Raw genomic sequence first — 115,343 nt, 5'->3', positions numbered from 1 at the left:
AAACCTTCGAGGTATTCATCCATTACAAGCTGCACATCCCTCTCAAACATTTCCATGCTAAGGGTGATGGAGCTGTTCTTTTCTAGCAAGCCTTTGTACAATTCGTATTGCAGCACATGACCAACGCTGTCATTATGTTCTTCGCCAAAGATTATCACCTCTGCATCAGTTAGTTTGTCCACTAAAGAAGCCAGAGAGAGCGTATCCCCTGTTTCGGTTTCAATAATTGAATAGGATTCTTTTTTAGCGGGAAATGTGAAAGGTTCACCTGCAAAAGAATAAATAAGAGGGAAGTGATAGAAAAATACATTTAAAGGAAGTTTAGTAGGTTAAATTATAAAAAATTAGATGTTTTTCAAATAAGGAATGTCAGGAGGTTTCTATTACAAAACATTACGATTCTTTGATTCTATTCCTCTATATGAATGAATCCTTTGTTTTTATTAGGAGAAACAACAACATTCCTAAATCTAATTCCGTCTAGTTTTTAATATTTACACAAAATTTAACATTTAAACTATTTTAAAATGATCAAAAAGAGCATGTTCACCCTATTGGTAATGGTAGGGTTAATTTATATGGAAGCTAAAGCTCAACAAGAGTTTAAAATCGTTACAGTGGTAGAATCTATTGTGCCAATGGGAATTGGAAGGTCCCGTATTATTGACAGCCAGACTGATAATAATTATGAAGAATATACCACGGATAGAACGGATGGTAAAAAAGTAATCAGAAAGAAATTAAAAGGTCAGATATTAAGGTGGATGAATTGGAGGAAACGAAATTACTCAATTTTTTAGTATGACCGGAATTAACTTCCAGAACATCGCATCAAATGATGCAGTCATCGCTTCAAAAATTAATGCCATGTTGGCAAAAGGCTGGAAACTAACATATGTAGCAAGTGGAGTGGAGAGCAATGCAGGAGCAGATGATGGGAAGGGGATTTACATTACCCGCTTGTTTTTTTCTAGGTAGTGTTGATTAATATTGAATAAGAGTAAATGTTGAAATGGTTCATCCTTTGCTCTTATTCATTGGTGTATGGCAGATTTAGAATAATTTATTTTTAGAAATCAGTCCATAATTGTACATTTAAAACTGATGACTAATAAACCTTTTACACACCAAATAAAAGCGTTAGATCCCGTTGAACATTGCGAGAAAATTTGTTTTCTCCTTACTTTTCATTGTTTTCCTTGGGACATGGAGAAGGCGCTTGAATTTGCCTTGTTTAGAACTTTTGCAGTTCCTTCTGTTTCTCGTTTACTTGTTGCAACAGGTGAATTTATTAAACATACGCGGAAGAGGTATGATGATACTGAGTTGCTCCTGTATGAGATCCTTGAAAATGGCATGGATAGCGACCGAGGGACAAAGGCAATTGGGCGTATAAACAATATGCATGGTAGGTATAAAATAGCCAATAGAGATTACCTGTATGTGCTTTCTACTTTTATTTTTGAGCCAATACGTTGGATGGATAAATGGGGGGGAGACCTTTTTCTGCTGCAGAAAAAGAAGCCATTCTTAATAATTACCTAAGGTTGGGGGAGCGGTTGCACATAACCGACATGCCTAAGAATCTCACAGATTTCGAGGCTTTTAATTTAGCCTATGAGCAAGAACACTTTAAGTTTCATAAAGCAAATGCATTGGTAGGTAACAAAACACGTGACCTTTTGCTTGGATTCTATTTGCCTAGCTGGTTATTTTCTTTGGGAAGGCCGGTAGCTTTGTGTTTGATGGATGCTCCCCTTAGAAAAGCAATGGGGTATAATAAACCGGCTGACTGGCTAATTAAAACGGTACAGCAAACAATGGTCATTCGTAGTAAATTATTAAAATGGCTTCCGGAAAGAAATAGGCCCTTGTTAGGAACAGGGCGCAAACGAAAGACTTATCCAACAGGTTATGCTGTGGAGGAGCTGGGAACCTTTAAATAAGTTGAATTAATTTTCTTTCTGCTGTCTTTTAGGATAAGGACAATGCCTGCAATTGTTACCACAGCAATTGCCTCTTTGCAAATGATAATCTTCGGTGAAAACCATAAGACCGCTTTCATAATAATAATGGAAGCCTTCTTTTCATAAATGGGGAGGTGGTAGTTTGTTTTCTTTTTTCAATTTGGATGATGCTGATAGTCAGGTTTATATAATTAATGGTAATTAATTTTTGTTGAAATTCACTTTGTCAAATTCGTGGAAAATAATTTATTTTCTATACAAATATAGGGCGTAAAGGTGAAGCATTAGTTATTTGCTCCCTCTTTACGCCCCAAACTTTTATTTTCCTTTAGCTTAAGCCAAGGTAATCGCATTAAGATTCATAATCTTCAATAACCCGGATTTTGTAACAATTGCGGAGCTCTGTTTAGTTCGTCTTGTTCTATGGGTACCCAATAGAGTTTTTCCGAAAAGTTCCTTTTAGGTGCTGCAGATATTTTCCTCCAAGTTGTGGTAATGACCCCATCTTCTGTGACCTCTTTGATGTCTACCCCATAAAGGTCAGGAGCAAAATTTTCTTCCAACAGTTTCCACCTTCGGATATCATACCAGCCTACATTTTCAGAAAAGAACTCTATCTTACGTTCATACATTAAGGCTTCCATAATGTCACCGGTAAAATCAGGTAATGCTACCCTATTTCTTACCATGTTGATATAGGTTGTAGCCGTTTCTGTATCTCCTAGTTCCAGTGAAGCTTCTGCATAATTCAAGAGAATTTCTGGATAACGGATCCATACAAAGATATTTTCGTTGGCCATGTCTCTGCCTATGATCTCATCATCCATGAATTTTTTCATCACATATCCGGTATAATTTCCATTGGAAGGAGAAATTGGACCTTGTCTGGTATCCAATCCGAATCGCTCGCTTACGACAACACCGTTTTCAATTACTGTTCTTGTTCTTCTTTCATAGATCCCAAGGGGGTCAATTTGTGCTAAATCTTCAAACCTGGGTTGGAAAACTGCACTGTCATATAGGATACTTCCATAGAATCTAGGCTCTCTATGCTTGTATGGGTTTTCATCTGTAAAGTCCGATGACACATTGATGTATTCATCGTTCGCATTGAAGTTAAAGTGCTCGAAGAAATCAGTGCCATCAGCCATTTGGTAGCTGTCTACAAAATTTCCATAAGGGGCATTGTTTCCATGGCAAGATAAACCGTTTAGGCCATTTCTTAAGTTGGTATTGATCCTGGGACCATCATCTGCTCTGTGCATTTTTCCCCAAATAACTTCAGGGCTAGACAAATCTCTGGCTTTAAATAAAGCAAAATAATTATAAGCTGCAGCCTCCTGATCAGGAGCCCCAAAATCTTCTAAAGAAACTGTTCCCAAGTCTATTAAATCTTTTGCAGCATCTCTGGCAGCAATCCATAGTGCTTGTCTGTTTGGGTTTTCATAACCAACATATTTATTTGCTGCAGTTCCATCTGCCGTTAAATCACTAGCGGCAAATAAAAGCATTCTGGACTTGAGTGCCATTGCGGTTTCCTTGGTCGCTCTGCCCATTTCCATTTCACTTTTGAGCAACAGTAAATCGGCTGCGGTATCGCAGTCCTTAACAATAAAGGCTATGGTTTCTTCAAAGGAACTACGCAAGTAACCGGAAAAGTCTTCGCCTAATTCAGCAGGGGTGTCCAATAAAGGAACCCCGCCATAGGACCTACAAATATCGCTGTAAAATACAGCCCTGAGAAATGTAGCTTCACCTTTTAGAATGTCGACTTCGGCCTGAATATTGGCCCTTTCAGATTCAGGATAAGCTTCAGGTAGGGCATCAATCTGACTAAGAAACAAATTAAGCTTATGAATATTGGCATAATGCTGCCAAGTTAGATGTCCCCTGTCAATGCCCGGGTTCCCAGCGCTTATTGTTCCTCGTCCATAATCTGTAAGCTGTGCTCCTTTTGTCATGGTGGTTTCCCCTACAAACAGGCCGGTTTGGTAACCATGGCTTCGCTGGTTCCATCCATATTCCACGCTGTTGTATAGATCGTTAAGGTAGTATTTCACCAGATTGATATCCGACCAAACTACTGGGTCTGAATAACTGTCCAGGGGCGATCTGTCCAGTAAGTCATCGTTGCAGGAGAAGCATCCAAACAACAAGGCTACAAATAGTGTCAGTTTATTAATATATCTTTTCATAACGTATTTTTTTCAATTAAAAGGAGATTTGAGCACCAACAGAAATCACCCGCATAATAGGGTAGGCTCCCATTCCACTTACTTCGGGGTCCATGATATCATTTCCCGAATAAATTAACCATAGGTTTTGCCCGGAGGTATAAACTTTGGCTGACTCAATACCTACCATGTCAAGGACTGGTCTTGGTACGTTATAGGTGATTTGTAGATTTTTTAATCTGGCATAGGAAACATTGGCATAGTTATAATCCGTGATTTGGTCATTTCTCCAATACTCTTCTAGCCATTGGTAGGCCCGAGGTTTTGTAGCATCGATATTTTCCGGTGTCCACCTGTCTTCTGCATCATATTGAAAATAATTGCCGGCAGTACCGGAACGCAAGTCATCATAGATTGCACGAATGGCGTTGCCATGACCTTGCACAAGGGCTGTTAACTCCCAGTTTTTATAAGAAAAATTAAGGTTCAGGCCAAAGGTGATTTCAGGGGTGGTCGTTAAAGGAAATAACTGTCGGTCATCAGTGGTGATTTCACCATCATTGTCATAATCTTCTATAATAATGTCTCCGGGCCGAGCCCCTGCAATGTGTGGCATTGAATTTACCTGCTCCTCGTCTCGAAAAATTCCGATAGACTTGTAAAGGAGTAATGCTCCTTGGGGATGCCCTGTTCTCACTTGCCAAGGAACGGGACGTTCCGGTTCATCCGACTCTATGATTCTGTTTCTTGCAAAGGCAAAGTTACCAGAAACACCATAACCAATATCCCCTTTTTGATCATCGTAGCTCATGACTACTTCAACTCCGTAATTGTCTACAATGCCAAAGTTTTCGTCAGGTAACGAGAAACCTACAAACCGAGGAATGGAAACATCTCTCTGCACTAAAATATCACTTCTTCTTTCGTAGAAAAAATCTGCGTCAAAGCCTAATTTGGTGTCAAATAATAAGGACTCCCAGCCTAAGTTGAAAATACTTGCTTTTTCCCAAGTTATATTAGGATTGGGAATCCCTTGTTGTCTCAAACCGGGGAGATAAGTTTTACTGTCACCCAAGGCTAGTCCTTGGACAAATCCGTAGCTGGCCAAATACTGGAAAGGTGAAACCAGATCATTACCCATTTGACCCCAGCTGGCTTTTAATTTGAATTGATCGATTAGGCCCAAATTATTTTTCCACCAATCATATTCTGATGGTCTCCAGCCTGCCAAAACTGAGGGGAAATTACCCCAACGTCCCGCTTCTTTTGAGAAATTCACTGATCCATCTCTTCTAAAACTAAATTGGAACAAATAGATCTCTTTGAAATTGTAGCTAATTCTGCCAAAATAGTTTTGTCTGGCCCCAAAACTTACCGATCCGGCATTGTCCTTTTCTGCATCACCCCCTGCAAAGAGGTAAGGAAGTTGATCAGATACAAAATACCTCCGGTATGCATTAAAATTTTCTTGAAAACCTTCATTTTGCTCATAGGCCATAAAGCCATCTATATTATGAACATCATTCAAGGTTTTGGTATAATCTATTTTAAAATTAAAAGTACTGGTTTTCGAATAATTCGAATAATCTGTTAGCCTAGGCTCCGGTGGGCCTTTTTGACTACCGATGATAAATTCTGAACCATCTTCAACTCCGGTATTGCCGGCGGCCAAATAGGCTTCTTCATTCATACTGTACAAGGTGAAAGGCTTTTGAAACAATTTTCTCTTTTGAAAATAAAGGTCATAGGCAAAATAACTACTGGCCGACAACCCTTCAACCCATGGGATCCTAAGATTTGCTGAGAAGATATTATTGCTTCTAAACCTTTTGTCATCATCAAACCCGGTTTGATCTGATGCCATAACCATAGGCTGATAACCAAACTCAATATCAGGACCCGGTAAACCATTTGGATAAACGGCATGATTGGTTGGATACATCCTTCGAATTGTCTGGAACATACTGGAAGTAGACATACCTGAATACATTCTGTTTTCCTGAATACCGGATATATCAACTCCCAAATCCAGGTATTCATTGATTTTGAAATCAACATTTGCCCTTAGATTGTACCTTTTGTAGGAGGTGTTAGAGTTGGTGTAAATACCATCATCTGACTGGGTACCAAAGGAGGTGAAATAACTCACTTTTTCTCCGCCACCTGTTACAGATAAATTGTGGTGGTTCGTATTACTGAAATCCCTTAAGGCTACTTCGTTCCAATCGGTATTGGGATGGGTCCACGGGTAAGCTCCTGATCTGTATTTTTCGATGTCTTCCATAGAAAAAGCATGTTGGATTCATCTACTCCCCGGTATGACTGGTTTTCTCGAATCATGGTAGCATATGTGGCTGCATCTGCCATCTCCGGTAACTTTGTTGGAGATAACCATCCTTTATAAAAACCATAGGTTATCCGAGTAGGGGTGTCTTTGCTTCCTCTTTTTGTGGTTACTAATATTACTCCATTGGCAGCTCTGGCACCGTAGATGCCTGCGGATGCATCTTTTAGTACCGTTATGCTTTCAATGTCATTTGGGTGAAGGGAGTTAAGGTCTCTGCCTATTATGCCATCTATTACTACTAAAGGGGAGTTATTGCCTAAGGTAGCATTACCTCTAATTCGTATGTTGGCCTGGTCTTTCCCGGGTTCCCCACTACTTTGCATGAAAATACCGCCCGGAAGGCGACCTGCAAGTGCATTGGAGACCGCGCCAACAGGAGCGGCAGAAATTTCCTCGGCACCAACAGTAGTGACAGAACCGATAACATTTACTTTTTCTGAGTACCGTACCCGACGACAACCACTTCATTTAAGGATGAAATACTTTCTTCCAATGCCACATTCACGATACTTTGATCACCTATCTCAATAGATTTTGAATTGAAACCAATGAAAGAGAAAACCAATGTGGACGCTTCAGGTACTGAGATGGTATAATTGCCATCGATATCGGTGGCTGTGCCTATACTGGTGCCAGGAACTGACACGGTTACCCCTGGAATAGGTTCTCCACTTTTATCGGTAACCTTACCAGAAATGGTTACATCTACAACAAGCACGGTTTTGGTTGCTGAAAATTCTGTTTTGGCTTCCACGGGACTGACTGGCCCCAATGGCAGCACCAATGGGAGCATACAATAAAGGGGTAGCCAATAATACTTAAAGGGTTTTCTTTTTTCATACTGTTGAAAGGGTTAAATATAAGTGAACGGATTATGATTTTATTATAATTTGGTCAAAGTGTGAAATTTTGCTTGTGAGTTTTATTGTTCGACTTGTGGAAAAGTAAATTTGGACCTTTACCGTCAAAATAAAATACGGTTCATGCTTCAGGAGGTCAATATAATATTTATAAAACATAAAACTTATATTATTTTAAAAAGTAATTAAAAAAAACTAAAAATCTTTAATATTTTATATTAATATAAAATTTATGTAAATGTTCCTATTATTAATATAGGGTAGATGATAAAAATTTTGCTAGATAATGTTTTTTTTAAGGTTTCGCTTAATATTTAGCTTTAAATTCTACTTGAAGGCTTTTTCCAATTGATGGGGTCTTGAGATTGCCTCAGGCTATTGAATGTTGGGCTATTGGTACAGATCATATTAGAGCAATCACAAACTCTGGTTTTTAAAAAAAGTATTTTTTATCGGTTCATGGATCTCATTTGTCTATTGCTTCACTACTAATTGTAGGTAAAAAGAATTTGTCTTCCTTAGATAGTGAGGCAATTGGTTTTACTGTTTGCCTACCAAACTTTTCAGAACATGACTTTTATCATGTTTATACCTTCTTATAGTCAAGTTCGCTTTGGTAGCTGGGGATTAGCTTTGTAGAAAATAAAAGGAATATGCAAGCCAAGCTAGATACACAATTTTCCTTCCCAAGTGAATTAATCACTTCCTATCAGGAAATACCTTTGCCTGAAGGGTTTAATCTTAATTTGGGGATTGAGTCAGATAATAAAGGGTTGCAAATAAATGCTAATCCGGTACTTTATACTGCCCATCTGCCTAGAATCCTTGATTGGCTGCATGGTTTGGATCAACCAAGTCCTTTAGAAAAAGAACCCTGTGATATTCCGGTGTTATTGTTTGATAAAGAATTGTCTTTTGATAGGCTCCTATTTCATTATGATGGGACACCCGCATCAACGAAAATTATCAAACATTTTCTCCACTTGTTTTCAGAAAACTTAAGGGATAGTAAAGCAACTATAATTTCACCAGCTTTCATCCCTAAGTCAAAATTGAAGGAGGAGCAAGAAATTATTCAAGACGTGGCTAACTATACTGCTGAAACCTCATTTATTAAGTTCAATTTCAATAGGATAGGAGATTTTTGGTCTTACGCAGTCAAGCACCAGAAAACACTATTAGTAACCACCAAAAATAATCAGTCTGACTTGGCAAAAGTGCTTTTTCACTTTTATAAAGGAGGGCTGTGGTACGATAAATTGTCATTCTATTTGGCTTTATGATTTATTGTTTTTAATGATATTCATCATGTTTTTAGTTAAATTAAAGGATTAACTTGTCCGAAAATGCAAGAGATGCCAATTAAAACAGAGAAATCCAAAATTATCAGTTGTTATCACTGCGGTGAACACTGTGAGGATGAGTTATTTGTTCGTAACGAAAAGAATTTTTGTTGCACAGGTTGTCTCACTGTATATGAGGTTTTGAATGACAATAATCTTTGTGATTATTACGATATAGAAGTTACCCCGGCACCAATCAGAAAAAGCAAGAAATTAGAGACAATAGATTTGATTATTTGGATGATGAGGATGTAATCAACAAACTGATTGATTTTAAGGATGATGAACAAACCCATGTCACTTTTACAATGCCCATGATCCATTGTGCATCTTGTATATGGCTTCTCGAAAACTTATACAAACTTGATCCGGGAGTTTCATATTCTAGGGTAGATTTCATTAAAAAGAAAGTTCAAATTAAATTTTCATCCAAAGAGACCAGTTTAAAGTCAATAGTTAAATTACTTTCTCGTATAGGTTATGAACCTAGGATTAACCTTTCCGATTTAGGAGAGGAAAGAGGTCTGAAAAGCGATAAAAAACTAATTTACCAATTGGCAGTAGCCGGATTCTGTTTTGGTAACATGATGTTTTTTAGTTTGCCGGAATACTTTTCTGAGACAGAATTGTTGGGCAATGGTTTCAATCATCTTTTCAATTATTTGAATATTATATTGGCGCTTCCAGTTGTATTTTACTCTGCAACAGATTATTTCCGCTCTGCTTGGTTGGCCGTCAGAAATCGTTCTGTTAATATGGATGTACCCATTGCATTGGGGATCATAAGTTTATTTACTTATAGTCTGTTCGAGATTTTTGTTTCTGGGCAAGAAGGTTATTTGGATACCCTCGGGGGATTATTATTTTTCCTATTGGTGGGTAAATATTACCAACAAAAAACATTTGATACCCTTTCCTTTGATCGAGATTACAAAGCTTATTTTCCTATAGCGATTACCAAAATGGTTAAGGGGCTTGAAGTGGTAATTCCTTTAACCAAATTAAATGTAGGTGATATTGTTAAAGTAAGAAACGAAGAGCTGGTGCCTGCCGATAGCATTTTGCTAGATACAGAAGCTTCAATTGATTACAGTTTTGTAACCGGTGAAGAAATACCTGTACCTGTGAAAAAAGGGGAGCTAATATATGCAGGAGGTAGGCAGAAAGGTGGAGCTATCATGCTTGCCGTGCAAAAATCCCCTTCTCAGGGCTATTTAACCGATCTATGGAATCATGATGCATTCTCGAAAGAAGAACAAAAAGATTCTTTGGCCTCTTTGGCTAACCGAATAAGTGGGAAATTTACTTTCACTGTACTTTTTATAGCATTTGGAGCATTGATTTACTGGAGTTTTAGTGATGTTTCCATTGGTGTAAGGGCTTTTACCTCTGTTTTAATTATTACTTGTCCATGTGCTTTGGCCATGTCTACACCATTTACATTAGGCAATGTGATGCGAATTTTCGGTAAGGGTGGGTTTTACCTGAAGAATACTCAAGTAATAGAAAAAATTGCTGGAATAGACAGTCTTGTATTTGATAAGACGGGTACCCTTACAGCTCCATCTAAGGCAAAAGTTAATTACCAAGGTGAAAATCTTACAGAGGAATCAAAGCGAATGATTAAAGCTTTAGTGAACTACTCTGTGCATCCGCTAAGCAACAGTATCAATCAGTGGATTGGAAACCTTGATCCGGTGATTTTAAATGATGTGGAGGAAATCCCGGGAAAAGGATTGCAAGCTAAGTATAAGTCCAAGACTATAAGTTTAGGCTCTGCATTATTTTTAGGTGTGGGGTCTATTGATAATGCTAGTATGAAAGGCAATGAGGTGCATTTGGTGATTGATGGGATGCATTGGGGTGTTTTCCGAATTGCCAGTAGTGTTCGGGATGGGGTAGAGAAAATGGTTCCTGATTTAACAAATTCCTTTGAAGTCCATTTACTTTCCGGAGATCATAATCATGAAGAGCAATATTTGAACAAAGTATTGGGAGAGAAAGTCTCAATGCATTTTCAGCAATCTCCTAAGAGTAAATTGGCACACATCCGAAACATGCAAGATAAAGGCAAACATGTTTTGATGGTAGGTGATGGACTCAATGATGCAGGGGCACTAAAGGCAAGCGAGGTTGGGGTTGCCGTTACAGATAACATCTCTCATTTCAGTCCTGCGAGTGATGCAATCCTTGATGGAGAAAAGCTGAGTTATTTGCCACAGTATCTAGATTTCGCTAAAACGGGACGGAAGATTATCAAAGCCAGCTTTGGTTTGAGTTTTACCTACAATGCGGTAGGAATCTTTTTCGCAGTTCAGGGATTGGTGAGTCCGGTTTTATGCGCTGTGTTGATGCCTGCAAGCAGTATTTCTGTGGTTTTGTTTACAACAATTGCCACCAATTTTGAAGCGTACAGAAAAGGATTAAATGATAAGGAGATGATTCTATGGAAGTGATATTTGTTCTGATAGGTATAAGTTTGATCATGGCAGGAGGCTTTTTATGGCTTTTTTTCAAAGCGATGAAAGGTGGCCAGTTTGATGACCAACATACCCCGGCAATCAGAATACTATTTGACCAAAAAACGAAAAGTAAAGCGAATAAAAAACCACCTAAAAAAAGAAGTGATATGTCAGGAACGACACTTGAAAAGTTTAGTTACGATAACAAGATCGTAAAATTCTTCGGCGCAGCCACCATGATATGGGGCTTGGCCGGAATGCTGATAGGCTTGCTTGCTGCCACCCAGCTATTCTTGCCCGAAGCAAATTTAGGCAATCCGTATACGACCTTTGGGCGAATAAGGCCCCTTCATACGAATGCGGTAATCTTTGCCTTTGTAGGTAATGCCATTTTTGCCGGCGTTTATTATTCCATGCCTCGTTTGCTAAAGGCTCCTATGTGGAATAAAACCCTAAGTTGGATCCACTTTTGGGGATGGCAAGCCATTATCCTTTCTGCAGTAATTACACTCCCATTGGGATTAACTTCATCCAAGGAGTATGCAGAGCTAGAATGGCCGATAGATATTGCCATTGCCGTAATTTGGGTGGCATTTGGTGCCAATATGATTGGTACATTGATCAAGCGACGTGAAAAACACATGTATGTAGCCATTTGGTTTTATCTGGCTTCATTTGTAACTGTAGCAGTGCTGCATATTTTTAACTCACTTGCTTTACCGGTATCTTTCATGAAAAGTTATTCGGCTTATGCCGGTGTGCAAGATGCATTGGTGCAATGGTGGTATGGACACAATGCCGTAGCATTTTTCTTAACCACACCTTTTCTGGGTTTAATGTACTATTACCTGCCGAAAGCTGCCAATAGACCGGTTTTTTCTTACAAACTATCTATAGTTCACTTCTGGTCCCTAATTTTCCTTTATATATGGGCCGGTCCTCATCACCTATTGTATACCGCATTGCCCGAATGGGCTCAGGTTTTAGGTGTTGCATTTTCTATCATGCTATTAGCTCCAAGTTGGGGTGGTATGGTTAATGGCCTGCTTACGCTTAGAGGGGCATGGGATAAGGTTAGAGTGGATCCGGTCTTGAAGTTTATGGTAGTAGCCGTTACGGCTTATGGTATGGCTACTTTTGAAGGTCCTTTGCTATCTATTAAAAGTGTAAATGCCATTGCGCACTATACTGATTGGATTGTTGCTCACGTGCATATTGGTGGATTGGGATGGAATGGATTTCTAACTTTCTCCATGTTGTATTGGTTATGGCCAAGAATGTGGAGAACCAAACTATTCTCAGTTAAATTGGCCAATACCCACTTCTGGTTGGGAACTTTGGGGATATTGTTTTATGCTTTGCCAATGTATGTAGCAGCACTTACCCAAAGTTTAATGTGGAAAGAATTTGCAGATACAGGTCGTTTGGCCTATCCTAACTTCTTGGAAACCGTTATTCAGATTGTACCCATGTACATGTTGCGGGCCTTCGGTGGCTTACTTTACCTAAGTGGTGCCATATTGATGGTATACAATTTGATCAAAACTGCTGCTGTAGGATCTTTCTTGGAAGAAGAGGAAGATGAGGCTCCGGCATTGGCCAAACATGTGGAAGAAAAGAACGAATTTTGGCACAGAGCCTGGGAAAGAAAACCTGTCTTTTTTACCATATTGGCCACAGTAGCCATCCTTATAGGTGGTGTTGTTGAGATAATCCCCACCATATTGGTGAAGTCTAATGTGCCTACCATCAGTAGTGTAGCACCTTATACCCCGCTGGAATTGCAAGGAAGAGATTTGTATATTTCCAATGGCTGTGTGGGTTGTCACTCTCAAATGATCCGACCATTTAGGTTTGAAACTGAGCGTTATGGGGAATACTCCAAAGCAGGTGAATATGTTTATGATCGACCATTTTTATGGGGGTCTAAACGTACCGGTCCGGATTTACATAGGGTCGGAGGAAAATACCCGGACAGTTGGCACTATCACCACATGGTAGATCCAAGAAGCATGTCGCCGGGATCCTTGATGCCACCATATCCATGGATGACTACTAATATTATGGATCATAGCAATATTGGTGCGAAAATCCGGACCATGCAGAAATTGGGCGTTCCTTATGAGGAAGGCTATGATGAGAGGGCTTTGCAGGACCTTCAAAGCCAGGCCCAGAAAATTGCAGGAAATTTAAAGGAATCAGGAATCGAAGTTTTACCGGATACAGAAATTGTAGCATTGATTGCTTATCTGCAGCGATTAGGAACTGATATTAAAAAAGGTGGATCCGGAAACGAATAAACTAGAAAGAAATGAAAAAAATATTTTAAGCTCAATGGAGAATATTGAGATCTACCCAATCATTTCCTTATTGATATTTGTAATTTTCTTTATCGGAATGTTTTGGTGGGTCTTAAAAGTAGATAAAACTTATGTGGACCACATGAAAGAAATGCCACTCAATGATGAACCTCAAAACGATAAGTCGAATGAAAAACTTTAAACTGATTGGAGTCACCCTGATGTGTTTGTTGATGGCAGTGCCCGGCTTTGCGCAAGAAGCAGAATCTAGCTTTTTGGCTCAAATGCAACAGATGGATAGCAATACCATGCTATTACTAGCCATAATTACCATCGTACTGCTTGTCATTGTTATCATTGTGGGCGTGATGGTTTATATGTTGTCTTTCCTAATGACAATCTTGAGAAAAGAAAACCCTGCCTTGGCAGCTGAGCCTTCCTGGTGGGAGTCATTCAAGACGAAATATGTGGTGGGTAAAATGAAGCCAATAGCTGAAGAAAAAGATATACAGCTTGACCATAGTTACGATGGTATTGTGGAATTAGACAATTTCATGCCCCCATGGTTAAAATATGTGTTTTACCTGACCATTTTTTCTGCGGTAGTTTATTTTTTGAATTATACCGTATTGGGTATAGGGAAAACACAAATTGAAGAATATGAGGCATCTCTGGAGGAGGCGGCTCTAGAGGCGGAGGCTCGAGGTGCCATGATGCTAACTTCCATTGATGAGACCAATGTAGAATTGGATACTTCTACGCCTACTCTGGAAGCCGGAAAAGAATTATTTACCGGCAACTGTGCGGCTTGTCATGCAATGGATGGTGGAGGTGGTGTAGGGCCTAATCTAACCGATGAGTACTGGTTGCATGGAGGAGATATAAAAAGTGTCTTTACTGTGGTCAAATATGGAGTAGTAGAAAAAGGGATGATTCCATGGCAAGATCAATTAAGCCCTGAGCAAATGCAGCAGGTTTCAAGTTATATTTTGTCCCTTCAAGGAACTTCTCCTGCCAATCCAAAAGATCCTCAAGGAGAAAAATATGAACCCACTATCGAAGAACCGGTAGATGCTTTGGGTGAGGAAGAACTGGGTGTAGAACCTGTAGAATAAAGCCAAAAGGTCGGGTTTGAGGCTTTCAGACCCGACCTCTATCATAAATAAAAGAATCATGGCTGTAAGAAATGAAAATCTAAATCCGGATAAGTTCAGGGATGCGCTTGGTACTGTGAATCAGGATGGAAAAAGACATTGGGTTTTCCCCAAGAAGGTTTCCGGAAAATTCTATCAATACAGGACCTATTTTTCTTGGCTATTACTGGGGATTTTATTTGCAGGGCCTTTCATTAAAGTAGACGGTCGTCCTTGGTTACTGTTCAATGTTTTTGAACGGAAATTCATTATTTTTGGAGCTGTTTTTTGGCCACAAGATACCCATTTGCTGATTTTTTTATTGTTGATTTTCTTTGTTTTCATTATCCTATTTACGGTGGTTTTCGGAAGGGTGTTTTGCGGATGGGCTTGTCCACAAACACTCTTTATGGAAATGGTATTCCGTAAAATAGAGTATTGGATAGAAGGGGATGCCAGCCAGCAAAGAAAATTGGATGCCATGCCATGGAATGCAGAAAAAATAAGAAAGAAGTCCATCAAAATGTTTATTTTCGTTTTGATTTCCCTGCTTATTTCCCATACGGTTATGGCTTATCTTATAGGTGTTGATGAAGTAAAAGAAATAGTTACCTCCTCTCCAGTAGATAATTTGGCTGGTTTTTTTGGCTTGCTAGCTTTTACCGGAATCTTTCTTTTTGTTTTTTCATGGTTTAGGGAACAGGCATGTATAGTGGTTTGTCCCTATGGACGTCTACAAGGTGTGTTGCTGGACAATCAATCCATCAATGTGACATATGATTATAAACGAGGTGAGCCAAGAGCCCCCATTAGAAAGAAAAAGGTTGAAGAAAAGCCTGTTGGAGATTGTATTGATTGTACATTGTGTGTGCAAGTTTGCCCTACGGGAATAGATATCAGAAATGGTATACAAATGGAGTGTGTCAACTGTACAGCTTGTATGGATGCCTGTGATGATGTTATGGAAAAAGTTGATCGTCCCAAGGGGTTGATCAGGTATGCTTCAGAAAACAGTATTTTGACAGGTACATCAAAATTATTAACCGGAAGAGTGAAAGCCTACTCCGGTATGCTGCTTTTGCTAATTGTAGGATTTGTGGCTTTGTTAGCTACCAGAGATGATTTAGGCGCTACTGTGACTAGGTTTAGAGGAATGACCTACCAAGCCAGAGAGGGGGCGCAAATCAGTAATCTATATGAAGTTACGTTAATCAATAAGACCTTTGATGAGCAGGAAGTCACTTTGGTTCCAAATGACCCAACATTTACTCTGGAAAAAGTGGGGCATACCGATTGGCACCTTGAAGGACAATCCAAGTTTGAGGGTAGGTTTTTTCTGGTTAAGAATCAGAAAGACATGAAAGTACCTCAGCAAAATGTGGAGCTTTTGCTTCAGCAAAATGGAGAAACCATTGACCGAATTTCTACCAGTTTTATGGGGCCTGTTGCTGAATGACAATCATTTAAAGAATACGATATGAATTGGGGAAATGGAATTTTGTTATTATTACTTGTTTTTATAGGCTTGATGGTCACTTTGGTAACCATTTGTGTGAGGCAAGATGATATTCATTTGGTTACTGAGAATTATTATGCGGAAGAGATAAAATACCAGGAACATATAGATAGGGTGAATAATACCCAAGCTATTGAAGGAAAGGTTTTGCAATATGATCCGGTAAGTAAAACACTACAATTCAAATTGCCTATCGGAGCCAAAGGAGAGTTGCACTTATTTAGACCTTCTGATGCGAGAATGGATAAAAAAATACAGGTTGAAATTAAGGATGCCGATTTCAGTGTTTTAAAACTGGACGATTTAGAGCCGGGCTATTGGAAGGTGAAGATGACCTGGGAAGCAGGAGGGGTAGCCTTTTTGAAGAGAAGAAAATAGATATATAAATGATTTGGACAGCCTTTATATGGGGGATGCTAGGCTCGTTTCATTGCGTGGGTATGTGTGGGCCAATAGCTTTGGCCTTAGCAGGTAAAGATAGGAGTAAGTATTTGTTCAATAAATTACTTTATAACTCGGGAAGGGCTGTTACTTATTCCGTTTTAGGTGGACTGGTAGGTTTGCTGGGGTTTTCTCTATCGCTGGCAGGAGTACAGCAATGGGTTTCCATAATTTTGGGTTTGACCATTATTGGCTTGGCGTTTTTTTACAAAGAGTCAGAAAAATGGATAACCGGATCTGCATTTTCAAAATCATTGATAAAGCTTAAATCTCAATTGGGTAAATCAATTAGAAGAGGTGGCAGTAAAGCATTTTTTCTAAGCGGATTATTGAATGGCTTCCTTCCTTGCGGGATGGTGTATATGGCTTTGGTGGCTTCTTTGGCCTTACAAAGCCCGGTTTATGGAATGGCTTATATGTTCGTTTTTGGATTGGGGACTTTTCCTGTGATGATTTTGCTAATGTTTTCAAAAGATATTTTCTCCTTGAGTTTCAGAATGAAAATGAATAAAGCAATGCCATATTTTGTTATGTTTATGGGTGTTCTATTCGTTTTAAGAGGTATGGGTTGGGGGATACCTTACCTGAGTCCCAAGCTTGGACTACCAGCAGCCCATGCTACAGAACTCCTAGACAGTGATATTACTCATTGTGAGTAATGAAACATCATGTTCTTGCCGGATAATATCCCTGTATACAGATGATGAAATTGATACTTAAATAGGGTGGAATTTGCTCAAATGGTTCGTTGGCACCAGTTTCGCTTATTGATTTTTCATTCATCAGGCTGTTTGAGGTCTCAGCATAGGACTGTACTGCATAAGGTGGTCTGAATCGGTTGACTTTCACTTGGCTTAAGGCCAAATAATTGCCTTCAGGATTATTGGAATTGGCTTTTACAGAATTTGATAACAATGAGTGAGAATGTGAAGGTAAGTTTTGTTCCTTTAATTGGCAGGTTTCCTGACCACCTTTTTCACCGGTCTTTTTTGGACTAAGTCCCGGTCCGCGTCCACTCCCCACCGGCATTCTTCCTCTTAGATCCGGTAAGGCGAAAGTAGTTTTGCCATCTCCGCCATACATATTGCCTAAAATTGAAAATAAAGATTGATTGTCCTTGATTGACATTATTCTTCCATCACAAGGCGCGTAGCCTCTGGGAGTGAAATTGCCTGCAAACATTTTAATGACTCCAATGTACTCCTCAAACATAATTAGTTTGTTTTAATTAGTAGGTGTTTTTTTTACTTGTGTAATGGTAAAATACTCAAAAAATAGTTTTTAAAATAGGTTTTTGAATATTTTTATTCTGTTAATTATTGAATTTCCTTATAAAAGTTATGTTTCTCTTCTAGGTGAAATGTGAGATACAGATATTTTTTGTTAGGGAGTAAAAATGGTTTGTAAAGGGTTTGAATTTTTTGTTAATTGATGGAAATGGTAATTTGGTTAACTGTCTTACCCATCCATTAGTACCAAAGGATCCCTTGCTTATTTCGGGTTTAAATCAACAAAATAATTTGTACCATGAATAAAATTATCAGCTGCCTCTTATTATTTATTATCAGTAATTCCATACTTGCACAGGAAATTGAGAAGTACTTAATAGAGACAGAAATTGGTGAAATTGAGCTTGTTGTATATCCGGAGCAAGCCCCAATAACTGTAGAGAATTTCCGAGCCTACGTGGAGAAAGAACTTTATACCAATTCTAGCTTTTTTAGGGTTTGTACACCGGAAAACGAAGCGGATAGAGAGATTAGGATAGAAGTGATTCAAGGAGGAAATGTGCCTGATAGTTTATTATTAGCTCCAATACCAATAGAAACAAGCCAAAAAACAAGAATTAAGCATGTCGATGGAACCATTTCTATGGCTAGATTAGGACCTAATAGTGCCCAAAGTTCCTTTTTTATTTGTATAAATGCACAGCCTGAATTGGACCATAATGGAAAGAGAAATCCGGATGGTTATGGATTTGCAGCATTTGGAAAGGTTACAAAGGGGATGGAGCTGGTAAAAGAAATCCAATCAGGAGAGGAAGTGGATCAATACCTTGTAAACCCGGTTAAAATTCAATCCATAAAAAGGATGCATTAATTGAGTTTTATGATTATGTAATGGAATAATATTTTATAAAAATATATAAATTCAGTTAAAATGTAGATAAAAATGCTTTATTTGGTAGGTAAAATAAACCCAAATATTGCTGTATGTTAATCTTTATTTTGATTCTATTGGTGTTGGTCATTGTCGTAGTCGCGATCATTAAATTTGAAATTCATCCTTTTCTCGCTTTATTCACCGGGGCCATATTATATGGGTTATTGGCAGGTATGCCCAATGCACTGATTATTAGCTCAATTACCGAGGGGTTTGGAGGTGTCTTGGGAAGAATAGGTCTACTGATCCTTTTTGGAGTAATTATAGGGACTTTTCTTGAAAAATCCGGAGGTGCTTTTGTTATTGCAAAAAAGGTACTGTCTTGGGTAGGCGAAAAATCAGTGATGCTTGGGATGATGATTACCGGATACATTTCTTCAATTCCTGTGTTTGGCGACAGTGCTTTTATCATGTTGAACCCAATCAATAAATCACTTTCCTTTAAAGGGAAATTGCCTTATGCTGCTACAACAGTTGCCTTAACGTTGGGGATAACTGCCACGCATTCATTGGTTCCACCCACTCCAGGACCTATAGCTGCGGCAGGTATCTTGGAGGCAGATTTAGGGCGAATAATTTTATTTGGTGCGATTATCAGTGCTTTGGGATTGATACCCTGCTACTATTTTTGTAAGTATTGGGTCTCAAATATTCATTTAGAACCGGCCTTTGCTAAGGTGGATAAATTAGGTTATTCCGGGAAAAGCCCATCATTGGGCAAGTCTTTTATGCCAATTGTAATCCCATTGTTGTTAATAATTTTGTCCTCGATTGCAGCTTATCCTACCAAACCCTTTGGGGAAAACCACCTAACTGCCCTTATTTTATTTATTGGGAACCCAATAATTGCCTTACTTTTAGGTGCATTTTTGGCCTTTAGTTTGCCGGAAAAGTTGGACAAAAAGATATTGTCTTCTTCGGGTTGGTTTGGTGAAGCATTATTGATAGGGGCACCTGTGATACTCATCACAGGTGCTGGTGGAGTTTTTGGTAAAATGCTACAAAATTCAGGAATTGCTGATCAGATTAGTGGATTGATGAGTACTGGCCATTGGAGTTTATTCCTTCCTTTTGCTATGGCCTTTGCCTTGAAATCTGCCCAGGGTTCCTCAACTGTAGCTTTGGTGACGACAGCATCTATAATGGTTCCTTTAATGCCCACCTTGGGTTTGGATTCTGAGGTAATGCGCGTATTTACAGTCTTGGCTACAGGGGCTGGGGCCATCGCCGTCTCCCATGCCAATGATAGCTTTTTTTGGGCCATGACCCAATTATCCGGAATGAATATCAAGCAAGGCTACCAATCCCACAGCTTAGGTACCCTTATTCTGTCTATTACTTCTATGGTAATTATATTCCTTATGGCTTCTCTATTGGCATAAGTATTCGAAAGTTTTTTTAAACGCTATTTAGCTGTCCAACCACCGTCTACGGTAAGGAGAGATCCCGTCATATAATTGGCTGCTTCACTTGCTAAGAAAATTGCGGCCCCTTGAATTTCTTTGAGTTCTCCCCATCTTCCCAAGGCTGTGGCACCAATAATAAACTCCTTGGTAGCAGGATCATCGGCAACAGGGATATTCATTTCTGTGAGAAATGGCCCCGGGCAGATGGCATTAACCTTAATATCAAATGGTGCCAACTCAATCCCCAATGCACGGGTCATTTGGACCACAGCACCTTTACTTGAAGTGTAAGGCGTCCGATTGGCCAAACCTACAAGACCCAAAGTACTGGCTAAATTTATTATTTTTCCTGATTTTTGAGCTTTCATATGGGGGATAACGGAGCGGCTACAAAGCCAAGAACCAGTGACATTTACTTCCATTACTTTGTTAAAATCCTCCAAGCTTACCTCATCAATCGCCCCTCTAATGTTTATACCGGCACTGTTTATCAAAATATCAATGCTGCCAAAATTTTCCATGGCAAAAGCGGCCATTGCATCGGTTTGTTCCTCTTTGGAAATGTCAGCAGCAAAAGCCAGCGCTTTTACACCATAGGTTTTCGCAATCTTTTCAGCTATAATAAAGCCGTCTTTTTCATTTCTATTCACAATTAATAGATTTGCTCCGGCAGAGGCAAGCCCTGCCGCCATGGCAAGGCCTAAACCTTTAGATCCTCCAGTGACAATGGCTGTTTTTTTACTGAGATCAAATAATTTAATTCCTGGTAAGCTGTCTAACATAATATTCAATTTATAGGTTAAAATTTTCATTACTGTATGACAATGAAGTCCGTACATTGTATTCCTCTTTGGCTAATAATGCTTCAGGTTCTAAAGCATTGATATATGGAAGCCTTTCTTTTCTAGAATTTACCCAAGTTAGCATTTTTGCCAATTCGGAGGCTGTCACCTGCTGGAGTGTGGTCCAATAATCAGGTGTCAAGCAAGGGATTTGTAGCGGGTTTCTTGTAATCATCTCGAGATTAAAAGTGATTGATGGGTTGTGCTTTTTGCAAGTGTCTACAATCTGTTTTAGTGCTAAGCAACCTTTCCCTAATGGTACTTCAGACAATAGAAATCCTTTTTCGTAGGGAGCCACTGCCATGTCTTTGACATGCGTAGTGAAAACATAGGGAGCCAAAAGTTGGAGTGTATGTTCAGGTAGCTCCATTAAAGCAATGCTATTTCCAAAGTCCAAGGTAACCCCAATCCATTCACTTGATATATTTTTCACCAAGTGGACCAATTCATCGGAGCGCCAATCTTTGTGATTTTCAATCGCCAATTTGATTTTATGTTTGCTTAAAATAGGGGCAACTTTTGCTAGCATCCTTGTGGCTTCGGTTTTGAACGCTATAAAATCTTCTTCTGTATGAAGCGCTTCATATCTTCTAGGTCCTAAACTTACGGTTCTCAAAACCTTAACACCGGCCTCCTTCGCCAAGATGAGTTGCTTCTCAAAACCCATTAGATCAATTTCTTTTCTAGGCATTCCAATGGAACCTTCAAGGTACATGCCGAACTTTTCTCTTTGATCTCTTATTTTTTTGGAGAAATCAGTTGACCAATCTTTAACTCCAACCTGGATTCCTCCTGCACCGATTTTATGGCAATGGTTTAGCAATTCACTGGCATTTTTAAAGCCCGGGTAAAGGCTACTTTGATAAGAAGAATGCCATCTTTTTCCATAAGAATGAACGACAATACCCAATTTTTCCCTCTCGAAAATATTAGGAAAGCCAGGGATGCTCATGGCCAATAACCCCACGCTTGCAGTTTTTATGAAATTGCGACGCTCACTTGAATAATTAGGGACTGTTGTATGTACGGTGTTTGCCTTCATGATTTTTAAGGTTTGTTCAGCGGGTTTACCGGTGGCTCATATTTTAAAAGGTCTTCCGGTTTCCATGGCAAGACCCGGCCTTGGGTTGAAAGTCTTAATTCTGCAACTGTACCACTCTTTACAGCCGGTGCATTATTATTCCATTCATTCCTGATATAAGTAAGGATATTTGCTATTCTGCCATTGTCTAGACTAGCCATGGAAGGCATTATGGGCAAAATTTCAGGGCTTTGGTATTGGACTCCATTGACCGTTAATGGCCCTTCTAACCCATGGATTAAAATCATGGCAAGTCGCTTTTCAGATCCTGTAACCCACTCAGAATTGTTTAATGGTGGACCCATTCTATTTACGCCTTCACCATCTTCTCCGTGACAACCTGCACAAGTACTAACATAGAGCTGTCTTCCTTTAGCAAAGGATATTTTTTCGCTATTTGACAAGTTGAAGCTGGCTTTAAGACTGTCTACTTTATTATTTTTACCAGGCCAGTCAAACAATTGATTTAATTGGTTGATGTTTAAATCACTTTTTCAAATTCAGTAGTGGTTGTGAATAGGGGCGCTTTGGGAAGTCGAATGAGGGGACTTTTATGATGAGAAGAAGCGACTGTCATCCCTCTAAGGATAGCCAATGATTTCCAGTCTTGAGAGGGCGGGCTATTATCTAAGATTTTTACCAATTTTCGCATTTCCGATGGCTCATATTTGTTGCAGATGGCTGTAGCCAGCATTTCGATAAAAATAGCTCTTGAGCTCACTTCGTTTTGCCATGTTTTTTGTTCCAATAGTAACTGCAAAAAAAAAATTCATGATCATACAAACTACTGAGGGCCGCATCCCTAAATATAGGCTCATCAATCATTGCTTCCAAAACAACCAAGAGCACCTTAAAATTAAACTTTGGAGAAAAATTGCCTGAACTCAAGACCAATTGGAGGCTTATTGCCGAATTTTTACTCCTTACTATTTTAAACAGGCTATTTTCTAGAACCTCTTTGTAAACTGAATTTTCTGAAGAAAACTGTTCTGCAAGGCGTAGGGCATGGATGGTAACTTGAGGGTTTTTAGAATTATCTATCTCCAAAAGGGAAATGATCACCTTAGCATCTAATCTTCCCATCCCTTCTAAAGTCCACAAAGCATGGATTTGAGCCAATGGATACTTGTTATCTAAGGCAAGTTCTTCTAATATTTTTACTGTGTTTTTGTCTTTTTTCTACCAACAGCCTTTGTGCCATATCCCTGTGCCAGCCGTTTGGATGTTTCAGCTTTTGAACTAGTTCATGGTGTTTTAGTTCAGATAGTTTTTGCACGGATCTGTTTCCTTGGTTTTTTTCGGTTAATCGCCATATTCTGCCATAATGTGTCGGCAATTCAAGCTTTCTATTAATTGTGATTGCTTTTAAATAGGAGGAGATATAGGCGGCATGTTGGATCAGGCCACGGTACATGTCGGTAATATACAAGGCGCCATCAGGGCCTGAAGTCAAACTAACAGGTCTAAAGCGCTCATCTCGTGAAGCAATCACTGACCGGCCTTGATCAGGTGAGCTGGTTTGGATAAAGATCTCATTATCCTTGATGCCATTCCTTTTAATCAAATTTCCGGAAGGTTCACAGATAAAGACGTTTTCTGAATATTGTGATGGTAGCCCGTCACCTCTATAGTAAAAAGGAGAACATGCTGATGTGAATTCCTTTAGTCTGTTTCTTTTATCCAGTGTTCCGGGAATATAACCTCTGTTGATCGCTAAATTTTCTCTGACCGGAAAAATTTCTCGATCTGAGGTAAGACCTTGATCGATCCCTGAGGTACTGCTATGGTTAAGGTTTCTATTAAAATAGTTAGGGGAACTAGATCTGCATGCAAAGGAGACCAATTGTAATTGTAATACAGCCTGCCATAATTATCCTGGCTAATCCCCCATTGACCACGAAATTCGGTGCTGTCTTTGATCCATCTTTGATTTTTAAGTTTGTAACGAAACCGAGATTTTGCATTATAATACCAATTGTCAATTCCTCTCAATAAACCGTTACCGGCATGTTCGGGTAAATTGCTTCCTGCATAATCAGGGTCTACCAATACTTTGGTATCTGCTACTAAATCACCATCCAGGTCTTGGGTCCACCAAAGCGCCATATTTTCCGCCACCAGGGCACCGTTGCTTACAATGGCAAGTGCTCTGGGTAAGATTAGGCTATCTAGATAAATGGTTTTTTTGTCCATTTCCCCGTCACCATTTTTATCTTCCAAGATTGAAATCCTGCCATTTGGTGCTTGTTCATTATGCCCGTCTATGGTATTCATAAAACCTCGCATCTCAACTACCCAAAGCCTTCCCTCTTCATCAAAACTTGTAAAAACAGGGTCTTCAATTAAGGGTTCAGCTGCCACAAGCTGGACGGTGAGATCTTCATTAAATTCAAATTTTTTAAGTGCTTCTTGAGGTGAAAGGGCAGGTGAGGGTTCATTTTTCTCTTGGGTGTTGCAGCCTGTTATCGTGAAAAAGACTATCCACACCTTAATCAAGGTAGAGGGGTTTAAACAATATGAGAAATGTCTTAACAATTTCTTGAAAATTGGGTTTATTGGTGCGGGATGTGTGATTATTTGGTAAATATAAAGTTTTTACTTTAGAAAAAAATAGATTTTTGATTGTGGCAGTTGTAACTTTTGCAGGTTGCTTTTTATACAGAAGTAAATGCGTTTTGTTGCCTAGGTGAAAGGAGACTTATGACAACCAATAAGGGTGAATTTTGTTGTCAGTTGAAAACCTATTATAGAATCCCTTGCTTGATAGACTAAAATAAATGAAACAAAGGAAAGTGTTCAGGTTAGGAACCCAATAAATTTTAAATTTGACTCAATCAATAAAATTTTATTTACGTTTACCTTACCGTAAATTTTTTCTATGTTAAAATTAAAAATCATCTATAAAAGTTTTATTTAACATTAGTAATATTAGTTGAAATAATTAAATATAAGATCAAGTTATCGCTTTTTTAATTAACGTAAAAAAATGTTGTAATTGGTTGGTTTGAAATATATAATTAATATACTTTTTTTAAAGGTAAATTTGGTTTAACCATTTTAAACAAAATTTAGTGTTGTTTTTAAATTTTAATAAAAGGGAATAGTAATGTTTTTTAGTGAAAAAGTTTTATTGATATGGTATTCGATTTGATTTAGTGATCTATTTGCAGATTTAAATCAATTTCAAATAATTCTCTCAATTTTTTTTTCCTTAAATTAAAAAATCATATTATTGCTTAAGTCGTTTGATTAATTATTTTTTTTGTAAGTATTTTTCATAATAGATAATTATTAACAGATAAATATAACCCATTATGCCAGTACTACCAATTGCCTCAGTTAGTCCTTTAGAATTTCTAGGAACCAGCTTGCATTCAGAGAGCTGGTATCCGCTTTATTTTTCAAAGGAAAATACTTTATAAGTTAAACAATGTTGGCCTTAATCGGTTAAATCGTTTGAGCCTTGTTTATACAGTGTGCTCTTAATTTATATCAATTAATTTATACTAAACCTAAAATTTACTTATGTTAAAAATTTACAAGTTATGCAGTTTGGTACTGTTGTCTTTGTTTGTGAGTACGGGCTTTGCCTTGGCACAGATAGAGGTTTCGGGTACAGTCACGGATGACCTAGGGGATCCCCTTCCCGGTGCAGCCGTATTAGTCAAAGGCACATCAAATGGTACTGTAACAGACCTAGATGGAAATTATACAATTTCAGTAGCCAATCAAGAATCCACCTTGGTGTTTTCATTTTTGGGGTTTAATAATGTGGAGGAAATCGTTGGCAGTAGGACTACCGTCGATGTATCTTTAGAACAAGGTTTAAGTGGTTTGGATGAAGTGGTTGTAACAGGTTACGGCTCCCAATCTCGTAGAGAGATTACCGGCGCCGTTACTTCAGTCGATTCTGAAGAATTACTAGCTATTCCTGCCACAACCTTTGCCCAACAGTTACAGGGTAGGGCAGCAGGTGTGACCATTATTAACGATGCAACACCGGGAGGTGGAGCTACAGTTCGTATTAGGGGTTTGGAACAATTAACAACAATGATCCCTTGTATGTAATAGATGGTGTACCCACACAAAGTCAGGGGAATTTAAACCCCAATGATATTGAATCAATTCAAATTCTTAAAGATGCCTCAGCTGCATCAATTTATGGTTCAAGGGCTGCGAACGGTGTGATCATCATCACTACAAAGAGAGGTAAAGTAGGGAAGCCTAGTGTTTCTTTCAATGCCTATTATGGTATGCAAACTTCCGATAGAGGTCCGGACCCTTTGAATGCAGAAGAATTAGGTGAGTATCTTTATTTGGCCAATATCTATGGTAACCCGGGAAGTACGCCCACGCATGGGCAGTATTCGTGGGGGCCAAATGGTGAAGTAAGTATTCCTGATTATGTGTTCCCAAGCGGAGCCATGGAGGGAGATCCGGGAGTTGATCCAAGTTTATATGCATTAGAGCCGGGAAATATTTACCCCATTACCAGGGCCTCTGATACAGATTGGTGGGCTGAGACCACAAGATCTGCGCCTATACAGAGTTATCAAGTGACAGCCAATGGAGGAACGGAAAATGGTAGGTATGCCTTGTCCTTGAATTATTTCAGTCAAGACGGGGTAATAAATAATATAGGATATGACCGATATTCTCTAAGGGCCAATACTGAGTTTAAAACACTTAAAAATAGATTAACGATTGGAGAAAACCTTTCCGTAACAGTCGGTAATAGAAAAGGTGGTTTTGGTAATGGGTCAAGAGGTAACAATGAAGAGCAAAATGCAGTATTTAGTTCCTCGCTTCAACACCCACTTTTGCCTGTATATGACATCATGGGCAACTTCGCGGGAAGTAGAGGGGCCAATCTGGGTAATAATTATAATCCAGTGGCATTCTTGGAAAGAGCCAAAGACAATAGGAACCTAGAATTGAGGGTGTTTGGAAATATTTATGCCCAGATTGATATCACAGATAATATCAATGTTAGATCAAGTTTTGGTGTGGACGCTAACAATAGAAGGGCCCGTTATATAGGTAGACCACAGCCTGAATATGTGGAGGGCAATTTTGTCAATAGTTCTACTGCCGAAAATGCGTATTCTTACCAATGGGTATGGACCAATACGGTAAGTTATACTAAAACCTTCAATGATGTACATGCATTTGATGCATATTTGGGTTTAGAGTCGATTAAAGAGTTTGGTGAAATTTTTGGGGCTTCCAGACAAAGGTTTGCTTTCGAAACCAACCCTATTATTTCCTATCTAGACTTAGGAGATCCCAATACAGCTACCAACTTTGGTAGAGTAGAGAGTGATTATCGACTTTATTCGCAGTTCGGTAAGCTGAACTATTCTTACGATGGTAAATATCTCGTTCAGTTTATTTTGAGAAATGATGGGTCTTCTAGATTTTTGGCTGCATCCAGAAATGCAACATTCCCTGCATTTAGTTTAGGATGGAGATTATCGGATGAAGCAGCAGTGGCTGAGGCTTTGCCAATTGTGTCTGACATGAAATTGAGGTATGGTTGGGGTAAAACCGGTAACCAATTGATCGGTGATTACAATGCATATACAACCTATAGGTCAAATATTTTCAATGCGGGCTATCCTATTGATGGTTCAACCACCACCCCTTCTCTAGGTTTTGATGCACAGCGCTTTGGAAATCCAAATGCAAGGTGGGAGACCACTACTTCTAATAATATTGGCTTGGATATAGAGTTGATGGATGGGAAATATTTCTTCGAATTAGACCTTTGGAACAGGGTAACTTCAGATATGTTATTTCAAACTCCCATTAATTATGGACATGGAGATGCCACCGCGCCTTTCTTTAATGTAGGTCAAATGACCAATAAAGGGATTGACTTAAATTTGGGACTTGATGACACTGCTATGGGAGGAGAATTAAGTTATGGCGTTTCTGCTAACTTCTCCATGTACAGAAACAATGTTGATAATTTGGCGGAGAATGAAGACAATGTGTTGTTTGGGACTTCCACTAGAGTACCTTCAGTAACAATTACCCAATCAGGATATCCTATATCTTCTTTCTTTGGTTACAATAACTTAGGTATTTTTCAAACCCAAGAAGAGGTAGATGCACATCCTGCTTATGGTAACTACAATGCTGTTGGTAAATTCAAGGTTCAGGACGTGAACGAAGATGGTGTAATTACTGATGCAGATAGGACCATCATTGGAAACCCTCATCCGGATTTTGTTTATGGAATTAATTTAAACCTAGGGTATAAAAATTGGGATCTGGCAATCTTTGGTAATGGATCTGTTGGAAACGATATTTTTAATTATATCAATTACTGGACGGATTTCAATACATTCCAAGGAAATAAATCAAAAACAGCATTGTATGATGCTTGGCAGCCAAGTAATCCTACCGGTACTTTCCCAATAATGGATATTAATGATCAAGTGAGTAGTCGGCCATCCAGTTATTTTGTAGAAGATGGTTCTTATTTTAGAATGAGGAATGTACAGTTGACTTATAATTTGTCTGAAGCCTTATTAAATAACATAGGTATGAGCAGGGCTTCTATTTATTTCCAAGGTCAGAATCTGTTTACCATCACAAAGTATACAGGTACAAATCCTGAGATTCAGACAGGAAGTAACAATACCGTCGGATTTGATGGAGGTTATATGCCTATTTCCAGAAATTTGATTTTGGGAGTAAATGTTACGTTTTAATCAATCATAACATAAAGAAGCAAACAAATGAAACGAATATATTTAAAAATAGCTACTGCAATAGTACTTGGGTTGTCCATTACTTCCTGCCAGGAAGAGTTTTTGGAAACCGTACCCCAAGGTCAGTTCAGTACAGTAGATTTGGCTAATGCACAAGGCGTAGAAGGGCTTTTGTTGGGAGCTTACGCAATGATAGATGGTTACGGACTGGATGGACAATCCGGATGGAATGGCACCATAGACAATTGGGTATATGGTGGTGTGGTATCAGATGACGCCTACAAAGGAACAGATGCAGGTGATCAGCCGGAGCAGTCTTTCTTGGAAGCTTTTGATTTTCAGCCTACCAATCTTCACCTAAGAAATAAATGGAGAGCAGTTTATAAAGGAGTAGCCCGGGCGAATGATGTGTTGAACACATTGAAAAAGCCGAAGATGTGTCTGAGGAAAGAAGTGCTCAGATAATTGCCGAAGCAAGGTTTTTAAGAGGGTTTTTCCATATGGAAGCCAGAAAAATGTGGAGAAGAGTTCCTTATATTGATGACTCTACTTTCGATTTAATAGATTTAGAAAGTAGTAAAGTTCCAAATGATAGGGAGATTTGGCCCGATATTGAGGCTGACTTTGAAGCGGCAATGAATACCTTGCCTGAATCTCAAGCAGATGTGGGGAGACCTACAAAATGGGCAGCTCAAGCTTTTCTTGCCAAAGCCAAGATGTTCCAAGGATGGGATCAAAGCACAGGAGAAGCAAATACGACGGTGTTAGCGGAAGCGAAGACCCTTTTAGATGATATTTTAAACAATGGGCCATTTTCATTGACCAGTACTTTCGAAGAAAATTTTCTTGTGGGAAGAAGAAACAATGAAGAGTCAATTTTTGAAATTCAATTTTCTATCTCAAGTGCTACTACAGCTGCAGCCAATGAAGGAACAACATTGAATTATCCTTATACAGATCCTTGGGGCTGTTGTGGGTTCTACCAACCTTCTCAAAACTTGGTAAATGCTTATAAAACTTCTGAGGATGGGCTTCCTCTGTTAGATACTTTCAACGATAGTGATGTTCCCAATGATCAAGGCTTGGCTTGGAATGACCCTTTTCAACCCTATGAAGGTCCATTAGATCCGAGACTAGATCATACAGTTGGAAGAAGAGATGTTCTGTACAAAGGTTATAAAATCCATGGCAGTGACTTTATCCGAGATCAAAATTATGCAGGGCCATATTCACCAATTAAGCATGTGGCGGAGCCGGAATTTTTCGGAATTGGGTCTAACCCCCGATTGTCTGCCAATAATTACAGAATTATGAGATTAGATATGGTGATATTATGGCTGGCTGAGGCTGAAGTTGAACTTGGTAACCTTGAAAGGGCCAGGGAGCTTGTTAATATGATCAGATCTAGAGCAGCTAATCCTGATGGTTTTGTACCAAAGGCCATTCAAGGTGCTGAAAGGAATGATTATACGATTGTGGAAGGAGAACCTGCTGCCAACTATGTAATATCTACCTACGATATGCCGTGGACAGATCAAGATGTGGCAAGAAAAGCTGTAAGGATGGAAACCAGGTTGGAATTTGCGATGGAAGGACATAGATTCTTTGATTTACAACGTTGGGGAATTGCTGCAGAAACGATGAATGAATACCTTAACGAGGAAGGTACCAAAAGAACGTATTTAAGCAATGCTAGCTTTACCAAAGGTGTTCATGAATATTTCCCTGTTCCATTAGAGGCAATTGAAAGATCCTTTAGAGATGGGTCACCTACATTGGTGCAAGATCCTGCGTTTGATTAAATCAGTATTTTCGATTAAGCTTTCAAAAAGGGTGGGGTTTCCTCACCCTTTTTCTTGACAAATCCCTGCGTTCCTAGGTAAATCAAAACATTCTGTCTAGGCTTAATAATAAGCTTTAGCAGTAGGTTAAAGATGCATTTTATTTTAGATAGAAGGTTGGTGTAATCATCAGAAAGCCTGTCGCATTTATCTAATTATGAAGCATTAATAATTTACATCGACGTAAAGTGAGGGGCTATGCCTTAAACCGTTTAAAATTAATTAAATTGGTAAAGCTTTTCCAAAGGATTTTTGGCGGCATAAAAACCATTCAGTAAGCTTTAATATTTGAAAAAAATGGATGCTTCAATTGAAAAACTAATACCACATCGATCTCCTTTTCTATTCGTTGATAAAATTATTTCTGCAAACGAGAATCAAATCATCGGGATTAAAACCTTTGACAAAGCCATTGACAAAATGGCCACAGGTAGTTTTTCTGATTTTGATTTTATTCCAGGTATGATTTTAATTGAATCTATGGCGCAATGTGGTGGTGCAGGAATAAAAAAGCTGGACTTGCAAAGGGCTTTTTTGGTTTGGTAAGTATGGACCATGTCCAGTTTTTGAAAGGAGCCAATTACAATGAAGAAATTAAATACACCATTCAGAACATAAGGATTAGCAATAAGATAATTAAACAAAGCGGGATGGCCACTGTTCGAGATACACTTATAGCAGAAGCTACTTGGGTTTGTGCACGAATAGATAATACTTAATACAGTAAGGAGCTAATTGTATTTCCTCATTACTCAAATATTGACACTTTAATCTCTGAATTTTTTAGAATTAGACTTTATCTACAAAGTGAAATAGGTGTTTCTTATATGCTTTTGACTATTTTTCAGTATTGGTTTGTGCAATTGCAATGCCTAATCGGTTGTCAAATATGAATAACAGTTGATTGATAGTGTCCTTTATAATATTAAAAAGTATAAATATTTGAATGTCAGCTATCTACAAGTGTTCGTTTGATTGGCTTATGCATTTTGGCTTTCTAGGGACAAATCCTCGTTAAAAATAAATCACATTGTTTGACCACTTTTTACAAATTCCTTTCGTTTCATTAATAATAAAAATTGAAGACAACTGAGTAGAATATTTAATTTTCCATCGATTTAATAGGTATATTTGACCTTTTAATTAAATAATAGCTGAATGCCAAAGTTGATTAGGATCACAACTGTTCCCATTTCTCTCAAATTATTATTAAAAAATCAAATGAGTTTCATGTCAAATGCAGGATTTGACGTGCTTATGGTTAGTTCAGAAGGGAAAGAATGGTATGATGTTTCAAAAAATGAAAAAGGCATAAGGAAAGAAATCATCCCATTTACCAGGAAAATTACTCCCTTAAAAGACATTTATTGTTTGTGGTTATTGTTTCGCCTGTTTAAGCGGGAAAAACCGGATATTGTGCATACCCATACACCAAAGGCCGGATTGTTAGGAATGGTTGCTGCGTGGATGGCAGGAGTGCCAGTGAAAATTCATACTTTAGCCGGGCTTCCTTTTATCGTGGAAAAAGGTAGGAAAGCAAAACTACTGTCTGACATTGAAAAAATCACCTACCGCTTTGCCGATGAAGTATGGCCAAATTCCTATTCTTTAAAGGATTTTATTATAAGTAAAAAACTTGTTCGTCCGGAGAAGGTGAAAATTATTGGTGAAGGGTCTTCTAATGGAGTTGATCTAAAGGTTTTTGACAGGAACAATTTACAGGAAAATCATTTAGTGGCCGCTACCATGCGAATTGTACCCGGGGAGGATGATTTTTTAATGCTAACAGTTGGTAGGCTAGTTAAAGACAAGGGGATTGCCGATCTAGTGGAAGCTTTTGTACAATCAAAAATCGTTAATCGGTCAAAATTAATTTTATTGGGAGACTTTGAACAGGATTTGAATCCCCTTGAGCCCAAAACCATCAACCAGATAAAGGATCATCCAAGAATAGTACATGTGCCATGGACGGATCATGTTGCACATTATTTGGCCATTTGTGATGTCCTTATCCACCCTTCTCATAGGGAAGGATTTCCCAATGTACTTTTGGAATCAGGAGCAATGTGTTGCCCTATCATCTGTTCAGATATACCGGGAAATACTGATTTAGTAAAGCATAAAAAGACGGCTCTTGTGTATCAGGTCGGACTAGTTTCGGCATTGAAAGAGGCCATGGAATTTGCATTCGTAAAAAGAGCAGATATGCAGGGGTATGCAGAAAATCTACACCAGAGGGTTGTAGAAAAATTCGATAGAAATTCTATCCAGAAAAATATTTTTAATGCATATAATCGCTTGTTGAATAATAAATAATGCACTTTAAATTTATTATTCTCATTTTTTCAAACCGTTCATATTTAGTTAATTTTGGAGGTGATCATTAAAAGTTTTTACATGAAAAGACTGGTATTTCCGGTTTTAATTTTTATTTCAATTACTTCCTGTATAAGTAATAAGAGAATAAATTATCTTCAAAATTTAGAAGGAAATGAGCCCATTGAATTGGATGAATTTATTCCTTTTGCGGATGTAGAATACGAGTATATTTTGCAGCCATATGATATTGTAGATGTTGATTTTGCTTCCTCTAATGAGGACTTGCTTAAAGCTTTCCAGTATCAAGGAGCGAATGCGGTTAGGACAAGTAGAGCTGGTGGCAATGGAAACATGGACATTTTTTATTTTTCGGGGTATTCAATAGATAAAGACGGATACATTCAAATTCCAAATTTGGATCCTATAAAAATTGCCGGTTTAACAGAAATTGAAGCACGGAATATGGTTCAGGAGGCCATAGGGTTTTATTTCAAAGATGAAGTGCAGGTTAAGCTTAGGATAGGAGGCATTAGATTTACTACCTTAGGAGAATTTAGTAATGTGGGTCCAAAGATGATTCTAAAAAACCGCGCCACCATTTTTGACGCCATTTCAATTGCAGGTGAATCCAGTATTTTGGCACGTAAGAATGAATTGTTTTTAATAAGACAGTATGATGGAGGCACCAAGATCCATCAAATTAACTTGAATGACAGACAACTTTTGGCTTCCCCTTACTATTTTATTCAGCCCAATGACATATTGTATTTGCAACCAATGAATATTAGACAAATTGGTTCAGGAGAGAATTTGACGGGAAGCTTGCAACTTGGGGTGTCCATTATTACTGCATTGATGTTTTTATATGGAATTACCTCAGGGCTCTTTTAGTTATGGAAAATCTAGATCTTTCTCAATTTGATGAGCAGGAAAAGCCAATAGATATCAAGTATTACTTAATCAAATACTTTAGATATTGGCCTTTGTATTTGCTTTGTATTTCAATCGGGTTGGTTTTTGTATTTCTTTTTCATCGATATACAGTCGAGCGATATGAAGTTAAAGGCAGTGTAATGATCAAGAGCAATGCATCCCCTGAGGTTAGAATACTTGATCGTTCAAATATTTTTTCCGGAGGGGATAATCTTACCAATGATATATTATTATTTTCCTCAAAAAATCTGGCTTCCGAAGCTTTGAGTAACTTACATTTTGATGTAAGTTATTTTGCATCAACCAATATTAAAGAAATTGAACTCTATAAAAATAGCCCTATAAAGGTTGAAGTGGATTGGAATTACCCGCAGATTGTCAATAAAAAAATCAGAATTAACATCCTTTCTGATTCCACATTTATGCTGCTTTCCGGAGAAAATACTTTTTTTGATAGGTTCTTTACCAGCTACCAATACGTGGAAGAGGAAAGAGATATTTTCAATAAAGTGCTGGGTTTTGGCGAAGAAATAATAGGTGAAAAGGCAAAATTTAAAATTTATTTACTTGACGATTTAAGGCAATATGATACTTATGAGTTTTTACTTCATAATCCGGCTTCTTTAGTAGATCGGTACGCCAATGCCATTCAGGTTAAGCCACTTATCAATTATGGAACGGTGCTTGAAATCAGTACAGTTACTAAAATTGTAGAAAAAGGGAGTGATTATATCAATGCCTTAATGGACGCTTTTCTGGAATATGACCTGAAAGAAAAGAACCGAATTTCTGAAAATGCCTTGAAGTTCATCGAGGAACAGTTGTATATCGTTGAAGATTCCTTGAAGTCTGTTGAAGGAAGAATGCAACAATTTAAGGTAAGCAATAAAATGCTGGATGTGAATGCAGAGTTCGGTGGCGTACTGAATAGTATACAGGCTTTAGAAACAAACATCCAATCCATAGACTTTGAATTGGCCTATTACAATACCCTTAAAAATTATTTAATAACTAAAACAGATTCTTTTGAGGAAATTGTTGCCCCTTCCGTAGTTGGTATTGATGATCCTCTTTTTAATGAATTGGTTGGCTCCTTAGTGACAATTTCTCTGGAGCGACGAAAATTACTTTCTCTAGTAAATGAAACCCACCCTGATGTAAATGTTTTAGATCAACAGATCAATAGGTTGAAAGAGAATCTATTTGAAAACATTAAAAACCTCATAGCCAATACAGAAAGTAGAAAACAAGAAAACCAGAAGAAACTAAACTCTTTTGACAAGCAGTTTTCTAATTTACCAAAGGCAGAATCAGATTATACCAATATCTTAAGAGAATTTAAGTTGAGGGAAAATTTATACACTTATCTTCTTGAAAAGAGAGCAGAGGCTGGAATTGCTAAAGCATCTAATGTACCCGATAACAGTATAGTGGACCAAGCAAAAAGGGGTACTCTAATTTTTCCAAAAAGACTCAAAATTATACTTATGCTATCGGGCTTGGATTTTTCTTCCTTTAGGTTTTTGGGTTGTTTCATTACTTAAACAATAGGGTAATGGATCAGATCCAATTAAAAAGCCTAATGCGCATTCCCTTATTGGGAACCATTGGATACAGTGACAAGAACACCAATTTATTAGTAGCGGAATATCCACGGTCCCTAGCTTCGGAATCATTTAGGTCCCTTCGGTCGGCTCTGTTTTATATAGCAAGTGAAAAAAATGTAAACGTATCTTAGTGACCTCAAGTATTTCCGGAGAAGGGAAAACATACATTAGCCTTAACCTTGCTTCCGCAATGGCCCTGAGTGGGAAAAAGACATGTATAATGGGACTTGATCTTCGAAAACCTAAGCTGGCAAAATATTTGGGTGTATCCAATAAAAAAGGGCTTTCAACTTATTTAGTAGATAAAGATTCTGCAGCCGATATTATTGTTGAAACACCCTATGAAAATCTCTATGTGGTTCCTTCTGGGGCGGTACCTCCTAATCCTGCTGAGTTACTGCTAAAAGATAAAATGGGCAAGCTCCTGGACCATTTGGAAGAAAGTTTTGATATCATTATCATGGATTGCCCACCGGTAGGGTTGGTTTCCGAAACAATGGATTTATTGCGTTTTTCCGATGTAAATCTTTATATTGTAAGACATGATTTTACCCATAAAAATCACCTTTTGATGATCAATGATCTCTATGCCAACGATCAAGTAAGGAATTTTTACGCCATTTTTAACGGCTTAAAAAGCGGAGGGGATACCTATGATTTTAGTGGATATAATTATGGCTATGGGTACAATTACTCCTATATGAGAAAAAATAGCTATGGGGATGGTTATTATGCTGAAGAAAAAGAACATAAAGCTAGTTGGTTGGCAAAATTATTAGGGAAGTTTAAGGTTTAGACGCTATTGATTTATTTCCACGGGAAAACCAAAGTGCTTGTAAGGGTTTTCTCTGTGTTTGGCCCCTGAATTTTTTAAATTTTATGGTTGGATTTGGAATAGAAATTGTCCCTGCTTAGTACAGCTTATCTGTGTTAAGTTTAATTTAAAATTTTTACATACATATTATAATATCTTTTAATTATGGAAAAATCAATTTTGATTACAGGTGGAGCAGGTTTTATTGGCTCTCATGTTGTCCGACTTTTTGTAAAAAAGTATCCTAATTACAGAATTGTTAATTTGGATTGTTTGACCTATGCAGGTAATTTGGAGAATTTAAAGGACATTGAAGGAGAAAAAAATTACGTTTTTGCCAAAGCAGATATCAATAATGAGGAACTTTTAAAGGAAGTTTTTAATGACTACCAAATTACCGATGTGATTCATTTGGCAGCAGAATCTCATGTGGATAGGTCAATCACCGATCCCCTCGCATTTGTGAAGACAAATGTTATGGGAACAGTTAATTTGTTGAATACAGCCAAAAATTTCTGGCAGGATAAAGAGAATCATCTTTTTTATCATGTTTCAACAGATGAGGTCTATGGCTCTTTGGATGAGGGCGGTTATTTTCTAGAAACAACACCTTATGACCCTCAATCCCCTTATTCTTCTTCCAAAGCTGCTTCGGACCATTTTGTAAGAGCTTATGCCAATACTTATGGCTTAAAAACAGTCATTTCAAACTGCTCCAACAACTATGGTCCGAATCAATTTCCTGAAAAGCTAATTCCATTGTGTATCCACAATATCAAACAAAATAAGCCTTTGCCGGTTTACGGAAAAGGTGAAAACATTAGAGATTGGTTGTTTGTGGTAGATCATGCCAGAGCGATAGACCTTGTTTTTCATGAGGGGAAAACGAATGAAACCTACAATATAGGAGGCTTTAATGAGTGGAAAAACATTGATATTGTGAAGCTCTTATGCGAAATCATGGATAGAAAACTAGGCAGAGATAAAGGAGCTTCAGCGCAATTAATTACCTTTGTGAAGGACCGAGCAGGGCACGATCAACGGTATGCGATTGACGCTGATAAAATCAACAAAGAATTGGGATGGAAACCGAGTCTTACATTTGAAGTTGGAATTGAAGAAACAGTAGATTGGTACTTGGAAAATGAAAAATGGCTAGATAGCGTGACCTCGGGAGATTATCAAAAATATTACCAAGAACATTATAGTTAAAGCAATTCAGTATGCAACAATATCACCAATTATTAGCACACATATTGGATCATGGAATTAAAAAAGGCGATCGAACAGGTACCGGTACACTGAGTGTTTTTGGGTACCAAATGAGATATGATTTGTCAAAGGGGTTTCCTTTGGTAACTACTAAAAAATGTCATACACGATCCATTATTCATGAATTATTATGGTTCTTATCAGGTGATACCAATATTAAATACTTAAAAGATAATAAGGTTTCAATTTGGGATGAATGGGCAGATGAAAATGGTGATTTGGGCCCCGTATATGGGTACCAGTGGAGACATTGGCCCGATGGGAATGGAGGAGAAATTGATCAAATTAAAAATTTAATTCATCAGATTAAAACCAACCCTAATTCCAGGCGTCTAATCGTTAGCGCCTGGAATGTGGCTGATGTGGATCAAATGGCCTTGCCTCCTTGTCACCTTTTGTTTCAATTTTATGTGGCTGATGGGAAACTGTCCTGTCAATTGTACCAGCGTAGTGCAGATGTGTTTTTGGGAGTGCCTTTTAATATTGCCTCTTATGCTTTGTTTTTGGCTATGATCGCCCAGGTATGTGATCTTGAAGTTGGGGAGTTTATCCATACCCTTGGAGATGCTCACCTGTATAACAACCATCTTGATCAGGCCCGACTTCAGCTTAGCAGAGAATGCAGGCCCTTACCACAATTGAAATTAAACCCTGAGATAAAGGATATTTTTTCTTTTAAATATGAAGACATAGAATTGCTGAATTATGATCCTCATCCCAGAATAAAAGCGGAAGTATCTGTTTAAGACTTGACTTCTCAATTTTACTTTGTCCTTATCAAAGGTCAAAAAGTGAGAGTAGGTCAGGATCAGGATTTGGTTTGAAATCTCTGTCTTCAATTTTGAGTAGGTAAGAAATTCCGGTTACATTGCTAACTAAAACCTGATCTGCCTCAAGTAAACTATGGGGTTTGTATTTCCCTATTCCACATGGCTTATCCAAACTTTTTAAACGGGAAATTATTTGTTTCCTAGAAACGCCTTCAATGCAATTGGTCGCTAAACTGGGGGTATAATATTTGCCTCCTTTTACCCAAAAATATTGGAACTACCGGCTTCTGAAACATTTCCCTCCTCATCTAATATAATTACATCTGCCATGCCTTTTTCTTGTCGCTCAATATTGGCCATAACATAAGGTAAGGCATTTAAAGTTTTTACTCCGGACCATGCAGTTTTATTGGTATGAACCTTTTGGCTAATATAGGCCGTGCTTTTTGTTTTAGGGGATGGATTAAATTCAGAAACGATTAAGTGTTCACAAGCATTATTTTCACTAGGACTATACTTGCCGATTCCTGATCTATAAATGTTCCACCTTACTCTTAGCTTTCCGGTGGTACCGTATGTTTTACTGAGCATTTTGGCTATGTCCTCCAGATCTAGTTCTCCTTGGATTTTTAATTTCAAGAGTCCCTTAACAGCTCGATTTTGATGGTCTTCATGAAATCTGAATTGACCATTGATAAAGCACATTGTTTCAAAGATCCCATCACCAAATAGGAGGGCCCTATTAAGAGGTAAGGCATCTATTTCAGTAAAGTTCTCCGAATTGAATTTAAAAAACTGTCTCATTTTTGTACAGTGAACTGTTCATATACGAACAAAATGGTTTTTTGATTGTAACTTTCTCCTTAAAATTAATTAAATAATGGTATTTATAGGTGATTTTTAAAGAGAAAGGTTTAAACTTGAAAGTAAATGACTAATTAGCACTAGGTTTGCTTGTTAAAAGCTGGTTTGGATAAATCTATAGGATTAATGATGAAAAAGATAAACTTTTTGATTGAAAAAAGATAAAATACCAAAGTTCATGAAAAAGCATATTTTACTGCTATTGCTGTTAGTGTCAGGGTTGTCTACATTGGTTTTTTCTCAGGATAATCTTGGAAAATTGACTTTGGAGCAAAGCGTTGAAACTGCCTTAGAAAATAACCTAAATTTAAAAAGGGCAGAAATGAACTTAATTAGTTCTGAAGCCAATTTGATGGAAGCCAAAGGCCAGATGCTGCCTTCTTTCTCTATGGGAGCAAGCTCAGGTTTTCGCTGGGGAAGATCCATTAACCCGGTAACAAATGATTTTGAATCTAGAAGGATAGGAAATGTTAATATATCTGGGAACTCAAGTTTGCCAATTTATTCAGGGGAAGGGTTCAGAATAGCATCAAGCAATCTAAACTAAACGTGGAGGTCAACCGCTTGAATGTTGAAAAAAGTAGAAATGACATTACCCTTAATACGATTAACCTTTTCATAAATGTGGCATTTTCAATGGAGCAATTGAACATTGCACAATCTCAATTGAAAACAAGTGCAGATCAGCTGGAAAGGACTAAGAGCCTTGTAAAAGCAGGAGCATTACCCAGGGCAGATCAATTGGACTTGGAAGCTCAAAGGGCTACCAATGAGTTAGAGGTGATCAACGCGCAAAATAATTTACGAATAGCCAAGTTAAATTTATCCCAATCCTTACAATTGCCATTTGATGATAATTTTGGTATAATTATTCCGGAGGTAGGGGTAGAAGGATTAGAGATAGGAACGGTAGGCGTTGCTGAGGTATATTCGATTGCAGAAGGGAGGTTGCCTGAGATTCAAGCAGCAGCATTGGCAGTTAAGAGTGCTGAATATGGAGTGAAAATAGCGAAGGGAAGTTTTGCACCAAGTTTGAGTCTTAGTGCAAATGTATTTTCAAATTATGTGGATCAAAGTACCTTTATGACGCCTGATCCACTCTTGCAGCAATTTGAAAATAACCTCTCTCAATCTGCAAACATTGGATTAAGTATTCCAGTATTTTCCAATTTTAGAAACAAGGCAAGTTTGCAAAGAGCGAGAGTACAGAAAAGGCTGAGTGAAATTCAGGAAATAGAAGCTAAAAATCTTTTAAGACAGGATATTGAATCTGCCTACACTTCAGCTTATGCTGCAGAGCAATCCTATAAAAGTTCATTGATAAGAGTGGAAGCATTGGGAGAGTCTTTTAGGATGGCCAAGCAACGATTTGAAGTAGGCGCCATAAATGCTGTGGACTTCCAGGTTGCACAAAACAATTTATTCAATGCTGAAGCTGACCTAATTACTGCAAAATATCAATATGTGTTTAGTGTTAAAGTCCTGGATTTTTATTTAGGAAATCCTCTTACCCTCTAATAGATTAGAACAATGGCAAAGAAAAAATCCAAAAAGATAATATACATATTACTAGGAGTGTTGGCAATCTTGGTAATTGGAATGATAGTAGGAAAACAAGCCGGGTGGGTAGGAGGAGAGCAGCCTTTAGAAGTACAGATTGGTAAGGTTAGCAAAAAAGACATTGTGGAGAAAGTGAGTGCCTCCGGTGTAGTTCAACCCGAGACTGAGGTCAAAATGAGCCCTGATGTTGCCGGTGAAATTATTGAATTGAACGTTAACGAAGGTGACTCAGTTAAATTGGGTGATTTATTGGTCAAAATCAGGCCGGATAATTTTATTTCTGCATTGGATCGGGCACAGGCCAATTTAAACCAACAAATGGCCAATTTAGCACAGTCAAAAGCTAGCTTAAAACGCTCTGAAGCACAATTCAACCAATCTAAATTGAATTATGAGCGGAATTTAACCCTTTATGAAGATAAGGTGATATCAGACGCTGATTTTGAACAAATTAAAGCAGAATACCTTACAGCTGAAAATGACCTTGAAGCGGCCAAACAGAGTGTAATTGCTTCGGAGTTTATTGTCAAAAGTGCCAAAGCTTCTGTGGATGAAGCAGGAGAAAATTTGAGGCTAACCAATGTATATTCTCCAACGGATGGTATAGTCTCCAATCTGTTGGTTGAAAAGGGAGAGCGTGTGGTAGGAACGGCTCAAATGGCCGGTACAGAGATGCTCCGGATTGCTGATTTATCTAAAATGGAGGTGAGGGTTAATGTCAATGAAAATGACATCGTAAGGATTAGTATGAATGATACCACTTTGATAGAAGTGGATTCCTATGCCTCTACAGGTAAGAAATTTACAGGGGTTGTAACAGCCATAGCCAATTCAGCCAACGAAAAGGTAAGTACTGATGCTGTTACCGAGTTTGAAGTTAGGATTAGGATCCTGAATGATTCCTATAAAGACTTGGTTTCAAACCAAAACCCTTTCCCATTTCGTCCGGGTATGACAGCGAGTGTTGAGATCATAACGGATAAAAAAGTAGGTGTTTTGGCTATTCCTCTTGCTGCCGTTACCGTAAGAGCAGGTCACACTATTGAGGAAGGTGAGGGTAAAGGCAATATGAAAGAGTTGGTGTTTTTGAAAAATGGGGATAAAACTCAGGTGCAGGAAGTAAAAACAGGGATTTCAGATTTTGAAAACATTGAGGTCCTAGAAGGACTCGTAGAAGACCAAGAGGTAATTACAGGTCCATACTATGTAGTCAGCACCCAATTGGAAAATGACAAAGAGGTGAAAATTGCAGAAGTTGCAGGAAGTGAAAAAGAATAAATAGCATATAGTCGTAAAAACATTGAAGTCTTTTTAAATGACAAGGTTACAAATATTGTATTTGTAACCTTGTCATTTTTTTACTTAGACTGGTCTAAAGCCCTTTCAATGTCTAGGATGATGTCATCGACATGCTCCAAACCTACTGATAACCTTACCAAACCATTTAGTATACCAACTTTTTCTCTTTCTTCTTCAGATAGCTTGCTATGAGTGGTAGAGGCAGGATGCGTCACGATGCTACGGGTGTCTCCTAGATTTGCTGTGACAGATATCATCTGCAATTGGTCAATAAATTTCTTGGCTCGGGATAACCCTCCCTTCAATGTCAGCGTGATTATACCGCCTCCATGTTTCATTTGTTTTTTGGCGAGATGAAACTGTGGATGAGAGGCTAGAAATGGGTATTTTACTACCTCCACTTCCGGGTTACCTTCAAAATATTGAGCAATTTTTAAAGCATTTTCACAATGCCTGTCCATTCTAACAGCCAGTGTTTCCATACTTTTGGCTAAAACCCATGCATTGAATGGGGACAACGATGGTCCAGTATGGCGCATAAAAAATTGCACTTCATCGATCAATTCTTTTTTGCCTAGAATAAGCCCCCTAAAACCCTTCCTTGCCCATCTATGAATTTTGTGGCGCTGTGGGTAACAATATGTGCTCCCCATTTTGCAGGTTGTTGTAAATAAGGGGTAGCGAAACAATTGTCGACCACGAGTACTAAATTATGGGCGTTGGCGAATTTAGCAATGTACTCCAAGTCAATAATCTCTAAACCAGGATTAGAAGGTGTTTCTATGAACAACATCTTGGTGTTGGGTTGTACCAGTTCTTCCCACTTATCTATATCTGAGATGTCTCCATAAGTATGGGAAATTCCCCATTTTGGAAATATTCGAGTTAGGAGTTGATGGGTAGAACCAAACAATGATCTTGAAGCCAAAACATGGTCTCCTTGTCTTAGGAGGGAAGCCATGCTGCCAAACATAGCAGCCATACCTGAAGCAGTAGTAATACCACTTTCGGTGCCTTCGGCAGCACATACTTTTTCTATTAGGTCACTGGTGTTAGGGTTGGCATACCTTGAATAAATATTGCCTTCAATTTCGTCTGCAAACATTTGTCTGGCTTGTTCTGCTGAATCAAAAACAAAACTAGAACTTAGGTACAGAGGTGCGGAATGTTCTCTCTGATCAGAGGAAGAAGTAGCAATCCTTACAGCTTGGGTTTCAAAATTTTTATAATTCATAAAAGAAGATTATCTAAAGGTGGGTACATGTGTTTTACCCTTCTTCAGTAAGATTGAAGAACAGCAAAATAAGTCTAGAAAAGTAAAGGTGGAGATTGTGTGTAATGTCATATTGTCTAATTTATCGTTCCCTTTATTGGGCAGGTATTGGCACCTTTCCTTGGTTGGAAGGTTGCCAGAGGTTCACAGAGCCTGATCTCTCGCCTCTTCTTTATAAATCAGTTTCCTGAATTTATTGCAAAGAAAACAAGGGGATTTCGATTTTCCAAATTCTCTCTTGTATTTATATTGGTTACTTTTCTGCTGGTGCCAGTTCTTAGGGTTAAAGAATATCTTTAAGTAAAAATAATCCCTTTACTATTGAATAGCCTAGCGATTCAATAGTAAAGGGAATAAATTTTAATCTCTTTCACAATGTTAGAACTCAGTTACTCGAGTGCCTCATATAGGTAATTGGCTTAATTATAAATACTTTTTAATGGTTTTTGCCCATATGGCATAACCTTTTTCATTCATGTGAAGGTTATCTTTGATAAAGATGTCATCCATAGGCTCTTTATCTTTATTAAGCATTGGCTTCCATAAATCAGCATATTTCATGTACTTTTCACTTTTAGTAAATTTTTTTAATTTTTTGTTCAACTCAAGGTACTGGTCAGCAAGCTTCCATCGTGCAACACTTGGTTTTGGACTGATGATAACGATTTCTGTTTCAGGCAATGCTTCATGGATTTTACTTGTAATCAGATTGAAGGTCATTAGTATTTCATCAGTGGACTTACCTGAGGAAATGTCATTGTCTCCTTCATAAATAAAAACTTTGGTAGGTTTATAATCCAAAATAAGTTCATCAATATAGTATAGCAAGTCACTAGCCTGAGACCCACCAAATCCTGCATTGATAACATTGTGTTGTGGAAAGTCTTCCTGCAGGCTTTTCCACATTCTTATGGTAGAACTACCTGTGAAAACGATACTATTCAAATTTTCCTGAATAGGATTGTCTTGATGGATTTTCTCCACCTGTCCTTTAAATCTCGTAGGGTCTTGGGCAAAAACTGTGGTAGAAATAAAAAGTAAAACAGCTAAGAAAGCGAAATTATAATTTTTCATATTTGGTTATAGATTTTATTGTCTAAAATACTGGATTAAAGTGGATTTTAAAATCATTTTATTATTTGATTGTCACAAAAGCGGACAAACCATGCGAACAGTTCTTTATTTTGTCCCATTTTATGCTTTGGATTCACTAATAGATTCCAGATAAACATGCTAAAGTAGCCTATTTTTTATTTAGTAATTAATTGATAAACAGGGATGTGTAGATTGTTTCTTCAATTTTACCCGATTTCGAATTGAAATTTTATTTCTGGCAGCCTACTTGAATAGTGATTCTGTTGTAAAACTATCCAAATACTCTTTTCTATGAATAAAATAGAACGCTTCCTTATATTTTGCTCAGGGGCTTACCTTCCGTTGGTTAAACGTTGCCCGGGCTCCATTCATCAATTTATAGGTATAGGGGGAACGGTATTATTTACAGCTATATTTGCAGGGTTGTCTGTAGGTTATGCTTTATTTACTGTTTTCGACAATATATGGCCCGTTTTAGCGGTGGGTGTATTGTGGATGTTGATGATATTTAATTTAGACAGGTACATTGTTTCCACCCTTAAAAAGCGGGATAAATTTAGTCTGGAATTTAAACAAGCCATTCCTAGATTATTATTGGCAGTATTGATAGCACTGGTAATTGCTAAACCGTTGGAGCTGAAGATATTTGAAAAAGAGATCAACAGGGAATTAGATAGGCAACGTTTGGAAACAATCCGAGAAAGTAAAGGTCAAATTAAAGCCGGATTTCCTGAAATTCAACAACTTCAAGATCAAATTGATGGATTAAATGCTGAAATAAAAAGTAAGGAGGATTTTAGAAATGAGAAACAGCTTGAATACGACAATGAACGTTTTGGGGTAAAAACGGGAGGTACTACCGGAAGAGCCGGAATTGGCATTAATGCTGAAAAAAGGAAGAACAATTGGATCAGGCTCAGCAAGACTTTTTGCAAACCCAAGCCTTAAATAGGGAGAAAATTCAAGCAATTCTGTTGGAAATTGATCAACTAGATGATCAAATGAAATTGGAATTGGACCACCAGATGCTATCAGTAGCATCCAATAACGGACTGGCGGCACGTATTCAAGCCTTAGATAGTCTTACCAATGCAAACACTGCGGTTTATTGGGCCAACTTAATGATAATGCTTCTGTTTGTAATGATAGAAATGGCCCCTATTCTCGTCAAACTTCTGGCAAAAGAGGAGCTTATGACCATTTGCTTGATTCCTATGAGGCCGGGGTTATTTTGTTCGCGGATGAGCAATGGCATAAAAAGAAAAGTCAAAGCGATTTGAGAAAAGATGTTTTTGATGAAATAGAACCTGAAAGAAAAGATGCGCAGAAAAAATTTGATTTGGGATTGATTCAAGGGAAGTGAAGGAGAGAATTATACTAAGATTAGATGTTTAGGCAATAAGTGAATTTCAAAAGGACCATTTTTTGGGTAGCTTGTTGAATTTAGTGTAATTTTCACCAAATTTCAATTTCATCCTAATATAAGCCCAATGAGAACATTTACCCTATTCCTTTTAAGTGGCCTTCTTGGTTTAAATTTTTCATGTAAACCTAAAGTAACAGAACAACATACAAGTGAAAATCCTTCATCCCCACCTAATATTGTTTTTGTTTTAGCCGATCAATGGCGGGCCCAGTCTGTGGGGTTTCTTGGGAATAAAGACGTAATTACCCCTAACCTGGATAGTTTGGCTAAAGAAAGTACTGTTTTTCATAATGCAGTTACTGTGATGGCTGTTTGTGCACCTTGGCGAGGGAGTTTTATTTCAGGGCAGTATCCATTGACACACGGGGTTTTTTATAATGATAAACCCTTCCCAACAGAAGCTACCACTATAGCAAAGATTTATAAAGAGGCAGGCTACGAGACAGGCTATATTGGCAAATGGCACTTAAATGGGCATGAAAGAGGGGAAGAACCTTTTAGCGCTAGAAATCAACCTGTGCCTAAAGAAAGAAGGCAAGGTTTTGATTACTGGAAAGTCCGGGAAGTAACCCATAATTATAACAACTCTTATTATTTTGATGAAGAAAATCAAAAACAATTCTGGGAAGGATATGATGCTTTTTCTCAAACAGACAGTGCTATAAGTTACATCAATAAAAATAAGGACAACCCATTTCTATTGGTATTGTCCTGGGGTCCTCCTCATGACCCATACCATACAGCCCCGCAAGCTTACCGGGATATGTATGAGCCTTCAGCATTAAGTGTGAGGCCAAATGTTCCTACAGAATTTCAAGATAGTGCAAGGAATGTATTGGCCAACTACTATGCCCATTGTACAGCCTTAGATCACGCTATCGGTGATTTGTTAAAAGCCATTGATCAAGCAGGGATTGCTGACAATACGATCTTTGTTTTTACTTCGGAACACGGAGATATGATCATGTCCAAGGGAATGTTGAAGAAACAAAGGCCTTGGGATGAATCCATAAAAGTCCCATTGCTCATTAGGTATCCGGAAAAATTAGGTAAAGGCACGAATGTTTATGACCCAATTAATACACCAGACTTATTACCGACCTTGTTGGGATTAAGTGATTTGGCAATACCCGGCTCTATTGAAGGAAAAGACTTTTCTAGTAAATTGTTGGCAGGTGACGAATTAGGAAATGAGGCTGCACTAATCATGCTACCGGTTCCATTTCATGAATGGAAATTTTTAAATGGGGGTAGAGAATATCGAGGGGTAAGGACAAAAAAATATACTTACGTTAGAGATTTGTTGGGGCCTTGGTTGCTTTATGACAATGAAAAAGATCCTTATCAGATGCATAACTTGGTAGACATGCCCCAGTTTTCTCAATTGAAAAATCATTTGGATGGCCTACTGAATGAAAAGCTGAAGGCTACCAATGATGAATTTCTTCCTGCAGATGAATACATGAAAAAGTGGAATTATTTGTACGATAGAAATGACAGTATCAGAGATGAAAACTACCTTCGAATCAACAGGTGATTTAAACAAAAAAATCAGTTATTCTATCAGTTCAGTTTAAGTAAATAGTTGGCAGTGTTAAAAGTCTTATTTTGACCTGCTCTATAACGAACCTTCAGCTCGAAGTTTCCTTTTAAAAGGGAAGGCTTGAAGGTGAAATTGAGCATTCCATTGGTATCAATTTCTTTGTTGGATTGCCATGTTAAAATACTTCTGAAATCAGGGAAATAAGATCCCTTATTAGTCGCTTCTGATCCCGCATAGAATTGATAAGGTTTTTGCAAGCCTTTATAGGTGATAAACAAGGCATTCTTTGGCAGGTCAAAACCTCCAAAATCATTTTTATATGAGGTGAGGTTTACCATGCCTGTAAACCTTAAGTCATTGATATAAAAGTACCGATTGACGATGTCCATACTTTTGATACCTTTTGGGTTAAAATTAGCAAATGCTTCACTGTCAAATACAGGCATTCCATCAATTACTAGCAAGGGACTTTCTTTAAATACTAGGTTATAAGGAATGTTAAAGTTTTTAAAAATTGTTTTTCGGTTTTGACTGCGTACCAATACCATGGGAACATATTCTCTAATGGTGGTGGCCATATCCTCAAAACGGTTGTAATCATCCAGTTGATAACTGTAGTCTGTGATGTATTGAAAAGGTAGAGGAGCTAGTGGTATTTCAATGGGAGCCAGGTAATATTGATGACTAGCTCTGGCTAAAATCTTATCTTTAATAAATGCTTCGTCTCTAGGACTAAGTTTCAAGACAGGAAGAGTGAAATTCTCATTGGGTGTTTCCTCCCAGAATGGTGAAGATAGTATGAAATTTACCTGTTCATCTGGTCTCGTAGATTGAATGACGGCATAATCAAAGTAAGAAAAATTTCCTGTGTCGAAATATACATCTCCCTTTTCATTTGGTTTGTCTACAAACATATGGGATTGATGGCCATGGAGGGTTAAGAAAAATACTTCAGTGGTATCAATGACACTTTCCAGAATTTTACCCTTGACGATATGGCCGTATAATTCCGGGATTAGGTCTTGATTCGAACTGGTACCGGTAGTATACATTTCATTAAAATTAATCGTGGCGTCAAGATGGTCCAAAGGACTTGCTTTATTAATTACAATTGAAATGTCTCTGGCGCCAGGCAGGGGCAAAGATACTTCTATCAGACTGTCTTTTAAATCTATATACCCTGGATTTAGATAACTGGGGAGGTCTTTGACTTCAGTTTGGGGGCTAGAATCAATCACCGGTGGCTTTTGCGGATTTATAATTGAAACCATGGATTGAAAAACTCCCTTTTCACCTGAAATATAAGGGCTAATTCTTGTATACACCCGCAATAGGTAATTGTCTGAGGAAAGTTCAGGGGGATTTGTAAATAGGAGTGGACTTTTCCATTTTCCAGCTTAGCGAGTTCTCCAGCCACAGATATTCCATTTCTATCCAAGAGCTCCATATAAATCACCTTAGAGGTGCTAGGTTTATTTCCAGAGACTACTGAAACCTCCAGCCAAAGGTAATCCTCTGTTAAAGAAACAGGGTTTACGACTTGAACATAAACTTCTTCTTCAGGAAGACTGACGGTCGATTGGGCCATGCCTAAATAGCAGTAGCTAAAGCAAAATCCCAATAAAACAAGGGTTCGGGTATGAAAATATTGATTATTCATCTTCCCAATAATCTGGTTTTTCAAGCACTCCTCCTCTAAGTCTACAATCTGTACAGCCCTCTGTAGAGGCAAAATAGCCTCCACAAGGTAAATCATCACAATATTCATATAATGGTATATAGTTCAATAAACCGAATACTTCTTGATAATCCTGTGGAGCAATCGTATCGATTATGCAGCCGAAATAATCTTGGATTGAAGGCCTCCATGGCGCCACATCACTAGAATTGATGTAGAGAATTTTCTCCTTGGATTTACCTGCAGAAATGTATCCGATCACTGATTCATCCGGATTGTTAACTGAGTGAATATTACTTTCCACCGCAGAGGGAAGAGGGCTAAAGATACCACCGATATCGTCAGAATTTCTTCTGATTCCCTCCCAGAAAATATAGGCCTCGCTGTTGATCGCATATTGCTTTGCTTTGATTCTATAACGGATTCCTAATTTTTCAGATAGGCTATCAATGGTTAGTAATTCTTTTTGAAATATTCGGCTGTCTTCAAAGCGAGAGGATACCTCTAATATAACTCTACTTGATTGATCAAAATTATAACAGCGATTGGTCAATTGGTCCAAGGGTATGCCAACCATTTCTCCAGTTTCTTTGTCGTAGTTAAAGAAAGAAGTATGGGGAGTACGGTATATCCAAGCCTCTTCATATTGCCAGAGAAAATATTCTGCTTCATCATTGCCTGTCGTATTGCTATAGATTTGAACATCCCCATCCTCTTGAGTAAAGGTGATATTAAAATCAGGGCTAACGATAGGGATTATTTTATCAGAAACGTAACTATCGCCATTGCTTAAATTAATGCTGAGGGTATATATCTCATCTTCCGGTAAATATTCCTCAGTAATATAAGAGCCAAAATTATCGGATTCTAACTCCCAACTATCACCATTATCAGTGGTAAGAAAAAGACTGGCACCCGGCACAGAGAATTGAGGTATATCGCTATAGAGGGTTGAAGCCCAACTTAAGTTTATGCTTGTAGTACCACCTCCAACTTCAATAAAACCTTCTACTACCAAAATATTATCGTTTAACTCTTTTAGTTCAGGAGAAAATGGCTCCCTACAACCAAAGAAGAGTAAAAGAATACCCAGTAGCACATGATACTGTGATTTATTTATTTTGGTATTCATTAAAATTTAAAATTATAGGTGATAAATGGAATAGGTCTAGCAAATATTGAAAGCTTGTAGCCTTGTATGGTTCCATTTTCAGGAGAAAAGTAAACCGAATAAGGATTTGCTCGACCAAGTAAATTATAAACACCCATTGACCAAGAAGCATGGGCTAGTTTTCTGACTTTATGGTTTCCTTCAATATTAAAAGACAGGTCTACCCTGAAATAGTCCGGTATTCGGTAAGCATTTCGGTCAGAATAGTAAACTCTTTCTGAGCCATTGTAATAAAATTTGGCAATAGGCAATGTAATCGGTCTGCCTGTACTGTAATTGGCATTTATAGAAGTATTTATCCGTTTGGTAAATTCAAAATTTCCTGCAAACATAATATCATGAGGTTGGTCAAAATTGCTTGGATAAAACTTTCCTCTATTGACCATCTCGCCCAACTCTTCAGGGTTGGTCCTGAACAAAGACCTTGAATAAGTATAACTTATCCAACCATTCAATTTCCCTTCCGTCTTTTTTGCCATTAGTTCTATACCATATGCCTTTCCTTGGGTATTGATCACATCTTGTTCAATATTGTCATTGAGGATTAAAGATGCCCCACTTCTAAAATCTACCAAATTTCTCATTTTTCGGTAGTAAATTTCTGCTGAAGTTTCGATGATATTGGAACTGAAATTTTTGAAAAAGCCAATGGCCCATTGATCTCCAAGTTGAGGAGCTAAATGAGGGTCGCTTAACTTCCAAGTATCTGTAGGAGCAATTGCCGAAGTATTGGTAAGCATGTGTAAGTGCTGTCTCATACTGTTGTATCCTGCCTTGATTGAAGTGAAATTATCTAAAGCGTAACGTGCAGAAAATCTAACCTCAGGACCTTGGTAAGTGTTAATTATTTCCCCTGAAGAATAAGATGTTTCACCTATTTTGGTTTCTTCAGTCTTTATAGAATTGCTTGGGTATTCATTGACCGTATTTGGGCCCAAGTAGTTGTAAACAACGTATCTCAATCCATAACTGAACATTAGCTTTGGATTAAATTCATATTCATCCCCTAAGAAAAAGAGGTTTCCAATGCTTTTTCACGGCTTACTTGTTCATGGAGAAGTATTGATTCACTTCCTTTGGGTACTTGTTCACCCGGGTTGAGGTTATAATAGATGGCATTCATGCCAAAACTCAATTGATGTTTGTCGTTTAAATCATAAGTAAAGTGGTTTTTCCAACTGCTTTGATCCATACCAAAACCAAATGTAAAGGCATTTAGGGGATCTTGCTCACTCTGAATGTCAAAAGTATATTGGTCATGGCCTATGTGAAATTTACCTTCAAGGCGATCGCTGAAGTAATGGGTCCAGGAAGCACTAAGGTTTAAATTCTGATAATTGAATACGGTATCCTTATCAAATCTAAAGGCATCCTTACTCCAATAAGCAGAAAGGGTAAATTCATTGTTTTCATTCATTTTGTGTTTCATGTTTAGGTTTAAATCATGAAACGAAGCACGGCTATTTCGGAATTCTGAATCTTCATCCAACAATCCAAATAACCAATTGGAATAAGTCGTTCTTCCCCCGACAGCAAAGGTTGTTTTTTCAGAAAGTGGGCCTTCCAAGTACAAGCGACTGGTCATTAGGCCAATGCCACCGCCACCCTTAAGTTTTTCTGAATTGCCAAACTTGCTCTGAATATCAAGCACAGAAGATAATCTTCCACCAAATTTTACAGGTACTCCCGCCTTGTATAAATCTACGCTTTCTACCATATCGGGGTTGAATGCAGAAAAAGCCCAAAAAGATGGGTTGGGTTGTAAATTGTTGCCCCATTGAATAAAATCAAGTTTTGATCCGCTGCTCCTCCTCGTACATTAAATCCGGCACTCGCCTCGCCAACGGTCTTTACTCCCGGTAAGGTAAGTATTGCTCGAAGCACATCCACCTCCCCTAATACAGCAGGTAATTTTTTTAATGATTGGACGGTGATGGAGGAAAGCCCCATTTCAGGACGTTCTATATTGGCAGATTTTTCAGAGGTTACAGTAACTTGATTCAATGAAATAATATTGTCATCCATTGCAACATTTAAAACCCCATCTCCACGTAAATTAACTTGCCGTTGTTCCTGATAAGCTCCAAAATTTTGGAAAACCAGCGTATGGCGCCCTTTGCTTAAGGTTATGGTATAGTTCCCTTCTTCATCTGAAATAGACTTGGCATCCTGTGCGGTTGTATAGATCAAGGCGCCAATAATTGGCTCTCCGGACTCAAAGCTTGTAATTTTTCCCTTTAATACGGCCACTTTTGCACCCGGGGCATCATTATTATTACCTATTTCCCAAAGTCTGTTTTTTGCAAAAGACCGATCATTACTTTCTTTTTGAATTGAAGTGGTCGGAATTAAACTCCCGGAGGGGGATTTGATATCAAAAAAATCCATAGGTAGTTTCATATTCAATGAAGTTCCCCGGCTAATGAAAATTCTTTTTTCATTGTCGATCGCGTACAAGAGATCCGATCCTTTGAAAATTTCATTCAATAAATTCTCAATTGTGCTTTCGTAGGCATTGACATTGATGATGAGACTGTCGACATCTGAAGGTTTGAAAAACATGCGATAATCGGATTTGCTTTCAATCATTTGGGAAAACTGACCAAAAGAAATTCCCGAAAAAATCCCTGAAATTCTTTCCTCACTTGGTGTTTGTGCAAATGTATATTGCAGGCATATCAAACAAAGAAAACTAGTTAACCTAAATAATTTCTTAATCATTGTTGGACGTTATTCGACATATTCACCAAAGTTCTCAAATAAGTTTCCCTATTTTTTTATACCTAAGACCCAATGCTTTTAGCTCTTTTTTTGCAGTTTTCTTAGCCATACCTAAGGTCTCAAAAATTTTACTTTTTTGGGCACCTCCACCAGTTTTCCTTCAATTTCAAAAAAGTACTTGATCACTTCCTCATAACTTCTAACAAGTTCTATGGTAGAGGTTTCCTGCTTTTTTTGTTTCCTGTGTTTGGCATATAAACCGATTTCACCTGTCTCAATCTCTCTATAAAATCCGTTTCTATGAAACAAAAAATCATTCGGTTTTTCTTTTTTGACAAAATAAGAGCTGTCATTCAATTTGAAGCTGTCAATTTTCAAGTGGTTTAAAATCATCCTTTGATGAAATGCGGATGAAAATGATATGACCCAATCCTCCCATATATCATATTGTAAAGGCACATCCCCGAAGTGGTTTTCTGCTATGGTTATAGCACCCAAATCCATTTTAGCAGATAGATAAAAAGGATGTCCATCCAATGACCTATTTTCTTCAATATAATGTGTACCTGTATTGATCTCAGGAAAAAATTGTATGATCTCCTCATACTTTCCTACCAATAGTTCTGACTTAGATTCCTGACCTTTAACCTGAAAAGATCCTGTTAAAAGAATTGCCATAAATATTGCTCTGAACATTAAAGGAAGAATCTAATGGGTCAATGAATGTGATTAAAATTTCTGAAATATAGGATATTTTATTATAATTAAAACTAGCTTTTTTCGATGCTATAAAAATAATTGTTAACAAATCTTAAAAGTGGCATGATAGATTTACTTATTGCAATAATTTGAGAGTAAATCTTGATTTAAAACTTTAATTTATTTTTAGAATTGAACACTCTTTGACTTAAAAAACGTTAATCTTATTTTATTTTTCATCCTAAATTGCAAAAAGGAATTAAAGTTAAACCTATTAGTTGCCCGTAAACTTAAGTGCAATTTCATGGTAGAAAATAGATCCTAAGGTGATCATGAAAACTGGAATCCAAAGATAAATCTGTTTGGCCTGATTGTTGGCTGTGTTAATTTTTAGATTAAAGAGATTTTTTAATTAAAGATAAAGTTGAAAAATACATTCCCTCCAAATTATAAGAAACAAACAGTTAATATAGTACTGCTTGCAATTGGCATTTCCAGTATTGATTTCCTGTTAAAGTGTCAAAGTAAGTATAGAGAAATAAATGTTGTATTGTTCGAAAAATCAGACCTCGGGCCTTTTTTATTGGAAGCTTTGCTAAAAGCGAAAGGTAAGCATCCACTTCCTTCATCTGATAAGTGCATAGCCATGCAAGTAGATAATATAACTTTTACTTTCAATAGTTACCCCATTGAGTCAATTGATAAAGAGCAGAGGGTAATCAATCATAGAGGGGAAAACAGAAATATGAATACTTACTAATTGAGCAGGCAAAGCCTTGGAAGATTTTTCTAATGAAAGGCAATGCTTAAGTGCCCTTTTAAGTGAAGCTTACCAGGCTGATTATAAGATGAATAATGAGGAAGTGGTGCTAATAGAAGGTCAAGATATGTTTGCTATTTCCATTGCCATTCAATTGTTACATTCTGGCATTGTACCAATCATCATATGCGATGGAGCAAGGTTGGCGCTTACGGAATTGCCGGAAGAAGAAGCTTGGTTAATTGGGAAGTATTTAAAGTATTTAGGAGTTGAATCAATTTATGAAGATCAATTATTATTCAACAGCTTAATTAGCGATAAAGACTTTCTAGAGATTAAAACTTCAAAGAACAAAACCTTGCATGCCCATTCTATTATTACTGCATCAGTAGGCTCCCTTCTGCAGGTAGCTATGAATAGTAATGGCGGCCTGTCAAATTCAAATGGCATTAAGCTGGATCATTTCGTTTCCTATTCTGCTAATTCATTCGGCCTAAATCAATCTCCGAGGCTTTTGAACCGAGGCTTTGCGCAAGGGGAATTTAAAATGGGGGCTTCCTGGTATAATTCACAATGCATTTTTAGTGAACTCGAATGGAGGAAATATGGGGACATATCCCCTAATTGTGGTCAAGATACCCACAATTTTTACTGGGAGCATCCCGGAGGAGAAGTTTCATTTAGAATCCAATATGGGAAATCAGATTTTTTAGTTAAGGGGCTATCATGTTTGGGTCTACCTTTCAGAGTTGGGTTTATAGAAGCTATTTTGGAAGCGAAATGCAATGCCTATGAATTTATGGAAAGAATGAAAGAAGGCATGGTTAATCAAAGCCAAGTGAAGGAAGTTTTTCCCTTGATTAAAAAATCTTTTGGAGTGGAATTTAAAAAGAAATAAAAAAGGTCAGGGAGCCATTTTTCAAGCGGTTAATTAAAAAGTTGTTTTGAGTCGAAATAAAATCATCGATTATTTATTGAAGTCACCTCAATCAGCCGCTAAATGGCTATTTTCAAATTCACTATGGTATTGCTTTGCTATAACTTTTAAACAGTCTTATTTGCTTGCGATTAAAACTTTTTATTCTAACTGGTTTATTTTTTGTAATTGCCTATTTTCATTCCTATATATTTAATGGTGTTTTTTTAGCTGTTGCTTAAAAAATAGAAAGTGGTATGGAATAGCTTCAGTCCAATACTCCCAATTGTGAGCGCCGGGTCTTTCGATATAATCATGTGGAACACCTGCAGCTAAAAGAAGTTGGTGCATTTGTCGGTTTGTTTTTAAAAGAAAATCTTTTGTGCCACAATCAATAATCATCCGGACATCATTCTGCTTCATTTTTCCGATTAAGCCTACGGCCGTGTAAGGGCTAAAAGGAGCATCATAGTATATTTCTCCCAACAGATCTTTTTGCTGTCTTTTCCCTAGCATTTTTCTTTCTTCGGCGATATCCCAAATACTGGTATCAATATTCATTACTCCACTCATGCTTCCTGCTGCATAGAATAAATCAGGGTTTTCTGCACTAAGCATAATTGCTCCATGGCCACCCATGGACAATCCTGTGATAGCCCTTCCTTCTCGAGAAGCAATGGTCCTGTAATTTTCATCAATCTCCTTGATGAGGTCAATGGCAATGTAGGAAGAATAGCGAACAGTATCCATCAAGGGACTATCGTAATAATAACTAAAAGGCCCCACCTCAGGTGTTACAATTAACATTTCATATTGGTTGGCTAAGTCAGGTAATAGGCCCGGCTTTTTAACACTTGTGTGCCAATTGCTAAAATTGCCCCCTGCACCATGTAAAAGGTAGACTACCGGATAATTCTTCTCGGATTCTTTATAACTTTCAGGAAATGTAATGGCATATCGCATTTCTTTTTTTAGGCTCTGGCTATAGTGACTCACCGTGTCCACTTGGGCCATAGTATTATTAATAAAAAACGAAGAAACCGTAATAAAGAACCCTTCTTAAATTTAACATATAAATTCTGGTAAATATTTTAATCATAAGAGATGCGCTGAACAAGGTACTTAATCTAATTTATTGTTCCATAATAAACTGCTGTCTCCATAGCTTAAAAACCTGTAGTTATTCTCCAATGCTTCCCTATAGATTTCTCTCCATTTGCCATGTGTGAAAGCAGCCACTAAAAGTATTAATGTAGATCCCGGCTGATGGAAGTTGGTCACAAGACCATTGCACAGTTTAAATTCGTAGCCGGGAAAAATGAATATTTCCGTGGATCCCATCAATTGCTTTAACTGATTGGCTTGCATCCATTGAAAAATGGCTTCTAGGCTTTCTTCCTTGTTTGGAAGCCTTGCATATTCTTGATAAGGGGTCAGTTTCTCAATGTGAAACTCATTCGATTTTCCAAGCAACAAATTGACACCAAACCAATACAAACTTTCCAATGAACGCATGGAGGTTGTTCCTACTGCTATAATATTGCCTTCGGCAGCGATTAAATTGACGATATTTTCTATGGTAAACACCATTTGCTCACTGTGCATTGGATGTTCTATGATATTGTCATGTTTGATAGGCTGAAAGGTACCTGCTCCGGTATGTAAGGTAAGGTATTCTATTGAAATACCTTTTGCTTTTAAATCAAATAAGGTTTGGTCTGTAAAGTGCAGTCCAGCTGTTGGTGCTGCCACAGCTCCTTCTTTATCAGAATAGACTGTTTGATACCGGACTTTGTCCGCATCCTCCGCTGCTCTGTTTAAATAAGGAGGAAGCGGCACTTCTCCACTAGCTTCAACTATGGAGGCAAAGGACTTGTCATCAGGACTCCAGCTCAATTCAACTTCCCTATTTTCTCTATTGACCAATTTTGCTTTTAAAGAGTAGCATACCGAATCGATTACTATTTGAGAGGATAATTCTTCATTTTCTTTCCACCGTTTAAGATTTCCAATCATGCATTTCCAAGTAACGGGACCGGTACTTTCCATGCTTAGTTGAATAACAGTTGCGGGGAGAATGGGATTGAGCAAGAAAATTTCAATTTTTGCTCCTGTTGGTTTTTGAAAGTGGAGCCTGGCAGGAATTACCTTGGTATTGTTAAAAACCAAATGACTGTTGGCAGGAATTAAACCTGAAATGTTCGAGAATTTTTCGTGTTTAATTTTGCCATTTTCAAAATGCAATAATTTAGATTTATCCCTAAATTCAAGTGGGTGTTTGGCGATGAATTGATCAGGCAAATCATAGAAATAATCCTTCAACTTTGGAACACTTTCGGTGGGCATGTTTGTAATAATTCTCGAAGTTCAACATTCTTTATAAAACCGGTGCAAATATAGGCCTTTCAAAGCAATACCACGGTATATTGTTCGGATTCTATAGCTCCGAAGACCATTAGCATAATATCCGGACAATTTACTTACTTAAAGCATTGTCTCTTTTTATCCTTTGGAAGAAAATAACCATATTTGGCTATAGCTAAAAAGAGAAATGACCAAATTATTTACAGTTAAATGCTCAATTATTGCTTATACTTTAGATTTTAAGTTTGAAGCAGGAACCAGTAGGGGAATACTCAAAAATAAGTTAACCCACTTTATTCAAGTTCATTCAGACCAATTTCCGGAGTCAATAGGCATAGGAGAGGCCGGCCCATTAAAAGGCCTAAGCATAGACGATTTTTCCGACTTTCAAGAAAAGGCCAATTTGATTTTGAGAAGAGTGGAGCAAATAAAATTCCAAGCCAATCAAGAGCTCCTTTTAAAGCAAATAGATGAGCTTCAACTTTCTGAGTATCCTAGTATTCAATTTGCCCTCGAAACAGCCTTGTTAGACTTAATAAATGGAGGCAAGCGGGAAATATTTCAAAATAATTTTTTCAACGGTAATTTATTTCTTCCAATAAACGGTTTGGTTTGGATGGGGGATAAGGGATTTATGGAACGTCAAATTGATCAAAAACTTGAACAAGGTTTTGATTGTATAAAAATGAAAATTGGCGCGATTAATTTTGATCAAGAGTGTGAAATTTTGGGGAAGATTAGAGATCGTTTTTCTAGGGATAAAATAACGATCCGAGTGGATGCCAATGGCGCTTTCACGCCCGAAAATGCCCTCGATAGGCTCACAAAATTAAATGAATATGACATCCATAGTATAGAGCAACCGATAAAACCAGGTTTGTTCCGAGAGATGAATAAGTTATGTAAACAATCCCCCATTCCCATAGCCTTGGATGAAGAGCTAATAGGAGTTTATGGAAGGGGGAAAAGACTAGAATTATTGGAGTCAATTGCTCCTCAATATATCATTCTTAAGCCAACCTTGCTTGGTGGAATAGTAGCGACAAGAGAATGGGTTGAGCTTGCCAATAATACCAGTACAGGCTGGTGGATGACCTCCGCATTGGAAAGTAATATAGGGCTCAATGCGATTGCTCAACTTACTGCTAATTTTCAAGTGTCTATACCTCAGGGTTTAGGAACCGGACAACTGTACCACAACAATGTTGATTCACCTTTGATGATTTCAGAAGGTAAATTGTCTTACAATAGGAAATTTGATTGGGAATTACCTGATATTTTTAATCATTAGTTCAAGCATGTTTCATGTTCACTTATTTATAATCCTCCTTTAAATGATAAAAGTAAAAGCTACTTATTATTATATAGTTTTCTTGTCTCTTGTAGCTGCCATTGGTGGTTTTTTATTTGGCTATGATACCGCTGTAATTTCCGGGACAATTAGTGAGGTGACCGAGCAATTTTCCCTTGGTGCTATTGCCCAGGGTTGGTACGTGGGTTGTGCTTTGTTGGGTTCAATTATGGGAGTGAGCATTGCCGGCAGTTTGGCTGATAAGTATGGAAGGAAGAAAGTAATGATTCTCTCAGCAGTACTGTTCTCAGTTTCAGCCATTGGCTGTGCACTAGCAGGTACTTTTAATGGATTAATTGTATATAGAATTATTGGAGGGGCTGGCATTGGCATGGTGTCCATAGTTTCTCCTATGTATATCTCTGAGGTGGCTCCTTCCTCCATTAGGGGAAGCTTAGTTTCCCTGTATCAATTGGCGATTACCATAGGTTTTTTAGGTGCTTTTTTAATGAATTTTCAGTTGTTGAACTTTGCTGAAAGTAACCAATTTGAGATGGATACGGTCCTATACAAAATTTTTAATGAGGAGGTTTGGCGGGGAATGTTAGGGATGGAAACTGTTCCTGCATTGCTTTTTTCCTGATCTTATTGTTGATACCGGAGAGTCCAAGATGGCTTGTTATCAACAATAAAACACTTAAAGCAGAACAGGTTTTTTCCAAGTTATACAGCTCTATCGAATCAGGAAAGCAAAAGGTACAAGAAGTAATGGAGCAATCAGGTCAAATTGGAGTTAGCAATTGGAAGCTGTTAAAAAATCCGGGGATTTTGAAACCTGTACTCCTGGGAATGGCCATAGCAATTCTTGGTCAATTTATGGGGGTTAATGCTGTTTTGTACTATGGGCCAAGTATTTTTGAACAATCTGGATTGAGTGGGGGAGATGCTTTATTTTATCAGGTAATGGTTGGATTGGTCAATGTTTTGACAACCATATTGGCTTTAATTATCATTGACCGTGTTGGGAGAAAAAAATTGGTCTATTTTGGTGTTTCTGGAATGATCTTGTCACTGATATTGATTAGTTTTTATTTTTATGGCAGTGATATTTATGCCTTACCATCGATTTTCTTGTTGGTGTTGTTTTTGGCCTATATCTTTTTTACCGCCATTTCTATTTCTGCTGTAATTTTTGTTTTGTTATCAGAAATGTATCCCAATAAAATCCGAGGATTGGCCATGTCTATTGCAGGATTTTCTCTTTGGTTGGGCACTTATTTGGTTGGGCAATTGACACCTTGGTTTTTGGAAAATTTTGGGCCTTCAGGTACTTTTATGTTTTTTGCTTTGATGTGCTTTCCCTATTTATACATCATATGGAAAAAGATTCCGGAGACAGCCGGCAAAAGTTTGGAAGAAATAGAAAACTACTGGTTAGAAAAAAGATAAAAAACGATAAGGAATGAAGCAATACCTGGATTTATATAAAAATGAATTATTAAATAATGTAATCCCTTTTTGGGAAAAGAATAGCCCTGATAACGCATATGGTGGTTTTTTACTTGTCTTAACAGACAGGGAGAAGTCTATGATACAGATAAATATGTATGGCTACAAGCCAGGCAGGTATGGATGTTTGCTATTATGTACGACCAAGTAGAGGCTAAAAAAGAATGGCTCAATTTGGCAAAACAGGGGGCAGAATTCCTCATTATGCACGGGAGGGATGATAATGGTGCTTTTTATTTTTCATTAGACCAAAAAGGAAGCCCTTTGATTCAACCTTATAACATATTTTCCGATTGTTTTGCAGCCATGGCTTTTGCTGCCCTAAATAAGGTGGAACCGAATGAATCCTATGCTTCCTTAGCAGTGAATACCTTTGAAAATATTTTGAGAAGACGAGACAATCCAAAGGGTATTTACAACAAAACATTTCCCGGGACAAGAGATTTAAAAAGTTTTGCCTTACCTATGATTTTAAGCAATTTAACGCTTGAAATGGAGTCATTGCTTGATAGGGAGAAAGTTGAAGAATTGGTTCCCTCGGTAATTCATGAAGTGATGGAGGTATTTTATCAAAAGGAATCCGGCTTGATTTTGGAAAATGTGAATTTAGATGGAAGTTTTTCTAATTCTCATGAAGGAAGATTAACAAGTCCTGGACATGCCATTGAGGCCATGTGGTTTATGCTGGACTTGAGTCAAAAGTATAAGGATGAAGAGTTGTGTCAGAAAGCCATCACAATAGGCTTAAAAACTTTGGAGTATGGCTGGGATAAAGAATATGGAGGGATTTATTATTTTCTGGATATTTTGGGTCGTCCTTCAGAGAAGTTAGAATGGAATCAAAAATTGTGGTGGGTTCACTTAGAGACTTTGGTGTTTTTGTCGAAAGCTTATGCCATTACGGGCAATAATGATTGTCTTCAATGGTTTTATAAGGTACATGAGTATACTTGGGATCATTTCAAAGATCCCGATTCCGCAGAATGGTTTGGTTATCTGGATAGGTATGGTAAAATCCAATTACCCCTCAAGGGAGGAAAGTGGAAAGGTTGTTTTCATGTACCCCGTGGCCTTTTTCAAGTTTGGAAAAGTCTTGAAAAAATTCAATGAACAATTGTTTATCCTTAGACCTTAAATGAAATGGGAGGGAATTGTATCCCTCAATAAAAAGCAGGATTGATATTTTATACAAAGTAAAAAATTATCACATAATGAATAGAAGAAACTTTATGGGCAAGGTGGTAATGGGAGGAGGAACCATTGCCACAGCTGCACTTTCAGGTTTACCCGCACATGCCCATCAAGAAGCAAAAAGGGTTCGAATCAGTGAAAGCGGAAAAGTATTCAAAGCAGATCTGATCATTGCAGGAGGTGGATTGGGTGGTTGTTCAGCTGCATTTGCAGCTTTGAGAAATGGTTTGTCAGTGGTGATGACCGAAGAGACAGATTGGTTGGGAGGTCAATTGTCTCAGCAAGGGGTGCCCCCTGATGAACACCAATGGATAGAAACACATGGAGCCCCCGAATTGTACCGGGTTTTTAGAGAGAAAATCAGAGATTATTACAAAAGGTGTTACCCTTTGACACCTGAAGCCGCATCAAATAAAAGGCTCAATCCCGGTGGAGGTTCGGTTTCAAGACTATGTTTTGAACCCAAGGTTGGTCATCTTGTCTTGCAAGAAATGTTTGCTTCCTATGAAAGTTCTCGAAAACTAATTATCCTTAAGCAGCACAAGATACAGACTGCCAAAGTCCATGGAAAAAGGGTGCAATCACTCACAGCTAAAAATTTAATTACAGGGAATACTTCTTTATTGGAAGGCGAATATTTTGTAGATGCTACAGAACTTGGAGACTTGCTTCCTCTCACAGGTACGGCTTATGTCACTGGAAGTGAAGCGAAAGGAGACACCGGAGAGTTTCATGCGGGAGTGACTCACCGGCCGGAAAATAACCAAGCCTTTACAGTATGCTTTGCTATGGATTATGTAAAAGGTGAAGATTGGACCATTCCTAAGCCTTCTGATTACGAGTTTTGGAGAAATTTTGAACCTCAAATGAATCCTCCTTGGGCAGGAAAAATGCTGGAACTAAATTACAGTAACCCTAAAAACTTAAAGCCAAAAGCCCTTGGTTTTCATCCTGAAGGTGGTAAAACTGGCAATAACTTAAATTTGATGGTTTACAGGAAAATTATAGCGCAAAAAAATCACCAACCGGGCTTTTACGAGGGAGATGCCACTCTTGTCAATTGGCCTCAAAATGATTATGTATCTGGTAATATTGTGGACGTAAGTGAAGAAACCTTTAAAAAACATGTTGATGCAGGAAAACAACAGAGCCTGTCTTTGCTTTATTGGCTTCAAACTGAGGCCCCTCGTCCAGACGGCGGTAAAGGTTGGCCAGGTCTAAGGCTCAGGAATGACCTGATGGGAACAGAAGATGGTTTAGCTAAATACCCCTATGTTAGGGAGTTCAGAAGGATAAAAAGTTTGTTTACTGTTTTAGAGGAACATGTAGGTGCTACTCAGCGGGCGAAGGTGTCAGGCTTGGAAGGGAAGGATTTAAAGGCTGCAGTCTTTCATGACAGCGTAGGAATAGGTTATTACCATATTGATTTACATCCTAGTTGTGAGGGAGACAATTACATTGATTTTGGGTCTTTGCCATTTCAGATACCCTTAGGGGCATTGATTCCACAAGAAACAGAAAATCTTCTGCCGGCCAATAAAAATATTGGCACCACTCATATAACGAATGGATGCTACCGCTTACACCCGGTTGAATGGAGTATAGGAGAAGCTGTAGGTATGTTGGTGCCTTTTGCAATTAGTAAAAAGAGCAACCCAAAAATATTCGGGAAAACAGTGGTTTATTGAATGAATTTCAATCTTTTGTAAGGTCTCAAGGAATAGAAACGAGTTGGCCTGAAAGTTAAACCCGAAATATCAATGTCGTTTAGTTAAGGAAATTTTATTATTTTTAGGAAAGAAAAGGGAGCGTAGTTTTTTTGAAAATAATCTAACAACAATCAAGTCCTTTTCCTTTTCGAAGGACTTTTTAAAACTATTAAAAAACAATATAGAAAATGGATTAACACGCGATAGGTTCCGTACGACTAACACTGCGTTTGTTCGTCAGCGGTGTTTGGGTTTTACAGATCTTATCTACTTCATGTTGGGCCTGGGTAAATCGAGTGTTCAGCAAGAACTTGATAATTTTTTTCCGACAAATCGGTCAGCTATTCCAAAGGAGCATTCAGTCAGCAACGATCCAAACTAAACCCCAAGGTGTTTACATGGCTCAATGAACAACAATGTTCTTTTTATTATAAAAAAGCCAGCCATATTCGTAAATGGAAAGGTTTTCGGCTTATAGGTATCGACGGCAGTACTTTGCAGCTTCCTTACAGCAAAGAATTGGCAAAAGGTTTTGGCCATTTCGAAACCCGGACTGAAAACGGGAGAAAAGTAGTGTTGGCCCGTGTTTCCCAAGCCTACGATGTACTCAACCAAATCAGTATAGATGCCAAGATCAAACATTACAGGACAAGTGAACTTGCTCTGTGTGAAAGTCATCTTCCCCGTCTAGGGCAGAGCGACCTGCTTATAATGGATAGGGCTTATGCGGCCTTTTGGCTCATGTCCACATTGGTTCAGCAACAGAAATCCTTTGTCATCAGGGTAAAGGCAAACAGATGGAAACATGCAAAAGCATTTTTAGCATCTACCCAAAAACAGCAGATCATAGAGGTATCCCCTTCCAAAGAGGCCTTAAACAGGTGTAGGGAAAGGAATATTCCTACTGAGGCACTCAAATTAAGGCTCGTACGGGTACCGATTGCATCAGGAGAAGACCATATATTGATAACCAACCTAGTTGACCATAGGAAGTACCCTGTCAAGGAAATACGTGAGCTTTACAGGAAAAGATGGCCTGTTGAAGAGTCTTTCAAGCTACTCAAAACCAGGGCGGAACTTGAAAACCTGAGCGGAAAGACGGCCAGGGCCGTTCTCCAGGATTTTAATAGAATCATTCTCAGGGCCAACTTGAGCAACATCCTCAGTAAAACACTTACCAAAAAAGGGATTGACCACTGTAATAAAAAACGGAAAAACACTTATCAGATCAACAGAACCCAGGCGTATCGTAAAACCAAATCTATAATTGATCAACTCAAACAAGGAATGGACAAAATCATTGGAAAAATATCTGATTATGCTTTCAAACTGTTGCTTCAACTTGAAATAGTACGGCCCAACAGGTCAGTTCCTAGAATAAAAAGGTATACTGCCAGACCCAGTAATTTTATAACTTATAAACCTTAACTAAACGACATTGCCCGAAATATGCAATAGACAATCTATTACGTGCTGAAATCGCCTTAAAATCAGCCACTTCGTTGCTGTTTTCAATTTCACCATAGCGGTGCTATGCTAAAATCTCCAAACAGCCTGATTTTCCTGCGATTGCAACACTCATCACGAAACCATTACATAATCCGGGTTAAATAATCTTTATTTTTAGGAGAAATATAAAAAAGCTTGAAAATCATTGATTTTCAAGCTTTTTTATTGCTATAGCCCTAGTTATGTGATAGATAGGCTATTATATATTTTAGGTAAACCTTCCTTATTGGGCTCCAATTTTTTTAATTAACCATTCATGGCCCTCTTTGCTTTGTTCAGCATAACGCCAGTGTGCCGCATCATGATAAAGGGACAATTCTTTTTCTCCGGGAACAACATTGTAAGCTGAATACATGGAGGTAGGAGGACAAACATTGTCATTAAATCCCCAAGAATAAAAGCCGGGCACTTTTACAAATCGCGCAAAATTTACCACATCATAATATTTTGATGTTTCAATTCTGTCAGGCTGATTGCTCCATTCATCCCTAAATAAATGAGGCCAACCACCGGCCCTACCATGAAGGTAACCAGTTAGGTCAGAAAGGGCAGGATAGTAACTTACCAAATATTTAATTCTTTCATCTAAACCGGCTGTGATGATAGATAAAGCCCCACCTTGACTTCCACCCATTACACCAATATTTTCGCCGTCAAATTCTTCTTGAGCAAAGATGAAGTCTACAGCCCTAACACATCCTAGGTAAACACGCTTGTAGTAATATTTGTCTTTGTCATCCAAGAAAATACGGTTATAGTTAGCCAATGCACCGGCTCTCAAATCATCGTACAGTGATGAATTGTATAAATTTACAGGGATACCATGAATGCCAATTTGAAGTGAGATGACATTTTGATTGATATTGGCGCCATAGTAAGGTCTGATTCCGGCACCGGGAACATGCAGGATCGCAGGATATTTTCCCGCTTTCTTTGGCTTTGTTAAGATGCCATATATTTCACCACTAATGTTTTTAAAGGATACATGGTAAACATTGGTGTGGTGGGTAGATCTTTCAGGGATTAAGGTCAATACAGGCTCCAAAGGAATGTCTTTTAAAGCTGCTTTACCCTTGCCCCAAAATTCTTTGAAATCGTCAGGTAAGCTAGTCGTAGGCTGAATCTCTAAAGGTGCAATTCCGGCTGTTCCTGTATTCGTATACGTTTCTCCATTTTCTTTATAAGTTACTTGACACCTTACAAAACCGGGAACATCTAGTTTTCCACCTTTCAAAGTAATAGTTCCTTTTTTTAAAATTTCGGTACCGGTTAATACAGGTTCCATTTTTTCCGGACCAATTTTATATTCAATTTCAGCCCCTTCTACTAGCTGTCCGAATTTATAAATGGCTACATCAAATGATATGTTATCTCCTTTTTCATAAATTTTATCAGTTGATGAAGGGCTAACCATAATCCTGATAAGGTCTCCTTGTTGTGATTGAGCAGATACAAATCGGCTGAAGACCAGTCCGATTAAAAGTAACAATAAAACGTGTTTTTTCATTGAACAATGATTTTGTTTAATTTTGGTTTTTTGAATTAATAAATTGTCAGGTAATAAAGTTATAAACTAATGGCTTTTAAAGCCAAAAAGTACAATAAATATTCAATTTATAATGATGGATGGGTGTAATTCATGAGCTAGGTTATGAGGATTGGTTCAAGTAATACCTGTAAGCTTATTAATTTCTGATATTCCTGAAACCCTGAACTTTCTAAGTGAGTAGTTGGGGAAGGAACGATTTTTTAGGTTAAATAACCTTAAAGTAGGGTTTAGACCTTCTTTTAAAAATATATTCATGGTATGAAATAGGAATAATCCATTATTTTGGCCAAATTTGTACTTACCCAGAGAAATAATACCCGCTAATTTTATAGAAAGTACCGGATTGACCCGTATTTTTTCATTCCGCAAGTGCTACGAATAATAATAAAATTAGGAAGATTAAATTGGTGTTTACTGGATTATTGGTCTTATAGCCGGCAGAAAACTAACGAAAGAACAAAAAATAATTTATGGCAAAATCGAAAGAAACTTTTAACAAAAAAGAAAAAGAGAAAAAAGATTAAGGAAGAAGAAAGAGAAGGAAGAAAAAAAGAAGCTAGGAAATCTAATTCCAACAAAGGGGGAGATCTTGATGACATGATAGCCTATGTAGACGAAGATGGTAATATCACTTCAACCCCACCGGATCCTACTGTTAAGAAAAAGAAAATTGAGCTAGAAGATATTGAGGTAAGTGTATCTAAACAAGCTCCAATTGATCCTGAAGATCTAAGAAGAAAAGGAAAAGTTACCTTTTTCAATGAATCTAAAGGTTATGGCTTTATTAAAGACCTTGAATCTCAGGATAGTATATTTGTCCATGTAAAAGGATTGGTTGATGATGTCAGAGAAAATGACCAAGTAACCTTTGAAACCGAGAAAACGCCCAAAGGTTTAAGTGCCATAGATGTGAAATTGGCAACTTAAGCCGTTGTGCTTATTGATATATAAAACTTTTGAAATGAGCTGGGTTTTTTTGATTTGTTACCTTTAAATGGAGCACTAAAGCCTCAGACTATATTATAAATCCATTCGCCTTTATCGTTTCCCGGTAGTTGTGAATGGATTTTTTATTTGGTATTGGGCTGAGAATGATTAATTCAATCCTTAAACAATTTATTTTATCCGAATTAGGTGAAAGGGTTTCCTAAGCTGTCGAAAAATAGTGTGTCCAATGTAAAGCAAAGAATTGGGTGACTTTGGGGCTATTTGAGCGTGAGTGCAACGTAGGTCTACTGGAAAAATAATTATGAATTAAATTAATCTGCGGTTTACAATAAAATCTCCTTCAGTTCTTCCCAGCTATTGACTCTTTCATGATTCTTTGGATTTGCATTTTCATTGTGCGGTTGGGTAAATAAATAAGTCTTCCCTTTGAAATAGTCAAGGTTCTTAAAGTGATCATCTATCATGATGTCAGTATTGATGATTTCCTTTGAACCACAAAATACCATTTGTTGCCAGGTAATAAAAGGAAAGTGTTTACTTAACCACAAGTGTTTTTCACCAAGACTTAATGGGAATTCAGTAGCAGCAGAAACAATAAAGACCTTGTAAACCTTAGCTATTTCTTCTACCACCTTCCTAGCCCCTGTAATTAGTGGTGCTGTCTCAAAAAACCTTTGGAGTTTACGTGTTTTAATAGGTGCGGAAATGCCTCACCCTCTGTTAAACCAATCATATCCTTTTGGCTAAGACGCTCGCCGGTTTCTGCAAAATGCATCTCTATAAATTGAGCATAGACATCTGCCAAAACCCCGTCCATGTCTATGGCAATAGTTTTCATGAATCTTTCTTATTTAAAGCATCCACTAATTGGCGATTGAGCTTTCTCTCCCTTTCCAAAGTGTTTCTTCTGTGTAATTCAAATTCTTCACGAAGATCCTCTAAACTTTGTTGGGTTTCTGCAGTCACTTGGTGGCTTTTTTTAAACCTAAAATAAGAAATAACAAGTGTTAGAATCAAAAGAATGATAATGCCCCAAACCAAATTATTGTAAAAATTCTTGTGCAATAACATCCCAAAAATACTGAAGCTGTCCTTCTCTTCAACCGCTCGGTCAAAATCGGCTTTGGTGGTACTCAGTTTTTGATTCAAGTCATTTATCTGGGTTTTGTTCTCTTGCAAGGTAACCTTCAACTCCTGAATGGTAGATTTATACCCACTTAATGAATCTAGAATATTGTTTTGCAATTTTTCCAGTGAACGTAATTTTATGACTTTGTATTCTTGGTAATTGGTGGAAATCTTTTTAATATATTCAAATTGCTCTTCAATCGTACCATTCTCCAATTCTGCTGTTGAGGGAGCGGTTTGTTCCTGAGCTGATAAGGTAAAGCTTATGGATAAAAATAAGGTGAATAAAAAATGGCGAATCATCATCATACAATTGGTTAATTTATTTATTGTTCTATTCCTAGATTATCAATTTCCGTGCAAAATAAGTAAAATTTAAAATTTATGTCTATTAGCAAGGTGTACATTCTCCATCTATATTTGTCAAGCAAATGTTAAATGTCATGAATTTTTTGATAAAATATTTCTTGTGCCTCAAAATTCTCAATAGAAAAAGCGCTGCACAGAGTAAATTACTATTTTTTAAACTTCCTCAATGGCTTTTAGAATACTTTCACAAGCGGTGTGAATTTCTTCATTTGTTATGGTCAAAGGAGGGGCTATTCTCATGGCATTGTCGCAGTATAAAAACCAATCGGTGATCACTCCATCTTCAATGCAACGGTCAATGATCGGTTTTAATATTTCAAATGATTCAAAAGCTACGGCCATCATTAAGCCTTTGTTTCTTATCTCCTTTATTTTAGGATGTTTTAGTAAGCTTCTAAATAAATTGGCTTTTTCTTCAACTGTTTCAATTAAGTTTTCTTTTAAAATCACTTGAATGGTGGCTAGGGAAGCTGCTGCACTTACCGGATGACCACCAAATGTTGTGATATGGCCTAAAAGTGGGTTTTCTTTGAATACTTCCATGATTTTTTGGAAGCGATAAAGGCTCCTATAGGCATTCCTCCCCCATGCCTTTGGCACAAACCAGTATATCCGGAACGATACCGAAATGTTCAAAAGCCCAGAATTTCCCAGTCCTGCCGAATCCTGCCTGTACTTCATCCAAGATTAAAAGGGTGCCGGTTTGGTTACATTTTTCTCGAAGGGCCTTAAAATACAACTTGTCAGCGACTCTTATCCCTGCTTCACCTTGAATGGTTTCTAGGATTATTGCCGATGTTTCTGTGCTTATGTGATTGAGTTGTTCCCGGTCGCCGTATTGGATGTTTCTCACACCCGGTAATAGAGGCCTATAGGCTCTTTTGAATAACTCATTCCCCCCACGGACAATGCTCCATGAGAAGAACCGTGATAGGCATCATTGCAGGAAATTATTTCTCTTCGGTTATTGAATCTTTTGGCCAGTTTTATGGCACCTTCAATGGCCTCGCTTCCACTATTTACCAAGTAGACATTGTCAAGACTGTCCGGTAATGTTTTAACAATGGCTTCAGCTAGAAGCGATTGAGGTTGTTGTACATATTCTCCATAAACCATTAGGTGTAAGTATTTGTCCAATTGTTTATGAATGGCTTCCAATACTTTGGGGTGGCGATGACCGATATTGCTTACACCAATGCCAGAAATTAAGTCCATGTATTTTTCACCATTAGGACCAAACATATAGACACCTTCTGCCTTCTCAATTTCTATCAAGAGAGGGAAATCAGTTGTTTGGGCCAAATGTGATAAAAATAACTGTCGGTTGTTCATAATAATCAATACGAATGAAAATATACTGGGATTAATTACCACTTTTTGTGGCAATCTTCAGCAAAACAAAAGTAATCATAATATGGCCTGTAATGAAACCTTAATTGATTAAGGTAGCTTAAAATGATTTTTATTAATCGAAATTTTAAGCATTTTAAAGTAGGGAATTCGCCCTAATAGAGAAATTTATGCTTATAAATTAGGGTTTATCTCCTACAAATCATTTAATTTGAGAAACACATTTTCTTAAACCAAAAATACACCAATGAAATCTAAATTATTTTCTTTGTTTTTAGTCTTGGGCGTTACTGTTGCTTTTTCTGTTTCAGCCCAAGAAAAAGATATTAAATTGCCACCTCAAGCTACTGAGTTTTACGAGCCGGTTGTACAGCCGGTGAAGCCAGGGAATGAAAACCACTTGCCACCGGCGGATGCTATTGTACTGTTTAATGGCAGTAGTTTGGATGCTTGGGTAAGTGAGAAAGATGGGAGTTTTCCCAAATGGGAAGTTAAAGACGGTGTTTTCACGGTTGTGGCTAAAACCGGAGGCATTAAAACGAAAGAAACTTTTGGTGATGTGCAAGTTCACCTTGAATGGCGTTCACCAAGCGAAGTAAAAGGAGATGGTCAGGGACGTGGTAATTCAGGATTTTTCTTAATGGGAAAATATGAATTGCAAATTCTCGACTCCTATGATAACAAAACCTATTCTAATGGGCAAGCAGCAAGTATTTACAAGCAACACCCACCATTGGTAAATGCAACACGTCCTCCAGGTGAATGGAACACGTATGATGTAATTTTTACCGCTCCGAGGTTTGATGCTAAAGGTATGTTAATTTCTCCCGCTAGGATTACTGTTTTACACAACGGAATTCTTGTACAAAACAATGTAACACTACATGGGCCTACGCAATATATAGGTATTCCACATTATGTGGAACATGAGGAAGAGCTGCCTTTTCATATCCAGGACCATGGCAACCCCGTTAGTTTTAGAAATATATGGGCAAGAAAGTTAGATTGATTTTCCATTCTAGAAATTAAAATTAACGATGAACTCCAGAAGAAAATTTATTCATAAATCAATCCTTACTTCTGCAGGCTTGGCCACTTTACCCAACCTATTATCCGCAGAACATTTAAGCGCTCGGTCTAAACGTATTGGCGCCAATGATCAAATTAATTTCGGTTTAATTGGATGCAAAGGCATGGGTTGGTCAAATATGCACAGTCATTTGAGGATTCCTGAAGTCAACTGCGTTGCATTGGCAGATGTGGACCAAAGTGTATTGGACCAACGTACCGAAGATGTTTACAAACTACGAGGAAAAAGGCCCAAGCAATACAAGGATTACAGGCTGATGCTTGAGGATCCGGATATTGATGCAGTAATTATTGGCACACCTGATCATTGGCATTGCCTGAATTTGATTGACAGCCTTTCAGCAGGGAAACATGCCTATACAGAAAAGCCTCTAGCCAACTCTATAGAAGAATGTAACCTTATGGTCAAGGCGGTAGATAGGTATGGGAAATTGGTGCAGGTGGGACAATGGCAACGGAGTGGCTCTCAATATGCACAAGCCATCGATATGGTTAAATCCGGGAAATTGGGGAACATTAGGTTAGTCAAAACCTGGGCCTATCAAGGCTGGATGAATCCCGTTCCACAATTGCCAAATAGCCAGCCTCCTGCAGGTGTGGATTACAAAATGTGGCTTGGTCCCGCTCCTGATCGACCTTTCAATGCCAATAGATTCCATTTTAACTTCCGTTGGTTTTGGGATTATGCAGGAGGATTGATGACAGATTGGGGAGTGCATGAAATTGATATTGCCCTTTATGCCATGGGGGTAAGCGCACCAAAATCTGTTATGGCTTCAGGTGGCAAGTTGGCTTATCCAGATGACGCTTCAGAAACTCCGGATACTCTCCAAACTGTCTATGAATACGATGGATTCAATATGTTATGGGAGCATGCAACCGGGATAGATGGAGGGAATTACGGAACCACTGAGGGTATCGCGTTTATTGGTAACAATGGTACGTTGGTGGTCAATAGAGGGGCTGGAAGATCATTGCAGAAACCGAGAATGTAGATGGGAAGAAAAAGGAGAAAATTGAAGCCTTAGAACTTATCAAACCGGAGTGGCCTGCCCAAAGGATGCATAGCAAAAACTTTGTGGAAGCCATAAAAGCCAACGACCCAACTTTACTTAATTGTGGTATTAAAACCGGCTCTGTCGCAGCAATCAATGCCCATATGGGAAATATAGCCTATAAATTAGGAGAGAAAATCTATTGGGACGCAGAAAAAGGCCAGTTTACAAGCCCAAAGGCAAATAAGTTAATCAAAGCCAACTACAACAATGGTTGGAAATTACCTAAAGTCTAAAATCAGATAAAAGGGAGGTACTTAGCCTCCCTTTTTTAAATGTTTCAACGTTGATTACGAAACTTATAGCATAATTAGTAATTTTCAAGCATCTTTTGGATGTGGGCTTTTGCATTGAACATGTCTTGAAACTCATCTTGAATGACGTGTCCTTTATCAAGCAGATAGGTTACTCTTTTTGGTATGCCTATGATTGGTACTAAGGCATCGTATTTTTTACATACCTCTCCTGAAGTGTCAGAAAGTAATTCAAATGGTAAATTATTTGATTTCTTGAAACGAAGATGGGTTTCCATATCATCTCTGCTGATCCCAATAATCGGTAGATCCAAATCCCTGAATTCTTCAAATTGATCTCTAAATTCACAGGCCTGGGCGGTACATCCTCCGGTGAAATCTTTTGGATAAAAATATATTACACAAGCTTTACCAAAAAATCTCTTGAAAGTTTAAAATCAGAACCTGAAGTAGAAGGTAATGTGAAGTCCGGTGCTTTTTGCCCTTTTCTTAATCCCATATTTTTTATTACTCAAACAATTTTTGATAGAAATAGTTTTCTTTTCCTGCTTTTATCTTTTTCTAGGAACCAATTTATACAAAAAGGACTTTTATTGGGGGAATTTTTATTCACTATTTAAAGCGTTTATTTTGAGTAATTCAAGTGTAAAGCACATGTTGCTGGCTGTGTGTTTTTTCGCACTAATGAATGTAGTTGTAAAAACATTACCCCATATTCCGGCCATTGAAATTATCCTTTTTCGATCTGTATTTAGTTTTATTGCTAGTTACCTTATCTAAAAAAACAGTCCGTACCTGTATTTGGGAATAATAAAAAGCTATTGGTGATAAGAGGAATTGTGGGTTCTATAGGCTTGATTACATTTTTCTATACCTTACAGAACATTCCTTTAGCAAGTGCTGTCACAATTCAATATTTAGGTCCAATATTTACTAGCATCTTAGGGATTTTCATTGTAAAGGAAAAGGTCAAACCTAAACAGTTTTTTTTTTTTGCCATTGCCTTTTCCGGAGTGATAATGATTGAAGGTTTTGACCCGAGGATCAATGGTCTGTTTCTAGCTATTGGTATTACTTCAGCCTTGTTTTCTGGCTTGGCCTATAATGTGATAAGAAGACTAAAAAATACAGAACACCCATTGGTCATAGTGTTTTATTTTCCACTTGTTACCATTCCAATTGCAGGAATAATTAGCATATTGTACTGGAAACAGCCGGAAGGCCGGGATTGGTTTTATCTCTTATTGGTAGGCGTTTTATCACAGCTTGCTCAGTATTTTATGACCATTGCTTACCAAAATGCGAATTTAGCCAAGGTGTCTAACTTAAATTACTTAGGGATAATTTTTGCGCTCGGATTCGGATATGTTCTCTTCGAAGAAACCTATAATTTGTATACTTATGGAGGGATGTTATTGGTGTTAACCGGTGTGATCCTAAACTTTTTGTATGCGAGGAGGCCTGAGACAAAATAATGGCTTAAAATATGGTTTAAGCCGCTTAATCCTGTAAATTTGAAATTTATAGCATCACTTTTATGAAAATAACCAAAGACCTTTACCACAGTTCTCTGACTTTGCTAACTGATTATTACCAATTTACCATGGCTTATGCTTATTGGAAAGCGGGAAAAGCAGAGGAAGAAGCTATCTTCAATCTATTTTTTAGGAAAAACCCTTTCCAAAGTGGATTTACGATAGCTGCCGGATTAGATTATATCATTGATTATTGTCGAAATATGACCTTTGGTGACAATGATCTGGCTTTTTTGGCCGAAATGAAAGACGAAAAAGGGCAAAAGGTCTTTGAAAGTGGTTTTATCGACTATTTAAAAAACATGACCTTCAGCTGTGACATTGATGCAGTAGAAGAAGGAGAGGTGGTTTTTCCAAATATGCCCATGGTAAGGGTAAAAGGCCCACTTATTCAGTGTCAGCTTTTAGAAACACCTTTATTAAACATCATTAATTTTCAAACTTTAATCGCTACCAAAGCGGCTAGGATGGTCTTAGCTGCCAATGGAGATCCAGTGATGGAGTTTGGTTTGAGAAGGGCTCAGGGAATTGATGGAGCACTTGCAGCAAGCAGGGCTTCCTATATTGGGGGCTGTTCCTCCACTTCAAATGTGATGGCTGCAAAGCTTTTTGGTATTCCTGTGTCAGGTACGCATGCACATAGCTGGATTATGTCATTTGAGAATGAATTAACAGCATTTGAATCTTATGCTGAAACTTTCCCGGACAATACCATTTTGCTTGTAGATACCTACGATATTGTTCAAGGTGTCAAGCATGCAATAGAAGTTGCTGGAAAGCTGAAAGATATAGGCAAAGAACTGAAAGGGATAAGAATTGATTCCGGTGATTTAGCTTATTTCAGCAACTTGGCTAGGAATATGTTAAATGAAGCAGGTTTTCCGGAGGTAAAGATAGTGGCCAGTAATGATTTAGATGAGCACATTATTACCTCCCTAAAAATGCAGGAGGCTTCAATTGATGTATGGGGGGTAGGTACGAAGTTGGTGACTGCCTATGACCAACCGGCTTTAGGAGCGGTGTATAAATTGTCTGCATTAAAAAGTAAAAATGGAGATTGGGTCCCTAAAATAAAACTATCTCAGCAATCCATAAAAATTAATATTCCCGGCCACCACAATGTACTTAGGTATTCTGCCAATGGGAAGGCTATAGCCGATATGATTTACCTTGAAGGTTTGGAGCAGGGAGATAAAGTGACCATAATTGATCCTATTGATCCTACAAGGAGAAAGAAAATCTCTGTTGGGAATGTAGAGGCTGAGGTTTTACTTAAACCAATTTTTGTCAATGGGAAGAAGGTATATGAGCGGCCTAGCATACAGCAGATTCGGCAAAGGACACAAGACAGGCTTGCCATCTTTGATAAAACCCATAAAAGGTTAATCAATCCTCATATTTATCCTGTGGGCCTTGAGGCAAGTCTACATGAATTCAGGACAGCATTGGTGCTTAAAGCTAAATCTATGGACAATGGCAGTTGATCTAAAAAATAGTGCTCTTATTATAGTGGACGTACAGAATGACTTTTTGCCCGGTGGAGCCCTAGCTGTAAATAATGGGGATAAGGTAATTCCTGTGATCAATAAGCTCCAAGATAAATTTGAGTTCATCGTGGCAACTCAAGACTGGCACCCTGCCACCCACGGAAGTTTTGCCGGCAACCATGAAGGCCAAAAAGTGGGAGATACCATCATATTAAACGGTCTTGAGCAAATTTTATGGCCTTCACATTGTGTTGAAGGATCTTTTGGAGCAGCATTTCATGAGGGGCTTGAAAACCATAATTGGCGTGAAGTTTTTAAGAAGGGAACCAATCCGAAAGTTGATTCCTATAGTGGCTTTTTTGATAATGGTAGAAAAGAACATACCGGATTGGGGGATTATTTAAAAAGGTATAAGATTGAAAAAGTATTTGTGACCGGTTTAGCAGCAGATTACTGTGTAAAATTCACCGTATTGGATGCATTGGATTTAGGTTTTCAGACCTTTTTGATTACAGATGCCACAAAAGGAGTCAATTTGGCTCCCAATGATACCGTAGATGCTTTCGGTGAAATGGAAAAGATGGGTGCTGTGCTTCTGCAAAGTGAGGATTTGCTTTAAATAACTTAATGTGTAGTTTTTTAAATGTTTATTGATTGTGTAAATAAAAACGAAGGTCTAGATTATTTGTCTCTCATATATTAAAATTATAAAGCCACCAGTTTAGAATACTGATGGCTTTTGACAAGGAGTAAGTTAAATTATTTAAATTCGAACTAGGAAAAAGTATACCTATTTCGAATTCGGGTTAAACCTCTGAATCATTGGTTGCATGCAATTTGCCCATTTCTTGGTCGATGGTCCATAAACCAACCCCTTCTTCGCCAATGATATCAAAAATTTCTAAAGCTCGTCTGGCAACGGTTTCTTCTTCACGCTGTTCTGTTACATACCACTGCATAAAGCTAAAAGTAGCAAAATCCTTAACATTGAAACAATGGTCTACAATATTGTTTATGGATTTAGTTACTTCTATTTCATGTTCTAGTATCAATTCGAACACTTCTCTTAATGAATTGAAATGTTGCCTGATATCTGTAATCTCAGGTTGAATGGCATGGCCACCGGCTTCATTTATATACCTAAATAATTTAAGCATATGGCCTCTTTCTTCCTCAGCATGGTCATATAGAAATTTTGCAGAATTGGAAAATCCTTGCATTTCAGCCCATGAAGCCATGGAAAGGTAGTAGGCAGAAGATTTGCCTTCCATTTCCACTTGCTTGTTAAGCTTTTCTTCCGTATCCATTAATAAAGACCTTTTTAAGGTCACGATTTCTTTTTCCTTGATATTCATAGGTTTCCTCCGTTTTAGTTGAATAACTATTCTCTTATTAATTAATAAAAGAGTTGGCATTTGCCTTTTTTTCTTGCTGAATTGTATTTTAAGATAAAGATAGTTAAAATCAACTGCCGAAATGTGTATTTTCTGCTACAAATAGTAATTTTAAACCATTCTAATTCTAAGGAAGAACCATTACTTCAATTTTGCTGGCAAACTTTTCTGTATGAAAAACCCTATGGGTGGCTTTGACAAAATCGGCTTCCTCAGCTTCAAATATGTTTTGTACATATTTTTGGGGATTTCGATCAATTAGGGAAACCAAGTACTTTGTATTTGTATTTGAATTTTATGCCCCTTTTTGAAAGTATGGAAAAGATCTTGTAACCTGAAATCAACAGCAGTGATTTGATCAGGAATAAAGGGTTTAGGAAACTCAAAACTTTCTCTATACCTCCCTCTAATTACCTCTGAACGAACCAATAGGTGGTAATTGCCCATGTCCACCCCATCTAAAACATAGGCATGATTTGGCTGATCTCCGGGAAATATATCGATGATTTTAACTACCCAATCAGCATCAGTTTGAGAAGTGGCAACTTTTAAGTTTGCCATGACTTCCCCCGCAAGCGTCATGTCTTGACTTAATACTTCGCTCGTAAAGGTCAGTACGTCCGGTCTTCTGGCTGCAAATCTCTGGTCATCGGCCATGTATTTTCTCGGAGTGAAGTTTAGTTTAATATCTTGACTATAGGGGACAGGATTAGAGGGGTCTGAGACATAGGTAGTAAACCTATTTCCCTCAGGTGTTACCTCAGTTAACTCTCCTTTCTCTTGAAAGTAAAAGCTTTTCCATTGGCTTTCTTTAGGAGGCCAATTGTCAAATTTTTCCCATTTATGTTTTCCGGTATCAAACATGTAGGCTTCAGGAAGGGCAGGATTGCTATTTTCGGATTCTTTTAGAAAATGATTGAAAAAAACACGTTCTATATTTTTTGATACCATGTGGAGATTGAATCACCAAAATAAATATTTGAAATGACCTGTGATCCTGGCTCCCTTGACCAATCTCCATGGGACCAAGGGCCCATGACAATGGTATTGTAGGTCTCAGGATTATTTTTTTCAATGGTTTTATAAATTGTAAGTGGTCCATAGAGATCTTCTGCATCAAACCAGCCCCCAACGGTTAAAACTGCAGGCTTCACTTCTTTTAAGTGTGGAATAATACTTCTCTTTTGCCAGAAAGCGTTGTAATCAGGATTGTTTTAAGTTGTTGCCAGAAAAAATTGTCTTCACCATACCATTTATCGGCATTTTTTAATGGCCCCATATCCATAAAAAACTGATAGCCGTCATTTGTTTCCGGATTCACCATGCCATACCATGCTTCCTGTGTAGGGCCGTCTTTTTGGTAGCCGAAAACAGAAGTGGCCAACCAATAACTTAATAAGTAAGCACCGTTATGATGAAAATCATCAAAGTAAAAATCCCCTATGGGTGCTTGAGGGGAAACGGCTTTCAGGTTTGGATGGGCAAAAGGAAGGGCTGCAGCACTATAAAATCCGGGATAGCTGATTCCCCATAGGCCTACTTTTTCATTGTGATTTTTGATATTGGCGAGCAACCATTCTATGGTATCATAGGTGTCTGTGCTTTCGTCTATTTGGTTGGAATTTCTTTCTGATTTGGATAGGGTAGGGCGCATGTTGTCATAGGATCCTTCCGACATCCACCGCCCTCTTACATCCTGGTAAACAAATATATAGCCATCGTTCATTAAAAACTGAGAAGGGCCAAGCTTATTTTTCATATTTCCAGGACCATAAGGGCCGGCGCTGTAAGGTGTCCTTTGCATCAATATAGGATAGGGCTGCGATAAATCTTTGGGGCTATAGACGATGGTGTGAAGGTGAACTCCATCTCGCATAGGAATGTCATAGGCTGCCTTATCATAGCCTTTAATGGCTTGTGATAAAGCCCAGTTTGTGGTCATCAAAAATAATGTGTAAAAGACCAGAAGTTTGTAACAGTGTTTCATGACTAAATTATTTTGTTAGTGCTTTAGGCATTCAATAAAGATATTGTTTTTTACCCTTAATTGCTCTCAAATTGCTTAGCTTTGCTGTTAATATAATTCTTATTTCATTGATTTCGGACAAAATCTATGAAATATAAAAATGTAAAACGCTGATAACCAGTGAGAGTTTAATTAGTAAATGAAGTAAATGAAGACCATAGCCTTAATTCCCGCAAGGTTTGGAGCCACACGTTTTCCTGCAAAATTATTAGCAGATTTAAGAGGAAAGCCATTGATCGCAAGAACTTATTTAAGTACCATAGCTACCAATGTTTTTGATGATGTAATGGTAGTTACAGACCATGAGTCAATCGCTGAAGCTGTTAGAAATGAAGGAGGAAAAGTGTTTTTTAGCCAAAAGAACCATGAAAGTGGATCTGATAGGATTGCTGAGGCTGCTGCATCTATTAATGCTGATATTATTGTTAACGTACAGGGGGATGAGCCCTTTCAAGACAGGGAATCCCTTTCAAACTTGGTTCAGGCCTTTAAAGATGAGAAGGTGGAAGTGGCATCTTTAATGTCACCAATATCCGAACTGAGCTTAATAAACAATCCAAATATTGTTAAGGTGGTTACAGATCAGGAAAGTTTCTCACTTTACTTTAGTCGTTCTCCGATACCTTATAAAAGGAATGATGCATCTTCACCACAATATTATCGACATATAGGAATTTATGCGTATAAAAAAGAATTGTTGATGGCATTTACCAAGTGGGAAAAGTCCGCCTTGGAAAATATTGAAATGCTTGAACAATTAAGGTTGTTGGAAAATGGTATTCGAATTAAAATGGTGGCTACCCATCATCAGGCTGTAGCCATAGATGTTCCTGAAGATCTAGATCGTGCTTTGATTTATTACGATAATAACCACTCCTCCTAATCCCTTAAATTCTTTAATACATTACTGCCCTAAATTCAATAAGTTTAAAGTATGAACAGCGACCAAACCCGCAGTTTCGGTTCTTAAGCGGTGCTTTCCTAAGGAGCTGGGCTTGAATCCACTGTCTATAGCTAGTGAGATTTCCCCGGGACTGAAATCTCCCTCAGGACCAATTAAAACAAGATAAGATTGACCAATAGATGCTTGATTCATAAGGTGTTGATCATTGTCTTTGTCCACATAAGCAATAAATCTTTCATGGGCATGGAAAGCAGGATTCGTAATAAACTTCTCGTAGTCAACAATAGGATTTATATTCGGTAACCAGGTTTTAAAACTTTGTTTACAAGCTGATACAAGTTTTTTTGCAGGCGGTCTAATTTTAATCTCGACCTTTCGATGTGGGCAGTTTTTAGAAATGTGATTTCATTGAAACCTATTTCTGTGATTTTTTCAAGCATCCATTCCATTCGATCCATATTTTTGGTGGGAGCAATGGCTAAATGGATGTGGAATTTCTCCATGGGAGTGAAGAGTTGCTCTACAATCTTAAGACGGCATTTTTTAGGATTATTGTCTTCAATTTGACAGGTAAATAAAGACCCTTTACCATTTGTAAATAAGACAGTATCCCCGATGTTTTTTCTTAGAACCTTTCCTAAGTGATTGGATTCCTGTGAATCCAAAGTAAATACATCCCCGTTAATCTCCTCTTCATAAAAAAGCTGCATGGCATAGTCGTTTATTCGTTCGAATTTATAAAAATAACCTTAAAGGTTAAATACGATTTGTTTATAATTGTAATTGAAATATTTAAATAGAAAACGAAATTAATTTGATAATGGAAACCACGACTGACCTATCCCAAAAGATTATAAAAGCGAATGAATTGGCCTGGCAGACCTGGCTGGAAGAGACGCTATCTGCATTTGATTGTGTGACAGGTACCTTGCATGTATTGAATCAAGATACAGGACTATTGGAACTTCAAGCTCAAGTGGGAATTCCTGATTTTTTATTGCCAAATATGAGTACAATTCCGGTTGGGAAAGGAATGGCAGGAATAGCAGCAGAAAGGATGGAGGCGGTTCAAGTTTGTAACCTCCAAACAGATGATTCAGGGGTCGTTAGGCCCGGCGCAAAGGATACAAAGGTTGAAGGAGCCATTACAGCTCCAATGATTGTTGAAGGGAAACTATATGGTACTTTAGGTATTGCGAAAAAGGATCCGTATGAGTTTAATGACAAAGAAACTAAAGCCCTTATGCGTATAGCTTCTGCCATCGCCCAAAAAATAAAATAAGCGATTAAATTTTATCAGGTCATTAAAATCCCCTTCGTCCAACTCTTCCTTCAAAAGATGATCAGTTAGAGAAGGGGATTTATAATTTTAAATGTCAGATATATTACCTGAAATCGACCTTTAACCTTACTAAACCTTTACGAAAATTTTCAGACGGTACAAGATGTACAAAAATACCCACACCAGAAGTAGTGCTCCAAAGGCTTGAAAAACAGGGTGCCATTCTTCGGGAAGCGGGGCATATAAGCCTGCAAATAATTTTTCACTTGTGAAACGAAAGTTGATAAAGCTGAAGGCAAAGTAAATGGTCAAGGAATTAAGCCCGATCACTTGAAAGAAAAATGCCCATTTTCTAATTTTCCATACGTCTATTACGACATAGAACAATAGCAAAGTCAGGAATGCCATTCCACTAGTCAATAGTATAAAGGAACTGCTCCAAAGGTGCTTGTTAATTGGGAAGTGTAAATCCCAAATCAAACCCAGGGTGAGGCTAATTACTCCTGCGATAGCCAATTGTTTTATTTTTTTAGTGTCTAACCAGGCTTTAGTAAGGATTTCTCCAGCTAATGTACCGAAGATTGTTAGGCAGAGTGCCGGTATTTGTGTCAAGAGACCCAATTCATCATAGATTTCTTGCTTTAAAATACCCGGCATAAAAGTGCGGTCAAACCAACCTACTAAATTCCCTTCAATACTTAAATCTCCGGCCCCATAACCGGGGACAGGGATTAAAAATAAAGCGGCATAATAAAGCACTAGGATAGCCATGGCAATTCCTAATCTTTTGTAAAAATCAAAATTTAAATAAACCAAAGTGGTTACAAACGTAGCTATCCCTATACGACCCAAAACACTACCATACCTAATTTGGGAAGGTTCAAAAATAGGCACAGGTGAATTTTTATACAAAATACCCAAGAGAATAAGCACCAACATCCTCGAAAATGTTTTTTTATAAAGGGTTGGTTTGGACATTCCAAGATTTCTTCCTTTATTTAATGAGAACGTTAACGAAACTCCGGCAATAAATAAGAAAAGTGGAAAGATAAAGTCATAAAATGAGAATCCATTCCAAGCAGGATGGTAGAATTGTCCGGCAATCCAGTCTATGGCAGGAATACCGGTTTTACCTTTTAATAATACCAAAAAGGCTCCGGCTCCTGCAATTAATAACATGTCAAAACCTCTTAATGCATCAATAGAGAGTAGTCTTTTAGATGTCGGTTGAGAGGAAGATGGGGGAGTACTTAACGGTGATTCTTTTTGATTGATGGGAGTATTTGTCATGACAAAGACTTTCAGTAAATTGGACGAGTTAATTGAATACCTTAAAGTGCCAATTTATTCTAAATATATGAAATAAAAAAGCTATTTAATTTTCATTAGTTATAATTAATTTGGGGAAATTAGTGGTCGATTTTATTTATATATGGTAAAATAGTATTGGAATGTTTAAAAACTGAGTTGAATAATTGGCCACATGCAGGGCGTAGGTGCATAATTGCCGCCACTCTTTAAGATAAAAAACAATCAAAGTCATATTGATTTTAGTAAATGAAAATAAACCTTTCAAAAGAAATTGATTAAAGATGATTATTAACCCCAAAGTTATAGGAGAATTTAGCCTGATGGAAGGCATCACATATTGTATTAATTTTTAACTATTTGTATTTAACCTAAAAATGAATTGGCGATAAAAGGTCGATTCATTATCAATTTAAAAACACCAAATTAAATGAAGATTTATAATCGAAAAAACCCGGCTGAAATGGGTAAATTGGCAGGAGACCATGCTGCTGAAGCTATTTTAGAAGCAATTAAAGAGAATGGGGAGGCAAATATAATTTTGGCTACTGGTACTAGTCAATTTGAAACCATTGAAACCATATTAACCTATAAGGAGATCGATTGGAGCAAGGTCACAATGTTTCACTTGGATGAGTATTTGGGGCTACCAATTACCCATCCTGCCAGCTTTAGAAAATACTTGAAAGAAAGATTTTTAGATAAGGTAGGTCAATTGAAAGCTTACCATTTGATTGATGGGGAAAAAGATCCGAAGGAAGAGACCAGCCGGCTAAATGAGCTTATAAGTCAATCGCCTATAGATGTAGCAATGGTTGGAATAGGAGAAAACGGCCATTTGGCTTTTAATGATCCACCGGCTGATTTCGATATTGAGACCCCTTATTTGGTGGTAGATCTTGATGTTGCTTGTCGCCAGCAACAGTTTGGTGAAGGCTGGTTCCCAACTTTGGAAGATGTACCTGAAAAAGCAATTAGTATGTCTATTCAACAGATCATGAAAGCTAAAAAAATCATATGCTCCGTGCCGGATGAAAGAAAAGCCAAAGCAGTAAAAGCATGTCTTGAAAATGAAGTTAGCCCTGAATTTCCGGCAAGTATATTGCAAAATCACCCAGATTGTGGCATATACCTTGACGAAGCTGCAGCTTCCTTATTGGATGCTTCTGTAACCTTAAACTAAATTCTTTTAACCGGTTTATTCAGTAGTATTACCGACCATTCTCAGTGCGGGTTGAAAGCGCAAGAAAATCAGGTTTTTAGGAGGTTTAGCCTAACATTGCTATGGGGTGAACCTATCTGCCAATAGGCAGGGTAGTAACCAGCAACATAATAGTTGATTTTGAAGCGATTTCATCAGGTAATAGTAGGGCTATTGCATATTTCGGGTTTAACTAGATTCGCCACAAGTGCTGTTTTCCTTGGTCCACTTTATATAGACCAGTTGAATGGTACTTGTGGCGATTGATTTTATAGGTTACTATTTACCCCTTAAAATGCTTCCAATCTGAATTTATTAAAGCCCTTAAATCTTCGGGACTGTCAATGTCAATATTTCCTGCATCAAACCTAACCAAGGAAAGTTGCTCGGTATGGCTTAACAGTAGCTTTTTTGCACCTACTTTATCAGGTATTGACCTTAATTTCTGAAAAACAGATTGATCAAAAATAGCTGGTACTCCCGGCATATTTTGATAAAATGAAGCAACAATAGGTTGGTGATTTTCAGATTTCTTAAGGATTAGGCTTTGAATTAGTGTTTTACTTACCATAGGTTGATCTGATAATAGCACCAAGACATTTGTAATTTTTTCTTGATTTATTAAAGTATTTAAACCTAACTTCAATGAACTCCCCATACCTCTTTCCCAATTATAATTCACTACCTTTATTAACCTGGGATGTGGTTTAAGGTGATAAGTGCCGGCCCCTTCTACCAGCAATACAGGACCCTTTGTAGCCTCCAATGCTATGTCAACAATATTTTGCAAGAGGGTAGTCCCATTGTAGGGAATTAGTTGCTTTGGTTTACCTAATCTGCTGGAATTTCCGGCAGACAATATAATGGTACCTGTCTTCATGATATTTAACGGGGCAAATCATTGCCAATATAAGCATTTGGATTGGCCTTAGGAATAGTGCTATTCCATTTGTCATTGATGGCTTCAATAAAATGGTTGGCTACCACAGCACTTCCACGTGCATTTGGATGAACTCCATCAGTAGAAAAGACGCCATAGGGAGGGGAAATAGAATTGGAAAGAGCAATACCATTTGCGGTTTCTGTACTTTGACCGATTCTTTCCAAAAGATTTTTTGTATCTACCAATACCAAGCGGTCCTCGTTGGCTGAAATTGTAGTAGTGATAATCTGATTGAAAGCATTTATTTTCTCCTCCATTATTTCTTGTTCTGAAGGGAGAAGAATATAACTGTCCCCAATTGGCACTGTAACCCCATAAATTAAAGTTGGGTCCCCCTGGGCTTAGCCCCAGAATTTGTCCGGTGGTCAAGGCAACCTTGTCCTCAATATTGGTTTGTCTGATGGAAGGAAGACCCATTTCTGATAGATCAGTTAATGTTTTGTCATCTATTACAAATCCGTTTTGTCCTGCAGTAAAATTTATTTTCCTTAGATCTCTTTCAGAAACACTAATCATACCGGCAGTTGCCAAATTGTCGAGACCATTGTTATAGTCTGTAAAAACACTATTGGCTAGGACAGCCAATGTATTGTCCAAGGGTAATGCATTCCAAGCAACAGTACTGAAATAAGGCAGTTCATTGATGTTTGGTATATTACCTATGGCTCCTTTTGCTTCTAGGTTTGCTTGTAACATAGTGCCTAAGGCAGTTTGATACCGAAGAGAGAAATCCTGTTCACTGGTTAATAGTTCAGGAATTGCACCTCCGGTTAGGGCGTAAGGTAAAACATCATTTTTACCCAACCAAAATACGAAGAAGGTACCACCATTAGCCAAGGCTGATGCGGCATCTCCAATAGGAGTTGAATTACCGGGGTCACTGGCAAATCGAGCGTAATATGGATTGAACAAGGGGTTTGATGGTTCTTGAATGTTACCTGATGCCGGGAGTAAGGCCGCTGCCAGAGAAAGACCGTTCACACCAAAATTGTTTAATGTGGTTTTATCTCCAGAAAATGCCGTTAGGGCATCTCCCGGTACTATAGGTGTAGGCAAGATGCTCCCGGTGGTTTGATTGAGGGTAAGGATCAATCTCCCTAGGTTTCCTCCTGTGGCACTAAGGATCAAGTCTCCATTTTCTGCATTGATGTCCGGAACATTGAATTCCCCGCCTCCGGCTTCTTTCATTTGTTGGGCCAATATAACAGCATAGGAGTTTTGTTGAGAGCGATTGTACAATGCTGCATCCATCACCCCGGCAGTGATTGAACTTCCTATGGTCACCATTTTTGTGAAATCTGCCTGACCCGAATCAGGGCTTAATTGTTCGGGCTCCGGGAACTCATATTGGCATGAAAATAATAAACCAATGGCCAAATAATTGATAAGGAAAATACATCGTTTCATGGATTTCTTGGTTTAGTTTAATAGTTCATCGAAAGTGATGGATAGGTAGTAAATGGCTCCTGAGGTTGGTCCACCAAAGTTTAAGAAATACCTGTTATTAAGCACATTGGATCCACCTAATTTTAAGATTGACTTCATTGACTTAACCTTATAAGAAACCTGAGCATCTAGGTTGTGTATTTCCGGTACATCTCCTCTGGCAAAGCTTGATTCCCACCTAAAGGCGGATTGATATCTATAGGCTAAATTGAACCCTACCTTGTCGGTTAATTTTCTATTGCCAAAGACAATATTGGTTTTATGTTCAGGAGTATTAAACTCAGACAGGAATCCTGCCTCAAATGCTGTCAATAGCTTATTATAATTGTAATTTCCTCCTATAGTGTAATTTCCAGGTAGATTAAAGTTCACACCTAAAACCAAGCCATGTGCACGTACTTCTCTGTCCACGATATTGGTATAGGTCTGAAAAGTATTTTCCTGTCCGGGAGTTGTTATCGGGGTAAGAAGGCTTGGTGCATTCACGGCATTAATTGCACCCTCATCCGACCCTGGTTCAGCACCGGGGTAAACAGGTCCCGGCGCTTTTCTAATTGCAGTTTGAGAAATGAAATTGTTGTATCGATTGTAATAATAAGCAAAATCAATCAATAACCTGTTTTCCATAAGCAAACCTTTATAACCGGCCTCTATGGCTTTAACTTTTTCAGGCCTTAAGGCAGGAAGAGAGGTTACCGGCTCCAATAAACCGGTTGCAGTGGAACCGATTGGGCTAGCACCTTCTGCCACCGCCGCAGTATAATCCAGAACTGATGCTAAGGAATATCCATTTTCAAAAATCTGATATTTGTCTCTATAGTAGGGTAAACCGGCTATTAGCCGAGCAGAAATCACATTCAAGTCTATATGTTGGGCTTGGGTGGTTGGCATTCTGAAACCAGTTTGATAGGACAATCGGAAATTGTGGTTGTTTTCGGTGAATACTGTAGAAATCCTAGGACTAAATTGCCCTTCAAAGTTTTCATTTTTATCGTACCTCAATGAACCTATTAACTTTAATTTCTCTTTCAATAAACGTTTGGTAGCTTGTGCGTAACCGCCTATTTCGCTGATGGTAATGTCATTACCATCCCCATCGGCAAAGATTGTCCCATTTGACCGAAGGTCATATATTCGATAGGATGCACCAACCTGAAGATCCATGAAATCTATTTCGTTTTTAAAATCATACTGGCCTTCTGTCAGGTACATTCTTGATCTGTCGTAAAACAGTGAGCCACCGGGAATATATTCACTACTAATGTTTTGAGCAGTATTATTAAACTCAGCACTTCCGGGAAGATACCTCCCATTATCCGCTTGCTGGCGGGCAAATTGGTGCGCTGCTACTTGTTGTGCTGTAGTGCCCAAGCTTCCGGGGGCCACCTGTTGATTGGCCAGCGCGCCTAAATAATTGAGCGTATATTCACCAAACCATGTTGAATTGTCTTTCCAGATGTCGTTGATCAATATTCCATTCAAATCTGAAATATAGGATTTACCCGAATTATCCCTAGTTGTATAACTGCGAACGAAATAATTATCCCCTTTAAGTTCTAGTTTATGTTGGGTGATAAAGAATTCATTTAATGAATACCTTTGAGCCCCTGTATAAATGGAGGTTCCTGAACCATAATTTAAAGAATAAAATACCTCTGCATTGTCGGAGATCCGGTAATGGAGGGCGCCATTTACTTTATAATTGCTTGCTCCATAATCAACCAAGTTTCTCTCCGGATAGCCGGTTCTGGAAACTACCTGATCCGGAATACTCCCAATATAAGCCCCTAAGCCTAATTGATTTGCTTGTTGTTGTATGGCACTTACATTCCTTAAAAGACCAATGTTATTGGAAACCTCATCTCCAAAAGTATGTACTAAATTTGCTCCGGGGTTGAAGGGTAGGTCTCCTTGGGATATGGCATTTAAATCTGTTGAATTATTGCCATACCAATCTTCAGCCTGCATAAATGATGCACTGATTTTAAAAGCCCATTTGTTATTGAAGGCCTTGGCGTATCTTATGGCTCCTTCGTACATAGGTTTAGGGGAACCGGGTTCTCCTGGACTGGTTCCTATATGGTTAATTCCTTGCTTGTAGTAAGCACTTAAGCCTTGGTATTCAAATGGGTTTTTGCTATTTACCAAAAGCATACCGTTAAAAGCATTGGGCCCATAAAGGGCAGAGGAGGCGCCCGGGATAAACTCGATACTTTCCACATCCAGTTCAGAAGGTCCATTGAGATTGCCAATTGGGAAATTTAAGGAAGGAGCTTGAGTGTCCATTCCATCTGTGAGCTGAACAAATCTAGTGTTTCCTGTTGAGTTAAAACCTCTGGCATTTAATATTTGAAAATTAATGGAGGAACTAGTGACATCTACTCCCTTTAAATTTGAAATGGCTTTATAATATGAATCTCCGGGAGCTTCCCTAATGTCCAAAATATCCATTTTTTCAATGGAAACCGGCGATTGGAGGATGCTTTCCTCTACCCGGGATGCTGATACTACCACTTCTTGACCCAGAAATGTCTGTTCAGCAAGGACCACCTCTAAAGGGGAGGGTTGCTTGATGTGATATTTACCTCCTGACTCCCAAAGCCCACCATAGAAAAAATTAAAGTAAGTGGAGGAGCTGAGTTTACTGTAATAGAAAATTTTCCATTTACATCAGTTATAGTGCCGGAAACCTTGCCTTTGACAAGTATATTCACACCTATTAAGGTTTCACCTGTATCTTGGTCTTTGACTGTACCGCTTATCGTAGTATTTTCTTGAGCAAATGTTAAACTAATTGAAAAAAACAAAAGCCCAATTAATAAGAAGTAATAACGAAAACCCTTTTGTGGTTGGTTTGTATTCATGGCATTATGGGTTTAGTTGTTAAATGAAAGAAACTATGTGCTTTTAATGTTCAACTTCAGTATTCCTTAAATAAGTCATTTCCGCTTTAAGTAATAGAAATGTGATGTTGTCCAATCAAATGTTTCTATTAATTTACGATAATATTTGTAAAATAATAGGGTGTTTCAATTACTATTGTGTTGGGTACCTGCCAGCGATTTTTACTTTATGGAATTTTGGCTCAATATATTCGAAGTAATTCTTGGAGAGAAATGCAATGAAAAAAATAATTCCTCAGTATTCAGTCAATTTTTAACTAGGATTATGCAATTGATTTCCCTTTTACATAATCAGGAAAAAGTATTGGGAGCAATAAGGTTTGAAAAAAGAACTAGGATAAACCCAAGGGCCTATCCTAGTTCTTGCAATGGTTTGGTTTGTAAATTATTTTTGTTTGGCGTTCTCTTCATTTACATGCTTTACCAAACGGTCACAAAGTGCTTTAATTTCTTCCGAGTAATATTCATCTCCTGTACTATTGAGGATATTTTGACCCATACCTCCCAAAATATCTATGTAGAATCTTTTCATTTCAGCGACGGACATATCTTCAGTCCAAAGGTCGATTCTTAACGTACTTTGATTAAGTGTATCCCAAACATTCAAGCTAATACTCCTTGTTGATTCTTGCCCTTCACTTTCCTTGTCTGTAGCGTCCCATTCTATACTCTTAGGTAAATTTTTATCATCAAGAGTAACGGTAAACTTAATTTCAGATTTTTTCATTTTTTATTATTCTATTTATGCGTGCAAAATTAAGAAAGAAATCGGAAAGGGGCTTCACTATTCATTGTCAAACAATTCCATTTCCTTAATTTCTCCCTTTACAACGAGCCTTCCTTCAGTTTTGGCTTTTATTTCTTCAATGCTTACCCCAGGAGCTCTTTCACAAAGCTTAAAGCCCCCTCAGGCAATATTGTAAACACCCCTAAGTCTGTAAATATCTTTTGGACACATTTAATTCCGGTGATTGGCAGTTTACATTGTTTCAGTAATTTTGACCTTCCATCCTTGTGACAATGGTGCATGGCTATATAGAGTTTAGCTCCGGAAGCCACCAAATCTAAGGCTCCTCCCACACCTTTGATCAGCCCTGATGAAATTTTCCAATGGCTGATGTCACCATTTTCAGAAACTTCCAATGCCCCTAAAATGGAAAGATCTATATGGCCACCTCTTATCATGGCAAATGCTTCTGCTGAATCAAACAGTGATGAGCCTTTTACCATGGATATGGTTTCTTTGCTTGCATTGATTAGGTCGGGGTCCATTTTATCATTTTCAGGGTATGGGCCTATCCCTAATAAACCATTTTCAGATTGGAAAACCACTTGTAACTGTTCGGGAAGATAATTGGCTACCAAAGATGGGATTCCTATTCCAAGATAAATGTATTGACCGTCTTTGATCTCACTGGCGATCCTCTGAGCGATTTGTTTTTTGCTTAGCATGAGAGGTAAAGATTATTTACTAACGGTTTTATTTTCAATTCTTTTTTCATAATGATCACCTTGAAATATACGCTGAACGTAGATTCCAGGTGTATGAATTTGATTGGGATCCAACTCACCGGCAGGAACCAATTCTTCTACTTCTGCAATGGTAATTTTACCTGCGGTGGCCATAATTGGGTTGAAATTTCGAGCTGTTCCCTTATAGATTAGGTTACCTGCAGTATCTCCCTTCCAGGCTTTAATCAATGAATAATCTGCTTTAATCCATCGCTCCAATAAGAACAAACGACCATCAAACTCTCTGACCTCTTTTCCATCGGCCACATGAGTGCCAATCCCGGCAGGGGTATAGAATGCGGGTATTCCTGCTCCACCGGCTCTAATTCGTTCGGCGAGAGTCCCTTGAGGAATCAACTCTAACTCTAAGGATCCAGATGTGAATTGTTTTTCAAATTCAAGGTTTTCTCCTACATAACTGGAGATTAATTTTCTCAGCATGCGTTGTTTGATTAGAAGACCTACGCCAAAATCATCAACACCGGCATTGTTGGAGATACAAGTCAGCCCCTTTAAATCGGTTTGGAGAAGCGCATTGATACAGGCTTCGGGAATACCACAAAGACCAAAGCCTCCTACTAATAAAACAGCACCATTTTCTATATCAGAAACAGCTTCAACACCGTTTTTAACAGCTTTATTTATCATTAGTACTTTTATTTTTCGTCGAAAAAAATCAACCATTTTATTCTGGTCTATTTTTAATTGCTCGGTTAGGGCTGCTAGGCTTTCAAATTTTTTTTCGGGTCTTAAAAATTCTAACAATTCTAGGTTTATTGTTTGGCCGTAAATATCTCGATTAAAATTCAATATATTTACTTCTATGTTCTTTCGTTCTCCGGAAACCGTAGGGCGCATGCCAATATTTAGCATTCCTTCATATTGTTTCTTGTCAATATTTACCTTGACAAGATAGGCACCATCCATGGGGATCAATTTATTGGGCTCATTAAGTTGTATATTTGCAGTGGGAAATCCTATGGTTCTGCCAATTTTATCTCCTTCTATTACTTTTCCTTGAAGGTTGTATGGCCTTCCTAAAAATTCATTTGCCTTGACTATGTCTCCTGATTTTAATGCTTTCCTTATTTTGGTGCTACTAATCCCAATATTATCAATATCCTCTCTAGGAATCTCTTCCAGATCAAAATTATACTTGTTTTGCTCTGCATGAAGGTGGGCAAAACTACCCTCTCTTCCTCTACCAAACCTATGGTCATAACCAATGACCAGTTTTTTGGTTTTTATTTTTTTGACCAAAATGTTTTCAATAAAATCCTTTGATTCCATCATCGAAAATTCTTTGGTAAAAGGAATACTAATAAGATGATCTACACCAAATTCCTCTAAAAGTGCAGCCTTTTCCTCAAAACTGTAAAGCAATTGAATTCCATGGGATTCAGGAAAAAGCACCATTCTAGGGTGTGGCCAAAAGGATACCAAAACGGATTCTCCATGAATGGACTTTGCAATATTGTTGATTCTTTTTAGAATTTTTTGATGACCCAAGTGAACGCCATCGAAAGAACCGATGGTAACTACAGGCCGTTGAATGTCAGGAAAATCAGCAAGAGATTTATAAATTTTCATTTTGCTCTTTTTTGATTTTTTCTATCAATTGCTCTAGTTGCCAAGCATTCTTAAGTTTAAATTCCCCTATGGCATCTCGCCTGAGGGCTGACATATAGGCACCTACCTCCAATTTGTCTCCCAAATCTCTTGCCAAGCTTCTAATATAGGTACCTTTGGAGCATACAATTCTGAAATGGATTTCCGGAAGTTCTATACCTGTTATTTCAAAGATTTCTACAGTAACTGGTCTGGGGTCTAATACTACAGTTATTCCTTTTCTTGCTGATTCATAAACCCGTTTCCCGTCTTTTTTAATGGCAGAATGATTGGGAGGGATTTGCATGATATCACCGGTAAGACTTGCTACAGCCTTTCCTATATCTTCTCTGGTTAAATGGAAGGGATCAGCAACTGTTTTGACTTCCTGTTCTAAATCAAATGACTCAGTCGTTTTACCCAAAACAAATGTGCCTGAATATTCTTTCTTTTGTGCTTGATATTTTTCAATATTTTTGGTTTCCTTTCCTGCACAAACTATTAGTAGTCCGGTGGCTAAGGGGTCAAGTGTGCCTGCATGACCTACTTTTTTTATTTTGAGGGTATTTCTAATCTTCTTAACTACATCAAAGGAAGTCCATTGGTAGGGCTTATTGACAAGAAATACTTCTCCATATGGTTTTTGTTGTTTGTCCATCAATAATACGTTCCGGCTAAAATGGCCAGTATTCCTACAATAACACAATAAATTGAAAAGTACCTCAATTTACTTTTTCTCACCAACTGGATCATCCAAGTACAAGCAGCTAGCCCTGCAATAAAAGCTGCCAAAAAAGCAATGACCATACTTCCAAACTGATCACTTTGGTAAGTCAAATCCCCTGACAAAATATCTTTACCTATTTTCCCTAGAATAAGAGGAACCACCATCAGAAAAGAAAATCTAGCTGCTCTATTTTTATCTATCCCCAATAAAACTGAGGTCGATATGGTAGCCCCTGAACGAGAAATACCTGGAAGCATGGCAATAGCCTGAGCAATTCCTATAATGATAGCATTTATGAATGAAACCGGTTTGCCTGTATTTTTTGCTTTGTCGGCCAAGTATAATAGGAGAGCGGTGATCAATAACATAAAACCAACAAATACTACTTTCCCTCCAAATAATTGTTCTAACTGCTCTTCAAAAAGTAATCCGACTACTACAGCAGGAACCATAGAGAGAATAACTTTCAAAGAAAACATTGTTTCTTCGTTGTTTTTAAATTGAAAAAGTCCTGTTAATAATTCTGCAACATCCTTTCTAAATACGACAATTGTGCTTAATGCCGTTGCAAAATGGACGACTACTGTAAATAATAAACTTTCCTCGGGTAAGGAATTGCTTCCAAGAAGAGCACCGGCTATTTCCAAATGTCCACTGGAGGATACAGGTAAAAATTCAGTTAAGCCCTGAACAATCCCCAAAATAATTGCTTCAAAAATGGTCATTTTAATTTATTTGGTTTTATAAAAAATAGCGTAAAATTCAAAAAGAAAACCTGACAATACAAAAATAGGGCCCAGTGTTAACCCCATAAATCCAAACCCATGAGTGGTTTTGTCCAATCCTATAATGGCAAATCCAATAGTGATAATGGCTATCCCTATAAGCATGAGTTGATAATTTTTTTCGAAAAAGGCAATGGATTATTTTTCATAATGTTTAGTACAATTCGTCCAGTGACATGTTTAGGTATTTGTTGATAGAACGGTAGGTGCTGATCCAAGACATCAGTGCCCCTAATAAGATTAAGCTACCAAATAACATGGCAAGCAATTCTATATCATAAAGTAGTTGTAAACCTTCGATAAAGTTTTTACCGTATTCCAAAAGGCTAAATATTATGGCAGAGGAAAGTACACCTCCTAAAGCTCCATATAAAAAGGCACGCCATAAAAAAGGCCTTCTGATAAAACCCTTGGTAGCACCTACCAGTTGCATGCTTCGGATTAAAAAGCGTTGTGAAAATAAAGCAAGCTTTATCGTGTTACTAATTAAAATAACAACGGTTACCAGTAAAATTAAGATTAAAGCCCCCATTACTATCCCTACTTTTAACAGATTTTCGTTGATTGAAGCAACAACATCTTGCATATAAGTCACTTCAAATACTCCGGGGGTAGCTTCTATTTCTTTGACAATCTGCTGAATTTTCTCGGATGTTTGAAACTCTTCATTTATAGAAAAGGTGAAAGAATCTCTTAGGGGATTGTCATCCAAAAACTGGTTGAAATCTTCTCCTACCTCTTGGAGAAAAACTTCTGCAGCTTCATCTTTACTGGTGAAGTGCAAAACAGGAGCCTCCTCTTTCTGTAAGACATAAGGCTTTTTCCTCATTTCCTCAATGAGTTTATCAATAGAGGTCTCCGGTAGGTCTTTGTTAAGAAATACCTGCACCTCAATGTTTTCACGAATGATAGAGGTGAGTTTTTTTGCCTGAATGGCAATGACCCCAAATATACCCATCATCAGCAAAGATAGGGTGATACTGAATAATACGCTGGCAAATTTATAACTTCCCAGCCTCGTCTTTTTCTCTTAAATTTGGCCATCACATAATTATGTGTTTGTCAAAATTAATCAGGTATATTTACTTAACCAACCTTATTATTTAATTTGATTGGAATTACCTTTTCAGGGGTGGCCACCATTACACATTCTGCTGTTTTTAAATCCATACTATATAGGCCGGTAAATTGACCAAATGCCGGCATAATCAGGGTGTTGTTTTTGTAATAAAACGCAGGTAATCTGAATTTTTGTATGCTACTTTTTCTTATCACAATTCCCGGATGAATATGCCCACAAATATTCAATGACCCTTTTTGCAGCCCTTTTTGTGGCTCATGACTTAATATTAAATTTCCAAGTAATAAATTGCCCTTATGTATTTTTAAAGTGCTACCCTGGTACAGGGTTTTCGGCAAGATATCATGATTTCCCATTACCAAATGAAAATTTAGTTGAGGGAATAATTCAATAAATTCAAGTAAAGTAAACCAACTTTCATTGCTTTCACTATGAAATAGATCACCTAGAAAGATGACTGTGGAGGCACCAGTTTTATCCAAAAGGTTACTAATTCTATGGAAATCATCTAAATGAATACTTTCGGGAACAGGAATTCCGGCTTTTCTAAAATGAGCAGCTTTGCCAAAATGGGTGTCGGCCAATAAAAGGGCATTCTCTTGCTCTAACCAAATGGCTTTCTCCTTCATTAAATGAAGGGTAACCAACTCATGTTGCCATATGTATTTTCCGTCTATGTCTGCTGCCAAAGGATTAAAAATCTTTGGCACAAAGATAGCTATTTCTATTGATGATTAATATCAATACAATAGTATACCAATTAAGGTTAGCGAATCATTTGAGATATTTACACGGATTAATTAAAGAAAACGTATTGGGCTTTTTGGTTTTCGCTAAAAACCCTAGAATAATATCGAGGGAAATTGCGTTTTGCTTAATAGATATGCAGCTTTCACTCCCTAGATAAAACCTTTATCTTATTCCAATGTTGAAAGGTTTTAGGATCAAAAACTTAAAAATTGCTTCTAGCAATTGTGGAATAACTATTGTTTTTCTAATGGGGTAAACTCGCTTCAAGGAAAAATATGTTGTTATGACTAATAGGAAATTGAATTTCAAAATGGACATTTACAGGGTTTTCTTTTTGGTATTATTGATTGGTTCAAGCATTAACAACCTTAAAGCCCAACAGGTAGAATTAAGTGGAGGACTGACAAAAAAGGTTTTATTGGGTAAGAATAATGGTGTCGCCAACCCTTCCTTAGGATATTCTTTTGGATTCAATCACCATATAAATGATTATAGACTTGCACATTCATTTAGTTATGGGTTTAATTTTGAATTTTTTAAGGTTTATAGAGTCAAAAGCGAGGAAATTCCAGGAAATCCATACCAGCAATTTTTGTCACCAAAAGCTTTGTTTCGCTATGATTATTTTATCAATGACCATATTTCTTTATTTTCAGGGGGAGAAATGGGATTTCAGTTTATTCATTTAAAATCTGATCAGGAGGTAGTGATTTCCACTGAAAGTTCGACTAACCTTTATACCAAGGCCATTCTCGCTCCTCAAATAGGGGTGAATTTTGAAATCAACCCTTACTTGGTCATTTATTACCAATTTGCTTATGACTTAGGGTATTTTATAGGGGACCAACCAAATTGGGGAGCACAATCCTCAAAATGGATACATATGCTGAGCAATTCTGCAGGTTTGAGGATAAAAATCAACCATGGATTTTACTAATCAATTTTTTTTTGGCTTTTTAAATAAGCCATTAAGTTGATTACCTCCTCCTTTGTAAGTGGTTCAAAAGTCTCGGAGGCATCAATGATACATTGGTGATCTCCTTACTCTGAATTGCTGATTTACTGATCTTTACAGGGGACTGTCCGGCAATTTTTAAAGTGATTTGTCGGGAGTTTTCCCCAACGATATTTCCGGTGTAGGTTCGTCCTCCCATAGTGGTGATGACAACCAACTTATAGGCATCCTGAATCTCAGCACTAGGCTCCAATACATTCAATAAAACGTAATCTGTATTTGCTCTATTGGATCCTGTAAGATCTGGCCCAATATCTGCGCCCTCTCCAAACATTTCGTGACATGTACCACAAGTATTCATGAAAAGTGATTTTCCTGCTTTAAGATTTGCATTTTTTAAGGCATCGTTTGTTACCATTGAGCGGTATTTTTCATAGGCATCCTCGTCATTGGGTACATGTTCAATAGGCCCCCAAACTTCCACAAATCCACTTCCAATCACCCGATGAAGTTGCCGGGCAAGGGTGACTGGTATTTCCTTTTTCATGATGTTCCCGGCTTTAATTTCATCTAGTAGAAGATTACCATATCTTGGGCGTGAAGCCAAGGTTTGGAGAATCTTGATTTTATTTTCAGAACTGGTATGAGGGTACATGGCTAACAAAGCCTTACCTAATTTTTCATTATCAAAAGCTGCTACCGCCTTAATCGCCTCTTCTTGTAAATCTTCGTCTGCTATAAGACCGAAAAGTAGTGGTATCAATTCCTTTTTTGACGTGCAGCAAGTAATTGTATGGACTTAATTTTTGTTGCTTTGTTATTGGTTTTATTTGTTAAACTTGCCAAGGCTTTTTGGGTGGCCTCAGCATCTCCAAATAAGGCCGCAATATCCTCAGCAAGGCCCTTTGTAGCGCCGTTTTTTTCAATTGGTTTTCCAAGCTTTTCCAATTTTCCGGAGCAACTAAATCCGTCCTTCCTTCCATTCCATTGATCATGCCTTCCAATAGCAATAGTTGATTTTTGGAAGAGGAAGTAATCGCATCGACAAGTTGGGTTAATGCATCCCCATCTACAGCCCTTCTTGCCAGGTTTTTTGTAAGCATCGGTATTTCAGATCGTTGGGCCAATTCCAAGAACCTTTTTTCATCCTTCTTTATTAAATCTAAAATTCCAAACCATATGAGTTTGGGAATATTGTGATCGTTTTGGTCTTCTTTTCGAGAAATTAAATGAGTAGCTAGTTCCCATTTCCAGTCCTCAGGAACTCTTTGCAAGGCTGAAGCTAAATACAGCCGAACAATAGGGGAGGGATCTGATTTTGCCATCTGTATCAAAATATCTTTGGCTCTTTGCTGAGGGTTTTTGCTTTCACACATCAATTGAACGGCCCAGGATCGAATATAAGGATCCTTGTCATCCAAAGAGGAGAGCAAGGTTATTCCCTCCAAAGTATTGGTTTGATGCATAGTCCATAGGGCTCTTAACCGTAAATCAGTTGGGTTTGAACTTATGAAAAGTGCTTTCAATGCTGTGACGGCATCTGTTTCAATTGAACCATCATAGGCCCGTTTTTGGAGAATTCCCCTGGCTCTTCTTGCATGCCAGTCACTTTCACTTCTTTGTAAGCCCACGAGCTCTAGGTCTGAAAGAAGGTTGAGGTCAGTATACCTTCCATCCCAATTTTTGGCCTGATTGTTTTGAGGCATAATTCTGAAAACCCGGCCTGTTTCACTATTAAGGACTTCTTGTCCACAGATATCCGCATCATGCCAGTCCAATACATAAAGTCCTCCCTCAGGGCCTATCTCCATACTAAAACCTACCCATTGAGCATTGTTTGCCATGAGGAAATTATCTGAATGCTTACCAATAAAACCTGATCCATTGATTACTAAACTGTCGGATAAAACAGCATGTTCGTGAATATTTGCCATAAATATTTTCCCTTGTTCCTCTCTAGGAAAAGCGTCTGATTGATAAATCCTTGCTCCGCCATGGGCAGACCGGTGGCTATGGTCGGTAATTGTTTTAATGTCTTCATAAACATAAGGGTTAAAATGTTGTCCTCCTTGCCGATGATAAATTCCACCCGGTATCACATGCCAAAGGTGGGGAATTACACAGGCCGACATGATGAGTTGGCCCTTGGCATCGTAATCAATTCCCCAAGGGTTACTAAAGCCATGAGCTACTACCTCAAAATTGTGCTTGGTGGGGTGATAGCGCCAAACACCTCCATTAATGTCCACCCCATCAGCCTCAAGTAGGTCTTTCGGAAATGGATCTTTATGGTAATAAAGCTTTGCTTTTTCTTCTTTTGTAGGTTTCCTGATTTTTGAAGGTGTAGCAAAGCCTTGAAGCCCATAAAGCCATCCATCCGGCCCCCATTGAAGACTATTCAATGTTTCATGGCGGTCCCTTATTCCCCATCCGGTAAGTAAAACTTCAATATTCTCTACATCTGCTTTGTCATCTTGGTTTTTGTCAGGAATGAAAAGAAGGTTTGGTGGTGCGCCTACAAAAACTCCATCAAATCCCACTGCCAATCCTGCAGGAAATGCCAAGCCTTCCATAAATACTTTTTTCGATCTGCCGTTCCATCACCATCAGTGTCTTCTAGTATCAGGATACGGCTGTTACCATTGTTTGAAAAGCCATGTTGCCGCGATTCATAATCTTTGTTTTCAGCAATCCATAGACGTCCTTTATCATCCCAGCAAAAAGCCATCGGCTGGGTAATCATGGGCTCCGAAGCAAAAACATTAACTTTATAACCAGGTTTAACAGTCATTTCCTCAACTGCCTTGTCAGGAGTTAAAAACTTGGCTTTTCGGCCCTCGTCTCTTGCCATTTGCCATAAAGAAGCAGTATTGTACATCCCTTCTCTTCCGGTATATGTGGCCCAAGCCTCCGTTATTTCCACATCATTGAATGCTTTGGTATAGAACAACAATCGATGTTTAATTATTTGAGTAGCCCCACTATCGATTTTCCACTCTCCGTCACGTGTATATGCAGGCCCAAGACCAAACTGTTGGTCTACTCTCCATTTTTGTGGATAGCCTTTGTTATCAGGATGATCAAATACTGCAATATTGGCCATGTCTGTTCTGCCTTCAACCTGCATTCCCACGTTTACCCACATGGAATGTTCTCCTTCTGCTTTTTCGTTGACTTGCCGGGCAGTATTGGTGACGGCTGCCTCTATTCCTTCCTTCCAAGGCATTCTTATAAAAAGTCCTCCATAATCGTATTTCCCAAGGTTTATGTCTTGGACGGCATACCCACGCCACTCCAAATCCAGTAAATATTCTTCCCCCTGCACCGTTAGACTCCAGGTTTGAGTTTCTGTCATCAATGGCTTCCCTATACTATCCAGCATTTCATATACTGTTTGCCAAGAAACATTTTCACCTTCATTTTCCAAAATGTTCACAGCCACTTTTTCCAATGATCCGCTCCCGGGTTATGGAAAAAATCACGTTGGTTTACTCTTGTGAATCCCCAATATATCCCTGTTTGGTGTTGGTGGTGGTCAGGACTCTTTTCTGTAAGAATTCCTTTTCCATCCGGAGCTACTATGGGGTGAATATAGGGTCTGAATTGTGCTTTTACTTCTTGAACCAAAAATGGTTCATCAGGATTTGTTTTTTTATAGATCTTCAACTGTTCGCCTGAGTTGTCCATCAAGATTTGGAGTACATTGGATGTATCAACAGCCTGAATATTCTTGTTGTTTTTTTCTTTACTGCAAGCGAATGCAAAGAAAATTACAAAAATGAAAAGATAGGTTAAACGCATGAGGTGGGTTTATTGGGATTCAAAATTACTTTTGGGGATTATCACACCATAATGGCTTTAGATTCTTTTTAAAATTATGATAAGCCAATAACTATAAAATTGCCATTAGAAGTTATTTTGTTATAAATAGAGCAATACAAGTGATCAATATAAATAATATTGTGTAGGATTTGAATTCTTAAAGATAAAACATTATCGAAATTTTTTATTCCAAATATTACTATTGTAGAAGTTGTTTTGAGAAAAAGAGGAAGTAATGACCAATAATTAAAATGTACTCCTTGTGGTGTAGCATCCCTTTGCTATATTTGATCAAATTAAAAAATTAATTGCGATGCGTTTTTTACCGGTGTTATATTTATCTATAGGTATACTTTTTTTAATGAGCTGTAAGGAAGACAATCATCTTGCTATTGTTCAAGAAATGGACGGTCTTGTTGCCCTTTGGGATTTTAAAGAGGAAGGGGGAATGGTAAGGAAGGCCTTTGGAAAGGGAGAATTTCCCTTGAAGGAAATGAACGGAGAGATTCAACGGTTGCCGGAAGGACCCCTGTCAGGCTATTCTGCGCTTATGGAAAATGAAGTATATTTTTCTTTGCCTCATGAGAAAACTGCTGATTTAAATATACATGGTAAAAACCAAGGCGTAACAGTAATGGCATGGGTCAAATGGGAAGGGAAAACCGGCTTCGTTGGTGGTATGTGGAACGAATATACTGACGGTGGCAAACGGCAGTATGGGCTATTTGTAGACCTTCCGCATTACAATGGTGCCTCCCAAGTTTGTGGTCATATTTCATATTCAGGAGGGCCTACTCCTCCCTTTCCCTACAGTTGTGATTATGCAGCTAGTAAGCAAAAACTTACCAAGGGTAAATGGCATTTTATTGCTTTTAGTTATGATGGGAAATACATAAAGGCCTATTTGGATGGAGATTTTCAGAAAAGGGCTCCTGAGCCTATCAAAAATACCAAAGGTTTTGAAGGATTACCAGATGGATTGGTCCATTCTAAGAACCCTTATTTATTTAAAGATGGAATGGGGGACAACGGTTCTGACTTTACCGTTGGTGCTGTGGTGCTTTCCAGAGGCATGGGGAATTTTTTCAATGGACAAATTGGGGGATTGGCTGTTTTTGATAGAGACCTAACAGAAGATGAGCTAGAAGAAATATTTCAAAAGACCATGGTTGAAAACCCATTCTTAAACAAAGAATATTAACTTCATTTGCCCCCATTAAATGTGATTCTATAGGAAAGGACAAAATAAATGGGAGAGTGAGAATTTAATAACCAAGAGCAACACCGTTACCTATCATGTTTACTGTATATTTTATTATTTAACCAGTAAAAAAGCCATTATCCTAAAGCTTTATTTAGAAAGGGATCCGTTAATTTCATCTATTAAAAGGTTATCTAAAAGTAATTTATATTTTTTTGGCTTCGGATTTACTGTTGTAGGAATAGGTGTAAATTAGATTGTTCGGAAAAAAGGAAATTATTATTTGATAACTGAATTTAATAGAACTTATCGTAGGACTTATGCCATTAGGGGTATTGGATGTTTTTTCTTCAATGGGAACCAGCTTAATGGTTCTTACAGCAGGTAGTTTATTCCATTTCCCGGATTTAAACCCACAAAAAGAGAAATATTCCTTGATGTTTTTATTTTCCAAATCAATAAGCGTGCCTTCGTAAGTATTGATAATGATAAGTCCAGCAGAAAAAGCACTAATGCCCACCCACAAGGTCTTGTGTAGGTCATCGGCTGCTTCAATAAATACTGAACTTAGGAGTACCATAGCACTTGCCATTAATAGAATTGCACCTAAAAGGTGGATACCTGAACCTAGGTTCCTTCGCTTATAATTAAAAAGGTGCATATTGGTTAATTTAGGGTCAATCTATAATTCAACTACGATAATAACCTATTCTTGTGGGATTTAAAACTATATCGATGAATTTAGTTTCACTTAGCGTTGGTTTTTTCGTAGTCAGGGTATTATTTATGGATTGATTCCTAGGTAGAAGCATTGTGGGTTTTTAAGGATTTTTGCAATTTAGTCCATTGGTGACTATACATCTCCCAATTTATTATGTGCTATTTTCTTTGGTCTTGAAACAAGGGTAATAAAATGATATTAAAAAATTTAGGATAGAACCATGTGTTTTCTGACACAAACACTATACTCCGAATTGTGTCAAATGATGGTCAAGGTGTTTGTAAAACATGTTGTTCCACTCTTTTATGCTTAGCTTACCAAAAGAATTGGATTCTTTATTATCAAAGTTTTTTCACCCAAAGCCTGAGTTTGATTCAGATAATCAATAAGTCTCTTTCGTTCTTTCTCAAAATCTCTGGTATCAGTGATTAGGAAAGCAGGTGCTGTTTGGGAGTTGCGTTTGTAAGGTTTTTCACCTACCACAATATTTTTCACAAACAGCTTTAAAATAAATTTCATGAAGAAATTTGGCTTTGGATGTTTGTCTGTGTATACCATTTCATAGGTGACGTTGCAATGGGCAAGCATTTGTGGTGCAGTCATTTTACCCCATCCCGGTTGGCTGTCAGCTTTTAATTTATCGATCCTGGTGATTAATTGATCGGTGACATTTTTATCGAAAATATTTGGTAAGGCCATTGTATGAATGTGGTTAATTGAATGAAGGGTGAATTTTTATGCTATTTACGATTTTCAAATTATAATGCCTCCATTATACCGAAATAATATTGATAGCCTGAATTGGAATATTATTAAGTAAAGGTGAGGCAAGGCTTTTATTTTATTTTGGTCATAAGAATTACACCTGTTGACCAATTCATTTTTGTAAGGTTGAAATCTTTTCTTTCCTCTAGGATCTGAACGAGCTTTTCTGCTTTTTCAGCATGCCCAAAAGGCCAGTTTTTTTGAGGGTTCATGTCATCAATGATATAAAATCCCCCAAGTTTAACCATGGCTAATGTTTCATCGATATGGCTGTATTTACCAGGCCAGGCATCTGCAAAGATTAAATCAAATGGTGGTCCCTCATAATTTTCTATCCATTTTCCCCCATCTTCACATAGTAAAGAAAGCCTAGGATCTTCTGCAAAAAAGTCAGTTGCAATTTTAGTCAAAGTTGGATCATTATCTATGCTGGTCAGGGATGAATCCACAGATAAACCTTCCAACATCCACGCCAAAGACAATCCGGCCCCAGTGCCAATTTCTAAGATATTGGCATTTTTACGGGATGAGATAAGGGTTTTCAATAAGCTCCCTATGTAAAGGTCCGAAGGCATAGTAAATCCAATCTCCTTGGCTTTGGATTGAATGTTTGAATACAATTCGGGTATATCCTTAATTTGTGATTGGTCCATAAGCTTTGCTATTATTCAATAATTTGTAGTGATTTGATTTGTAAAAACCTTTTAGGCTTAATTTACTAATATTCTTTTCACTTCTTTGATAAGCAATGGAAAGGCAGGATGTGTCATTCCGTGTCCATATCCATCCATTTCGTAGAGTACAGTTTCCTTATGCCCCGCCACTTTCATCATGCGCATTAGATAAGCATTTTCTTCATATCGCCCTAAAAGTTCAAGTTCTCGATCGCCTGTAATGAGTAAAAGTGGGGGAGCATCTTCCCGGACATGATATAAGGGAGCATATTTATCAATTGTTGGTTGCTCGCCCGGAATGCCCTGCTCTTTACGGACAGTAAAATGAGTAATAGCATGCCCGCTAAAAGGGATCAATCCGGCAATATTGTTGGCATCAATTCCATGAGTTTGTAGGTATGACTTGTCTAAACCAACCATACTGGCCAAGTAACCCCCTGCACTGTGTCCGGAAATGAATATTTTTGTGGGATCTCCTCCATACTCAGCAATGTTATTGAATGTCCATGCAATGGCAGCTGCAGCATCTTCGATGTAGGCAGGGGCTTTTACATTTGGAGATAATCGATAGTTAACGCCAATTATTGCAAAGCCTTGATCTTTTAAAGCTACCGGAATCTCTTTTTCACCTCCGGTGATACCTCCTCCATGAAACCAGACTATAGTAGCAAAATCTTTGGTGTTTTTTGGATAATAGATGTCCAACACACAGCGATCTGATAAATAACCATCTGTTTTCCTAACTTTCTCTCCATAATATGGCAGGTTTGTTAACTGTTCGTAAATGATTTCCTGAGCATAAATGGTTGAAATTGAGAATGCAAATAATAGAATGAAGAATAATTTTTTCATGGTCAGGTAAAGGTTTATATTTTGGAAGTTTACGATTCAATGGAGGTCATGATCTCTTAATGAAAAAGGTTGATCTTGAAGGGGTGTATTTACTTTTTTTTGTTTTTGGTAGGTTCACCTCAAAATTAGGAGGCTGAAATTTGGCTAAGTAGAAGAAAATGAATGGTACTCTTTGATTTATTGACTTAATTCGCAGAGTTTCCTTACGGTTTTAAGATTTCTGGTGGTAGCTTTAACTTTCAGTTTACTTTCAAAAAAGTTATTGGTCAATTTGGATTGATGGTATTTCCCTTCACAATATATAAAGACATCCTTTCCCTCAATTTTAAATTTGTCTGGTGAAAAATCTAAGACTTTTATTTTAATGAGATTTTCTTCTGCCGGCTCCTGAGCTAAGAAGGTTATATGTAGAGGGGAAATATCTTCTTGATCGCCTTTAGAAAAAGGATTATTTGATAATGTTTTTTGTAAATTTTCGGCTGTTCTTACTATTACCGGTACCTCAAATCCAAATTTTTCCTCGATGGCCTTTTCAATGCTATTTGCAACTTTCAATTCATCTGCTTTTTCTGCTGATTTAAAGATAACATTACCACTTTGTATATAAGTTGAAATCTCCCTATACCCTAAATCTTCAAATAAGGATTTTAGGTCAACCATCAATATTTTCCTTTTACCACCCACGTTAATCCCCCTTAAGATAGCTATTTTCTTGTCCATTTTTTTAGTTAATATGTTTATGGCTTTAGATCAATTTTATTCTGCTCCCAATTCGTTCTGTCACCTCAATGATAAGGAATTGTCTTGGCTTCATTTTTTTACTTTAATCAATAGGTAACCCTCAAAAGCTTCCTTTAAATTGTTAACTGGTTGAAAAATACATCATTATTTTCACCTTTTGAACTTTTTTATATAATCCTTAATTACTTTTCTTCTTGCTCTAAACTTTTATACCTTCTCTAAAGAAATTTGAATAATTAAAGGGGCATTGGTGGGACTAAATCTGGACTTTAAAAAATACCTATACAAATCAATCATCCATTCCTAAGCCCTTAAGTATTTTATCCCTATATTTTTCTATTCTGGAATGCCTTGTTTTGGATTGTTTTGCAGCCGAGAAAAACAATATATAAGCTCTTTGCCTTCCGGGAGAAAGGGTTTGAAAACCTTTCAGTAAATCTTGGTCCTTATCCAGTGCTAGTTGAAACTCTTCAACAATTTCATAAGATTTTGTGTCTCTTTTCGGTACCTTTAATCCAGCCTCTTCAACAGAAATGGCTTCGTTTATCAGTGACTTGATATAAGTGGAACTTGATCGTATCTCATCTTCCCCGGTGAAACGCAATTGTCTTGCTGCTTGCACATTCTCAGTTTGCTGCACAAGTTTTTTATCCGGATCCTTTAAAAGTACTCCTTTAAAAAACAATAGGGCACAATATTCTTTAAACTCATGGATTAAAAGGATATTACTCCTTTTAGATGTATAATCCGAAGGCCAAGTATAACATGGCACGCCCCATTTTAATTCTTCAGAAAGGGGGAACTCAAGGATTATATTCCTAAATAAATTTAGTTCTTTTTGCCATTTTTTGGATTTATTGAAATAAAAATTGACCTCAGGGTTCATATGGAGTATTAATTTTGGTACCTGCTCTAAAATATCATATTATTTACTTTCAAACAAAAAATCTTTTTTAGTCCGTATTATGTAATCGGAATTCTCGGCCCTGACACACTTTTTGGGACAGTAGGTATTAAAAGTCGAAAATAACAACGATGGGACTGTTTTTGAAGGGATTCCATCAGGTAATAGAAGGTCTATTGCATATTTCGGGTTTAGGCCAGATTATTAACTAATCCTGCTTAGGGCAAAAAAAGCTTTCCAATACTATTGGAAAGCTTAAAAATTGATAATCTGGGAAAGATTATGGTAAGTACTTGCTCTTAAAAACCATTAATTTTTCTCGAGTCATTTCATGCATTGAGTAGGGGATTCCTCCCATTCCTTCTCCTGAGGCATCTCGGCCTCCAAAAGGCATCCAATCTACTCGAAAAGCTGTATGGTCATTTACCATCACTGCAGTAGCATTTAATTTTTGGACAGTATCTAGGGCAATGTCCAAATCCTTGGTAAACACTGCTGCTTGAAAATGAAATTCCAGACTGTTGGCTAAAGCAATGGCTTCTTCTCTTTCCTCATAGGCATAAACGCAAACAACGGGACCAAAGACTTCTTGTTGGGAGATTTTGGCTTCATTTGAAGGATTAAGTAAAACGGTAGGCTCATAACAAGTGTCACTGATTTTCTTGCCTCCGCATAATAGTTTAGCACCTCCGGAAATGGCTTCTTTTACCCATTCATCGACTCGATCAACTTCTTCGGTTTCAATGAGGGGACCTACCTCCGTGTCTTCTGAGAGTGGGTTACCAACTTTTAATTTTTTTGCTTCAGCTGCTATGTCATTGGCAAGTTTCTCTGCTATGGAATTATGGGCAAAGACTTTTTGAACAGAGACACATACTTGGCCGGCATGGTAAAAGCCACCTTTAACCAGTAATGGCAACATTTCTTCAAATGGCGAATCCTTTTCAACAATTACAGGGGCAGCACCTCCATGTTCTAGCGCACATCTGGTTCCCGGAGCCATTTTAGATTTCAATGACCAGCCTACTTTGGCAGAACCAATAAAGGATAGAAAATTAATTCGTGGATCTCCCACTAACTTTTCTGAAAGTTCATTGCTACAATGGATAGACTGAACCCAACCTTCCGGAACGCCTGCTTCTTTAAGAATTTCTACAAGTGCCATGCAAGAATAAGGTGTCTTACTTGCCGGTTTTACGATTACGGGACATCCTGCAGCAAAAGCTGTGATTACTTGATGAACAATTAGGTTCAAGGGGTGATTAAAGGCGGATAAAGAAGCAACTACCCCTATGGGCTCACGAATGGTAAAGGCCAATCTATTTATTGAAGACTCAGTAATTCCCATTGGGATTTGTCCGCCTTTCATATGAGAGATTTCCTCTGTAGCAATTTTTAGCCCATTTATGGCTCTTTTTACCTCAACCATAGAATCCTGATAGGGTTTTCCCCTTCTTGGGCAGCTATTTTGGTTAAGTCTTCTATTTTGTCCTCCATCAAAGCTCTCGCTTTTTCTAAAATAGCAATTCTTTTGTAGGCAGGAATCCACTGATCCCTGTCCTGAAATAAGTCATGTGCTGTCGCTATTTTTTGCTCCAACTCATCAACATCTGCCATTGGCAAGGTGCCTATAAGTGTTCTATCAAAAGGTGCATAAACTTTTAATTGGTCATTCATAGTTTGGATGTTTTTTCTTTCAACATTACATTTAAAATCGGGTGGTTTAAAGAATAATCAACCTTTAAGTCAATAACATGAACTCCCGAGCTATTGAGTGTTTTGTCAAGAATTTCCTGCAAATCCTTGTCACTTTCCGGTCGGTAGCCATGGGCTCCATAGCTATTTGCATATTGAACAAAGTCAGGATTTTTGAAGTCTAAACCAAAATCCTTAAAGCCCATATCTTCCTGCTTCCATTTGATCATTCCATAGGATTCATCATTCAAAATAATTACTACCATATTTAACCCTAAGCGTACGGCAGTTTCCAACTCTTGTGAGTTCATCATAAAACCACCATCCCCACAGATGGCGACTACTTTTTTATCAGGATATAGTAAATTGACACACATGGCTGAAGGTAAGCCGGCACCCATGGTTGCCAAAGCATTGTCAAGCAATAATGTGTTGGGATGATAACAAGTATAGTTTCTGGCAAACCAAATTTTATAAACCCCATTGTCCAAGGTTATTACATCCTTTTCACCTAGTTTATTTCTTAACAAATTTACCAATCGCTGGGGTAAGGTAGGAAAGCGTTCATCTTCAAAATATTTTCCCAAGTGTTCGGATACTTCTGTCTTTACTTTTTTATAAAAATCAAAGTTCCAGCTCTCTGAAGGTTTTATTGCTTTGGCAAGTTTTTCGACAGAATCGGTAATGTCACCAACAACGTTTAGTTGCGGGAAATAAACGGGATCGACTTCTGCAGGAGAAAAATTCACATGAATAACTTTTTTACCTCCCTGTTTCATAAAAAATGGTGGTTTTTCAATTACGTCATGTCCAACATTGATTATTAAATCCGATTCATCGATGGCAGCATGGACAAAATCATGAGAGGAGAGTGCCGCTGTGCCCAGGTATTTTGGATGTCTTTCATCAATTACCCCTTTGCCCATTTGCGTAGTGAAAAAATAGATTCCCGTTGTATCTACAAACGAGGCAAGGGCTTGACAAGTAACCTTCCTATTGGCTCCAGCTCCGATTAGCAATAGTGGCATTTTTGCATTCCCAATCATTTTTGCAGCTGCCCGGATGGCTTCATCATCAGATTTTGGCAACATATAGTCTACAACTTCAAATACATGGTCTTCTACATTCTCTTGCGCAATGTCTTCCGGGAGCTCTAAATGTACCGCACCCGGCCTTTCTTCAGTAGCTTTTCGAAAAGCCTCACGTACATTGGAGGCGATTACATTGCCATCAACAATCTGTTTGGTGTACTTGGTGATCGGCCGCATCATATCCACTACATCAATTATTTGAAACCGAGCCTGCTTACTTTTCTTTATTGGTTTTTGGCCTGTTATCATTAGCATAGGCATGGCTCCTAATTGAGCATAGGCTCCCGGAGTGAATAAGTTTGTTGCTCCGGGGCCTAGGGTAGACATGCAAACCCCGGGTTTTCCGGTGAGTCTACCATAAGTGGCCGCCATAAAACCGGCGCCTTGTTCATGTCTGGTTAAAATCAGTTTGATTTTAGAGCGGGTAAGCGATTCTAGAATGTCTAGATTTTCCTCACCCGGAAGGCCAAAAATATATTCTACACCTTCCTTTTCAAGTGCTTTTACAAATAAATCTGATGCTTTCATATGTTAAAAATTTATGGTTTGGGTTTATAATGCGGAATAAAGAAGAATACCGAATATGGATGTTCAAAAACCCATCCATTATTCAATCAAAAACCAGGCCTATAAATCCCCACCATTAATGCATCAATTATTTTGGCGATTTCTGTAGGTGGTACAGATTCAATCAAGTACTGGTGTGAACCCTCTGGCGTTTCTTCCCAAGCGTTACTTCCATCTTCATATACAATTACATTTCCTTTTGGACTCAGGTTCCAATATTTCTTATCAGATAAGGCCACCAGAATAGAAGTTTGATCCCAGCTTTGTCTTCCTTGGTACCCGTTGAATAATTGATACGCGAGGCTTACAGGGTGATCACTGTCTAATGCATGCTTTAAATAATCAGCTCCCGTGATAATATTATTGCCTATTTCCCATCCGGAAAAAATCACTTTTCCCGGCCAGTTTTTCACTGCAATTTGAGTGAACTCCGGGTCTGGTCGATAGAAGTTGGCCTCTTTTCCATTAGGAAATTTTCCACCCATACAAGACCATATTTTGACTTTCTTTTGGATCAGTTCCTTACCGCTTAAAGGACTTATTTGATCTGCTTTGGAATTAAGTAATTTTCGAATATTCGTAAGATGTCCTATGCTAATGATAATCACACTGTTGTCTGGCGAATTGACCAATAGTCTTCTGTAAAGCCGAGTGGCATCTTCCGGCTGCTTGCCATTTTTTAAGGGGTGAGGATAGTTTGTTGCCAACTGTTTTGTGTATTTGGAAAAGCTTCTCAATGCAATGCCTTTTTCAACACCTATAGGAATGTCAGGTCTATTGTAATAAGTGTTAATGGCTGCAGCACATCCGGCAGCATCTTTATCATCACTAGTAACTACCACTCCGAGGATTTTGATCTTTTGCTGGTTTTCCAAGGTGTGCAACATCGCCAAAGCACCTACATCATCTACATCAGAATCCAAGTCTGCATCTAGTATGACAGGAACCTGAGCTTTGGAATGAAAAGTAAATGTGAAAGCAAAAAATAAAATTAAAAATAGCTGTATGTTTCGGTTCATTTTTATTAGATAAAATTTTAGTTTGTTTTTTTAATAGGGAAGAGTAAGGAAACAATAAGTATACTTATTAAACTGCAAATCATAGAGAAAGTTCTAAATGGAAATTGAATTCCGTCAATTGGGTCTTCCATAGGGTAAGGGATAAATGGAGGTATGCTAAATATTGGTTCTCCACCACCAAATCTTAGAAAAATCCCGACTATGATTCCTGCGATAGCTCCTCGTTTATTTGCCTTTTTAAAATACAAAGCCATTACCAATTGTGGAAATAAAACCACATAAACAAGATCAGCGCATAGGTACCAAAGCTCGTAAACACTTTGGAGCGTGAGGGCAAGCCAAGTAGAAATAAGTCCAATTCCGAGAATGGCCAAACGTATGGAGTTTTTAATTTGCTTGTCAGAGCATGAAGGTTTGAGTAGTGGCCTATAGAAATTCCAGGTAAACATAGAGGCAGCAGATAATATAGAAGAATCCACTGATGACATTACTGCCGCCGCAACGGCTCCCAGCCCTAAGGCGGCAATGATTGGGGAGTCATTTCTAGCAATACGTAGGGTAAAACCATCGTGGCTTCCGGAGCTACTCCCAAGGAGGATTGGCTCCAATCAAATCCTACACCGGCAACTCCTATAAATATTGCGGGAATTGCCATTAAGGCACAACATATTCCTCCAAAAATAGATAATCTAATGGCGGACTTGTCTGAATTTGAAGACAAAACCCTTTGAAAATAAACTTGCCAAGGAATACCTCCCATTATTAACAACAAGGCAAAATCCAACCACACCCAGATGCTATTCCCCCAAGCAGGATCGGTTCCGCTGAAGGCGCTTAGGCTGGGGAATAAATTGAAACCATTGGTGAATTGTTGGTCATAAATATTAAGGGCAGCCTCAATTCCTCCAATCTTATCCAAGGCAAAAGGTATGGAAATGCCAAGTCCAACAATTATAAAAATCAGTTGGACCACATCTGTATATGCAACAGACCATAATCCTCCCATCATTGTGTAACCAATGGCAATACTAGCTGAGACAAGAATGGATGTTTCTAGGTCCAATTCAAAAATAGTAGCGAAGGTTATTCCTAAGGCAGCGAGAATGGCAGCACTCCAAAATACTTCCCCAATCAAGGCAGGAATAAAGAGTATAGCTGCAGTTTTTTTGCCATACTTATGTTCAAAAACATCAATAAATGTGGTATAACCAAAACTTCTGATTTTTTTAGCAAAAAACAAACCGCCTAAGATAAGGCTAAGTGCATAACCCCAAGGAGCTTGTGCCCATACCAGTCCTCTGGCACTGTCATAGACAGCTTCACTGGTTCCAATGATATAACCACCACCCACCCAGGTGGCTGTCATGGTGAAAATACCGATCCATGCCGGCATTCTCCTTCCTGCTAATAAAAGGCCTTGTGAAGTTTGATCTCCTGATTCTTTTTACTGGCGTAATAACCAATATATAGTATAATCAAGTAAAAAAAAACAGTAATGAGGATTCCTAGGGTCTTGGTGTCGATAGCTTTGTTGGGTTAATTTCCAAACCAATTTAATGGCGAAGGGTTGAAATTTTGATAGATGTGTTTGATTTCTTGAAATTCTTCTAATCCGGTATGGCCCAACTCTCTACCTAGGCCGGACTGTTTATATCCTCCCCATGGAGCTTGAACAAAATAAACATTGAAGTCATTGACCCATACAGTTCCGAAGCGAAGGGCCTTAGAAACCCTTTCCATTCTTTGAGCATCTCTGGTCCAGAATCCTGCCGACAAACCATATATGGTATCATTGGCATTTTGTACGGCTTCCTCTTCGGTGTCAAATTTTTCAATATGTATTACAGGTCCAAAGATTTCTTCTTTTACTATTGCCATTTCTTTGGTGCAGCCTACTAATAAAGTTGGCTCATAAAAAAACCATTGGCCAAGGCGGGGGAGGATGGTTGCTTACCACCGGCAATCAATTTTGCCCCTTCTGCGGTGGCATTTTTGACATGGTTAGACACCTTTTCTAGTTGGGAATCAGAAATAAGAGGCCCCATTTGGGTTTCTTTGTCCATTCCATTTCCCAGTTTAATTTTTTTAATCCTTTGCTCTAAGTGCTTTACTACTTGATCGTGGATTGGAGTTGCCACCATCACCCTAGTGCCTGCAGAGCAAATCTGACCTGCATGGAAGAAAACACCATTCAAGATAAAATCAATGGCTGTTTCCCAGTCTCCATCTTCAAATAGAATATGTGGATTTTTTCCTCCCAGTTCAAGTGCTACTTTTTTAACATTTCCTGCGGCAGCCTTCATGATTTTCTTTCCGGTGACCACTCCACCGGTAAAGGAAATCATGTCTACATCCGGATTCTCGGCAAGTTCAGCACCTATACTATGTCCCGGACCTAATACTGTATTAATAACTCCTTTGGGAAAACCGACCTTTTCTGCGAGTTCTGTCCAAAGCAAGGTTGTTAGTGGAGTGAATTCACTTGGTTTGATGACCATGGTGCAGCCGGCAGCTAAAGCAGGGGCAATTTTCCATGCTGCTTGAAGAAGGGGATAATTCCAAGGACAAATCATGCCTACAACCCCAATCGGTTCTTTTATTACCCTGCTTTGTGAATTAGGATTTGGGCTTGCAATTCCTTCCCCTTCGTTTTTGTCTGCAAGTCCACCATAATACCTAAATATTCCGGCAATATCGTCCATATCCCAAATACTTTCAACATAGGTCTTTCCTGTATTTAGGGTTTCTAATCTGGCTAATTCTTCCTTATTATCTTCAATCAGATCACCCAATGAATACACCATTCTCCCGCGTTCAACGGCAGAGAAATTTCGCCATTCACCTGAATTAAATGCAGATTTGGCACTTAGGATGGCTTTTTTAGCGTCAACTCGACCGCCTTCTGCTACAGATGCGAGAACTTGCTTGTCAAATGGATTGTAGATGGATCGTACCTCCTTGGATAAGGCTTCTTGCCAGCGACCGTCGATATATAGGTTTTTATTTTTGATCAATTGGAATGTTGATTAGGTTTCTTTTCCGGAATGTGTTTGTAAAAGGGGACTTTTTGAGGGGCTTCAGGACTGTTGCCTAGCAAAATATCAGCAGCTTTTTCAGCAATCATTAGCACCGGAGCGTAGATATTGCCATTGGTGATGTATGGCATAATGGATGCATCTACCACCGAAAGGTTTTTTAACCCATGTACTTTGAGATTCGAATCTACAACAGACATTTTATCATAGCCCATTTTAGCCGTACAACTTGGGTGGTAAGCACTTTCTCCTTCTCGGGCTACAAAATCCAAAATTTCTTCATCGGTTTCAACTCCAGGACCCGGAGACAGTTCTTTACCTCTTAATTCATCAAACGCAGGTTGATTGATAAGTTTTCTAGTACACTTTATTGCTTCCACCCATTCTTTCCTTTCTTGGGCTGTTGACAAATAATTGAATTTAATACTTGGATATTTTTCGGGGTCGGCAGATTTAATTTTCACATGCCCTCTCACATCCGTATTCATTGGCCCCACATGCAATTGGAATCCATGTCCTTCGTTTGGAGCAGAACCATCGTAACGGATAGCGATCGGCAGAAAGTGGTACTGCAAATTAGGGTAAGCCACTTCATTATTTCCCCTGATAAAACCACCGGCCTCAAAATGATTGCTTGCTCCCACACCGGTGCCTTTAATGAGCCATTCTAATCCAATTTTAGGTTGGTTATAGAATTTTAGAGAAGGGTAAAGACTTACCGGTTTTGTTGCTGCCCATTGCACGTATACCTCAAGATGATCTTGTAGGTTTTCTCCAACTCCCTTTAGGTCAGCCACTACCGGTATGCCATGTTTTTTCAAATCATTGGCATTACCAATACCGGAAAGTTGCAAAATTTGCGGCGTATTGATGGCACCTCCGCAACAAATGATTTGCCCGCCATTTGCCACTTCCTTTTTACCACTTTTTAAATAAGCCACTCCTGTAGCGGTGTTGCCCTCAAATAAGATTTTGCTTACGGTAGATTTCAGATGAATGGTAAGGTTTTTACGGTCTTTTATCGGATGTACGTATGCTCTAGCAGCATTCCATCTTTTACCTTTGTAAATGGTTGCATCAAACTTCCCAAAACCCTCTTGTTGATAGCCATTGACATCGGATGTCAGCGGATAACCTGCTTCTTGAACAGATTCAAAGAAAGCCTTGAACAAGGGGTTGTCACACTTGGGTGTTGTCAAATAGAGGGGTCCTTTGTCGCCTCTGTAGCTGTCTCCCCCAATCAGACGATTTTCTAAGCGCTTGAAATAGGGCAAGCAATGTGAATAGCTCCAGTTTTCCAGGCCTTTTACGTTGGCCCATTTTTCATAATCCATGGCATTGCCACGGATAAAAATCATTCCATTGATTACACTAGAACCACCCAAAACTTTGCCACGTGGTTGAAAGATTTTCCGGTTGTGCATAAATGGCTCCGGTTCAGATTCATAACCCCAATTGTAAAAATCATTGGTAAGTGGATAGGTGAGGGCAGCAGGCATTTGAATCCTAAAATCCCAACCATGGTCAGGCCTGCCTGCTTCAATTACCAGCACCTTATTGGAAGGGTCTTTACTTAATCTGTTGGCAAGAACACTGCCAGCAGAACCACCGCCAATGATTATGTAATCATATTTTACTTTTGACATTCTTTATTTTAGGACAGTTGACTTGTCTAAAAAGTAATTGCTGCCAAATTGTTCTTTTAGCAGCAATTACAAAGTTTCTAACAATTTAATTTTACTTCCCTTTGGGAACGATCTTTACAATTCCTTTGCCGTC

Annotated in this window: 96 protein-coding genes, 18 pseudogenes and 1 riboswitch (2 of these 115 cut by a window edge); of the genes and pseudogenes, 48 read left to right on the top strand and 66 right to left on the bottom strand. The window is 38.0% G+C overall.

The genetic code is table 11. From position 1 onward, the window contains the following. Nucleotides 1-182, bottom strand: partial view of a ChaN family lipoprotein gene (locus WG932_RS09290; protein ID WP_483087736.1) — the start only. 550 nt of this gene lie to the left of the window's left edge; the window shows 182 of its 732 coding nt (coding positions 1-182); the start codon lies at nt 180-182; the stop codon falls past the left edge of the window. A gap of 345 nt (nt 183-527) precedes the next feature. On the opposite strand from WG932_RS09290, the gene WG932_RS09285 reads away from it, so the two are divergent. The 4 genes from WG932_RS09285 (at nt 528) to WG932_RS09270 (ending at nt 1,946) form a co-directional block, all read left to right on the top strand. After that, nucleotides 528-800, top strand: coding sequence for a hypothetical protein (locus WG932_RS09285; RefSeq protein ID WP_483087735.1), 273 nt, complete (start codon nt 528-530; stop codon nt 798-800). 1 nt (nt 801) lies between these two features. Beyond that, nucleotides 802-978 (top strand): hypothetical protein, encoded by a 177-nt coding sequence (locus WG932_RS09280; RefSeq protein WP_483087734.1) that lies wholly within the window; start codon nt 802-804, stop codon nt 976-978. 126 nt (nt 979-1,104) lie between these two features. Then, nucleotides 1,105-1,545 carry a hypothetical protein gene (locus WG932_RS09275; protein WP_483087733.1) on the top strand — a complete coding sequence of 147 codons (441 nt, stop codon included), beginning with the start codon at nt 1,105-1,107 and terminating at the stop codon, nt 1,543-1,545. Beyond that, nucleotides 1,488-1,946, top strand: a complete 459-nt coding sequence (locus WG932_RS09270; RefSeq protein WP_483087732.1) for a hypothetical protein — start codon at nt 1,488-1,490, stop codon at nt 1,944-1,946. The genes WG932_RS09275 and WG932_RS09270 overlap by 58 nt, the downstream gene beginning before the upstream one ends. Nucleotides 1,947-1,952: 6 nt before the next feature. On the opposite strand, the pseudogene WG932_RS09265 reads toward WG932_RS09270, so the two are convergent. The 5 genes and pseudogenes from WG932_RS09265 to WG932_RS09245 all read right to left on the bottom strand — a co-directional run. Continuing rightward, nucleotides 1,953-2,072 (bottom strand): annotated as a pseudogene (locus WG932_RS09265) (DUF5522 domain-containing protein); the annotation flags it as partial. A 263-nt stretch (nt 2,073-2,335) separates the two neighbouring features. Beyond that, nucleotides 2,336-4,162, bottom strand: a complete 1,827-nt coding sequence (locus WG932_RS09260; RefSeq protein WP_014022905.1) for a RagB/SusD family nutrient uptake outer membrane protein — start codon at nt 4,160-4,162, stop codon at nt 2,336-2,338. Between the two features lie 16 nt (nt 4,163-4,178). After that, nucleotides 4,179-6,425: a SusC/RagA family TonB-linked outer membrane protein gene (locus tag WG932_RS09255; RefSeq protein WP_483087731.1), complete on the bottom strand. Its 2,247-nt coding sequence runs from the start codon at nt 6,423-6,425 to the stop codon at nt 4,179-4,181. Then, on the bottom strand, nt 6,353-6,877 hold the full coding sequence (locus WG932_RS09250) for a TonB-dependent receptor plug domain-containing protein (RefSeq protein ID WP_483088610.1): 525 nt from the start codon (nt 6,875-6,877) through the stop codon (nt 6,353-6,355). Before WG932_RS09250 ends, WG932_RS09255 begins: the two co-directional genes overlap by 73 nt. A gap of 38 nt (nt 6,878-6,915) precedes the next feature. Beyond that, nucleotides 6,916-7,281 (bottom strand): carboxypeptidase-like regulatory domain-containing protein, encoded by a 366-nt coding sequence (locus WG932_RS09245; RefSeq protein WP_483087730.1) that lies wholly within the window; start codon nt 7,279-7,281, stop codon nt 6,916-6,918. 720 nt (nt 7,282-8,001) lie between these two features. Between WG932_RS09245 and WG932_RS09240 the strand changes: the two genes are divergently transcribed. The 9 genes from WG932_RS09240 (at nt 8,002) to WG932_RS09200 (ending at nt 17,202) form a co-directional block, all read left to right on the top strand. Further along, a complete protein-coding gene (locus WG932_RS09240) occupies nt 8,002-8,631 on the top strand; it encodes a hypothetical protein (RefSeq protein ID WP_149394528.1) in 630 nt (209 codons plus the stop codon). Between the two features lie 63 nt (nt 8,632-8,694). After that, the gene (locus WG932_RS09235) at nt 8,695-8,946 is read left to right on the top strand and encodes a heavy metal translocating P-type ATPase metal-binding domain-containing protein (protein WP_483087729.1); all 252 of its coding nucleotides are present in this window, start codon (nt 8,695-8,697) and stop codon (nt 8,944-8,946) included. Beyond that, nucleotides 8,928-11,147, top strand: a complete 2,220-nt coding sequence (locus WG932_RS09230; RefSeq protein WP_483087728.1) for a heavy metal translocating P-type ATPase — start codon at nt 8,928-8,930, stop codon at nt 11,145-11,147. Before WG932_RS09235 ends, WG932_RS09230 begins: the two co-directional genes overlap by 19 nt. Continuing rightward, nucleotides 11,138-13,453 carry a cytochrome-c oxidase, cbb3-type subunit I gene (ccoN, locus tag WG932_RS09225; protein WP_483087727.1) on the top strand — a complete coding sequence of 772 codons (2,316 nt, stop codon included), beginning with the start codon at nt 11,138-11,140 and terminating at the stop codon, nt 13,451-13,453. Before WG932_RS09230 ends, ccoN begins: the two co-directional genes overlap by 10 nt. A 34-nt stretch (nt 13,454-13,487) precedes the next feature. Then, the gene (locus tag WG932_RS09220; RefSeq protein ID WP_483087726.1) at nt 13,488-13,655 is read left to right on the top strand and encodes a cbb3-type cytochrome c oxidase subunit 3; all 168 of its coding nucleotides are present in this window, start codon (nt 13,488-13,490) and stop codon (nt 13,653-13,655) included. After that, entirely contained in the window at nt 13,642-14,568 is a 927-nt protein-coding gene (locus tag WG932_RS09215) for a cbb3-type cytochrome c oxidase N-terminal domain-containing protein (RefSeq protein ID WP_041934850.1), read from the top strand. The genes WG932_RS09220 and WG932_RS09215 overlap by 14 nt, the downstream gene beginning before the upstream one ends. 58 nt (nt 14,569-14,626) lie before the next feature. After that, nucleotides 14,627-16,042 carry a cytochrome c oxidase accessory protein CcoG gene (gene ccoG, locus WG932_RS09210; RefSeq protein WP_483087725.1) on the top strand — a complete coding sequence of 472 codons (1,416 nt, stop codon included), beginning with the start codon at nt 14,627-14,629 and terminating at the stop codon, nt 16,040-16,042. A gap of 21 nt (nt 16,043-16,063) precedes the next feature. Beyond that, nucleotides 16,064-16,480 (top strand): FixH family protein, encoded by a 417-nt coding sequence (locus WG932_RS09205; protein WP_483087724.1) that lies wholly within the window; start codon nt 16,064-16,066, stop codon nt 16,478-16,480. An 8-nt stretch (nt 16,481-16,488) separates the two neighbouring features. Next, nucleotides 16,489-17,202, top strand: coding sequence for a sulfite exporter TauE/SafE family protein (locus tag WG932_RS09200; RefSeq protein ID WP_014022895.1), 714 nt, complete (start codon nt 16,489-16,491; stop codon nt 17,200-17,202). Between the two features lie 7 nt (nt 17,203-17,209). On the opposite strand, the gene WG932_RS09195 is transcribed toward WG932_RS09200, so the two are convergent. Beyond that, entirely contained in the window at nt 17,210-17,755 is a 546-nt protein-coding gene (locus tag WG932_RS09195) for a phage tail protein (RefSeq protein WP_149394523.1), read from the bottom strand. A gap of 315 nt (nt 17,756-18,070) precedes the next feature. Here WG932_RS09195 and WG932_RS09190 point away from each other — a divergent pair, with 315 nt between their 5' ends. Continuing rightward, a complete protein-coding gene (locus WG932_RS09190; RefSeq protein WP_483087723.1) occupies nt 18,071-18,643 on the top strand; it encodes a peptidylprolyl isomerase in 573 nt (190 codons plus the stop codon). A 113-nt stretch (nt 18,644-18,756) separates the two neighbouring features. Further along, nucleotides 18,757-20,088 carry a GntP family permease gene (locus tag WG932_RS09185; protein ID WP_014022892.1) on the top strand — a complete coding sequence of 444 codons (1,332 nt, stop codon included), beginning with the start codon at nt 18,757-18,759 and terminating at the stop codon, nt 20,086-20,088. A gap of 23 nt (nt 20,089-20,111) precedes the next feature. Here WG932_RS09185 and WG932_RS09180 read toward each other — a convergent pair whose 3' ends face one another. Genes WG932_RS09180 through WG932_RS09150 form a run of 7 tightly spaced genes read right to left on the bottom strand, consistent with a single transcriptional unit; the run spans nt 20,112 to nt 24,522 of the window. Beyond that, nucleotides 20,112-20,894 carry an SDR family NAD(P)-dependent oxidoreductase gene (locus WG932_RS09180; protein ID WP_014022891.1) on the bottom strand — a complete coding sequence of 261 codons (783 nt, stop codon included), beginning with the start codon at nt 20,892-20,894 and terminating at the stop codon, nt 20,112-20,114. A 10-nt stretch (nt 20,895-20,904) separates the two neighbouring features. Further along, nucleotides 20,905-21,996, bottom strand: coding sequence for a sugar phosphate isomerase/epimerase family protein (locus tag WG932_RS09175; protein WP_483087722.1), 1,092 nt, complete (start codon nt 21,994-21,996; stop codon nt 20,905-20,907). 5 nt (nt 21,997-22,001) lie between these two features. Beyond that, the gene (locus WG932_RS09170) at nt 22,002-22,496 is read right to left on the bottom strand and encodes a c-type cytochrome (RefSeq protein ID WP_483087721.1); all 495 of its coding nucleotides are present in this window, start codon (nt 22,494-22,496) and stop codon (nt 22,002-22,004) included. Between the two features lie 20 nt (nt 22,497-22,516). Further along, nucleotides 22,517-22,756 carry a hypothetical protein gene (locus tag WG932_RS09165; protein ID WP_483087720.1) on the bottom strand — a complete coding sequence of 80 codons (240 nt, stop codon included), beginning with the start codon at nt 22,754-22,756 and terminating at the stop codon, nt 22,517-22,519. Next, the gene (locus WG932_RS09160) at nt 22,753-23,154 is read right to left on the bottom strand and encodes a hypothetical protein (RefSeq protein WP_483087719.1); all 402 of its coding nucleotides are present in this window, start codon (nt 23,152-23,154) and stop codon (nt 22,753-22,755) included. The genes WG932_RS09165 and WG932_RS09160 overlap by 4 nt, the downstream gene beginning before the upstream one ends. A 10-nt stretch (nt 23,155-23,164) precedes the next feature. Beyond that, nucleotides 23,165-23,803 (bottom strand): DUF7133 domain-containing protein, encoded by a 639-nt coding sequence (locus WG932_RS09155; RefSeq protein WP_483088609.1) that lies wholly within the window; start codon nt 23,801-23,803, stop codon nt 23,165-23,167. Continuing rightward, nucleotides 23,749-24,522 (bottom strand): DUF7133 domain-containing protein, encoded by a 774-nt coding sequence (locus WG932_RS09150; RefSeq protein ID WP_483088608.1) that lies wholly within the window; start codon nt 24,520-24,522, stop codon nt 23,749-23,751. The genes WG932_RS09155 and WG932_RS09150 overlap by 55 nt, the downstream gene beginning before the upstream one ends. A 1,038-nt stretch (nt 24,523-25,560) precedes the next feature. Between WG932_RS09150 and WG932_RS09145 the strand changes: the two are divergent. From WG932_RS09145 to WG932_RS09100, 10 genes and pseudogenes are all read left to right on the top strand, one after another. Continuing rightward, nucleotides 25,561-28,754: pseudogene (locus WG932_RS09145) on the top strand (SusC/RagA family TonB-linked outer membrane protein). 27 nt (nt 28,755-28,781) lie between these two features. Further along, nucleotides 28,782-30,556 (top strand): annotated as a pseudogene (locus WG932_RS09140) (RagB/SusD family nutrient uptake outer membrane protein). 336 nt (nt 30,557-30,892) lie between these two features. Further along, nucleotides 30,893-31,141: an ApeP family dehydratase gene (locus WG932_RS09135; RefSeq protein ID WP_483087718.1), complete on the top strand. Its 249-nt coding sequence runs from the start codon at nt 30,893-30,895 to the stop codon at nt 31,139-31,141. A 2-nt stretch (nt 31,142-31,143) separates the two neighbouring features. After that, nucleotides 31,144-31,314 (top strand): hypothetical protein, encoded by a 171-nt coding sequence (locus WG932_RS09130; RefSeq protein ID WP_483087717.1) that lies wholly within the window; start codon nt 31,144-31,146, stop codon nt 31,312-31,314. A 439-nt stretch (nt 31,315-31,753) separates the two neighbouring features. Then, nucleotides 31,754-32,911, top strand: a complete 1,158-nt coding sequence (locus tag WG932_RS09125; protein ID WP_014022883.1) for a glycosyltransferase family 4 protein — start codon at nt 31,754-31,756, stop codon at nt 32,909-32,911. Between the two features lie 81 nt (nt 32,912-32,992). After that, nucleotides 32,993-33,805: a polysaccharide biosynthesis/export family protein gene (locus WG932_RS09120; protein ID WP_149392736.1), complete on the top strand. Its 813-nt coding sequence runs from the start codon at nt 32,993-32,995 to the stop codon at nt 33,803-33,805. A 2-nt stretch (nt 33,806-33,807) separates the two neighbouring features. Beyond that, on the top strand, nt 33,808-35,391 hold the full coding sequence (locus WG932_RS09115) for a GumC family protein (RefSeq protein WP_483087716.1): 1,584 nt from the start codon (nt 33,808-33,810) through the stop codon (nt 35,389-35,391). Nucleotides 35,392-35,584: 193 nt separating this feature from the next. Continuing rightward, entirely contained in the window at nt 35,585-36,250 is a 666-nt protein-coding gene (locus WG932_RS09110) for a tyrosine-protein kinase family protein (RefSeq protein ID WP_483087715.1), read from the top strand. A 183-nt stretch (nt 36,251-36,433) separates the two neighbouring features. After that, on the top strand, nt 36,434-37,480 hold the full coding sequence (gene rfbB / locus WG932_RS09105; protein WP_014022880.1) for a dTDP-glucose 4,6-dehydratase: 1,047 nt from the start codon (nt 36,434-36,436) through the stop codon (nt 37,478-37,480). An 11-nt stretch (nt 37,481-37,491) separates the two neighbouring features. Next, nucleotides 37,492-38,286: a thymidylate synthase gene (locus WG932_RS09100; protein WP_014022879.1), complete on the top strand. Its 795-nt coding sequence runs from the start codon at nt 37,492-37,494 to the stop codon at nt 38,284-38,286. A gap of 31 nt (nt 38,287-38,317) precedes the next feature. Here the strand turns inward: WG932_RS09100 and WG932_RS09095 are convergent. Continuing rightward, nucleotides 38,318-39,015, bottom strand: a pseudogene (locus WG932_RS09095) (aminotransferase class IV). A gap of 337 nt (nt 39,016-39,352) precedes the next feature. On the opposite strand from WG932_RS09095, the gene WG932_RS09090 reads away from it, so the two are divergent. The 3 genes from WG932_RS09090 to WG932_RS09080 are packed head-to-tail and all read left to right on the top strand — an operon-like array spanning nt 39,353 to nt 42,012. Then, nucleotides 39,353-39,721, top strand: a complete 369-nt coding sequence (locus WG932_RS09090) for a hypothetical protein (RefSeq protein ID WP_483087714.1) — start codon at nt 39,353-39,355, stop codon at nt 39,719-39,721. A 17-nt stretch (nt 39,722-39,738) separates the two neighbouring features. Further along, a complete protein-coding gene (locus WG932_RS09085; protein ID WP_483087713.1) occupies nt 39,739-40,692 on the top strand; it encodes a TolC family protein in 954 nt (317 codons plus the stop codon). A gap of 12 nt (nt 40,693-40,704) precedes the next feature. Beyond that, nucleotides 40,705-42,012 carry an efflux RND transporter periplasmic adaptor subunit gene (locus WG932_RS09080; RefSeq protein ID WP_483087712.1) on the top strand — a complete coding sequence of 436 codons (1,308 nt, stop codon included), beginning with the start codon at nt 40,705-40,707 and terminating at the stop codon, nt 42,010-42,012. A gap of 80 nt (nt 42,013-42,092) precedes the next feature. Here the strand turns inward: WG932_RS09080 and WG932_RS09075 are convergent. After that, nucleotides 42,093-43,267 (bottom strand): annotated as a pseudogene (locus tag WG932_RS09075) (O-succinylhomoserine sulfhydrylase). A gap of 118 nt (nt 43,268-43,385) precedes the next feature. Then, nucleotides 43,386-43,487, bottom strand: a riboswitch (SAM riboswitch). A 242-nt stretch (nt 43,488-43,729) separates the two neighbouring features. Then, nucleotides 43,730-44,380 (bottom strand): SGNH/GDSL hydrolase family protein, encoded by a 651-nt coding sequence (locus tag WG932_RS09070; RefSeq protein ID WP_339675402.1) that lies wholly within the window; start codon nt 44,378-44,380, stop codon nt 43,730-43,732. Nucleotides 44,381-44,692: 312 nt separating this feature from the next. Here WG932_RS09070 and WG932_RS09065 point away from each other — a divergent pair. Together WG932_RS09065 and WG932_RS09060 are read left to right on the top strand one after the other, a co-directional pair. Beyond that, nucleotides 44,693-45,681: pseudogene (locus WG932_RS09065) on the top strand (DUF4407 domain-containing protein). 210 nt (nt 45,682-45,891) lie between these two features. Beyond that, entirely contained in the window at nt 45,892-47,364 is a 1,473-nt protein-coding gene (locus WG932_RS09060; protein ID WP_483087711.1) for a sulfatase family protein, read from the top strand. A 26-nt stretch (nt 47,365-47,390) separates the two neighbouring features. Here the strand turns inward: WG932_RS09060 and WG932_RS09055 are convergent, their stop codons facing one another. The 7 genes from WG932_RS09055 to WG932_RS09025 all read right to left on the bottom strand — a co-directional run bounded on the left by WG932_RS09055 (nt 47,391) and on the right by WG932_RS09025 (nt 53,618). Next, entirely contained in the window at nt 47,391-48,641 is a 1,251-nt protein-coding gene (locus WG932_RS09055) for a hypothetical protein (protein ID WP_483087710.1), read from the bottom strand. Then, nucleotides 48,626-48,958 (bottom strand): hypothetical protein, encoded by a 333-nt coding sequence (locus WG932_RS09050; RefSeq protein ID WP_483087709.1) that lies wholly within the window; start codon nt 48,956-48,958, stop codon nt 48,626-48,628. Before WG932_RS09050 ends, WG932_RS09055 begins: the two co-directional genes overlap by 16 nt. 64 nt (nt 48,959-49,022) lie before the next feature. Continuing rightward, complete coding sequence (locus tag WG932_RS09045; protein ID WP_483087708.1) at nt 49,023-50,180, bottom strand: DUF4249 domain-containing protein; 1,158 nt, start codon at nt 50,178-50,180, stop codon at nt 49,023-49,025. Continuing rightward, entirely contained in the window at nt 50,180-51,196 is a 1,017-nt protein-coding gene (locus WG932_RS09040; RefSeq protein WP_483087707.1) for a TonB-dependent receptor domain-containing protein, read from the bottom strand. The genes WG932_RS09045 and WG932_RS09040 overlap by 1 nt, the downstream gene beginning before the upstream one ends. Nucleotides 51,197-51,225: 29 nt before the next feature. After that, nucleotides 51,226-51,936 (bottom strand): hypothetical protein, encoded by a 711-nt coding sequence (locus WG932_RS09035; protein WP_483087706.1) that lies wholly within the window; start codon nt 51,934-51,936, stop codon nt 51,226-51,228. Then, complete coding sequence (locus WG932_RS09030) at nt 51,930-52,940, bottom strand: carboxypeptidase-like regulatory domain-containing protein (protein WP_483087705.1); 1,011 nt, start codon at nt 52,938-52,940, stop codon at nt 51,930-51,932. Before WG932_RS09030 ends, WG932_RS09035 begins: the two co-directional genes overlap by 7 nt. Before the next feature lie 111 nt (nt 52,941-53,051). After that, nucleotides 53,052-53,618, bottom strand: a complete 567-nt coding sequence (locus tag WG932_RS09025; protein WP_483087704.1) for a hypothetical protein — start codon at nt 53,616-53,618, stop codon at nt 53,052-53,054. Between the two features lie 445 nt (nt 53,619-54,063). On the opposite strand from WG932_RS09025, the gene WG932_RS09020 reads away from it, so the two are divergent. Then, nucleotides 54,064-54,399 carry a hypothetical protein gene (locus WG932_RS09020; protein ID WP_483087703.1) on the top strand — a complete coding sequence of 112 codons (336 nt, stop codon included), beginning with the start codon at nt 54,064-54,066 and terminating at the stop codon, nt 54,397-54,399. 16 nt (nt 54,400-54,415) lie between these two features. After that, nucleotides 54,416-55,297: a hypothetical protein gene (locus WG932_RS09015; protein ID WP_483087702.1), complete on the top strand. Its 882-nt coding sequence runs from the start codon at nt 54,416-54,418 to the stop codon at nt 55,295-55,297. A 231-nt stretch (nt 55,298-55,528) separates the two neighbouring features. Here the strand turns inward: WG932_RS09015 and WG932_RS09010 are convergent, their stop codons facing one another. Together WG932_RS09010 and WG932_RS09005 are read right to left on the bottom strand one after the other, a co-directional pair. Continuing rightward, nucleotides 55,529-56,329 carry an alpha/beta hydrolase gene (locus WG932_RS09010; RefSeq protein ID WP_483087701.1) on the bottom strand — a complete coding sequence of 267 codons (801 nt, stop codon included), beginning with the start codon at nt 56,327-56,329 and terminating at the stop codon, nt 55,529-55,531. A gap of 108 nt (nt 56,330-56,437) precedes the next feature. Continuing rightward, a complete protein-coding gene (locus WG932_RS09005) occupies nt 56,438-57,661 on the bottom strand; it encodes an S-adenosylmethionine:tRNA ribosyltransferase-isomerase (RefSeq protein ID WP_483087700.1) in 1,224 nt (407 codons plus the stop codon). Nucleotides 57,662-57,866: 205 nt separating this feature from the next. On the opposite strand from WG932_RS09005, the gene WG932_RS09000 reads away from it, so the two are divergent. From WG932_RS09000 to WG932_RS08980, 5 genes and pseudogenes are all read left to right on the top strand, one after another. After that, nucleotides 57,867-58,970: an o-succinylbenzoate synthase gene (locus WG932_RS09000; protein ID WP_483087699.1), complete on the top strand. Its 1,104-nt coding sequence runs from the start codon at nt 57,867-57,869 to the stop codon at nt 58,968-58,970. A gap of 43 nt (nt 58,971-59,013) precedes the next feature. After that, nucleotides 59,014-60,419 (top strand): annotated as a pseudogene (locus WG932_RS08995) (sugar porter family MFS transporter). Between the two features lie 96 nt (nt 60,420-60,515). After that, a complete protein-coding gene (locus tag WG932_RS08990) occupies nt 60,516-61,589 on the top strand; it encodes an AGE family epimerase/isomerase (RefSeq protein ID WP_483088607.1) in 1,074 nt (357 codons plus the stop codon). Between the two features lie 101 nt (nt 61,590-61,690). Then, entirely contained in the window at nt 61,691-63,358 is a 1,668-nt protein-coding gene (locus tag WG932_RS08985; protein ID WP_483087698.1) for an FAD-dependent oxidoreductase, read from the top strand. Nucleotides 63,359-63,769: 411 nt separating this feature from the next. Continuing rightward, the gene (locus tag WG932_RS08980; protein WP_483087697.1) at nt 63,770-64,807 is read left to right on the top strand and encodes an IS4 family transposase; all 1,038 of its coding nucleotides are present in this window, start codon (nt 63,770-63,772) and stop codon (nt 64,805-64,807) included. A gap of 304 nt (nt 64,808-65,111) precedes the next feature. On the opposite strand, the gene WG932_RS08975 is transcribed toward WG932_RS08980, so the two are convergent. Further along, nucleotides 65,112-66,395: an acetylxylan esterase gene (locus WG932_RS08975; protein WP_483087696.1), complete on the bottom strand. Its 1,284-nt coding sequence runs from the start codon at nt 66,393-66,395 to the stop codon at nt 65,112-65,114. 512 nt (nt 66,396-66,907) lie between these two features. On the opposite strand from WG932_RS08975, the pseudogene WG932_RS08970 reads away from it, so the two are divergent. Further along, a pseudogene (locus WG932_RS08970) lies at nt 66,908-67,364 on the top strand (cold-shock protein). 344 nt (nt 67,365-67,708) lie between these two features. On the opposite strand, the gene WG932_RS08965 reads toward WG932_RS08970, so the two are convergent. The 4 genes and pseudogenes from WG932_RS08965 to WG932_RS08950 form a co-directional block, all read right to left on the bottom strand. Beyond that, nucleotides 67,709-68,017, bottom strand: a complete 309-nt coding sequence (locus WG932_RS08965) for a 5' nucleotidase, NT5C type (RefSeq protein ID WP_483087695.1) — start codon at nt 68,015-68,017, stop codon at nt 67,709-67,711. Nucleotides 68,018-68,034: 17 nt separating this feature from the next. After that, nucleotides 68,035-68,223, bottom strand: a complete 189-nt coding sequence (locus WG932_RS08960; protein ID WP_483087694.1) for a hypothetical protein — start codon at nt 68,221-68,223, stop codon at nt 68,035-68,037. After that, nucleotides 68,220-68,822 carry a hypothetical protein gene (locus WG932_RS08955; RefSeq protein WP_014022857.1) on the bottom strand — a complete coding sequence of 201 codons (603 nt, stop codon included), beginning with the start codon at nt 68,820-68,822 and terminating at the stop codon, nt 68,220-68,222. Before WG932_RS08955 ends, WG932_RS08960 begins: the two co-directional genes overlap by 4 nt. 213 nt (nt 68,823-69,035) lie before the next feature. Next, a pseudogene (locus WG932_RS08950) lies at nt 69,036-70,214 on the bottom strand (aspartate aminotransferase family protein). A 265-nt stretch (nt 70,215-70,479) separates the two neighbouring features. Here WG932_RS08950 and WG932_RS08945 point away from each other — a divergent pair. Both WG932_RS08945 and WG932_RS08940 read left to right on the top strand, forming a co-directional pair. Next, the gene (locus WG932_RS08945; protein ID WP_014022855.1) at nt 70,480-71,241 is read left to right on the top strand and encodes a 3-keto-disaccharide hydrolase; all 762 of its coding nucleotides are present in this window, start codon (nt 70,480-70,482) and stop codon (nt 71,239-71,241) included. Nucleotides 71,242-71,269: 28 nt separating this feature from the next. After that, nucleotides 71,270-72,612 (top strand): annotated as a pseudogene (locus WG932_RS08940) (Gfo/Idh/MocA family protein). 74 nt (nt 72,613-72,686) lie between these two features. On the opposite strand, the gene WG932_RS08935 reads toward WG932_RS08940, so the two are convergent. Beyond that, nucleotides 72,687-73,028, bottom strand: a complete 342-nt coding sequence (locus tag WG932_RS08935; protein ID WP_483088606.1) for a peroxiredoxin — start codon at nt 73,026-73,028, stop codon at nt 72,687-72,689. Between the two features lie 256 nt (nt 73,029-73,284). Between WG932_RS08935 and WG932_RS08930 the strand changes: the two are divergent. The 3 genes and pseudogenes from WG932_RS08930 (at nt 73,285) to pncA (ending at nt 76,271) form a co-directional block, all read left to right on the top strand. Then, nucleotides 73,285-74,105 (top strand): annotated as a pseudogene (locus WG932_RS08930) (DMT family transporter). Between the two features lie 62 nt (nt 74,106-74,167). Next, on the top strand, nt 74,168-75,649 hold the full coding sequence (locus WG932_RS08925; protein ID WP_483087693.1) for a nicotinate phosphoribosyltransferase: 1,482 nt from the start codon (nt 74,168-74,170) through the stop codon (nt 75,647-75,649). Further along, nucleotides 75,639-76,271 (top strand): bifunctional nicotinamidase/pyrazinamidase, encoded by a 633-nt coding sequence (gene pncA / locus WG932_RS08920; RefSeq protein WP_014022850.1) that lies wholly within the window; start codon nt 75,639-75,641, stop codon nt 76,269-76,271. Before WG932_RS08925 ends, pncA begins: the two co-directional genes overlap by 11 nt. A 187-nt stretch (nt 76,272-76,458) precedes the next feature. On the opposite strand, the gene WG932_RS08915 is transcribed toward pncA, so the two are convergent. Continuing rightward, nucleotides 76,459-77,007: a ferritin gene (locus tag WG932_RS08915; RefSeq protein WP_041935424.1), complete on the bottom strand. Its 549-nt coding sequence runs from the start codon at nt 77,005-77,007 to the stop codon at nt 76,459-76,461. Nucleotides 77,008-77,173: 166 nt separating this feature from the next. Further along, nucleotides 77,174-79,033: pseudogene (locus WG932_RS08910) on the bottom strand (CocE/NonD family hydrolase). Between the two features lie 187 nt (nt 79,034-79,220). Between WG932_RS08910 and kdsB the strand changes: the two are divergent. Next, complete coding sequence (gene kdsB / locus WG932_RS08905; RefSeq protein WP_483087692.1) at nt 79,221-79,955, top strand: 3-deoxy-manno-octulosonate cytidylyltransferase; 735 nt, start codon at nt 79,221-79,223, stop codon at nt 79,953-79,955. Between the two features lie 21 nt (nt 79,956-79,976). Here kdsB and WG932_RS08900 read toward each other — a convergent pair. After that, a pseudogene (locus WG932_RS08900) lies at nt 79,977-80,686 on the bottom strand (16S rRNA (uracil(1498)-N(3))-methyltransferase). A 110-nt stretch (nt 80,687-80,796) separates the two neighbouring features. Here WG932_RS08900 and WG932_RS08895 point away from each other — a divergent pair. Beyond that, complete coding sequence (locus WG932_RS08895) at nt 80,797-81,258, top strand: GAF domain-containing protein (RefSeq protein ID WP_483087691.1); 462 nt, start codon at nt 80,797-80,799, stop codon at nt 81,256-81,258. Nucleotides 81,259-81,387: 129 nt separating this feature from the next. On the opposite strand, the gene WG932_RS08890 is transcribed toward WG932_RS08895, so the two are convergent. Continuing rightward, the gene (locus WG932_RS08890) at nt 81,388-82,548 is read right to left on the bottom strand and encodes an acyltransferase family protein (protein ID WP_014022844.1); all 1,161 of its coding nucleotides are present in this window, start codon (nt 82,546-82,548) and stop codon (nt 81,388-81,390) included. A gap of 448 nt (nt 82,549-82,996) precedes the next feature. On the opposite strand from WG932_RS08890, the gene WG932_RS08885 reads away from it, so the two are divergent. Further along, complete coding sequence (locus WG932_RS08885; RefSeq protein WP_149392760.1) at nt 82,997-83,749, top strand: glucosamine-6-phosphate deaminase; 753 nt, start codon at nt 82,997-82,999, stop codon at nt 83,747-83,749. Between the two features lie 301 nt (nt 83,750-84,050). Here WG932_RS08885 and WG932_RS08880 read toward each other — a convergent pair whose 3' ends face one another. The 13 genes and pseudogenes from WG932_RS08880 to pdeM form a co-directional block, all read right to left on the bottom strand. Continuing rightward, a complete protein-coding gene (locus tag WG932_RS08880; RefSeq protein WP_339675357.1) occupies nt 84,051-84,647 on the bottom strand; it encodes a nucleotidyltransferase family protein in 597 nt (198 codons plus the stop codon). A gap of 5 nt (nt 84,648-84,652) precedes the next feature. Continuing rightward, a complete protein-coding gene (locus WG932_RS08875; RefSeq protein ID WP_483087690.1) occupies nt 84,653-84,967 on the bottom strand; it encodes a hypothetical protein in 315 nt (104 codons plus the stop codon). A gap of 1,162 nt (nt 84,968-86,129) precedes the next feature. After that, nucleotides 86,130-88,706 carry a TonB-dependent receptor plug domain-containing protein gene (locus tag WG932_RS08870; RefSeq protein WP_483087689.1) on the bottom strand — a complete coding sequence of 859 codons (2,577 nt, stop codon included), beginning with the start codon at nt 88,704-88,706 and terminating at the stop codon, nt 86,130-86,132. 2 nt (nt 88,707-88,708) lie between these two features. Further along, nucleotides 88,709-89,020: a carboxypeptidase-like regulatory domain-containing protein gene (locus WG932_RS08865; protein WP_483087688.1), complete on the bottom strand. Its 312-nt coding sequence runs from the start codon at nt 89,018-89,020 to the stop codon at nt 88,709-88,711. Between the two features lie 424 nt (nt 89,021-89,444). After that, nucleotides 89,445-89,786: a gliding motility protein GldC gene (gldC, locus tag WG932_RS08860; protein ID WP_014022839.1), complete on the bottom strand. Its 342-nt coding sequence runs from the start codon at nt 89,784-89,786 to the stop codon at nt 89,445-89,447. 57 nt (nt 89,787-89,843) lie between these two features. Further along, nucleotides 89,844-90,511: pseudogene (locus WG932_RS08855) on the bottom strand (3-oxoacid CoA-transferase subunit B). 12 nt (nt 90,512-90,523) lie between these two features. After that, on the bottom strand, nt 90,524-91,219 hold the full coding sequence (locus tag WG932_RS08850; protein ID WP_014022837.1) for a CoA transferase subunit A: 696 nt from the start codon (nt 91,217-91,219) through the stop codon (nt 90,524-90,526). Between the two features lie 81 nt (nt 91,220-91,300). After that, a pseudogene (locus WG932_RS08845) lies at nt 91,301-92,161 on the bottom strand (bifunctional riboflavin kinase/FAD synthetase); the annotation flags it as partial. Further along, a complete protein-coding gene (gene truB, locus WG932_RS08840) occupies nt 92,148-92,837 on the bottom strand; it encodes a tRNA pseudouridine(55) synthase TruB (RefSeq protein WP_483087687.1) in 690 nt (229 codons plus the stop codon). The gene truB and the pseudogene WG932_RS08845, both read right to left, overlap by 14 nt. Next, nucleotides 92,837-93,631 carry an undecaprenyl-diphosphate phosphatase gene (locus WG932_RS08835; RefSeq protein ID WP_014022834.1) on the bottom strand — a complete coding sequence of 265 codons (795 nt, stop codon included), beginning with the start codon at nt 93,629-93,631 and terminating at the stop codon, nt 92,837-92,839. The genes truB and WG932_RS08835 overlap by 1 nt, the downstream gene beginning before the upstream one ends. A gap of 6 nt (nt 93,632-93,637) precedes the next feature. Then, nucleotides 93,638-93,796 (bottom strand): hypothetical protein, encoded by a 159-nt coding sequence (locus tag WG932_RS08830; protein WP_483087686.1) that lies wholly within the window; start codon nt 93,794-93,796, stop codon nt 93,638-93,640. Nucleotides 93,797-93,845: 49 nt separating this feature from the next. Further along, nucleotides 93,846-94,652, bottom strand: coding sequence for a cell division protein FtsX (locus WG932_RS08825; RefSeq protein WP_483087685.1), 807 nt, complete (start codon nt 94,650-94,652; stop codon nt 93,846-93,848). Nucleotides 94,653-94,777: 125 nt separating this feature from the next. Continuing rightward, nucleotides 94,778-95,482, bottom strand: a complete 705-nt coding sequence (gene pdeM, locus WG932_RS08820; RefSeq protein ID WP_483087684.1) for a ligase-associated DNA damage response endonuclease PdeM — start codon at nt 95,480-95,482, stop codon at nt 94,778-94,780. A gap of 323 nt (nt 95,483-95,805) precedes the next feature. Between pdeM and WG932_RS08815 the strand changes: the two genes are divergently transcribed. After that, on the top strand, nt 95,806-96,459 hold the full coding sequence (locus WG932_RS08815; RefSeq protein WP_483087683.1) for a hypothetical protein: 654 nt from the start codon (nt 95,806-95,808) through the stop codon (nt 96,457-96,459). A gap of 40 nt (nt 96,460-96,499) precedes the next feature. Here WG932_RS08815 and WG932_RS08810 read toward each other — a convergent pair whose 3' ends face one another. The 3 genes and pseudogenes from WG932_RS08810 to WG932_RS08800 form a co-directional block, all read right to left on the bottom strand. Next, nucleotides 96,500-97,240 carry a c-type cytochrome gene (locus WG932_RS08810; protein WP_483087682.1) on the bottom strand — a complete coding sequence of 247 codons (741 nt, stop codon included), beginning with the start codon at nt 97,238-97,240 and terminating at the stop codon, nt 96,500-96,502. 70 nt (nt 97,241-97,310) lie between these two features. Beyond that, a pseudogene (locus WG932_RS08805) lies at nt 97,311-99,913 on the bottom strand (PVC-type heme-binding CxxCH protein). Next, nucleotides 99,910-100,278, bottom strand: a complete 369-nt coding sequence (locus WG932_RS08800; RefSeq protein WP_483087681.1) for a DUF6807 family protein — start codon at nt 100,276-100,278, stop codon at nt 99,910-99,912. Before WG932_RS08800 ends, WG932_RS08805 begins: the two are co-directional and overlap by 4 nt. A gap of 382 nt (nt 100,279-100,660) precedes the next feature. Here WG932_RS08800 and WG932_RS08795 point away from each other — a divergent pair, with 382 nt between their 5' ends. After that, the gene (locus WG932_RS08795) at nt 100,661-101,500 is read left to right on the top strand and encodes a LamG domain-containing protein (protein ID WP_242067742.1); all 840 of its coding nucleotides are present in this window, start codon (nt 100,661-100,663) and stop codon (nt 101,498-101,500) included. Nucleotides 101,501-101,705: 205 nt separating this feature from the next. On the opposite strand, the gene WG932_RS08790 is transcribed toward WG932_RS08795, so the two are convergent. The 14 genes and pseudogenes from WG932_RS08790 to WG932_RS08725 form a co-directional block, all read right to left on the bottom strand. Further along, nucleotides 101,706-102,161: a hypothetical protein gene (locus WG932_RS08790; RefSeq protein WP_483087680.1), complete on the bottom strand. Its 456-nt coding sequence runs from the start codon at nt 102,159-102,161 to the stop codon at nt 101,706-101,708. A gap of 369 nt (nt 102,162-102,530) precedes the next feature. Further along, on the bottom strand, nt 102,531-102,920 hold the full coding sequence (locus WG932_RS08785) for a DUF1569 domain-containing protein (protein WP_483087679.1): 390 nt from the start codon (nt 102,918-102,920) through the stop codon (nt 102,531-102,533). A gap of 137 nt (nt 102,921-103,057) precedes the next feature. Then, nucleotides 103,058-103,639 (bottom strand): O-methyltransferase, encoded by a 582-nt coding sequence (locus tag WG932_RS08780; protein WP_483087678.1) that lies wholly within the window; start codon nt 103,637-103,639, stop codon nt 103,058-103,060. 57 nt (nt 103,640-103,696) lie between these two features. Beyond that, nucleotides 103,697-104,512 (bottom strand): alpha/beta hydrolase, encoded by an 816-nt coding sequence (locus WG932_RS08775; RefSeq protein WP_483087677.1) that lies wholly within the window; start codon nt 104,510-104,512, stop codon nt 103,697-103,699. 177 nt (nt 104,513-104,689) lie between these two features. Continuing rightward, nucleotides 104,690-105,232, bottom strand: coding sequence for a DUF1697 domain-containing protein (locus tag WG932_RS08770; protein WP_483087676.1), 543 nt, complete (start codon nt 105,230-105,232; stop codon nt 104,690-104,692). A gap of 310 nt (nt 105,233-105,542) precedes the next feature. Continuing rightward, nucleotides 105,543-106,139 (bottom strand): YdeI/OmpD-associated family protein, encoded by a 597-nt coding sequence (locus WG932_RS08765; protein ID WP_483087675.1) that lies wholly within the window; start codon nt 106,137-106,139, stop codon nt 105,543-105,545. Between the two features lie 298 nt (nt 106,140-106,437). Then, nucleotides 106,438-107,774: pseudogene (locus tag WG932_RS08760) on the bottom strand (aldehyde dehydrogenase family protein). Nucleotides 107,775-107,830: 56 nt separating this feature from the next. Then, nucleotides 107,831-109,471 carry an acetolactate synthase large subunit gene (locus WG932_RS08755; protein ID WP_483087674.1) on the bottom strand — a complete coding sequence of 547 codons (1,641 nt, stop codon included), beginning with the start codon at nt 109,469-109,471 and terminating at the stop codon, nt 107,831-107,833. A gap of 86 nt (nt 109,472-109,557) precedes the next feature. Continuing rightward, nucleotides 109,558-110,529, bottom strand: a complete 972-nt coding sequence (locus WG932_RS08750; RefSeq protein ID WP_483087673.1) for a nucleoside hydrolase — start codon at nt 110,527-110,529, stop codon at nt 109,558-109,560. A 17-nt stretch (nt 110,530-110,546) separates the two neighbouring features. Next, entirely contained in the window at nt 110,547-111,017 is a 471-nt protein-coding gene (locus WG932_RS08745) for a sodium:solute symporter family transporter (RefSeq protein ID WP_483087672.1), read from the bottom strand. Between the two features lie 26 nt (nt 111,018-111,043). Continuing rightward, nucleotides 111,044-111,922 (bottom strand): sodium:solute symporter family transporter, encoded by an 879-nt coding sequence (locus tag WG932_RS08740; protein ID WP_483087671.1) that lies wholly within the window; start codon nt 111,920-111,922, stop codon nt 111,044-111,046. 143 nt (nt 111,923-112,065) lie between these two features. Beyond that, nucleotides 112,066-113,543: pseudogene (locus WG932_RS08735) on the bottom strand (aldehyde dehydrogenase family protein). Then, on the bottom strand, nt 113,540-115,210 hold the full coding sequence (gene betA / locus WG932_RS08730; RefSeq protein ID WP_483087670.1) for a choline dehydrogenase: 1,671 nt from the start codon (nt 115,208-115,210) through the stop codon (nt 113,540-113,542). The pseudogene WG932_RS08735 and the gene betA overlap by 4 nt, the downstream one beginning before the upstream one ends. Before the next feature lie 91 nt (nt 115,211-115,301). Continuing rightward, on the bottom strand, nt 115,302-115,343 hold the end of the coding sequence (locus WG932_RS08725; RefSeq protein WP_149392781.1) for a PQQ-dependent sugar dehydrogenase. 1,086 nt of this gene lie beyond the right edge of the window; only the last 42 of its 1,128 coding nucleotides appear in the window; its start codon lies off the right edge, out of view — the gene reads right to left on this strand; it ends in the stop codon at nt 115,302-115,304.

Source organism: Cyclobacterium sp. SOCE241 (assembly GCF_056867545.1).
Note: the sequence above shows the minus strand (reverse complement) of the source record. Positions and strands in the feature narration are given on the sequence as shown.

Bases quoted from the DNA above. Each gene is read 5' to 3' on its own strand.
- WG932_RS08885 (WP_149392760.1), top strand. From the start codon at position 82,997: ATGAAGATTTATAATCGAAAAAACCCGGCTGAAATGGGTAAATTGGCA.
- WG932_RS08745 (WP_483087672.1), bottom strand. From the start codon at position 111,017: ATGTCATCAGTGGATTCTTCTATATTATCTGCTGCCTCTATGTTTACC.
- WG932_RS09185 (WP_014022892.1), top strand. From the start codon at position 18,757: ATGTTAATCTTTATTTTGATTCTATTGGTGTTGGTCATTGTCGTAGTC.
- kdsB (WP_483087692.1), top strand. From the start codon at position 79,221: ATGAAGACCATAGCCTTAATTCCCGCAAGGTTTGGAGCCACACGTTTT.
- ccoG (WP_483087725.1), top strand. From the start codon at position 14,627: ATGGCTGTAAGAAATGAAAATCTAAATCCGGATAAGTTCAGGGATGCG.
- WG932_RS09195 (WP_149394523.1), bottom strand. From the start codon at position 17,755: ATGTTTGAGGAGTACATTGGAGTCATTAAAATGTTTGCAGGCAATTTC.
- WG932_RS08765 (WP_483087675.1), bottom strand. From the start codon at position 106,139: ATGAACCCTGAGGTCAATTTTTATTTCAATAAATCCAAAAAATGGCAA.
- WG932_RS09025 (WP_483087704.1), bottom strand. From the start codon at position 53,618: ATGGCAATTCTTTTAACAGGATCTTTTCAGGTTAAAGGTCAGGAATCT.
- WG932_RS08750 (WP_483087673.1), bottom strand. From the start codon at position 110,529: ATGAACCGAAACATACAGCTATTTTTAATTTTATTTTTTGCTTTCACA.
- WG932_RS09245 (WP_483087730.1), bottom strand. From the start codon at position 7,281: ATGCTCCCATTGGTGCTGCCATTGGGGCCAGTCAGTCCCGTGGAAGCC.
- WG932_RS08795 (WP_242067742.1), top strand. From the start codon at position 100,661: ATGAGCTGTAAGGAAGACAATCATCTTGCTATTGTTCAAGAAATGGAC.
- WG932_RS09125 (WP_014022883.1), top strand. From the start codon at position 31,754: ATGCCAAAGTTGATTAGGATCACAACTGTTCCCATTTCTCTCAAATTA.
- pncA (WP_014022850.1), top strand. From the start codon at position 75,639: ATGGCAGTTGATCTAAAAAATAGTGCTCTTATTATAGTGGACGTACAG.
- WG932_RS08785 (WP_483087679.1), bottom strand. From the start codon at position 102,920: ATGGCCTTACCAAATATTTTCGATAAAAATGTCACCGATCAATTAATC.
- WG932_RS09030 (WP_483087705.1), bottom strand. From the start codon at position 52,940: ATGATTAAGAAATTATTTAGGTTAACTAGTTTTCTTTGTTTGATATGC.
- betA (WP_483087670.1), bottom strand. From the start codon at position 115,210: ATGTCAAAAGTAAAATATGATTACATAATCATTGGCGGTGGTTCTGCT.
- WG932_RS08755 (WP_483087674.1), bottom strand. From the start codon at position 109,471: ATGAAAGCATCAGATTTATTTGTAAAAGCACTTGAAAAGGAAGGTGTA.
- WG932_RS09130 (WP_483087717.1), top strand. From the start codon at position 31,144: ATGGACCATGTCCAGTTTTTGAAAGGAGCCAATTACAATGAAGAAATT.
- WG932_RS09115 (WP_483087716.1), top strand. From the start codon at position 33,808: ATGGAAAATCTAGATCTTTCTCAATTTGATGAGCAGGAAAAGCCAATA.
- WG932_RS08830 (WP_483087686.1), bottom strand. From the start codon at position 93,796: ATGCTTATAGGGATAGCCATTATCACTATTGGATTTGCCATTATAGGA.
- WG932_RS09190 (WP_483087723.1), top strand. From the start codon at position 18,071: ATGAATAAAATTATCAGCTGCCTCTTATTATTTATTATCAGTAATTCC.
- WG932_RS08985 (WP_483087698.1), top strand. From the start codon at position 61,691: ATGAATAGAAGAAACTTTATGGGCAAGGTGGTAATGGGAGGAGGAACC.
- WG932_RS09060 (WP_483087711.1), top strand. From the start codon at position 45,892: ATGAGAACATTTACCCTATTCCTTTTAAGTGGCCTTCTTGGTTTAAAT.
- WG932_RS08975 (WP_483087696.1), bottom strand. From the start codon at position 66,395: ATGAAAAAACACGTTTTATTGTTACTTTTAATCGGACTGGTCTTCAGC.
- WG932_RS09005 (WP_483087700.1), bottom strand. From the start codon at position 57,661: ATGCCCACCGAAAGTGTTCCAAAGTTGAAGGATTATTTCTATGATTTG.
- WG932_RS09055 (WP_483087710.1), bottom strand. From the start codon at position 48,641: ATGGTTTCAATTATAAATCCGCAAAAGCCACCGGTGATTGATTCTAGC.
- WG932_RS08890 (WP_014022844.1), bottom strand. From the start codon at position 82,548: ATGACAAATACTCCCATCAATCAAAAAGAATCACCGTTAAGTACTCCC.
- WG932_RS09275 (WP_483087733.1), top strand. From the start codon at position 1,105: ATGACTAATAAACCTTTTACACACCAAATAAAAGCGTTAGATCCCGTT.
- WG932_RS09205 (WP_483087724.1), top strand. From the start codon at position 16,064: ATGAATTGGGGAAATGGAATTTTGTTATTATTACTTGTTTTTATAGGC.
- WG932_RS08835 (WP_014022834.1), bottom strand. From the start codon at position 93,631: ATGACCATTTTTGAAGCAATTATTTTGGGGATTGTTCAGGGCTTAACT.
- WG932_RS08780 (WP_483087678.1), bottom strand. From the start codon at position 103,639: ATGGACCAATCACAAATTAAGGATATACCCGAATTGTATTCAAACATT.
- WG932_RS08865 (WP_483087688.1), bottom strand. From the start codon at position 89,020: ATGAATACAAACCAACCACAAAAGGGTTTTCGTTATTACTTCTTATTA.
- WG932_RS08875 (WP_483087690.1), bottom strand. From the start codon at position 84,967: ATGGAGGAGAAAATAAATGCTTTCAATCAGATTATCACTACTACAATT.
- WG932_RS08945 (WP_014022855.1), top strand. From the start codon at position 70,480: ATGAAATCTAAATTATTTTCTTTGTTTTTAGTCTTGGGCGTTACTGTT.
- WG932_RS09280 (WP_483087734.1), top strand. From the start codon at position 802: ATGACCGGAATTAACTTCCAGAACATCGCATCAAATGATGCAGTCATC.
- rfbB (WP_014022880.1), top strand. From the start codon at position 36,434: ATGGAAAAATCAATTTTGATTACAGGTGGAGCAGGTTTTATTGGCTCT.
- WG932_RS09235 (WP_483087729.1), top strand. From the start codon at position 8,695: ATGCAAGAGATGCCAATTAAAACAGAGAAATCCAAAATTATCAGTTGT.
- WG932_RS09135 (WP_483087718.1), top strand. From the start codon at position 30,893: ATGGATGCTTCAATTGAAAAACTAATACCACATCGATCTCCTTTTCTA.
- WG932_RS08925 (WP_483087693.1), top strand. From the start codon at position 74,168: ATGAAAATAACCAAAGACCTTTACCACAGTTCTCTGACTTTGCTAACT.
- WG932_RS08915 (WP_041935424.1), bottom strand. From the start codon at position 77,007: ATGAATATCAAGGAAAAAGAAATCGTGACCTTAAAAAGGTCTTTATTA.
- WG932_RS09120 (WP_149392736.1), top strand. From the start codon at position 32,993: ATGAAAAGACTGGTATTTCCGGTTTTAATTTTTATTTCAATTACTTCC.
- WG932_RS09010 (WP_483087701.1), bottom strand. From the start codon at position 56,329: ATGGCCCAAGTGGACACGGTGAGTCACTATAGCCAGAGCCTAAAAAAA.
- WG932_RS09070 (WP_339675402.1), bottom strand. From the start codon at position 44,380: ATGAAAAATTATAATTTCGCTTTCTTAGCTGTTTTACTTTTTATTTCT.
- WG932_RS09090 (WP_483087714.1), top strand. From the start codon at position 39,353: ATGAAAAAGCATATTTTACTGCTATTGCTGTTAGTGTCAGGGTTGTCT.
- WG932_RS09220 (WP_483087726.1), top strand. From the start codon at position 13,488: ATGGAGAATATTGAGATCTACCCAATCATTTCCTTATTGATATTTGTA.
- WG932_RS08850 (WP_014022837.1), bottom strand. From the start codon at position 91,219: ATGATAAATAAAGCTGTTAAAAACGGTGTTGAAGCTGTTTCTGATATA.
- WG932_RS08955 (WP_014022857.1), bottom strand. From the start codon at position 68,822: ATGATGATGATTCGCCATTTTTTATTCACCTTATTTTTATCCATAAGC.
- WG932_RS09260 (WP_014022905.1), bottom strand. From the start codon at position 4,162: ATGAAAAGATATATTAATAAACTGACACTATTTGTAGCCTTGTTGTTT.
- WG932_RS08775 (WP_483087677.1), bottom strand. From the start codon at position 104,512: ATGAAAAAATTATTCTTCATTCTATTATTTGCATTCTCAATTTCAACC.
- WG932_RS09240 (WP_149394528.1), top strand. From the start codon at position 8,002: ATGCAAGCCAAGCTAGATACACAATTTTCCTTCCCAAGTGAATTAATC.
- WG932_RS09200 (WP_014022895.1), top strand. From the start codon at position 16,489: ATGATTTGGACAGCCTTTATATGGGGGATGCTAGGCTCGTTTCATTGC.
- WG932_RS09080 (WP_483087712.1), top strand. From the start codon at position 40,705: ATGGCAAAGAAAAAATCCAAAAAGATAATATACATATTACTAGGAGTG.
- WG932_RS08800 (WP_483087681.1), bottom strand. From the start codon at position 100,278: ATGCGTTTAACCTATCTTTTCATTTTTGTAATTTTCTTTGCATTCGCT.
- WG932_RS09100 (WP_014022879.1), top strand. From the start codon at position 37,492: ATGCAACAATATCACCAATTATTAGCACACATATTGGATCATGGAATT.
- WG932_RS09000 (WP_483087699.1), top strand. From the start codon at position 57,867: ATGACCAAATTATTTACAGTTAAATGCTCAATTATTGCTTATACTTTA.
- WG932_RS09180 (WP_014022891.1), bottom strand. From the start codon at position 20,894: ATGTTAGACAGCTTACCAGGAATTAAATTATTTGATCTCAGTAAAAAA.
- WG932_RS09175 (WP_483087722.1), bottom strand. From the start codon at position 21,996: ATGAAGGCAAACACCGTACATACAACAGTCCCTAATTATTCAAGTGAG.
- WG932_RS08790 (WP_483087680.1), bottom strand. From the start codon at position 102,161: ATGCACCTTTTTAATTATAAGCGAAGGAACCTAGGTTCAGGTATCCAC.
- WG932_RS09045 (WP_483087708.1), bottom strand. From the start codon at position 50,180: ATGAATACCAAAATAAATAAATCACAGTATCATGTGCTACTGGGTATT.
- WG932_RS09050 (WP_483087709.1), bottom strand. From the start codon at position 48,958: ATGGCCCAATCGACCGTCAGTCTTCCTGAAGAAGAAGTTTATGTTCAA.
- WG932_RS08770 (WP_483087676.1), bottom strand. From the start codon at position 105,232: ATGGACAAGAAAATAGCTATCTTAAGGGGGATTAACGTGGGTGGTAAA.
- WG932_RS08880 (WP_339675357.1), bottom strand. From the start codon at position 84,647: ATGAAGACAGGTACCATTATATTGTCTGCCGGAAATTCCAGCAGATTA.
- WG932_RS09270 (WP_483087732.1), top strand. From the start codon at position 1,488: ATGGGGGGGAGACCTTTTTCTGCTGCAGAAAAAGAAGCCATTCTTAAT.
- WG932_RS09255 (WP_483087731.1), bottom strand. From the start codon at position 6,425: ATGGAAGACATCGAAAAATACAGATCAGGAGCTTACCCGTGGACCCAT.
- WG932_RS08825 (WP_483087685.1), bottom strand. From the start codon at position 94,652: ATGATGGGTATATTTGGGGTCATTGCCATTCAGGCAAAAAAACTCACC.
- truB (WP_483087687.1), bottom strand. From the start codon at position 92,837: ATGGACAAACAACAAAAACCATATGGAGAAGTATTTCTTGTCAATAAG.
- WG932_RS09285 (WP_483087735.1), top strand. From the start codon at position 528: ATGATCAAAAAGAGCATGTTCACCCTATTGGTAATGGTAGGGTTAATT.
- WG932_RS08895 (WP_483087691.1), top strand. From the start codon at position 80,797: ATGGAAACCACGACTGACCTATCCCAAAAGATTATAAAAGCGAATGAA.
- gldC (WP_014022839.1), bottom strand. From the start codon at position 89,786: ATGAAAAAATCTGAAATTAAGTTTACCGTTACTCTTGATGATAAAAAT.
- WG932_RS09215 (WP_041934850.1), top strand. From the start codon at position 13,642: ATGAAAAACTTTAAACTGATTGGAGTCACCCTGATGTGTTTGTTGATG.
- WG932_RS08815 (WP_483087683.1), top strand. From the start codon at position 95,806: ATGACTAATAGGAAATTGAATTTCAAAATGGACATTTACAGGGTTTTC.
- ccoN (WP_483087727.1), top strand. From the start codon at position 11,138: ATGGAAGTGATATTTGTTCTGATAGGTATAAGTTTGATCATGGCAGGA.
- WG932_RS09040 (WP_483087707.1), bottom strand. From the start codon at position 51,196: ATGTTCAGTTATGGATTGAGATACGTTGTTTACAACTACTTGGGCCCA.
- WG932_RS08740 (WP_483087671.1), bottom strand. From the start codon at position 111,922: ATGCCGGCATGGATCGGTATTTTCACCATGACAGCCACCTGGGTGGGT.
- WG932_RS09035 (WP_483087706.1), bottom strand. From the start codon at position 51,936: ATGGTAGAAAGCGTAGATTTATACAAGGCGGGAGTACCTGTAAAATTT.
- WG932_RS08960 (WP_483087694.1), bottom strand. From the start codon at position 68,223: ATGAAAACTATTGCCATAGACATGGACGGGGTTTTGGCAGATGTCTAT.